Source organism: Butyricimonas muris, from assembly GCF_046365375.1.
Classification (GTDB): Bacteria; Bacteroidota; Bacteroidia; order Bacteroidales; family Marinifilaceae; genus Butyricimonas; species Butyricimonas muris.
In genome coordinates, this window is sequence record NZ_JBKEIT010000008.1 from 1 (window position 1) to 115,343 (window position 115,343).

Consider the following 115,343-nt stretch of genomic DNA (forward strand, 5'->3'; position numbering starts at 1 on the left):
GAACACGCTGGCAAAAAAACGCAGGTTCTCCTCCACCGACAGGTCTTGGTACAGGGAAAACTTCCCCGGCATATACCCCACGATATTCCGCACCTCCCGGTACTGGTCGATCACGTCGAATCCTCCCACGGAAGCCCGTCCCCCGGTAGGCAAAAGAAGTGTCGTCAATACCCGGAACAGCGTGCTCTTGCCCGCCCCGTCAGGTCCGATCAAGCCGAACACTTCCCCCTTCTTCACCTCCAGAGAAATCTCCTTCAGGGCGACAATCTCTTTCAACACCTGCCGGTACTTCATACTGATATTCTCCGCTACAATCATAATTTATTTATAGCGTGTTAAACTTCACGTCGGCATACATCCCTACCCGCAGGAAACCGTCGTTCTCTACATGGATTTTCACGGCGTACACCAGATTGTCCCGTTCATCCTGTGTCTGTACCGTTTTGGGAACAAACTCGGCTTCCGAGGCTATCCAAGATATTTTCCCCCGGTATTCCCGTTCTTCTCCACCACCCAATTTGGCAAACACCCGTACCGGATCGCCGACTTTTAATCCGCCTATACGCCCGCCTTCCAAGTAAACCTGAAGCGTCATGTTTTTCAAATCCCCGATTTTATACAGAGCCTTCACCGGGGCTGCCAATTCTTTCTCTTCCGTGTACTTCGCCAGTACAGTCCCCTCGATAGGGTTGACAATCAGGCAACGCCGGATCTGATCGTTTACTTGATCCACTTTTAGGGCTATTGCCGCACTTTCCGCCTTTGCCCCTGCTATCATCACCTCCGCCTGATGTGTTTGTCCCGCCAAAGCCGAACGCCCCTCGTCCACCATCGCTTTCACGTCATCATACTGTTTCCGTGTAGCCGCCTTGCCTTCCAGCAAACGCTCTACCCTTTTCAACTCTTTCTCCCCTTTCTCCACCTTCAAACGGTAGACCTCCAATACCTTGTCCAAATTCGGGATTCGTTCGTCCACGGCCTTCACCGCCTGTTGTGCCTGTACCTTCAACCAATGCAATTGCATCGTGTCTATCAAACCAACCACCTTGCCCGCTTCTATGTAATCCCCTTCCATTACCTCCAAACGCTCCACTCTTCCACTCATCTCCGATGACACGATCACCTCTCTCGTTTCAAACATTCCCGACGCATCCCGCTCCTCCGTTTTGTCTTTGCAACCAACTCCCAGACAAGCCAAAATCACTAAACCCAATATCGTATTCTTCATCTCCAAAAACATTTAATTCTCAAATCGTAAATCCTTTAATAAAATTTGAAATCATAAATCTCAAATCGTAAATCATAAATCGTTATGAACTTTATAAACCTAACGTTATTTTCTTCGAATAGACCATCATCTTCAACTCTACCTCCCGCAACACCTTTTCCTGCTGTGCTATCAACGCTTGATTCACATCCGTGATCAACTCCGAGATCGTGTACACCCCATTCGCGTACTTCACCTCGGATGCCTGCCGGATACTCTCCCGCAAGCGCACAGCCTCTTCGTCACTTTTCACCAACTCCTGCAATTTTCTGATTTCCGCATCCTGCATCAATACTTCCATCTTCGTGTTGAAAATAAAACTCTCTTGCTGGTTCCTCACGCTCTCCTGTTGTACCTTAATCAATTTCCGGTCATTCCCTCGTGTATTCAACTTCCCGAAATTCCAACTTACCATCACCCCGCCGATAAAATAAGGCTTAAAATCACTGTCAAACGTATTCAATCCCGATTTACCGTATCCGCCCATCGCGAACAAACCGATTTTAGGCATATTCTCGGCATTCTGCATCTTCAAATCGGCATCCAATCGCTTGATCTTGCTATCCAGATATCTCAACTCCGGACGCTTCACCTCGCCATTTCCGAAATGACTCTCCACTACCGGAACTTGTAGTTTGGTTTCTTTCGACAAAGGTCGGTGAATCAAAGTCGATAACACGTTCAGACAAGCCTCACGCTTGGCTTCCAGTTCAACCCGCAACTGTTTGTATTTTATACGCTCCACGTCTATCACATCCAAATCCGTCTCGTAAATCACCCCTTCTTTCAAAGCCACCTCGGCTCGTACCCGCAGGCTATCCAATATCTCGTCCGCCCGATTCAACTGTTTCTCCCTCCCCTCTATCGTCAATAAACCGAAATACAACTGTTTCACCTTATCCTTGATCTCGTATAACTGGGCATCCAACCCGGCATGCATCATATCGACCTCCCGGTTTGCCATCTCTTTTCCCGCCTTCATCCTGCCCCCTGCCCACAACGCCTGCTTTAACGACAGCGACACATTATAGCGATCCCGGTCACTCACGGGAATCGTCATTTGGGGAATCGACACCGGTACGTTCATCGTCGGTAAGTTAAGATTCTGTCCTTGAGCAACCTCGTTCAAATCCACGCTGATATTCACCTTATCCGGCATCTTCAAATCCAACTCCATCTTCTCCGACTGCCACGACGCCACTCCCGACAAACTGAACTCCGGCATATACACCCTCGAAATATTCGATAGCGTATATTCCCGTGCCTGATCCAACAACCCATGTTGCCGTATCGCCGGGTAATTATCCATCGCCCACTGCTGACACTCCTCGATCGTGATCACCCGCTCCGGTTGACCACCCCTAGCCACTTCCTGCCCCCGAAGCGAAGCACTTAACATTATAATACACACAAAAGAAAACGCTCTCTTTCTCATAAACTCCAATTGTTAGCTGAACACATACTTATCTAAATTTTAAATTAAAACGAACGCCTCCATAAAACAGGGTACACGCTTTCCAAAATTTATCGCAAAAAAAAAGACGCCCGGAACTCTGCCCGGACGCCTCTCTCACTAAATGAACTGATCTGTCTTATTGCTCTTTGATAAATTGTGTCAAACCGCTTTTCTTCAATAAATTCAATAATGCCTCGTATCGCTTGATAATCATCGGAAATTCACCATGCTCTGCCCGGATTTCAGTATCTGTCTTCGTGTAAATCATCTCCATAAAATCCATAAGGTCTTGCAATGTACTCGGGAAAGTAACACCATATTGGTCTACTTTAGCATATCGCAAAACACCGTATCTCCTCGGGTTTGTCCTTAACTCGCTAAGATAATCAGGAACCACCAAATCCTTGTACTGTGTATTATACTGTGCTCCTAACTCAAAAAGATCCTTCTTATCCCACTTTTCATAAAAATCCGGTGTTTCTTTCGGGATATCAAAATAAGCCTGCAACTCCTCCTTGTACGTCACTTCAAAGAAATACTTCAACTCGTACATGGCCAATCGCCAACCATACCCCTTTTTCTCCTCCTCGGTCATCTGCTCCACGGGAATAAAGTTTTTCACTTTCCCCCTCGACATTGTGAACCGGGAGCTCAATGCCAGCACACCCAAATCCCGATACAAAGAATCCGCTGCCTTACCCTTCATCAAGGTATCCAACACCAAGAATGCGTGCGGCCCGTATTTCCCTTTAAAATTAGACCCGTACTCCTTGTTCATGTAAGGTTCTATCACGTAATCCCGCAGCAATTCCACCATCATCTGAATCTTACTCTCGTCCCGCTGAATCGTAAACACGATTGAACTAAGGGAACTCGTAAAGTTATACCCGGGCTTAAATATTTCATAATGCGTGTAAGAATTGCCCCCGTGGTCGTAACGAGTGCTCCGCCCGATCGTGTCCGAGTAGAAAATGGGGAAACCCGTGTTTGCGTACACATCATATATCAACTGATCCAGTTCCCCTGCGTTCGGGTCGTACTCGATCTTATACCAATTCTCATCCAAGTGCGATGCAGAACCCGCCTCGTTATCGCCGCAGGAATATCCTAATACTCCTAACAGCAATCCACAAACTAACGTTTTTATCTTCATCATAACTTTCCATTTTAATTATACAAGAGACAATCTTCACGGCTGTTTTGCTCAAGGCTACCCTCGCTTTGTTCCACTTCCACGGCAGGTATCGGCAATACCCATCCCCCGTCCGGGTAGGTCGGGAGCAGATAGTACCCCTCCAATATACCGGGCGTACCGTTACCGCCATACGAGTTCCCGTACACGTTGTGCTTGATGCTCTTCGTTTCCAAATATTTCGGACTAACCGCATAACGGCGCAAATCGAACCAACGCTGTCCTTCAAAGCAAAGCTCCAAGCGACGCTCGTCGCGAATATACTTGATCAAATCCTCGCCCGTGGCTGTGATCGGCTGCAAATCCTTCACGCGGTATTTCAACAAACTTTTCAACGCTTCGCGGGCAGGCTCCTCCTGATCCGTCATCGCCAATGCCTCTGCCAGATTCAAGTACACCTCCGACAGGCGCAACGTGAAGTTATCCGAAACAAACAAACTCTTTTCATCAACAGGAGCAGCCCCTACCTTACGGGGAATATAGAAACCCGAGAATCCTTCATTGGCAGGCACCTCTTCCCGGAAAAGGGTGAATTTTTTCCGGCAGTCGTTCGCTTCGCCATCCTTCACGCCGTGTTTGTCGAACAAGAACACCAGTTCCTCCGACGCACGGAAAGCGGCTGAATTCGTCTTTCCTTTCACGAGCGGGAATACCCGGTTGATACTATTGCTCCCTTGCGTGAAAATAATCTCGGGCGAATTGGCATCAAGCCAAGAAGTATCCTTCACTCCTGCCCCAGGCAGGTTCTTCAAGCTATACTTGTTCCCATTAATCACCGCATTACACAACTCCGGCACCAACTCCCATTTCCCCATGTAGCAATACACGCGGCTCAAGAAAGTGCGGGCGGCATCCAACCCGGCACGCCGAACGGTAGTCGGTTCGTAATCTTTCAAATAATCGATGGCTGCATTCAAATCACTCACGATTTGCTGATACACGTTATCCACGGTTGAACGTTCGTATTCAATATCCTCCACGTAGTGCGTCAACTTGATGGGCACCCCCGGGTCCCGCTCTGCCGTCACGGGATCGTACGGCTTGGCATACAGGTTCACTAACAGGTAGTAGAACGAGGCGCGCAAGAAATGGCACTGCCCCTTCACTGCGTTGCGATCCGCCTCCGAGTCCTTGGTAAACTCCTCTGCCTTGTTCAGGATGACGTTCACCACGGCGATATGCTCGTACAAGCGTCCCCAAGTGGGATCGTTATACAATACACCGGAAGTATTACACGGATCTTTCTCCCACGCATAAAAACCACGCAACATAGTGGAGGGATCGGTATCGTTGTAATCCCCCTTCACAAACTCCTCTGCGTCGTCATCCATCACGTTCAACCAAGGGAAATAGACCCCCGTTTTATTACTGGGGTTTAGTGCGTTAGTACCACTAATCACCTCGTTTTTCATGTAACCGCTCCCCACCAGCAACTCGTTCAAATCCTTGCAAGTCGTGGCGTAAGCGTATTCATTCGACTGCTCCTCCAAAAAATCGGAGCAACCGGTCAATCCCAAAAGCAATACCCAAATTCCAATAAAATATCTTTTCATAACTCACCTGTTTTAAAATGACACGTTCACGCTCAGCGAGTAGGTCGGCTGTACCGCCACGTTTATCTTGTCTGCCGAACCGGATTGCGAGGAGGGATCCTGTCCTTTCAGCTCCTTCGCAGCCCAGGTAAAGAGGTTCGTTCCGGACAGTGACACGTACATCGACTTGCAACGCAACTTCTTGCAAACCTCATCCGAGAAAACGTAACGCAAATTCAACCGCTGCAATTTCAAGTAGTTACCACTGATCACCCGCACGTCGGCATAGTTATACATCTCCCAGATATTCTTGGCAAATGCGTAAGGCTCTCCTCTCCACCAAACCTGATTGAGTGTATTTTCATACGCTTTCTTGGGTAATATCCCCGGGATATTCGTGTACTTCTCGTCCCCGGGCACTTGCCAGCGGTCCACCATCTCCTTGCGCAAGTTCTGTATGGGCGACACCGCCAACGACTTGGCATCCGGGTTAAACAACTTCAACAACCTAACCTTGGAACCCAGGCTGTACGTCAGGTTGAAGTCTAGCACGAACCCTTTCCACGAGAAAGTGTTGGAGATACCTCCCTGCAACACAGGCACGCGGCAACCGGAATAGCGCATCACCTTGGTGAAGACATCCGCCTTCGGCATATCGACATACTCGGCAAAATACTCCTCTCCCACGCGGGCAAACGTCGGGCGACCGTCATCGGCACTCAACCCCGTGAATTCATACGAGTAGAAGGAGTTCAACGGTTTTCCCGACACGTGTGCATTCCCGTTCAAGAAATCCATGTAGGTGTACTCGTCGTGCAACGGATCCTCGGCATTCGACTGCAGCGCCCGGTTGATTAACTTGTTGACAATACCTCCCAGCTGCGGGTCGATACGCCACATAAAGCCATTCCGGTTTCCTCCCCCCATGGTGGTGTTGATCGGGTTGATATTCAAACTCACCTCCACACCCTGGTTCGTCACGGTTCCCTCGTTCACCGAGTAAGAGGATACCCCGTTCACCTGCATCACCTTCTTGTTCAAGAAAGCATCCGTCGTCTTCTTGTAGAAATAAGAAAGCGTTCCACTGAGTTTATGGTTGAACAACGAGAAGTGCAACGTACTGTTCAACGACATCGTCTTTTCCCAACTCAAATCCGGGTTCGGGAAAGATTTGATGGTTGAACCGAATTCATTGAACGCCGGATCCAACTCCCCTTTCACCATAATCAAATCTGGAATCTGCGATGCTTGCGTTGTTCCCTGGTACCCGAAAGAAGCGGTCAAGGCAAGGTCGTTCACCCAATACACGTTTTTCAATAAATCCTCGTGCATATTCCAACGACCGGAAACCGACCAAATCGGCAAAAACTTGTCTCTCGCCCGGTCACCGAACTGGTTGGAATAATCCACCGACATATTAGCGTTAAAGATATAGCGATTCTGGTAACTATAATTCAACACTCCCATAAAACGAAGTTTATTCGATTCCGTGTCCTTAAATTTACCCAAAGCATTAGCATCCGTGGTCAACCATTTCGTGTATTCACCATATTCTTTGAAATCCACATTGCCCACTTGCAATCCCCGCTCCGGCACGTAGCACCGGAATGTTTTGGATAATCCCGTGTAGCGGGAAGAAGTCAATTCAAATCCCGCCATAGCGGACAACATGTGATCTTGCTCCTCATCCAAATAGATATGATACTGCAACCGACTCTGCAAGTTATAGTTCTCGTTCTTGGTCGAATTCGTTCTTAATTCACCCCCGTAAGGTAAATTTGTATGCTGTCGGAAACTTCCCGTGTCAAAATACCCATTCTTTCCACTATCCGTGAAATCATCCATTCCGTACATCTTTTTAGCGAGCGACTTGGCATAATGCGTTGTGGCACCGTGATACACGTCGTCATCCGTGTTGGAAATAGAGTAGGCAAACACACCCGTCAATTTCAAGTTTTCCAAAATGTTATAATTGGCATTCACCGAGAACGACAACTGGTTCTTGTCGATGTTCTCGTAAGAATTATCCCGTTCGTTCAAGATATTGAACCACGCTTCTCCTGCATTATCTCCCCCCATAACCATTTTTTTGGGATAGAAATAGAGCGACCCATCCTCGTTATACACCGGTATGGCGCGGCTCGTATTGTAAGCAAAATCCATCAACCCCACATCCGACGGCGTGTGCTCCTGCTTCTGCACGTTCCCTTTCAAATCAAAAGTCGCATTAAAACGATCATAATTCAACGTCACTTTCATTGAGGCCGTGTAGCGATCCCCGAATTCTTTCTGTAGCACCCCGTTCTGGCGGTTGTATCCCACCGAAGCGTAATACTTGGCGGTCTTCGAGCCCCCGGAGAAAGAGAGAGAATGAGTATGCGAAAAAGCATCCCGGCAAAGCACGTCGAACCAATCCGTGTCCAATGTCTCGTAATATTCTGTTTGCTGTTGGAACTGCTCGAAGGTCATCAAACCGTTACGGTAATCCTCGAAAGCCTTCTCGTAACCGATCCACGTGTTCTTGTCACCATATTCCATCTTCTTCTCCAAAATTTCTCGGGAGTAAGCCACCCGCTCGGCCGAATTCATCACGTTCACGTTGCGGTCCGAGTAACGCGGTTTGCGAGAAAGCGTTCCGCTGAAACTGTAACGCACGGTAGGAGGCCCCTCCTTACCCTGTTTCGTGGTAATCACGATAACACCGTTGGCCGCCCGCGTACCGTACAACGCCGTGGCGGAAGCGTCTTTCAACACGTCGATCTGCTGGATATCCTCCGGGTTCAACCCCGAGATGGCATTACCCAACAAGTTCACGAAGTCCAAGTCATTCAACTGGGCGGGATCCACGTTCACCGGATCCTCCTGGATGATACCGTCCACCACCCACAACGGCTCCTGAGAACCCAACACGGTGGACGTACCGCGGATACGCAACCGCGGGGAGGCACCCACCTGTCCGGAGTTCTGCATAAATACCATACCCGGCACGCGCCCTTCCAGCATCTGATCCAGCGTAGTCATACCCGGGGTCATGATGTCGTCCATCTTCAACGTCGTTACCGCACTGGTCAATTTCCGCTTATCGATTTGCTGGTACCCGGCATTGATCACCACCTCTTCCAACTCCTGCGCATCATCCTCCATCTTCACGGTCAGGAACTCCTGTCCCTTGTAGTGCACCTCTGCCATCTTTTTCCCGATAAACGTGAAACGCAACACCACGTCGTCCCCGTCCGGGATCACGATGGAGAACTTTCCGTGCACGTCGGTGGTCACCCCCGTGGTAGTACCCTTCACCATCACCGTCACCCCGGGCAACGTGTCATTCGGTGCGGTACCCACCACGACTCCCCTCACCATTCGCTTGGCAGCGGGTCGTACCGGAACTTTCCGTTTCAAGATAATCACCTTGTCGTCAATCGTGTACACGAAATTCGTCTTCGCCAACACAGCATCCAACACCTCGCGAATCGTCTTGTTCTTCAAGTCGAAAGTCAACCCCGTTACCCGCTCCGCATCCGCAGCAGAATAAACAAAAGAGAATCCCGTCTTTTGCTTCAGTATATCAATTACCTCGATCAATGATTTTTGCTTCACTTGCAAATCCAACCTCACCCCCTGCGCATTGGCAAACAACACGCTACCCACCGAAAACAGCAGAAGCAACACGACTAATCTCATCGTTTTTATCGCTCTCATAAATATATATTTAGCTTTATTAAACATCTGTTTCTTTCATATCACTCCATCCCTTCAACAATTTCACCCCACGTGCCACCATAGAAATCCTTCTCGACAATATCATGCTTTTGATAGTAAGGAACTTCCACAGGCTTCGTCTGTGCCCTCACTCCCGTCACTTTATACTTGTATCGCATTTCTTCCACGCTCTTTATCGACTGGGGTGCATGCGGGTAAGCCATCCCGTTTTTCCCGATAAACCGAAGACGTAACTCGTGAGTTTCAGTACTAACCGATGTCTCAGTTAACAACATATTTAGATGATTCACCATCGGGTAAACAAACTCCACCACGTGACAATCACCCTCTTTCGTGAACGACACGGCATCCATGTACATTCCGTAAGCGTCAAAACCGGTATCTTCCATTTCATCTTCATCCATTTTGCTATCTCTTTTCCCTGTTACATCATACGTCAACCACGGGTCGTCAAACAAAGTAACTCCTGCCAATTCAACATCTGCCGGCTCCGTGCGGAATTTACACGTAATCCTTAACGTATCTTGCGGAACAACAAAGTTCACTTCCGCCCTGGCTGTATCATTCTCCACGACAAAATTTGCCCCAGTCCATGATTTCACTTTAAAATCCTCTATAACAACTTCAAACGGCTCGTAAGAATACTTTTCATTAAATAACTGCGTACCGGACAAGTAACGCACATCCCATATCGGCACCCGAATTTTACTCGGAGTACCAGCAGTAAAAGAACTCGAACTACCTCCCGTCCCTGCATAATGTTTATAATTATATATAGGTTGAGATTTTGCTATCGAGCTTCCACGCTTATTCGCCCCCATAATACTCATAAAATCAGCATCCGACCCAACATTCCCATTCACGGCAAAACAAGAATGCGCAAACGTCTTTAACACGAGTCCCAAATCGGTCAAAAACGCCGCCATGGCACGGGATGATTTCAGGTAATTCGGATTCCATCTCGTGTAATCTACCCCGCAAAAAGCAAATCCTTCTTTATCACTCGGGTAGAAATGTTTGATAAAAGCTCCCTCGTACTTCGGCATCCACACCAGATAGTGGTCACTCTGTTTGGCCTCAGGGTTTTGCTTGAAATAATCCAACACCTCTTGTGCCATCTCCGATGCATTCTTCTCCTGCATCTCGGCTTGCCTCCTGTTACTCTTGATGTAGTGAATTCTAATAAACTCTGGGTTAGCGTCATTCAATTCTAATCCAAATTTTTTATCCACCCGGTAACGCATAAAATTCTCATGGAAATAATTCTGTATATGCAGCGTCATCCCTGACAAACGATAATGCCAATTCTCTATTTCCAAAATATCGGACGGTACATAATACACTACATTCAAATTGTGCATCTGTTCAGGCGTATAGGTCTCTCCGGGAGGAACAATCTCTTCCTCCTTTTCCGCATCAGCTTCCCTATACGTTTTTGTACAAGATGTAATAAAAATGGATAAAAGTATCCATAATAAAAATCCTACATTTTTTTTCATCATGCTATTGATTTTAGATTACCACATTATTTCATTTTTCTTAAAAACGAATAACTAGTAAAAATTGGGTACAACAATTTCATTTTTTAAAACTCACACGATTGTTTTTTTTACCACACAAAACTCATCTTGCTAAAGATAGGCATTTTATATATATATTATAATCTAACTCATTCTTTTTAACACATTCTTTATCACTTTTCCAAACAACGAATGAATTTAACTATATACCCCTTCTCTATCTTACAAATTATACAGCAATAAAATTTATTAATATGAAGGAATATACTATAACCAAGTTTTCACCCCAATTGCCTTGAGGCTTATATCGCAATCTATCAGTATCTATTTTATTTATCCATAATAAAAGCGTCCGGGAAATCCCGAACGCTTTTAAAAATACACAGATACTATTTAAACAAAACTAATTACTTCCTAAACGCATGTATTCGTCGATCTCTGTAAATTGATCCGTGGAATAATCGCCTAATAGATGCTTCGCAAAATGGAACCATATTTTTCGTTTGAAAAAATCCAAAGACACTCCCCGATAACCGTGATTTTGACCGGGTAAAATTAGCATATCGAAATTCTTACCGGCCTTGATTAACGCATCCGCCATTCGGAAAGTGTTGGCAGGATGCACATTATTGTCGGCATCCCCGGCCACGAGCAATAAATGCCCTTTCAGGTTCTTTGCCAACTCGATATTGGTCGGGATATTGGGTTTCTCGAATTTTACATTTTCAATCGTACTCTTCGTGGAATCTTTCACATCCTCCGGGGCTTTTGCTTTTTTCTTGGTCACAGGCTTGGTAGCTCTTGCCTCTTTTATCCCGTGGTGTGTTTCTCCCCACCAAATGTTATAGATATTATTATCATGATTCCCGGCAGAAGATACAGCTGCCGTGTAGAAATCCGGATAGGTACAGATTGCCGCCGTGGACATAAAGCCTCCCCCGGAATGACCGAATATTCCTACCCTTGACTTATCAATAAACGGGTAACGATCTGCCAGTTGTTCTATCCCGTACTTGTCATCAGCCAACGGGTAATCCCGCAGGTTGCCGTATCCGTAGGTGTGGTACCATCTGTCACGCAAAGGGCTTCCTCCCCGGTGTCCGAACGTGACCACGATAAAACCCACTTGTGCCAAAGCCGCATTATTAAATCCCGTTGAAACACTAAATTCCAAAGGAACTCCTTCAGTTTGCGGTCCCGGATACACGTAAGATATGATAGGGTACGTCTTCGTGGAATCGAAATCCGCCGGTTTCCACATGTAACCGAATAGGTCCGTTGAACCGTCTGCCGCTTTCACGGAGAAAGGTTCAGGCATACGCCAACCCGTTTCGTAAAGCCGGGACAAATCGGGAGATGCCAGTTCTACAACAACTTTCCCGTCCGTGTTTCTTATCACGCTCCGAGGTTCCAAATCAGCACGGGAATAATTGTCCACGAAATATTTCCCGCCAAATAAAAAGTTCGTTTTGTGCGTTGCTTGTTCCGGTGTCAATATTTTCACCCCTCCTTTCCCGTCAAAACGAACTTTATTCAGGCGAGCATAATAAGGACTCTCACCCTCTTTATCTTGCCCGTAAGCCTCAAAATAAATGGTTTGTCCCGTAGTATCTATCCGAACAATTTTCCCGGATGTCCAACCACCGGAAGTAACAGCATTCTTCAGGTTTCCCTCTCCGTCATACCGGTACCAATGCCCGTGCCCCGTGCGTTCCGACCACCAAAGAATTTCCTCCCCGTCTTTCAATACATGGAATTTAAATAGCTGATCATTAAAATAAGGTTCACATACTTCGTTAATCAACACTTTCACTTCTCCTGTTTCCGGGATTACCCGACACAACTCCATCTCATCACAAGTCCTTTTCTTGCGCGTGAAATAAAGCCTTTTAGCGGGGCGTCCGACACTGTACACGAATAATTTTTGATCTTTCCATTTTTCCACATCTAATTTCACTTCTTTTTTAGCGGAAATATCAAACAAGTGTAATTCATCCTGTTGCACGTGTTCATCCCCCGGCATGGCAAATTTGTATTTTTGCAACGTCGGACGTCCCGTGCCTAAAGTATTTACCAAATAAAGCTCCTCCATTTTTCTTTTGTCCTCACGCTCCGCGTAAAAGAATCTTGAATCTCCGAACCAAGTAATATCCGGTATTACCTTTTTCGTGGAATCCGCCGTCTTGGGCGCATAAGAATAACCTGTACGCCCGTCCGTTGTCAATTGTGTTTCCACGGAATCTTTCAGCGAAAATAAATACAGATTATGATTCTTAGCGTATACCGTGTAATTGCTATCCGGGGAAAGTTTACCGTCGTATTTTATCGTCTTAGCCGGCTTCACCGGTGTTTTCGGATTTTTCTTTGTCGTGTCGGGAATCACTCGTTCCAAAGCGTTCGTCCGAAGGTCGTATTTAAATCTTACTCCCTCTGAAGTAAATTGCAAAACCTTCCCTTTCTCTTCCAAAGAAAAACCCGATAATTTAATATCCTTGTAATTAACAGGTTTATGCGTCACCCGGCTAATCTCACCCGCTAACTCTTTGCGGTCGAACAATTCACGATTCAACCCGGCTTTAGGGTCCACGAAATAATAACGTATCCCGTCTTTCGTTTCATATTTGTACCAGAATTTATCCGTCCCCTTCAAAACATTAGGTAACACACTTGTAGAACCGACCAGAGATTCTAAATTCAAAAAACGCTCCGCTTGTTTATAATTCGCCTTTTGCCCAACCCCGGAAAGGGAAAATAAACAAAGCAATATCCATAAAAAATACCTTACCATTATCTTTATTTCTTCTTGTACTCCTTGATGATTTCTTCAATCATTTCCGCCGTTAATTCATGCCCTTTCAGAAGAGGATAGCCTTCCCAACGTACGATACCTTCCGGATCAACCAGAATAGCATGAGGAACAGCCGTTATCCCCAAGGCTTTATGCAATACTTTCTTGGTATCGATAGCACTGTAATACTCTATCACGGGTTCTTTCATCGCTCTCACCCGTTCTTCTTTTTGACTGCACATACCGATAACCACCAAGTCTTTTTTAAATTTCTTACTGAACTCATTCAAATCCGGAATCCCTTTCCGACAAGGGGCGCAAGCCGGTCCCCAAAAATCGATCAACAGGAATTTACCTTTCATTTTCGGCTCTTTGGTCAACCATTTTTCAACGACCAATTCGGGAGCTTTTTGATTCAAGAAAGATTTTGCCCACATCTTTTTTTCTACCTTATCCTCACTCCCGTATTTCTTAATAATATCTTCAATTACCTCCGCCGTCAACTTAACTCCTCCCAACGGATAGCCTTCCCAACGTACTATACCTTGAGGATCTATCAGTATCACGTGTGGAATCCCTGTAATTTCCAATTCTTTACTCATTCTCTTTTCCGTATCCACCGCACTATAATAATCAATAACAGGTTCTTTCATGGCTTTCACTTTCTCCGCTTTCTCGTAAGAAATCCCGATCACCACCAACTTATCTTTAAACCGCTCACTGAACTCGTTCAAATGAGATATCGCTTTTTTACACGGGCCGCACGTCGTTGCCCAAAAATCAATCAAAACAAATTTTCCTTTCGTATCCGGTCGATCCGTGATCCATTCTTCAACAACTAATTCCGGAGCCTTTTGATTGATAATCGATTTGGCATACAACCAAACTTTGTCTTGTTTTTGTTGTGAAAAAACAGGAAAAACAGACCACACGGCTATAAATAATAATACAACTCTTTTCATATATTCTTTTTTAATTCTTTAATTCATTTTCCAATACTTCCCGCATCTTTTCGCGTCCCATAAAACCTCTGAAAGAATTTTTTATATTCCCCTCCCTATCCACGATTAAATAATGAGGCAACCCTCCCATTTTAAACTGCTCATCTATCAAATAGCGGTAAGTTTCATTCGTCACCCGGTAATGGTCACCACTCATGTCCGGAATCATTTTCAACCAACGTTCTTCCGGTGAAGCCTTTGCCCCGGTAATAAACAAAAACTTAACCCCTTTTTTTTCGAATTCCTGTTTCACTTCCTCCATTTCATTCATCGCTCTCAAGCAGGATTTACAGTACACGTACCAGAAATCAACAAATACCACTTCTCCCCGGTAATCCGTCATGATACTGTCAAACACCTGTTCTTTCGGTACATTCGGAACCTTTCCGATCTTGTATCCCGGTTTTGCCAGATGTTCCGCCCATGCCTTATTTCCTTTCTCGTAGATATCGGTAAATAACTCTTTCACGTAAGGTGAAGCCGTTTGCATCAATGCCAGATGTTCCTTTCTTAAAGGCAGATCATTATTTACACGCGAATGGCAAACATGAGCTTTTTGTAAATCCAGTAAATAGCCTCCTTTATTTTCCAAAAAAGCCTGCAACTGTTCTTCCTTTCTAAAGTACGACAACATCTTGTTAATCGAATGATCAGGCAGAAGCATCAAATCATAACCGGCATCCGCAAAAATTGGCTGCAATATATTAAAGCAGGAGTATTTTGTATAAGGCAGATCTCTCGAATCTTTTGCTCCTTGATACGCCTTCTCAAAATTCGGATTCATCGAATAAATATCTTCTGCGCAATCCAACAACGCTTCCAATTGAGCATAGCGGAACCAACCTTCACCTTGTTTTTTCTTTTGCTTTGATAACTCTTTTAATCGACTATCATACAATTCTTTGCAATAAAGAATGTATTCATTTTCCGTCATTCCTTTGATTTTTTCCAAATCTACCGGATAACTACGGTTACGCTCACCTCGACAAAGCAAATATTGATTCAATTCCGAATAATCCCCTTCAAATTCTCCCCTTGTTTCCTTTGTATTCACGTAAAGCCTTGCATTCTCCCCCGGATTCAGGACAATCTCTAATTCCCCATCCATACACGCTAAAGAAAGATTCAACAACAAAGAACCGTGTTGCTCGAATTTTATCAGAGCTTTCCCGTTTTCATCCAGTGCAAATTCTCGTTTACCGGGCAGAAATCCACCCCATGACAAATATCCTTCCTTCTTCATTCCGGGTTCATAATCCTGCACTTGAACTTCTAAACAAGTCCGAGCACTTTTCAATACCGGGGACTGCCATTCCCGAACTTTCATTTTTTCAGTCTTCTGCGCGTACCCGCTTCCCAAAAGACACAACATCGCTACAACGACAAGAATAACTTTACGCTTCATTTTCATGCGATTAAAAAAAGGTTGTCCAAAAATTATCCCGGACAACCTCCAAAAAACAGCTACTTGTACTTACTAATAATTTCTTTAATTTTTGCAGTCGTCAAATCTATGCAAAGACCTTCCCAACGAACAATTCCTTTCGGATCAATCAATTGGACGTATGACAACACGTGCAAATCCATAGTCTTCCATATTTCCCCTTGCGGGTCACTCGCCAAATTGTACTCGATTTTAGGCTCGATTTCCAGTAATCGCTTAACGCCATCTTTGGCACAACCAATCACCACTAAATCATCGGCAAATTCCTTACTCCATTTGTTTAACTTTGGGATCGCTTTCCGGCAGGGACCACAGTGAAAACTGAAGAAATCCCGCAAAACAAACTTGCCTTTCGTTTTCGGTTCTTTCGGGTACCATTCCTTTATATTCCAATCCGGAGCTTTCTCTCCTAAAAACGGTTTTGCCATATTCCGGTCAACCCCTCCATTCTCGTAATCATACTTTTTTAACAAATTCTCGATCACTTCGGCAGTTAGTTCATATCCTTTCGTTAGCGGATTTCCTTCCCAACGTACAATACCTCTTGTATCCAATAATATAGCATGCGGATAACCTTTTATCTCGAATTTACTTATATATTCTTTTTTCGTGTCGATAGCACTATAATACTCGATAACAGGTGTTTTCATCGCCCGTACATGTTCTTCCTTATTAAGAGAAACTCCGATTACCACCAAATCATCTTTGAACTTCTTGCTGAACTCGTTCAAATCGGGAATACTTTGCTTGCAAGGAGCGCAAGAAGGTCCCCAAAAATCTATCAACACGAATTTCCCTTCCGTGTTCGGTACATCCGTCAACCATTTTTCAACTTTCAATTCCGGGGCTTGACGATTCAAATAAGATTTTGCCCAAAGTGTTTTTTCACCATTGCTCTCCATCAATCGTCCCTGAACTTGATTCGAGGTCGTTATTGTCCCCTTTTTTTGTTGAGCATCGGCTGATTTATTAGTTACCTGCACGTTTCCATTACCCAACATCTTGAATAAATTCTGCAAATCCTCCGCACTCTTGACCTCCATTTTAATAGTCTTGCGAACGGTACCGTCACTCGTGACACTATCCTTCACTTCCGTTTTTGTTTCCTGTGCCTGACCGTTATAAAACATACCTGATAACGCGAACACTGCTAGAAAAATCTTCGTTCTTTTCATACATCCCTTTTTTAAAATTTACCCGAACTTACAAGTAAAAACCCTTATTCTTATTCATTCGTTCCGGCATTAAAATTACTGTTTAACGCAAAACGAACAAACTTTCAAAACAGGGTACAAAGAAGATACATTTTAACAAATTCTTAATAAAAGAGGTGTGTTTTGACACACCTCCAGTCTATAATGTCCATAAAGTCCACGATTCAATAACACAATGACATACAATATCATAAACCAAATCTCTCTATACATTTGACCTTACGACATTATGGACCTTCAGACCTTATGGACGAGAGGGTGTGTTTTGACACACCCTCTACTCTATACAGTCAATACCATTTTGATTCTTATTTCACAGTCGAAACATTAATCACGTTTCCTTTGATTTCGAATTTAACTTGTTCTGTCTTTTCGAACTTATCCAACAATTCATTCATATCACTATACCGGTCAATATTCGCGTAGAAGCGTAAGTTTTTGGCGTCTTCACTCGTGTAGAAGACATAAACATCATACCATTTGCTCAATCGGGTCAGAATATCTTCCAAACGTTGGTTCCGGATATTCAATTTTCCGTTTTTCCAATCCACGAATTCATCCACGTTTACCTCTCTCTGTACTATCGTGTTATTTTTCTTATCCAACACAGCTTGGTGACTCGGTTCCAGAATACAGGATTCATTGCCTGCCGATACTTTCACTTTACCTTTGACGAGAGTGGTTTCAACAAACTCTTCATCCTCGTAATCCCTGACGTTGAATGATGTTCCCAATACTTCTATTTTCTGGTTTTTCATTTCCACGACAAACGGATGTTCCGGATCATGAGCCACGTCAAAATAGATTTCACCGGATGCCTTCACCACTCGTTTATCTCCGGAGAATGTCACCGGGTATTCAATCTCCGAGAGAGCTCCCAAATACACCTTTGTCCCGTCCGAAAGTGTTATCCCGTATTCTCCCCCTCTCGGAGTCGTTACTTTGTTGAAAACTTCCTCTTGGATCAAAGTATCCTGTTTTTTCTCGTAACTCAATACAGAGCCTGTATTAACGATTTTAGCCGAAGCATCTTCCATCTCGTTGGAAAGATTTTCCAGCTCAACACATATTCCATTGGATAACTGCAAAATAGCTTTATTTCCTCCCGCCGGAATGGTTGCCATTTGGGTAGGGGCAACAGTTTTCTCGTCACGCCCTAAAGTAAATACCAGAACGCCGATCAACAAACAAGCCGCCACACCTGAAACAGACCAATAAAAAAGATTGCGCCTTTTTCCCGGTTTCTTTTTCTCCAGACGATTGGAAAACTTCTTCCAAGAAACATTCGCATCCTTATCGGTAATCTCCTTCACGAACCCGTTTTTCTGATAAAACCTTTCTATCTTGTGAAAATAATCTTTATTCTCTCTATTTGCCGTGTACCATTCTCCAAAGCGACTTTCTTCTTCCGGAGAAAGTCCCCCTTCTAATTTGCGTTCTATGATATCCCACTCTATCTGTTTCATAATTCACCTCCTCTTAAATCTACATAAATTCAATTTCACATAGCTCTTCTAATATTGAAAACGAACTCATATTTATTTCGGGGTACAGCAAAATGATTTTTTTTTCCATAAAATGACTATTTGAATATCATATACAAAAATAACAGCAAAAATGCCAAGTGAGTCTTGATATATTTATATGCTCTTTTTATATGCGTGTGTACGGTTCCCTCCGCTATATTCAAACGTTCCGCCACTTCTTTGTACTTCAACCCTTCGACGACACTCAATTCCAATACCTGCCGTTGCATATCGGGTAATTCCGCCAAAAGTTTTTTCACCTTTCTTTCCCGCTCCGATTCTTCTTCCCCGTACGGAAAATATACCATGGCTTCGGATTCAACAAGATGCTTTTGATATTTATCTATAATATTCAATTTACGATGATGATCCACGCATAAATTTCTCACCGAGGTAAACAGGTAACGTTCCAGTGGAATATTTTCCGGCATACTTTTCCCTTTATTCCACAATCCCATGAAAACTTCCTGAACAACATCATCGGCAAGCGCTTCATCCATTAAAAAATTTCGGGCAAAAAGATACAGACGTTTATACATAAACTTGTATAAACCTTCAAAATGCTCGGAATAATCCTCATTCAGCCATTCTACTGTATACAATTCGTCACTCATAGATAAAATCACACACTCGTATAATAAACATGCATAGTTTATTGAATATTTTCCGTTCGATGTAACAGACAAATATAGAGATTATATTTTACTTCCAAAATAATCGTTTAAAAAACCTATTCTATTTGTACTCGAATCCAATATCTTTATTCATCGGATTTATGGAAATAATCATACACGATTTTTGCTTTAGCTGCCCCGATAACAGTTGCCAGTTCTTTCTGTGAAGCGGATTGAATCGCATTTACCGTTTTAAAATTCTGTAATAAAGATATTTCCGTCTTTTCTCCTATACCTTTTATTTCACTCAAGACACTAACCGTTTGTTTCTTTTCGCGCAATTTACGATGGAATGTGATACCGAAGCGATGGGCTTCATCCCGAATATGCATCAAAGTCTTTAAAGAAATAGATGTTTTCGCCAATAAATAAGGATCTTTATCGCCCGGGTAATAGATTTCCTCCATTTGCTTTGCCAAACCGATTATCGGTACTCGTTCCACCAAATCCAGTTTTCGTAAAGTGGCAACAGCAGAGCTTAATTGTCCTTTTCCACCATCCACGACTATCAAATCGGGAAGTTCTCCCCCCTCTTCCAAAACCCGATGATAGCGACGATACAATATTTCCTCCATGGAAGCAAAGTCATTTGCCCCGATAACAGTTTTCACGTGGAAATGTCTATATTCCCGTTTCGCCGGTTTCCCGTCTATGAAGACAACACAGGAAGCTACCGGAGTGGTTCCCTGTATATTCGAGTTATCGAAACATTCCATGCGATGCGGTAAACGAGGCAATTTCAACTCGTTTTTTATCGTGTTCAACAAGTCCAATTTGGTATCTTGACGACGTAATCCTCTCTGCCGCTCACGATCCATTTTAAAGAATTTCACGTTCCGTTCCGATAAGTCCAGCAATTGTTTTTTCTCTCCTCGCTGGGGAATAGCGTAATTCAGCCCTTGCATAAGCAAATCAGGATAAAAGGGAACCAGAATTTCTTTGGAACGACTATTCACGAGCTGGCGGATTTCAAAAATTCCAAATGATAGAAGTGATTCTTTCGATTCATCTAGTTTTTTCTCTAATTCTATTGTATGTACTTGGTTTACAGCTCCATGAACAATACGCAAATAATTCACGTACGCGTATTTTTCGTCTTCCAGATAAGAGAAAACGTCTATGTCATTCATGGAAGCACTAACAATAGTGGATTTAGTCTGGTGTGATTTCAGTGCTTCTATGGCTTCCTTCATTTCTTGAGCTTTCTCGAATTGAAGCGAAATGGTATATTCCTTCATCTTTTGCATCATGAAGTCAATGACAGAAGAGATATTACCTTTCAATATATTTCGAATTTGGGTAATATTTTCCATGTATTCCTCTTCCGTCACGTACCCCACGCATGGACCCAAACAATTTCCTATATGATATTCAAGACAAACTTTATATTTTCCGCTATATATCGCTGATTTATTGAGATTTAAATTGCATGTACGCAATTTATAAAGACTTTTTATCAAGGAAATCAGTGTACCGGCGTATCTGGCAGATGTAAAAGGACCAAAATACTCCGAACCGTTCCGGATAAACTTACGTGTGGTAAATACACGGGGAAAAGCCTCTTTCGTGATACATATCCAAGGGTAAGTTTTATCGTCTTTCAGTAGGATGTTATATCGAGGCTTATATTTCTTGATTAAGTTATTTTCCAGTAACAAAGCATCTTCTTCCGTATTAACGACAATATACTTTAAGTCACGTATCTTTCTGACCAGAACCATGGTCTTCGAAGATTGATTATTCTTTACAAAATAGGATGAAACTCTATTCTTTAGATTTTTAGCCTTACCTATATAAATAATAACTCCATTTGCATCAAAAAATTGATACACCCCGGGAGTCGTAGGTAATTTACTAACTTTCTCTTTCAATCCTAATTCATCAGTCATATCAATAAAATCCTATATGAAATCAAATTTATCGAAGTCAAATATTCCCTTTTCGCCTATTTTCAGAGTAGGTATTACAATCAATGCCATAAACGAGAGCGTCATAAACGGAGAATTCAAGGGTGTTCCCATTTTAGAAAGTAATTTATTCAATTCCATGTACTGTTCTGCAACTTCCTGACCGGAACGATCACTCATAATTCCCCCTACCGGTAACGGTAACGCATGCAATTTCTCGCTATCATTCACGACCAGTCCGCCCTTGAGTCTTATCACTTCATTCACGGCAGTTACAATATCCGTATCCGTGCTGCCTACCGCGATAATATTATGGGAATCGTGAGAAATTGAAGAAGCGAAAGCCCCATGTTTTATACCTATACCGGATATAAATCCGACTTGGGGTTTCGTGTTATAATAGCGATTCAAGTACACTATTTTCAAAATATCGGAATCCACATCCGATTGATAATTTTCTATTCTTCGGTCGAAATGGAGCATCATTCTCTCGGTAATGATACTATCCGGAACTACTTTTATACAGTGAATATCTCCTTCCACATCCGTGCGGATATCAATATCTTTTATAATATCGTGATTAAATAAATTCAAACAAGGAATTTTTGAATCCGAAATTTCTATTTTTCCCCCTTTTCGATAGACTTCTACCCCATTAATATAAGTAGCATGAATATTTAAAGATTCGAGATCTTCCAAAATGATAAAGTCAGCTTTATCCCCGACATGCAATGTCCCTACATCCAAATGATAAAAATGTACCGGATTAATACATGCCACTTGAAGAATATCGAATATCCCGAAACCGTCAGACACGGCCTTTTTCACTAAATAATTGATATGTCCTTTTATTAAAAGATCGTCGGCATGGGAATCATCCGTGCAAAACATCACGTTATCGGTACGTGTGGCAATTAAAGATTTTAAAGCATCATAATTCTTTGCCGCACTTCCTTCTCGAATCATGATCTGCATTCCTTTTGAAATTTTCTCCTCTGCTTCTTCCAATTCAGATGACTCGTGATCGGTTTCTATACCATGAGTAATATACGCACTTAACGCGTCACCCCTCAATTCCGGCGCATGACCGTCTATTCTTAAAGCGTATTTTTTAGCTATATCCAGTTTTGCTATAACTTCCGGCTCACCGTTAAGAACACCCGGAATATTCATCACCTCCGCAAGCATGGTAAATTGTCCGGTTTTTGCCAATATCTCCGTGTCTTCCGCGGTAATAATATTACCCGGTTTATCTAATGGAGTCGCCGGAACGCAAGAAGGTATTCCCCAGAAAATTTTTAAAGGTGTTTCCTCCCCGTTTTTTATCATCATTTTCACTCCTTCAACACCCAAAACATTCGCTATTTCATGCGGATCAGATACTACCCCCACTGTCCCGTTAGGAATAACCAATTTTGAAAATTCCGAAGGCATCAACATAGAACTCTCGATATGTACATGAGCGTCTATAAATCCCGGGCATATATAATGATCGTAAGAATTTGAATTTCTCTCTATCGAAAGAATTTTTCCGTCAGAAACAGTTATTGTACACGGATAAAATTCTCTATTGTCAATATCAACTAAATTTCCTTCTATCACTTTCATAAAATAACTGTTTATATGATGTTTATTTCTACTTTTTCTATCTCTCCCCAAGTTTTCATGTATCTATATTACAAGGTACCCTTCGCACCATTTTGAAATGTTCCACGTGAAACATTTCAGTTATCTTCCCATTAAAATCAATAAAACATTAATGTCCGAAGGCGATACTCCGGTTATACGTGACGCTTGTCCTATTGTTTTCGGTTTGATTTTAGTCAACTTTTGACGAGCTTCATACGATAGAGAATTTATCTCCATGTAATCAAATTTATTCTCGATGACTAAATTTTCCAATCGATTCAATTTATCGGCAATTAATTTTTCACGTTCTATATACCCCGAATATTTAATCAAAACTTCAGCCGCCTCAATAATTTCTTCTCGAATAGAATTATCAAAAATAAATTCTTTCAATGAAGGAATATAATCCACTATTTTAGGAATCGTTATTTGAGGACGAGAAATGATATCAATCAATTTCAATTTTTGACGAATAGGTGAAGAACCGAATAGTTCCAACACGGAATTTATTTCATCCGGAGAAATACTGAAATTGGAAATAAAGTCTATTAACCTGTCCCGCTTTAAAATTTTGTCTTCAAAAATAGAGTAACGATCTTCCTTAACCAAACCTATAGAATATCCCAAGGGAGTCAATCTGACATCGGCATCGTCTTGTCGCAATAAAATACGATATTCGGCACGAGAGGTAAACATACGATAAGGTTCATCCACTCCTTTTGTCACCAAATCATCAATTAATACACCTATATAAGCTTGATCCCGATTTAATACAAAATCTCTATTCTCATGTAAAGAAAGATGCGCGTTAATCCCAGCCATCAAACCTTGAGCGGCGGCTTCTTCATAGCCGGTCGTTCCGTTAATTTGCCCCGCAAAATAAAGTCCCTTAATCAACTTCGTTTCCAAAGTCGGGTACAATTGTGTCGGTTGAAAAAAATCATACTCAATCGCGTAACCCGGACGATATATTTTTACATTTTCAAAACCTTCAACTTTTCGAAGCGCCCTTAATTGTATATCCCAAGGTAAAGAAGAAGAAAACCCGTTCAAATAATATTCCGTAGTCCTCTCCCCTTCCGGTTCCAAAAATAAATGATGACTATCCCTATCGGAAAAAGTATCTAACTTAGTTTCGATACTCGGGCAATAACGAGGGCCTATACTCTTGATAGTCCCGTTAAAAAGGGGGCTATCGTCAAAACCTTCACGCAATATATCGTGAACCTCTTTATTCGTGTAAGCGATATAGCAAGGTCGTTTCTCGAGTGAATTTGTATACGCGAAACTCAGAAAAGAGAATTTATGAAAATCATTATCCCCGTCCTGTCTGGTCAATTTAGAGAAATCGATACTTCTACCATCAATACGAACAGGTGTTCCCGTTTTCATACGTCCCACGGTAAAACCATGATCAAACAATTGCTCGGACAATCCATGAGAAGCAGGTTCAGAAATACGACCACCGGGAAAAGTTACCCGACCGATATGCATCAGACCATTTAAAAATGTTCCATTCGTGAGCACTACACGAGGAGCTGAAAAGGAAACACCCAATTGAGTCTTCACCCCTGCCACTTTCCCATCATCCAAAATCAATTCAATAACATCATCCTGCCAAAGATCGAGATTATCGGTATGTTCTACAATATCCCTCCACTCGGAAGAAAATACCATACGATCACATTGAGATCGCGGACTCCACATAGCAGGTCCTTTGGAAAGGTTCAACATTCTGAATTGAATTGTACTTCTATCCGTTACGATACCTGAATATCCACCCAACGCATCTATTTCTCTGACAATCTGACCTTTAGCAATACCACCCATTGCCGGATTACAAGACATTTGCGCTATCTTGTTCATATCCAAAGTGATAAGTAAAGTTTTTGATCCGAGATTAGCTGCCGCACAAGCTGCCTCACAACCGGCATGACCAGCTCCCACTACAATAACATCATATTCAGGTAACAACTGCGACATATCAAAGTGTTTTAAGCAATTCTAAGCAATGATTTTCATTTTGACGCATCTCTTGCGCGTCATTATCCGATTTATCTTTAAAACCTATTAAATGAAGCACAGAATGAACTATCACTCTATGCAATTCTTCTTCATAGGCCGCACCGAATTCCAAAGCATTGGATTGAACCGTGTCCAGACTTATAAATACATCACCGGAAAGTACTTTCCCTTCCCTGTAATCAAACGTGATTACATCAGTATAGTAATCATGATTCAAATACTTTCTATTCACGTCCAGTATATAATCATCATTACAAAAAATAAAAGAGATAGTACCCAATTTCAATGAATAATCTTCAGCAACAAGTTGAAGCCATTGAGTCACCCTCTCTTTTGAGAAAAAAGCAGGAAATTCACATTCCTCGTTGAAAAAAAAAATCTCACTCATCTAATCCATTCATAAATTGAAAACCATGATCACTTTGGATCCTCCGTCTTCAAATATCAAATCGTCAGAAAGCGTTTTCATCAGGTAAAGTCCTCTCCCGGCATCTTTTTCAATATTATCGGGCAAAGTAGGATCAGGTATATATGAATAATCAAAACCTTCGCCTTCATCCTTTACAGCAACGAACAAACGCTTATCTTCCTCATGAACTATGAATTTCACATGTTTCATAGGATCCAATTTATTACCGTAAAGAATAGCGTTATTTACGGCTTCAATGACGCATAAACTTATTTTGCCAAACACGTCCGGTTCAACATTATAAACGTCCGAAAAATAATCGATAAAATTCTCAACTTTAACGATATTGCCAATTTCCGAGGCAATTGAAAATTCCAGTTTGTCCATGCTTTCTACAGTTAATATCTAAAATCTTAGACAAAATCATAAACTAAATAACTCCTATTAATTATTAAACCAAACATACGTAAACGTATCCAAAATACCCCACTAACTACAGTTTAGCGAATGTAAGCAAAATATTTCTAATTATCAACTCCGATAAATATAAAAATTTTATATCCATAATTTACCACGGCGTTAACCACAATTGTGGGTCCATATTATCCTTATCTTTCCATACCTGAAAATTTAGTGTACTGTTTTCCCCGCTACTTGCCAACTTACCAATTTTCTGTTTCACGTTCACGGTGGCGCCCTTCTTTATAAAGATCTCCACCAAATTTGAATATACCGTCAGATAATTTCCATGGCGCACAATAACAACATTATTATCCCCCGGAATAAACATTATTTCAGTTACCACACCTTTGAATACCGCTCTCACATCAGCATTACGCGATGTAGTAATTGTAATTCCCGCGTTATTTAACTTCACCTGTTTGAACACCGGATGTATATTCACCCCGAATTTTTCGGAAACAAACCCTTGTTCAACAGGCCAAGGTAACTTTCCTTTGTTTTTAGCGAAATCGTCGGAAATAAGTTTCTCTTCCGGTGTTAATTTATAGTTAGAATTTTTACTCCCAGACTTTTTCGCTTGAGCAGCAATAAGTTTCTCCAATTCTTTTTTAAACCGTTCCCGGTTTTTAATCTCGATATTCAGTTTTCGTAGAATCTCTTTCTCTTTTTTCTTGAGTTCCCCGACGTATTTATTAGCTTGATTCTGTTCCTTGATTAACTCGTTGTTCTGGGCAGATATTTTAGATTGCGTCGCGTTCTTCAACGCCATCAATTCAGTAAGTTGATTATTGATCGAAGTCAACGAATCATTCGTTTGTTTTATTCTCTCTAACTGACGTTTGGAATAATCCTGTACCTGCTCGAAATATTTATATCGAGCATAGGCTTGAGTAAAACTGGAAGAAGAGAATATATATACCAACTTATCGGATGTATTTCTTTTTTTCCAAGTTTCGTAAACCATTTTAGCATAGAAATCCAACATTTGTTGCTTACTCGCTTCCAGATCAGATTTAACGTACTCGTTGCTCGATATTTGTTTCTCTATATATTTAACTTCATTCGTGAGGGATTGGATCATTTCCTTTCCCTTTACAATTTTCTGGTTAATAATCGTGATTTTCTGAATAGTAGCCGATTGATCATTACGAGCGTTATCCAATAATTTGTTTAGGTAAGCAATTTCTTTTTCGGTCTTCGCATTTTTCTTTTTAATCGCCTCTATAGATTGCGTGTAAGCAACCGTAAAGGTGAAGAAAAAGATTAAAATCAATATGACGCGAAAAACATTCATGTTAATACATCCGTTTATATTTGCTCGATATTTTAAAGTTAGATGATACTTCAACATCAAATTCCACACGGCTGAAATCCAGTTGGACTTCCCAGTTGTCATCATCGGTAAAGATATTAAAAACTATCCGTTCAGGAAAAACTTTCCCTTCAAAATCTTTAATATTCTTGTACTTAACACTCATCCCTACTCTTTCTTCCATATCCTCGATAGACACCAGACAAGGTCTGAAACAATCAGGATTTATATGTATTTTCTGCAAGATCAAGGAAAATTCTTTGTTTTTCCTCTTTTTCTTGTATAATTTCTTCAACTTTCTACCGATTGCTTTCTCCTCCAAAGTGTACAAAACATAGTCATTACCGGACTTATCAAATTTGAATCGCTTATTTCTATCCATTTCGGTAGTACAGGATTCAAAATCAAAGAAACGGTTTGTCAACATTCGCTGAAAACAGTCGTAAGTAAAACCGACATCGAAACGCTCTATAAAATAGTTATAATCCGATACAAAATACTTTTTATCTCTCGGACTGATAAACTTCACGCTATCGGGAGTCAATAAAATTCGTGCAACCTCGATCCCCATCGGGGCAGTCACCGATACCCAGATAAAACTATCCCTTTGAATACGCATCATAGCTTTCAAACTATGGGATTTCTTTTTCTCCTTTAACGTCAAATCTATTTTCTTGGCATATATAGTATTATAGTCCAATTCGTTGAAATAAACATTTCTAAGTAATCTTCCTTCAGTTATATTCGGTAATTCTCGTTTAACTTCAACTACTTTTTTAACAGACTTACACGACACTAATAAGATCAAAACCAAAATAAAAATAAAACTATTCCTCATGCTCTACCGATAAACCATTCACTATTTTATTTTTCAAATTATCACTAATATCATCACCCAATTCCAATGCTTTTTTCCACATTTTCAATGCTTCCTCCTTATCACCATTCATGTAAAGAATATCACCGTAATGCTCGTACAACACTCCGCTAGGCTTTTCCGTGTTTTCTATGGCAGAACGCATATAAAAACGTGCCAAAGAATAATTTTTAAGTTTAAAAAGTACCCAAGCATAAGTATCCAAGAAAGTAGCGTTATTAGGATCAGCACTCAACGCCGTTGAAATCATTTTTTCAGCCTGATTCAAACGCTCATTTCTTAAAGAAAGATAATAACTGTAGTTATTCAAAGTCATTATATCATTCGGATTGATAGCTATCGCACTATCAAACATGGAAAAAGCGATTTCTATACTATCTTGCTTGTAATAACATTCACCCAAATAAGCGTACAATTGAGATTTTATAAAAGATTTATCCGGGGCCAATTCAAGCCCTTTCTGAAGATATCCCGTTGCTTTTGCGTAATTTCCTTCAATCAACATAGGTAAACTTATCATCATATAAGGGAGCGGCTCGTTCGGGAAATAATTCAAACACTCCAACCCTTCACTTTTCATAGCTGCCGTATCACCCAATTGGTTGGATAAAAGCATTAATTCCTCCCAAACCAGATAATTATTCTTCTCTTTAGAGATAATAAATTCGAGTTCTTTCTTACATTCCTCCAATTTATTTTCTCTCTTTAAAAAATCAGCATTCAAAGTTCTTACACTGAGATCACCCGGATATTTCTCCAATAATAATTGAACATACCTGTAAATATGATCGGTCGATAAACTTAAATCCGCTTGATTAACAAGTAATTTCAATAAATATTGAACTTTCAAGTTGTTGTCTATATTATCATTCGCCAACGCGGGACGAATATACTTTTCCGTGTTCAGAGAATCTTTTTTGGTTCGATAATAATCAGCCAAATAAAATTGAACGAAACCGTTATCGGGATAATCTTTCACAATCCTATTCAAGAGTTGTAATCCTTTTTTCTCCTGATTGTGTGACAAATACAACTCCGCCAATAATCCCAAATAATCAGTATTCTCCGGGTATTTTTTAATCAATTTCATGATCTCGGAAGAAGCTCTCTTCACGTTATCCATTTTGGAATACAATTTGGCTTTTTCTATTATTGCGGGTTCATTTACTCCGAATTGTTTCTCGTATCTATTCAAAACCTCTATCGCTTTCTCCCATTTTTCAGTCGAGGTATAAAGATCAACTTGAATAATATAAAAATCTTCTCTTTCAGGATGTTTGGCGATTAGTTCATCATATACCTTACAGGCTTCTTCAATCATTGATTTTTTCTGCAAGATATTCGCCAACAAAAGATTGTACCAAATATTATCGGGTTCGAGCTGAACCGCTTCACGCATCAACTGAAGAGGAAGGTTTAAATCTTCACCCAAAGAAAGTATACTGGATATTTCGTAACGCACTGCGGCACTTCGGTTATAAATTTTCATGCATTGGTCGAAATAAGTCAAAGACGACTTCAAATCACCCAATATTTTAAACCGGACTCCTTCCATGAAAGCATAGTCAAACTGCACTTTAGCTTCACCTTCTAAAGTTGGTTCAACTGCTTTCTTTTTATCTGCAAATACTTGAATGGCACATAAAAGAAACAGAATAACAAATAACGATTTAACTAATTTGTTCATTCTAAATTGTTTATTTTTTACCCGTGTGACCGAAGCCTCCCTCTCCTCTTTCCGTGTCGTTCAAAGTCTCCACTTCAATCAATTCAGCCTGTTCGACTTTATTAATCACCATTTGGCAAATCCGTTCACCATCATTGATTTGTGTAACTTCGTGTGATAAATTAACCAAAATAACACCAATCTCTCCCCTGTAATCGGCATCTATCGTTCCCGGTGTATTCAACAAAGTAATCCCTTCGTTTAAAGCCAACCCGCTTCTCGGACGCATTTGAGCCTCGTAGCCCTCGGGCAATTCAATAAATAACCCGGTAGGAATCAACTTTCTTTCCAACGATTTCAACATAACCGGAGCATCCAAATTTGCCCGAATATCCATTCCCGCCGATGATTTTGTCTTGTATTCCGGAAGCGCGTGCTTCGACTTATTCACGATCTTTATTTTCATTTCTCTCTATTACTTTGATAGTTAGTTATACAACAACTTATTTGTATAAATCGTGCTAAGATAGCTATTTTTTATGAATTAACTTGTACATAAAATCTTTTGTCAATAAAAAACTCATCTCTCTTTTCACGAAGATATAAACGAAGAGTATAAATAACGGCAAACGAACTAAACAAGTTACCAAATCCCCGTCAAATTTAATCATTCGCCCTGCAAAATAAAACACCAGACAAATAACGAAATAGAAAAGAATTTTCGGTATATCATAATTAATCTTGTAAAAATGTCTTCCCAGAATAAACGAAAGTATAGTCATTACCAAAAAACAAGTAAACACGGAATAAGCGGAAGCCATAAAACCGATTTTAGGCAAGAAAATAACATTACCGGCAATGGTTATCACGCATCCCGCGATAGCCATGTACGCGCCGTATATCGTTTTATCAGTCAATTTATACCACAAGGAAAGTGAATAATACATACCTTGGAAGAGATTTGCCATGAGAACCCACGGCACGATAGCCAATCCCTCGAAATAAGTCGATTTCACGAAATATTTCAAAAGATCAAGATTGAACATGACCCCCAAGAATATCATCAAACCAAACCCGGTAAAATAGAGTAAAACATCCTCGTACACTTTTTTTGAGTCAGAGTTTTTGGAATAATTAAAAAAGAAAGGTTCAAAAGCGAAACGGAATCCTTGGGTAAATATATACATGATTAAGGCAAGCTTATAGTTTGCCCCGTAGATCCCGGTCATCGCCATGCTGGTAGCTTCATCTTCCAAAAGCTTTGGCATCAATATTTTATCACCTTGCAAATTAATAATTCCCGCTAAACTCACGATTAGAATCGGGTAAGAATACTTCAATATATCTTTCAATAAAGAGAAAGAAAAAACAAACTTAAACTTCAATATATAAGGAAGCAACATAAGCAGCGTTACAACCGAAGCCAACAGGTAAGAGATGAAAACGTAGATAACCCCTCCCTCCGGGTTATAAAAGGGAACATGTATTCCTTGCTTTTCGAGATAAGGACACAATAACAAGAAAAACAAATTCGAACCTACATTGATTCCTATATTCACTAACTTAATGATTCCGAAACGAATAGGACGGCTATCCAAACGGAGCAAAGCGAAAGGCAAAGTAGTAATCACGTCGATAGCCAATGTCACGGCTAATAGAGAGATGTAAATCGGATAATCTTCAACTTCCAATAAAACAGAAAGTTGAGGAAGAAAAGAAAAACAAAGAACAAGAAAAAGTATGGAAGTAAAGCTCAAAGAAGTCAATAGAGTGGAGAAAACTCTATCCTTACCGTCTTTCGTGGCGAACCTGAAAAAACCGGTTTCCGTACCATACGTCAACAGCACCATTAAAATAGAAGTGTACGCCATTAGATTGACTACTATCCCGTACTCGTCTGCAATAAATACTCTCGTGTACAAAGGCACCAGCAACCAATTTATAAATCGTCCGATAATTGTCGTGAAACCGTATATCACGGTTTCTCCCATTAGTTTTTTCAGTGGGTTCATATTTTTTCTACTTTTGCTTCAAGTTCATTGAAGTGACAAAAGTAAGAAGTTCTCAACAACAATATCATATATATATTATCTTTTATTTTTTTTAAAAAGAATATGAAGATGATTATAGGCTGTGAGTAATTGTGATAAAATAAATGGATTTCTCTTGTTTTTGTAGTTATTATTTGTTGGTTTGAAGGTTACTCACAATGTATGTATTGATTATGTACTGATAATCAAAATTGTTTTTGAGTTATCCACAATTGTTAGTAATAATGATTCGGAAAAAGTATTTTGTGAAATGATAGAAAACTGATGTTAGTAATTTGTAGAAACAAGCAGGGTTAATTTAAAAAACTATTCTTGGATTTTTGATTTCAATTATTACTTGCTTCTCTTTTCGTGAAATGCAAATGAAGTTATTCTTTTTAGTTCTTTTTTTATTCACAGTTACTAACGGGGATACTAACAAATAAATGTCTATATATTCATATATCGGTTTATAGAATGAGCATGTAGGATTTATAGCTGAATATAGTATTACTTCGGTATCACTTCCACATCACTTCCGTGTAAAACGCTATTAGTTCCCTATTAAAGCGCTATTAAAACCCTATACTACAATAGCGTTTTAATAGGATTACAATAGAGTATAAAAAACTTTATATGTACTACTGAACCGGAAGTGATGCCTTATTGCAGACGGATTCACTTGCGTTTTGGGTATAAATACTCCATTTTATACATATCAAATCCTTTAGCCCAATAATCTTTTTTGATTTCTTTTAGTTCAAATCCTTGTTTTTCATAGAATTGATAAGCTACTTGCGAAGTTCTGACGGTTATTTTTTGAACGCTTTTGATGGATTCAAGTTTTTCGATTCTATATTCAAGTAATCTGGTTCCCAGTGATTTTCCTTGGTATTCCGGGTGTAAAATGTCCCAACTGATTTTTCCTATCGTTTTATTCTCGGCAAAATTAATTCCACCGCATCCTACAATTTTTTCATTAAAGAGTAGAACGTAATAGAGTTCTCTTTCATTATCCAAGTAATTGCTAAAATCATCCTCTTCCTCCGGTGCGAAGTATTCGGGCGTGTTTAACCTGATTAGATTCATCACGGAACTTTTGTCTATTGATTTGTATTCCCGGATTGTAATCGAATTATTCATTGTGTTTTAAGGTTTAACTGATAAAAAAAGGATGTATCTCGAGATACATCCTCCTGTAAGGAATAGTTGATAACGAGCAACTATTTTATTTCATTTTCTCTATCAGGGAAGTGGTGGAGTAACCTTCCACGAAATCTATGGTAACTACTTCTCCCCCTTTGGCTTTCACTATGTCGTACCCGACGATGTCTTCCGGGCGGTAGTCCCCTCCTTTTACCAATACGTCCGGTTGTACCATTTTTATTAAATCGTAAGGGGTGTCGGTATCGAAGAAGATGACTTGGTCAACGAAAATCAATGAAGCTAACGCTAAAGCCCGGGCATTTTCATCGTTCACGGGACGGGAATCGCCTTTCAATCTTTTTACTGAACTGTCGGTATTTAAACCGATAATAAGTTTAGTTCCTAAAGAAGCGGCTTTTGCCAAGTATTCGATGTGTCCTTTATGCAGGATGTCGAAGCAGCCGTTGGTGAAGACGATTTTGTCGTTTCTGTATCTCCACATGTTGATGGTTCTGGAGGCTTCTTCTGGCGTGTGAGCTATTTTTTTCTCTATGTAAGGTAAAAAGTCCATTGGCGTGTCAGATTAGTTTGTTTGTAGCCGTGTCGGGGAATACGAGAACGGGTTTGTGTGATTTGGCTTCTTCGAAATCCATGGAGGCGTAAGAGATGATGATTATCACGTCGCCCACGGCGCATTTGCGTGCAGCCGGTCCGTTCAAGCAGATAATACCCGAGTTTCTTTCACCTTTGATGATATAGGTATCTAATCTCTCGCCGTTGTTGACGTTCACGATTTGAACTTTCTCGTTCTCTATCATGTTGGCGGCTTCCAGAAGAGCCTCGTCAATAGTGATACTACCCACGTACTGGAGGTTGGCTTCAGTAACGGTAACTTTGTGAAGTTTAGATTTTACTACTTCTATAAACATCTTCGTGTCAGTTTGATATACGTTTAAAATACAATATTATCAATCAGTCGGATTTTACCGGCGTATACTGCCACGCAACCGACTTTCACGTTGTTCTCTTTCCAATCCCGGATGGTTTTTAATTCGGTGTCATCCACGATTTCGAAATATTCGATTTCAAGGTAGGGGTTTTTGTTGATTTCTTCCGTTACCCATTGTTTTAATTCATCGACGCTCATTTCGGAAGTTAGTTTAGTGGCTTCTTGAAGAACGGCATGGATGTGAGGCGCGTTTTTCCGGTATTCCGGTTCCAGCAGGGTGTTGCGGGAACTCATGGCAAGCCCGTCTGCCTCGCGGATGATGGGGCAAGGTACGATTTCTAAATTATAGTGCAGTTGTTTTACCATATTTTTAATCACGGCTACCTGCTGGAAGTCTTTCATCCCGAAATAAGCCCGGTGGGGTTGAACGGCATCGAATAATTTGCTGACGATTTGTCCCACGCCGTTGAAGTGTCCCGGGCGTTTGGCTCCTTCCATGACGCTCTCGACGTACCCGAAGTTGAATACCCGGGTATCTTCCTCGGGATACATTTCCTCGACGCTGGGAGCGAATACGTAGTCACATCCGTTTTTTTCGAGTAAAGCGACATCTTTATCCAAGGTACGCGGGTAACGTTTGAGGTCTTCTTTATCGTTGAACTGCGTGGGATTGACAAACACGCTGACAACAGCCACGTCGTTTCCTTTTTTACATGCTTTTACCAGAGAGATATGTCCCTCGTGAAGTGCACCCATTGTAGGTACGAGTCCCACCGTTTTCCCTTCTTGTTTCAGCTTCTCTATCGTGGTGGTTAATTCCGCTTTCTTTGTAATAATATTCATGATTATAATCTTGAAAATACGGGGTGCAAGTTTACAAACTATTTTCGAGATAATACCATATTGAAAGTTGAAAATTCAAAATGATTACTTAAATAGCGAGTGAATATTAGGGTGTATGGAGGAAAGGGCGTCCAATAATTCCTTGTGGGTAACGCCTTCCCGCATCACGATTAAAACGGTGTCATCGCCCCCGATGGTGCCTAAAACTTCAAAATAGTTCTCGTTGTCGATTAAAACGGTAACAGCTTTGGCATAACCGGGAAGGGTTTTCATGACGGCGATGTTGCCGGAAAAATCGATACTTGAAATGGAATCCGTGACGATAGCTGATGCTTTTTCGTCAGCCTGTTCGTTCTGGATGCTTTCCGGTATGATGTAAATGTAACCTTTGTCCTTGTGAGGTATTTTTGCCACTCTCATGAATTTCAAGTCACGCGACAGGGTGCTTTGAGTTGCTTCCACGCCCAGTTCTTTCAGTCTGAACAGTAGTTCTTCCTGTGAACATATTTGCTCGTTCTCGATGAGCTTTCTAATAGATAACAAGCGCTTTGTTTTATTTCTCATAGGTGTTAATATTACGCCCTACAAAACTAATCAAAAATGTTTGATTTTCAATGGATGAATATATTTACGCATAATTATTTATCGAAACACATAAATATTCTTTGTAGTGTCGATTATTAGTTCTATTTTCGCGTATAATTACATATAATCTTTAGTTGATAGAATAAATATGCAGAAATTAAAGAAAGCTCGTCTGGTTCTGGAAGACGGGACGGTTTATGAAGGAACTTCCTTTGGTTACGAGAAATCGGTGTCCGGGGAAGTTGTTTTTTATACGGCAATGACGGGGTATCCCGAGAGTTTGACGGACCCTTCCTACAAGGGGCAAATACTGGTTCCCACTTACCCGATGATAGGGAATTACGGGGTCCCAGTGGATGATGAACGGGACGGGATATCGAAGTTTTTCGAGTCGGACAGGATTCATTGCAAGGCGTTGGTGATTTCCGATTATTCTTCCCGGTACAGTCATTGGAATTCACAAAAAAGCCTCGGAGATTGGTTGAAAGAACAACAGATTCCGGGGCTTTTTGGTATAGATACCCGGGCTTTGACGCAGAAGTTGAGGGATAACGGTGCGATGGTGGGGAAAATTTTGTTTGACGATGAGGACGTGCCTTTCTACGACCCGAATAAGGATAATATCGTGGCTGAGGTTTCTACCAAAAAGATTATGGAGTACGGGAACGGGAAGTATAAAGTGATGTTGGTGGATTGCGGGGTGAAGAATAATATTCTGCGATGTTTATTGAAACGTGACGTGACGGTGAAGCGGGTGCCGTGGAATTACGATTTCACGAGGGAGAAGTATGACGGGCTTTTCCTTTCCAACGGACCCGGTGACCCGGCGATGTGCGTCGAAACTATCGAACATATACGGAAGGCCTTGAAAGGGAATATCCCGATTATGGGGATTTGCCTTGGAAACCAATTGATGGCGAGAGCGGCAGGAGCTTCGACCTATAAATTGAAGTACGGGCATCGAAGCCATAATCAACCGGTGATGAAACCTGGGGGAACGCGTTGTTATATAACTTCACAGAATCACGGGTTTGCCATTGACGAGAAGACTCTTCCGGCAGAATGGGAACCGTTTTTCGTGAACGTGAATGACGGTACGAACGAGGGAATACGGCACAAGAAAAAGCCGTTCTTTTCCGCGCAATTTCACCCGGAAGCGTCGAGCGGTCCGGTAGACACGGAGTTTTTATTCGATGATTTCATCGCCTCGATGAAACAATTGAAAATGGAAAGTTGAAAATTGAAAATGATGAAATTTTTCAATCTAAAATCTAAAATTTAAAATCAATAAATATGAAGAAGGTTTTGCTTCTAGGTTCGGGAGCGTTAAAGATAGGGGAAGCGGGGGAATTTGATTATTCGGGTTCGCAGGCGTTGAAGGCACTGCGGGAAGAGGGTATTTATAGCGTGTTGATTAACCCGAATATTGCCACGGTGCAGACTTCCGAGGGAGTGGCAGATAAGATATATTATTTGCCGGTTACTCCCGAATTCGTGGAAGAGGTGATTAAGAAGGAGCGTCCGGAAGGGATACTGCTTTCTTTCGGCGGGCAGACGGCATTGAATTGTGGGGTGGAGTTGTACAAATCCGGGGTATTGGAAAAATATAATGTACAGGTGTTGGGGACACCCGTGCAGGCGATTATAGACACGGAAGACAGGGAAATATTTGCCGGAAAACTAGCTGAGATTGACGTGAGAACACCGAGAAGTATTGCCGCCAATAACATGGAAGAGGCTTTCGCGGCGGTGGATAAGTTGGGATTCCCCGTGATTATCCGGGCTGCCTACACGTTGGGCGGTTTGGGTTCCGGTTTCTGCTCGGACAAAGAAGAGTTGGAACGTCTGGCTTCCAGTGCGTTTTCCTATTCGCCGCAGATTCTCGTGGAAGAGTCTTTGAAAGGCTGGAAAGAGGTGGAATACGAGGTTGTTCGGGATAAGTATGACAATTGCATCACGGTGTGTAATATGGAGAATTTCGACCCTCTTGGAATACACACGGGCGAGAGTATCGTGGTAGCTCCCTCGCAGACGTTGAGTAACAGTGAATACCATAAACTGAGGTCAATCGCTATCAAGATTATCCGTCATATCGGGATAGTGGGAGAGTGTAACGTGCAATATGCCTTGGACCCCCATTCGGAGGATTACAGGGTGATAGAGGTGAACGCGCGTCTTTCCCGTTCCAGCGCTTTGGCTTCAAAGGCAACGGGATACCCGTTGGCATTCGTGGCGGCGAAATTAGGTATGGGCTACGGGTTGCACGAGATTAAAAATTCTGTAACGAAGGTGACCACGGCTTGTTTTGAACCGGCGTTGGATTACGTGGTGTGCAAGATTCCCCGCTGGGATTTGAATAAATTCGAGGGGGTTTCCAAGGTGATAGGTTCCTCGATGAAGAGTGTCGGGGAGATTATGGCTATCGGTAGGACTTTTGAGGAGGCTATCCAGAAAGGGATTCGGATGATTGGGCAAGGGATGCACGGGTTCGTGGGTAATGTGCTTAAATCGAGAGATATAGATGAGGAGTTGGCGAACCCGACGGATGCCAGAATATTCGCCATAGCTGGGGCTTTCGATAAAGGGTACAGCGTGCAGAAGATTCACGATTTGACAAAGATAGACCATTGGTTTTTGCAACGTTTGGAGAATATTCACTTGTTGAAAGAAGAGTTGTCAAAATTGAATGGCGAGGAGGAAATTAGCGCGGATTTATTGCGCGCGGCAAAGCAATACGGGTTTTCCGATTTTCAGATAGGTCGGTTGACGATTAAAAATACATCTCTTTCGCATCACGAGAAGATGTTGAAAGTGAGAGAATACCGTAAAAAACTGGGTATTTTGCCCGTCGTGAAGCAAATAGACACGCTGGCGGGGGAGTATCCTGCCATGACGAACTATCTTTATATCACGTACAATGGCTCTGAAAATGACGTGGCGTACGAGCGTGACGGTCGTTCGGTTATCGTGTTGGGGTCGGGAGCGTATCGTATCGGCAGTAGCGTGGAATTTGACTGGTGCGGGGTGAGTGCCTTGAACACGATTCGGAAAATGGGGTATCGCTCAGTCATGATTAATTACAATCCTGAAACGGTAAGCACGGATTACGATACCTGCGACCGCTTGTATTTCGATGAACTTTCCTTCGAGCGGGTAATGGATATTGTCGAATTGGAGGTGCCGAAGGGAGTGATTGTTTCCACGGGGGGACAGATACCGAATAATTTGGCGATGCGTTTGCACGGGCAGCACGTGAATATACTGGGTACTTCGCCCGAATCCATTGACAGGGCGGAAGACCGCCGGAAATTTTCATCCATGTGTGATGAACTGGGAATAGACCAGCCCCGGTGGAGCGAATTGACGAGCATAGAGGATATATACGCTTTCGTGGATAAGGTAGGCTTCCCCGTGTTGATTCGTCCTTCTTACGTGCTCTCGGGGGCTGCCATGAACGTGGTGTCGAATAAAGACGAGTTATTGCATTTCCTTGAGTTGGCGGTGGAAGTATCAAAAGAGCATCCCGTGGTAGTATCCGAGTTTATCGAGCAGGCGAAAGAGGTCGAGATTGACGCCGTGGCACAGGAAGGGGAGGTGAGAGCTTACGCTATCAGTGAACACGTGGAGTTTGCCGGTGTACATTCCGGTGACGCTACAATCGTGTTTCCCGCCCAGAAATTGTACGTGGAAACGATTCGCCGGATTAAAAAGATTGCCCGGTCGATAGCGAGGGAATTGAATATATCCGGCCCTTTCAATATGCAGTTTCTGGCGAAAGACAATGATATAAAAGTAATCGAGTGTAACTTGCGGGCTTCGAGGAGTTTCCCGTTCGTGTCGAAAGTCTTGAAATACAACTTTATTGACATGGCAACCCGGATTATGCTGGGGGAGAAAGTGGAGGCGTTGAACAAATCGGTTTTCGATTTGGATTACGTGGGAGTGAAGGCTTCTCAATTCTCGTTTGCCCGCCTGTTGAAAGCGGACCCCGTGTTGGGAGTGGATATGGCATCGACCGGGGAAGTCGGTTGCATCGGTGAGAATTATTACGAGGCAATATTGAAGAGTATGCTTTCCGTGGGACATCGTATCCCGAAGAAGAATATCCTGATTTCCTCGGGTCCCACGCGTTCCAAAGTAGAGTTGTTGAATTCTACCCGGATGCTGATAGAGAAAGGATTCACGATATATTCCACGGAAGGAACGGCTAAATTCTTCAAGGAAAATAATATCGACGTGAATATTCTTTACTGGCCGGATGAGGATAAGGAACCGAATATCATGGAATATTTGCATGACCGTAAGATAGACCTCGTGATTAATATCCCAAAGAATCACACGAAACGGGAGTTGGATAACGGGTATAAAATCCGTCGTGCTGCGGTGGATTATAATATCCCGCTAATCACGAATGCCCGTTTGGCAAGCGCGTTTATCTATGCAATCTGCAAAGTCAATCCTGACGAAATCGCTATCAAGAGTTGGGACGAATACGGGGAAAGCTGAGAGATAAAAACTAAAAGTTGAGTAAATTGCCGATTTAAAGTAGCGTTTTTTGAACAAATTGCTGTTTTGAATCGGCAATTTTGTATTTTTGTAATCACCATTACAAAAAATAGGTGCTTATGAAGAATAAGAAATTGAAAGGGATACTTTATTTATGTGCTATTCTGGTGTTGTTCGCGTTAGGGCTGTTCATTTGGATGAAGACGTCCAAAATAGTGGAGGAAAAGACGTTCACGATAAAAGGGCAACAGGAAGCGATTTTCGAGTATAACACGAAGATAGAGTTACCTAAAGCGATACGTGTACATTTTGACGGGAAATTAGATTGTGATGCTATATTGATTATCAAGGAAAACGGGGAAGGAAATGCCATTCGTTTCCGTCGTTCTTTTCCGCTGAAAGCCGGAGAACTCAAAGATTACGATTTCCAGACAACTTGGACACACCCGGGGATGATTATCGAGTTACGTTCTAAAGATTGCGAAGTGAACGATGTGGAAATCCATATCGAAGTCGAAGGGTAAGTAAAAATTATTTGTTCTGGTTTACATTTTGATTAAAAATCGTATATTTGTAAACTCAAATAAAAGTTACTATGGAACAAATATTTTCTCAAAGATTAAAGAATGCGAGGATCATGCAAGGACTCTCTATGGATGAATTGTGTGAAGTAATGGGTAATATTGTTTCTAAACAAGCTATTTCGAAATATGAGAATGGAAAGATGTTACCCAATAGTACTGTGTTGATACAATTGGCAAATGTACTTCACACGAGTATTGATTATTTTTTCAAACCGTTTCAGGTTAAATTAGAAGGAATTGAATTTCGAAAAAAAGCAAAATTATTATCCAAAGAGAAAGCTAAAATTGAAGAACAAGTTTTGGATATGGTGGAAAGATACTTGGAAATAGAAAGTATTCTTAACATTGATTCTACGTTTAGTACTGAATTGGATTATATAGTAGTACGGGATGCCAAAGATATAAGACCTTTAGTTGATCGGCTCCGAGAGGTATGGAAAATAGGTGAAGATCCTATCAATAATATTATAGAATTATTGGAAGAGAATAAGATTAAAGTAATAGAAATTGATGCAGATAATTCCTTTGATGGGCTTAGTGGCTTTATTGGGGGAAAATGTCCGTTTATTATTTTGAATAAGAATTTTTTACCGGAAAGAAAAAGATTCACGGCGGCACATGAATTAGGGCATTTATTATTGAATATAGATCCTGTTTTATCAAGTAAGAAGAAAGAATATTTATGTAATCGATTTGCTAATGAGATTTTGATCTCTGAATCTGTGTTTATTAATCTTATTGGCAACAGTCGGAAAGATATTTCTTTAAAAGAGTTGATAGATATTCAATGTCAATTCGGTGTATCGATAGATGCGTTGATGTATAAGGCGAAAGAATTGAATATCATAACGGAATCAAGATTAAAAACGTATTATATAAAAAAGAATAGAATATCTGATTTTAAAGAAATTGTAGAAAAAAGTCGTTTTCCTGAAGAATGTTCTTCTCGTTTCGAACGACTCGTGTATCGGGCTCTAGCAAGTGAAATAGTTTCATTCTCAAAGGCTTCTGTGTTGGTTAAAAAGCCAGTACACCAACTAAAAGAAAGTTTAAATCTCGTGTAAATGGAAACTGTTGTTGTTAATGATACCAATGTATTTATAGATCTCTGTGATATAGATTTATTGGATGATTTTTTTAGACTTTCTCAGAAAATTCATACAACTGATTTTGTTATGAATGAATTGGTAAAGGAAGAACAACGGGTAAAAGTTGAGCAATTTTTTAATGATGGCTTGTTAGCGGTTAAGACACATTCTGTTGATGAATTATTAGAAATAATTGATTATCAGCAGAAACAAGATAATAATGTGTCTATTACTGATTGTTCCGTTTGGTTATACGCTCAAAAGAATCATTATAGATTACTCACGGGAGATAACAAGTTGCGTAGATCGGCTGTTAAATCGGGAACTATTGTTTCTGGAATTCTTTATATTTTTGATCAGTTGGTAGAACAACATATAATAACTCCTCAAATTGCGTATGATAAACTAAATTTGTTGAGGACGATTAATCAACGTTTACCTGATAAGGATATTTCGGAACGTTTGAAAAGATGGACTGAAATGGTGTCGTGATGTTTGCGGCTAGAATGAGTGAAAGAAAAGGTAAAATAACAGGCAATGAATTGATTCATCCGGGTTTTTACCGATATAAGTCCGGATTTTCGTGTATGCTTTTTTGATGTTTTTATGAACTTGGGAATGTGTTACGTTCAGCTCATTCGATATTTCGTCGTAGTTTTTGCCCGCTAATTTCATTTCTACGATTCGCTTTTGCAAGTCGGAAAGGTTATCCATTGCCAGATTCAGTTTTGTGAACAAGTCGTCATACGTGGTGTCATATTCGGAAGTGGTACTGAAAACGAGCGATTCGAAATACTTCAGGTTATTGCGGTCTATCACGTTCTTGTGACGGAGAAAGCTGATACAACGATTTTTAGACATCGCCAGCAGGTATTGTTTCGTGTTTATCTCTTCCGGTATAGTTTGATATTTCTCGAAAAAACAGATAAACACGTCTTGAACCAAATCTTCGGTATCATCTCTATTCATTATATAGTGATAAATGAAGTTATATATATCACTATAATAGCTTTTGAAGATATGTTCAAATTTCTCCTCGGGCATATTCGGGATTTAAAATTTCTGTTTTTTTCCAAAACCACATCACAAATATATGCGATAAAATTTTTATTTGGACTTGTTGGGGTAAAAATATATTGTTGGAAATAATAAAAAAATATTGGAATAAGGGGGGCCCATTTTTTCACTTAAGCGTTTTATTATAAAAATCAAGTGGTTTTATGCAGATAGATTGGAGCAAATTATTTTCATATATCAACGGTTTTGCGGACCGGAAGACTATCGAGGAAGTGGAAAGTTGGCGTGAAAAGGATTCCCGGAATGAAGAGTTTTACCGGCGTACCCGGGATTATTATGCGAATAGTCCAACCCGGAACGAATCTTTTTCGGAAGGACAATTGGATATTCTTTACAAGAAGATGTTGAAGAGTAAACGAGGCAGGAAACGGCGTGCGTTGTGGCAAAGGACAACGGTGGCAGCGTCTGTTATTTTGTTGCTTTCGGTAGGTGTTTGGTGGTATTATACCGGGAATATGCACGACGAGAGTAAAGCACATGTTCCCGTTCATGCGGCGGAGGTAATCATTATTACCGAGAGCGGCGATAAGTTTACAGCCAAGCAATTGGATTCCGGTATCGCGAGACAAGTTGCCGATAATAAATTGGAATATTCCGCGCGTGAGAACACGAGTGAAGAGGATGCTACCCGTGTGGAAAAACAGGCACCGAGGCACACGATAATCGTGCCGCGGGGTAAGACTTTCGAGTTGGTTTTGGCTGATGGGACTTTCGTGTTACTCGGACCTTCCAGCGAGTTGACTTATCCCGTGCAATTTGATTCTTGTTCCACGAGAGAAGTTACTCTTCGGGGAGAGGCTTATTTCGAGGTGACTAAATCATCCAACCGTTTTGCCGTGAACACGGAGCGAATGAAATTGCAGGTGTACGGGACCACGTTTAATATTTTTGCCCGGGAAAAGATGCCGGTTGAAGCCGTGTTGGTCGAGGGGCGGGTTGGAATCACTCCCGGAAATGGTACCGGAGAAACGATACTCCATCCCGGGGATATGTATTCTATTGACGAAGCGGGAGATATTAAAGTGATGCAGGTGGATTTGGCAGAATACAAGGCAAAACGGAATGGTTATGTCCTTTTCAACGGTAAAACGATAGAACAAATCGTGCGAAGTCTTGAATTATATTATGATGTTGATTTTGTGCACGAGGGAGCAGTCCCGGATACGCGGGAATACGTGTTCTCGGTGAAACGTACTTCCTCTCTTCGGGAGGTTTTGGACGTGATAGAGTCTGTTGCTGATGTTAAATTCGTAATCGACGGGAAGGAGGTGGAGATTACCCGGAAATAGCATCATGTATAAAGAAAAACAGGATACCCGTTTGCCGACGTGCATCCTGTAGAATAAATTAATGGTTCAGTGTGTATCTCGAAAATCACGAACCGGTTAATTAACTCGATAAATATTTAAAAACAAAGTTATGAAAAAAAGTTTATTATTTCGCAATAGGGGCGGTTCTTTTTGTAAGATATGCTTGTGGGTTTGCCTGCTATTGGGAGTTACGAGCGTGAATGCTCAAGACGTTTTATCTAAAAAAATTACACTTGAATTGAAAGACTCCCCTATTATTGAGGTGTTGTTGGAAATTCAAAAACAAACGGATGTGAATTTCGCTTACGGGAAGACGCAATTGGAACAACTGAAACCCGTTACGCTTAGCGTGAAGCAAATGCCGTTGGAGGAGGTTTTGAAAATCGTGTTGAAAGATACCGGTTTTGAGTATGTTATTCAACAGAATACGGTAGTAATCAAGCGGAAAGGTGCTAAAACGCCTGAAGTAGCAAAAATCACAATCACGGGTAAAGTAACAGATAAGGATAATATTCCTTTGCCGGGAGTTACGATTTTACTGAAAGGAACAACTTTAGGTATCACGACGGATATGGACGGAAAATATTCGCTCACGATTCCCAACGTGGAGAATCCGGTTTTAGTTTTTTCATTCATTGGGATGAAAAAAGACGAAATTGCTGTTGACGGGCGAAAAGTTATTGATGTTGTGCTGCAAGAAGAAAAAACGGAGGTAGAAGAAGTTGTTGTAACCGGTATCTATAACCGTAAGAAAGAAAGTTTTACCGGCTCTTCGCAAACTTATAAAGCGGAAGAATTGAAAGTAGTCGGTAATCAAAACTTATTGCAAAGTTTGAAAACACTGGATCCCGCTTTTGCTATTCTTGAAAACAATCAATACGGTTCCGACCCTAATCGCTTGCCCGACGTGGAAATCCGGGGAAAGAGTAGTATCGTCGGTTTCAAGGAGGAGTTCGGGGAAGATCCTAATCAGCCGTTATTTATTCTGGATGGTTTCGAGAGTTCTTTGCGCACGATTATGGACTTGAGTATGGATAGGATAGCTTCCGTCACTATATTGAAAGATGCGGCTTCCACTGCCATATACGGTGCAAAGGCTGCCAACGGGGTTATTGTTGTGGAAACAAAAGTTCCGGAAGCCGGTAAAATAAGATTAACGTATAACGGGAGTTTTGATGTGTCGTTTGCCGATTTGAGCGCTTATAACCTAATGAACGCGGCGGAAAAGTTGGAGTTTGAACGTTTGGCAGGAAATTTTTCTTCAAATGTTGTAACTCATGAAGAAGAGTTACAAATGCGTTATAATCGTTTGCTGGCGAACGTGAAGAAAGGTGTTGACACGTATTGGATGTCCGAGCCTTTGCGAATAGGTTTGAACCAACGTCATAATTTATACGTGCAAGGAGGTGACCAGCAGATTCGTTTCGGGTTGGGACTGAATTACACGAATATAGAAGGTGTGATGAAAGAGTCGCGTCGTCAGTTGGTAAGTGGAAACTTGGATTTGTTGTACCGGGTTGGTAAATTGAATTTCCAAAATAAATTAACTCTTGATTTCACGAAGACCACGGACCCGATAGTTCCTTTCTCGGAGTATTCAAGAGCAAACCCGTATTACCCTAAATACAACGAGTTCGGGGGAATAGATAAATGGCTGGAAACACCGGGTGCAGGTGATACTCAAGCTTCAGACGGGGGAATCTACGTGCCGAATCCACTTTGGAATGCTTCATTGAACAGTTATAACGAGGGGGATACTTATGATATGCGCAATAATCTGGATATAGAATATCGTCCTTGGGATTTTTTGTATGTTCGCGGACGTATCGGGGTATCGAAATCGGTATCGACAACAGAAGTTTTTCGTTCACCGGAAGACACGCAATTCGATGAAACAGAGTCATTGAAAAAAGGTTCTTATTCTGATAGCCATTCCGAATCATTCGGGTATGACGGCTCCTTGACAGTAACTTACGGACAACTATTGGCAGATGCGCATCAAATCAATGCTGTTCTCGGGCTTTCTTTTTCGGAAAGCACCAGTGATTCTAAATCTTTTTCCGCGATAGGTTTCCCACGCGGAGATTATACTACACCCGGTTTTGCCAATTCGTACACGGAAAACAGTAAACCCGGTTATAGCGATGCCAAAAAGAGAGCGGTTAATTTTTATTTTAACGGTGGATATTCTTACATGAATCGCTATTTGCTGGATGTCAATTTAAGAGCTGACGGTTCATCTGTATTTGGGTCTAACAAACGTTTCACCACGACGTGGGCTATCGGGTTGGCATGGAATCTTCATAACGAGGATTTTATAAAGAATAACACGAATTTGTTTTCCATGTTGAAAATCAGAGCTTCTATCGGTAACCCGGGTAACCAGAATTTCGGTTCATTCAAAACGATTAATACTTACAAGTTTAACAACTGGATGCAGAATAATTTTGGCACGGGTATTTTGGTAGACGCCTTTGGAGATCCGGATTTGGATTGGCAGAAGACATTGGATAAAAATATTGGCGCGGATGTGAGTATGTTCAATAATCGATTCCATGTTACTTTTGATTATTACCACAAATTGACGGATCCTTTATTAGCCTCCATCGGGGTTGCCATGTCCGTGGGAGTCACTTCCCGTTTGGCAAATATCGGAAAGCAAGTTGACAAAGGATTTAACGGAACGATAAAATACTCTTTCATTTATAAGCCTAAAGAGCGTGTAAATCTGACAACGAGTTTGACTTTCCGGAGAAGCAAGGCGTATTATGATGGCATCGAAACGAAATTGGGAAAATACAACAACGAGAATATCGGGAAAAATTTGTCCCGTTATTTTGACGGCGGTAGTCCGACAGCTTTATGGACCGTTCGTTCGGAGGGAATTGACCCTGCCACGGGAAAAGAAATTTTCTTGACAAAAGACGGACGTAGAACATTTACTTACGATTATGAAAATGAAGTACTTGTAGGTGATACTCGTCCGGATTTGGAGGGGGTATTCGGTAATGTCTTGTATTTTAAAGGTCTTTCGGCTAGTATTTATTTCAGATATAGTTTTGGGGCTGATGCATTCAACTCTACTTTGTACAACAAGGTGGAAAATATTTCGAGAGAAGGTTTACAAAAGAATCAAGACAAACGCGCGCTGTATGACCGTTGGAAAGAACCGGGGGACAAGGCCAGATTCAAAGGAATCGCCTTGACGGATGTTACCCAAATGTCATCTCGTTTCGTGCAGAAAAATAATTATATCGTGCTGGAGTCCGTTCGATTGGGATACGAATTGCCGTACAATTGGATAAAGAAGACGGGTTTTTCAGGAATGTCGTTAAGTGCCTACATGAATGATATTTGCCGGATTGCTTCTTTGAAAGACGAACGCGGTATTGATTATCCGTTCGCGAGAAGTGTTACGTTTGCTATTTCGGTTAATTTTTAATTTTTGACAATTATGAAAACGAAATTTATATCTGTTTTTCTCCTGTTAGCTGGAATATGTAGTGGATGTTCCGATTGGTTGGATGTAAAACCCAGTGACAGAATATCGGAAAAAACAGCTTTTTCGACTGTTGCCGGTTTTGAAGAAGCGTTAAATGGTATTTATGTTGAATTGAACAACGATAACTTGTACGGTCGGGCACTAACATGTGAATTCGTGGAAATCTTGGCACAGCGTTACGCTATCCCGGAAGAGAATAAGAGTCTCTATTCTTTAGCGAATTACGAGTATGATGGAGCTTATTCCAAGAGTAAAATTGAATCTATTTGGCAAAAGGCTTATAGCTTGATTGCCAATACTAATCTGTTGATAAAGAATTGTGAGGTAAACCGTGCTGTTCTCTCGGACGATTACTATCATTTGTGCCGGGGTGAAGCATTGGCTTTACGCGGAATGTTGCATTTTGATTTATTCCGTTTATTCGGACCGGTTTACGGGGCTTCCTCGGAAACACTTCCTTATTACGAAGAGTTCGTGTTAGATGTAAACCCTTCTTTGCCGAGCGATAAGTTTATGGGTAAGGTGATAGATGATTTACTGAATGCGGAGAAAGAGTTGGAGATTGATCCTATTATTACGCATGGAGTCCAAGGCGATTCAAGAAATGTCTTTTTCCAATATCGTAATTTACGTCTTAATTATTATGCAGTACAGGCTTTGTTAGCCCGGGTTTACATGTATACCGGAAATACGGAGAAAGCGAAAGAATATGCGCTGAAAATTATTGAAATATCGGAAAAGTTATTCCCGTGGGTGGATCCGATGACGATGGGAACTGATGGGACTATTCCCGATAGGATGTTTTCGACCGAGGTATTATTCGCACTGCAAAACTTGAATCGTAATTCAATATTTACCTCTCTGTTTGACGCGCAAAATCTGAAATTGCAATCATCATTACTGATTCCCCGTTTCGATGTTGTAAGACAAGTTTTTCAAAAAGCAGGAGGCTCGGGAGCTGATTACCGGTATAAATATTTTTTGTCTTCCGCTACATTTGACTTTGATGGAGAGAGTTATGCACTTTATGACCGTTATCAAGGGCAAGATTCATTGTACCAGCAAATGATACCTATGTTAAGAACAAGCGAGATGTATATGATTGCCACGGAGGTGACAGAAGATCCCGAGGAAGCAACCGACTATCTTAATACCTTGCGGGTAAACCGGGGATTGCGTGAGATCTCTTCGACACAAGTAGAACAGTCTTTGGAAGCGGAATGGCTTAGGGAGTTATATGGAGAGGGGCAATTGTTTTTCTATTACAAACGGAAAATGAAAACAGAGATTCAATCGGCATATGATCCGTACGGAACGAAAACAATCAATCTGTTGAGATATGTATTACCCATTCCAGACGGGGAAACAAAATATAATTAAAGTTTAAGTTATGAAACGAATTATTTATATGCTTATCCTGTTCATGATCTTTTTGGGAGCATGCGAGGAAAAAATAGATGTATACGAGGGTTCAAGTGGGATTTATTTTGACCCGACGGAAGCCGTGTTGGACACGATTGTGGTGCCATGGGGATTGAAGAATTCAGACATAAAGACGCAAAATATGAATCTGCGAGTGTGCTTGTTGGGAGATGTGGCTGATTATGACCGAAAATTCACGATTCAGGTAATCGCGGATGAACAAGATACTTTGAGTGCCGTGGAGGGCGAAGATTTCCGTCTTCTGCAAAAAGAATACGCAATTCTCGCAGGAAAAGCGGATGCGTTGGTGGAAATCGAGTTGTTGCGGGCTGATGATCTTATCAAACGTCCCCGGCGTTTTACGTTACGACTGGAAGAAACTCCGGAATTGGGATTCCTGTATTCTCGTATGCAAACATTAATTGATACTGCTCAAGTAACTTCACTACGAGCGATAGATTATCAACGTGTCATACACATGGATGAACGTTTTCAAGTCCCCGTGTGGTGGTCGCTTTATGGCGAAAACTTCTTTGGTAAATTCTCAACGAAAAAGGCTATATTTATTTGCGATCAAATGGGGTACGATCGTGAGGATTTTGTTGCTTCTTTCGTGGAAAGCGGTTTGAATGAAGGTAAGTTGAGATTTGCCGCAAGATACTTGCATGAATACCTTCAAGAGCATCCCGAATTGGATGAGGATGGAGAACCGATGACAATGGGACCTGATGCGCAGAAATAATTTTAAATATAGCTAAATAAGAGCGTTATGAAAAGATATTTGTTTTATATATTATTGGGGTGGTGGGCATTTTCCTCCTGTTTCGATGACAAGGGAAATTACGATTATCGCGAGATTAACGAGTTGTCCATTGCCGGAATCGGTAGGGATACGACTTACACGCTGATGGCTTTCGCGGATGTACTTCGTCTGCAACCGGAAATAGCTTCTACTTTAGAAAAGGATGAATCCGAGTACGAGTATGAATGGAAATTGATTCCCAATGGAATAGATATTAATGAAGTGAAAGACGGGGAGGATTTTGTTATCGGTCGAGATAAAAACTTGGAATGGTTAGCCGAGGCGAATGCCGGTACTTATGACGGGTTTTATATCGTGACGGACAAATCAACGGGAGTTGCCTATCGGGAGCGTTTTTCCGTACGTTTGACAACAATGACGAGTGAAGGATGGTTGGTGCTTTGTGACATGGGGGGAGAAGCTCGTCTTGATATGGTAGTCAATAGGGATGAAACAAAGGATATTATTGCCAAGAATATTTGGGCAAACCAAGATTTTTCAGTGGGGAAACCCTTGAAGTTACTTCCTTGCTGGTTCCGTAATAAACATTCTCGTATGTTACTTGTTTCGGAAAAAGGTACTTACGAGATTGATAAATCGGATATGCACGTGGGTGAAGATACTGATTTCAAATGGTTTTTTGGAATTGTTCCGGAAGTGGTAAATCTTCAGATGGCTAAATTCTCGCAACGTTGTACCCAAGGAGAAGACCGTTGGACACTTGTTACGGAAAGCGGGGATGTCTATTCCGAGCTTGCCGCTAACGGGGTCGGTTTTTTCGGGTATCCGGTGAATTTTATCAAGGGGGAACGGTTCGAGGCGGCTCCTTTCGTCGGGGTGATGAATCGTTGGATTTATATCGCCGGAGCTTCGGACCCGGTTCCGGTGATGCTATATGATGCCACGAACCGCCAGTTTTTGAATATTAAGCAAAAAGAAACTTATCCCTCCGTGATGGAATTTTCCGGGGATAAAAAATTTGATGCACGAACCGGGCGGGATTTTGTGGCAGGGGCGAGTACGTTTAGTTCGTTGGGCGAAGGGCTCAATTGGGTTGTTTTGAAAGACCCGAACACGAGCAGGCATTACGCTTATGGGATTCTCATGGGATACGATGAGAAAAACGAACAAAGGTTCTACGAGGAGATTAAAGGCCCCGGCTTGGAAAATGCGACTCAATTTGCCTTTAGTAATAACTATAATCATATTTATTATCTCAGTAACAACACGATTTATGCTTTTGACGTTGCTTATCCCGACGAAGAAGCGATACCGGTATTGACATTCCCGGGAGAAAAGATAAAAGTGATAAAATTTGAACCTTTAGTGTCTAATAATTCTTGGGGTGCTACTGATTCATGGCAAAGAAAACGCGCTTGGCGCCTAATCGTGGGGTCCACGGTGGATGGTATGGATGAATCGGAATGCGGTATCATGCGGACTTACGATACACCTCAAGATTTGCGGAAAGGCAAGTTTGAACTACATAAAAAACACGATAAACTGGGAAATATTGTGGATATCACGTATAAAGAACCTGATAAAAATTAAATATTGATGAAAATGAATTGGATAGTCTGGTTAGGCAGTATGATTTTGGCTGCCTGCCAACCCTCTCCTCGTTATGTGATAGAGGGACAGATAACCGGTTACGAGGGGCGAATATTGTTGGTTGCCCCGAGAGTGACGGGAACGTGGGATACCTTGGGAAATGTATTGTCGACAGATGGCACGTTCCTCTTTGAAGGGAGTGTAAAAGAACCGGTTATGGCGGAAATTGTGGCTCCGGACACGAGGTTACGAGTGCCAATACTTGTTGAAAATAGCGAGTTTAAAGTGGAAGCGAATATACCGGATGTTTCAACTTATGTCATAAATGGAGGGGGAGTCCTGCAACAGCAACGGAATGAATTGCGGAAAAAAGAGTCGGAGATAAAGATGCAAAAAGATTCCATGCGGTTAGAATACGAGAAAATTTACGGCAATGATTACTTCGGTAAACTGCAAATACGTGGTTTATTGTCTAAAATGGATGAGCGTTATAGTGAAGTTGAGAGTGATTTTGTTCGTCAACACGATAATCTTGTCGGTGCTGCCGTCGTGTACGGGCGTATGCAAACTTTTTACAGGGCAAAACGTCTACACGAGAGATATGCTTTGCTGGGTGAAAACGCTCGTAAAACAGTTCCGGGGCTTTTAATGAAGCCGTATGTCGATAAAGAGTCGCGAATCATCGTCGGGGGAACCGCTCCCGATTTCAAAATGGTAACTCCCGAAGGAGATTCGCTTTCTTTGTATGATATAAAAGCAAAAGTAAAAATACTGGATTTTTGGGCTTCTTGGTGTGGACCTTGTCGCGCGGAAAATCCTAATGTCCGGAAAATTTATCGCAAGTATAAAGATGCGGGATTGGAAATCGTAAGTGTATCTTTTGATACCAAAAAAGAGGCATGGATACGAGCGATTCAAGAGGATAAATTAAACTGGATTCATTTGTCTGATTTAAAAGGATGGAGTAGTATAGCTTCCAACCTGTATGAAGTTCACGGCATTCCTTACGTTTTCGTGTTGGATGAAAACAATCGAATTATAGCTGAAAGCCTAAGGGGAGAAGCATTGGAAGAATGTATTGTTGCAGCTTTGAAAGGAACGGAATAGGCTTGTTTCTTTAATAACTATTTGAAAATGTAGAGGGTGTGTTTCGACACACCCTCTCGTCCATAAGGCCTGAAAGTCTGACAATATCAAGATACGGAAAGGTCAAGCACGGGAAAGGGAAAAGATGTTCTCACGTCGGGTTATCGAAGTTCAGTCGGTTCGAAACGGCTGGACAATGACGGAATAACGGTTGAAGAACGAGAGAAGGGGCTGATTGAGGTCTTAACGTGAATTGTAATATCTTTATTGTCTTGCTTAATAATGTTCTAAATCTCGTTGATTTTGCCTAACTTTGTGGTTTAAATGCAAGAGAAATGAGCAACGGGTTATATCCTATCGGTATTCAGAATTTTGAGAGCCTGCGGAAAGACGGGTATCTTTACGTGGACAAAACAAGGTTGATTTATAGGCTGGTAAAATCAGGGCGTTACTATTTTTTGAGTCGTCCGCGTCGGTTCGGGAAAAGTTTGCTTATCTCGACGATTGAGGCTTATTTTCAAGGAAAACGTGAGGTGTTTCATGGTCTTGCCATGGAGGAGTTGGAAAAAGAGTGGCTGCAACATCCTATTCTGCATCTTGATTTGAATATCGAGAAGTATGATTCTGTCGAGAGTTTGGGTAATATTCTCAATGATAACTTGACCCGGTGGGAGAACCTTTACGGGCGGGAAGCGTCGGAGGTGTCGTTCTCGTTACGATTCGCCGGGGTTATTCGCCGGGCTCACGAGCGGACGGGGCAACGGGTGGTAATTCTTGTTGACGAGTACGATAAGCCGATGTTGCAGGCCATCAATAACGAAGGGTTGCAACGGGAATTTCGCAATACGTTGAAACCGTTTTACGGAGTTTTGAAAACCATGGACGGGGATATCAAGTTCGCTTTATTGACTGGTGTTACCAAGTTCGGGAAAGTCAGCGTGTTCAGTGACCTCAATAATCTAAATGATATATCCATGGATAACCGGTATGTCGCTATATGCGGGATGACGGGGGAAGAGATTCATCGTTATTTCGAGGCTGATTTGCACGAATTGGCTTCTGCCCAGAACATGACGTACGAGGAGGTATGCGCCCGGTTGAAGGAGTCTTATGACGGGTATCATTTCGTGGAAAATTCCGAGGGAATTTACAATCCCTTTAGCGTGTTGAACACCTTTTACAAGATGAAATTCGGTAGTTACTGGTTTGAAACGGGAACCCCGACTTATCTGGTGGAATTGTTGCAGAAGAACCATTATAATTTGGAACAAATGTCCCGGGAGGAAACGAGCGAGGAGGTGCTGAACAGTATCTACGCGGACGAGAGCCCGATTCCCGTGATTTATCAAAGCGGGTATCTCACGATTAAGGATTATGATGAAGAGTTTGGAAATTACATTCTTGGATTCCCGAATCGTGAAGTGGAGGAGGGGTTTGTCAAGTTTTTGATGCCGTTCTACACGAGAATAAATAAAGTGGAATCCCCGTTCGAAATTCAACAATTCGTGAAAGAAATCAGAACCGGTAAGCCGGATGCTTTCTTGTGTAGGCTTCAGAGTTTTTTTGCCGATACGCCTTACGAGATTATCCGGGATTTGGAAGTGCATTACCAGAATGTACTTTTCATCGTTTTTCGTTTGGTGGGCTTTTACGTGAAAGTCGAGTATCACACGTCGGAGGGAAGGGTTGATTTGGTGTTGCAGACAGACCGTTATATTTACGTGATGGAGTTCAAGTTGGACGGAACGGCGGAGGAGGCTCTGCGTCAGATAGAGGAGAAGCATTACGCTCGCCCGTTCGAGGCTGATTCCCGGCAGTTGTTCCGGATAGGAATTAATTTTGACAATAAAACTCGAAATATCGGGGAGTGGATAGTGGAATGAAAATAGGTAATAAATATTTAACAGAATGCAGATATTAAAGAAATATTGGAAAGACTTTGTCATTTTTTGGGGATTGTTCGTGATATTCGTGGGAGGAATATTTTTCTTTTTTTACTTGGTTTCCGACGGGAAGTTAGGTTTTATGCCCACGTTCGAGGAGTTGGAAAATCCGAATAATAGTTTTGCGACAGAGGTGTATTCTGCTGACGGGAAAATCATCGGGAAATATTTCGAGGGTAGCGAGAACCGTCGTTACATGGAATATAAAGATATTCCCCAGAGCGTGATTGACGCGTTGATAGCCACGGAGGACGTACGTTTTTATGAACATAGCGGTATTGACGTGCGCGGTCTGTTCCGTGTGGCAAAAGGAATGGCGACAGGTAATTCGGCAGCTGGGGGAGGTAGCACGATTACTCAACAGCTGGCAAAGATGTTATTCCCCAGAGAGGCAAACCAAAGCTTCGTGGAGTTGGCTGTCCGTAAATTCCGGGAATGGGTGATTGCCGTGAAGTTGGAAAAGAGCTACACGAAAGAGGAAATCATCACCATGTATCTCAATAAATTTGACTTTTTAAATTTGGCGGTTGGTATTAACTCCGCGGCAAATATTTATTTCTCCACTTCTCCCGATTCATTGCGGGTAGAGCAATCGGCCATGTTGGTGGGTATGGCAAAAAATCCTTCACTTTTCAATCCCGTGCGCCGACCGGATAAAACGTTGGGGCGCCGGAACGTGGTGTTGAGCCAGATGTTGAAATATGACAAGATTTCCGAAACGGAATACGATTCTTTGAAGAATTTGCCGTTGGGACTGGATTTTCATAAAGAAGACCATAAAGAGGGTATCGCTACTTATTTCCGGGAATATATGCGTTTGTACCTGACAGCTAATAAACCGGAAAAGAAGAATTACAAATGGAATAAAGATCAATATGCAGTTGATTCGCTGGCATGGGAGAGGGACCCGCTTTACGGGTGGTGTAACAAGAATCTGAAATCCGACGGTTCCCGTTATAATATTTATACCGACGGACTGAAGATTTACACGACTCTGGATTCCCGGATGCAAAAGTACGCGGAGGAGGCAGTGACCGAGCATTTAGGGGGAACGTTGCAACCGACTTTTATGGCGGAAAGAAAGCATAAAGCGAATCCGCCTTTCTCCAATGACCTGACGAAGGAAGCGATTAATGAAATTTTGAATACTTCTATCCGGCGCACGGAACGCTATCGCTCCATGAACAAGGCTGGCAAGAGTTTTGCCGAGATCAAGAAAGAGTTCGCTAAACCGATAGCCATGTCTGTTTTCACGTGGAATGGAGTGCGTGACACGACAATGAGTCCGTTGGATTCTCTGAAGCATTATAAATCGTTCTTCCGTGCCGGATTTATGGCAATGGAACCCGCTACCGGACATATCAAGGCGTACGTGGGAGGTCCTAATTATCATTATTTTCAGTATGATATGGTGAGCACGGGTAAACGGCAGATCGGATCTACTATTAAGCCGATTCTTTATACCTTGGCGATGCAGGAGGGATTGGAGCCCTGTCAGAAAGTGTTGAACGTGCAGCAAACTTTCGTGTTGCCGGACGGGACTACATGGACGCCCCGCAATTCGACAAATAAGCGTGAGGGTGAGATGGTTACTTTGAAATGGGGGTTGGCGAACTCGGTAAATAATATTTCCGGTTGGGTATTGAAGCAATTTACCCCGGAGGCAGTGGTACAGATGGCTCATCGAATGGGTATTAACAGTTTTATAGATCCGGTGCCTGCTATATTCTTGGGTTCTTCGGAAGTTTCCGTGAAAGAGATGGTTTCCGCTTTTTCCGTGTACGCGAATAAAGGAGTGTACAATTCGCCGATAATGGTGACCAAGATAGAGGATAAGTACGGTAATTTATTGGCGACGTTCCAGCCCGAATCCCGAGAGGTAATCACGGAGAATACGGCTTATTTGATGGCGAATCTTTTGAAAGGTGTTATTGATGAAGGAACCGGTATCCGGTTGCGCTATCGTTATAAATTTACCAATCCGATCGGTGGGAAGACCGGAACGACACAGAATCACTCCGACGGTTGGTTTATCGGAATCACTCCCGATCTTGCCGGGGGAGTGTGGGTTGGAGCTGAAGACCGTTCCATCCATTTCCAGAACTTGGCGAATGGTCAAGGAGCCAGTATGGCTCTCCCGATTTGGGCATTATTTATGCAAAAAGTATATGCCGATAAATCGCTTGCCGTTCCGCAACGAGATTTCGAAAAACCGAATGGCGTGAATAAAGTCCTTGATTGTGATGACGAGGGTGACGAGGTGGTCACTGAATCCGATTTCGTGGATGAAATTTTTGACTAATACAATTGAAAATTGAAAGTTGAAAATGAAAGAGGAAAATATTGTTGCGGGGAAGTCTTTCCGATTTGCGGTACGGATAGTTAATTTGTACAAGTTTTTATGTGCAGAGCGTAAGGAGTTTGTGTTGTCGAAACAGTTGCTTAGGAGTGGGACGTCGATTGGAGCGTTGATTAGAGAGAGTGAACATGCGCAGTCTAAAGCAGATTTCATTAATAAAGTGAATATAGCTTTAAAAGAGGCCAATGAAACGGAATATTGGCTTCTATTGCTGAAAGAAACAGATTATTTAACCGAGTCAGAGTTTGATTCTATCATAGGGGAGAGCCGTGAATTAATCCGGCTTACAGCAAGTATAGTAAAAACAACAAAATTGAACGTTGAAAACTAATCATTTTCAATTTTCAATTTTCAATTTTCAATTGTTATGGTGAAATCTAAGACCGTTTACGTTTGCCAGAATTGCGGGGCGAAAGAATCCAAGTGGGTAGGGAAATGTGCCACTTGTGGAGAGTGGAATAGTTTTGTGGAGGAAGTGGAAGTTTCCGTGAAGGGGAAACGGGCGGCTTCTATTATCGGGAATAGTTCTTCCCGCCCGTTGAGGTTATCGGAGGTGAAAACCAATGCCGACGAACGGATGGATACGGGCGACGGGGAATTGAACCGGGTGTTGGGAGGCGGAATTGTACCGGGCTCTATGATCTTGTTGGGCGGAGAGCCGGGCATCGGGAAATCCACTCTTATCTTGCAATTTGCCTTGCATAATCATAACGGGAAGGTGCTTTACGTGTCGGGGGAGGAAAGTGTATCCCAGATTAAGATGCGGGCACAACGTTTGGGTGCGGAGAATGACGATTGTTTGTTTCTTTCCGGTAATTCACTGGAAGCGGTGCTGGAACATTCCCGTGCATTGGAACCGAAACTGTTGATTATCGATTCCATTCAGACATTGTCTACCGAAACGGTGGATGCTATCCCGGGAAGTCTTTCACAAATACGGGAATGCACGAATGTATTGTTGCGTTTCTCCAAAGAAAATACTATTACCACGATATTGATCGGACATATCACGAAAGACGGTCAGCTGGCCGGTCCCAAGATTTTGGAACATATGGTGGATACCGTGTTACAGTTCGAGGGTGACCAACAACACATGTATCGCATCCTGCGTTCCATGAAGAACCGTTTCGGTTCGACGTCCGAGATCGGGATATACGAGATGCTGCAATCCGGTTTACGTCAGGTAGCAAATCCTTCCGAGTTGCTCCTTTCCAATCATGACCAGAATTTAAGCGGGGTGGCGGTTGCCGCCACGATGGAAGGCGTCAGAACGATTTTGTTGGAAGTGCAGGCATTGGTAAGCACGGCTGCTTACGGGACGCCCCAGAGGTCTGCAACGGGCTTTGACACTCGTCGTTTGAATATGTTGTTGGCGGTGCTTGAAAAACGGGTAGGATTCCGTTTGGCGGCAAAGGATGTTTTTCTGAATATCGCGGGAGGTATTCGGGTGAGTGACCCTGCCTTGGATCTCGGCGTGGTTATGGCTGTACTTTCCTCGAATATTGACGCCCCGATACCGTCGGACACGGTATTTGCCGGGGAAGTCGGGCTTTCGGGTGAAATACGTGCCGTTAGTCGTATCGAGCAACGAGTATTGGAAGCCGAGAAACTGGGGTTCCAACAGATATTCGTGCCGTCGGGGAATAAAAAGGCTCTTGTCAAAACTCCGGCACATATAAACGTGAAATTCGTGTCCCGAATAGGAGATATTTGCAGGGATTTGTTCGGAAATTAGTAGGTTAAACCGAAAGCCCACAATGGAATGATATTTTTATACCCGTATTCGATATCGTCTTTCACGATGTAAGCGTTTTCTATGCCCTCGATCTGTTTTTGATTTTTGTTTTTTCCCCCGACTTCAAAGGTATATTTTCCTATAGTGAAATCTGCCGCGGAGGATGTTACGACTTCTCGTGTTGTTCGCATCAAGGAAAAGAATACGGTTTCACGTATGTTTCCGATGTCAGGGGTATTATCCGTGATGGCGTATGCGAGATTTGTGTTATTTAGATATACCTTATCCACTTTACCAAGTAGTTTTATCCCTTTTGTATCAGTGCGTAATTGGTTAATAATTCCCGCTTTTTCGAGGTAGAACATTAAGTCGGGTACCGCATTGCGATTTATATCTAAATCCCGTGATAATTTCGAGAAATTTGGTTTGAAAGGAACGCTTTGAGCGATTATATACAACATTTTTTTCAATTTCTGTGCGGTTGCAACATTCATTTGTGCGAAAATCGGAATATCATTTTCGAGTGTTTGGTTCAAGACACTTCTTAAACGTGCGTGGTAACCGTCTTCGTTGAAAAACGGATAGAAACCGTGTTGCAGGTATTCTTTGAATAATGGCAAAGGACGTTCCTTTTCGTGAGGAAATGGTATCTTGTTGGATAAAATTTCTTCAAGTGAAAGCACGGGTAATTCGATATTCCTGGCAATAACGAGAAATTCTCTAAAAGATAACCCTGTCATGCGATATTCTAACTTGCGACGACTGAGATCCGCCCCTCCTTGTTCTAAATCGAGTATAGAGGAGCCTGTGTACACTACTTTTAAACCGGGGAGCAGGTCGTATATGTTTTTTATTTCCCTAGACCATCCCGGATATTTGTGAATTTCGTCAATATAAAGTTTTTTTCCCCCGTTTTGATAAAATTGTAAAGCGAGATCGACGAACGTGTGAGTAGAAAAATAGAGATCATCAGCTGTAACAAAAAGTGTTTCGTCAATATTATCGTGGAGTTTAATGTGCTGTAGCAGTAAGGTTGTTTTGCCTACACCTCTTGCCCCTAATATAGCAATCAGGCGGCTATCCCATGAAATTTGGTCATGCAGATAACGGACAAAACTCGTGGTCGTGTTATCTAAGAGTAATTTAAAAGTTCTATATAATGTATTCATAGTTTATTGTTTATCAAATTATTATTGCAAATATATGAAAATTGCACGATAAATCTTGCAGTTTTACCTATTTTCTGCTTGTTTCATCTTGCAATTTGAGAAAATGTGCTATAAGTTATTGTTAATTATATGTTTCCGTAGGATGATGACCGCTTCCCGCCGTTTATTATAGACGGTTTGGAGAGCGATACCCAGTTTTGATGCAATCTCTTCCGGTTTCCAACCTTCGAGATACATACGAATTACTGTGGCGTAATCTTCGGGTAGGATTTGAAGGGAATCGTACAGGGTTTTGTACAGCTCTACACGTTCCATATCGTCCGAGAATTCATATTCTACTTTACACTCCAATTTGAAACGTTGCTGGTGTCCCAAATGTTTTAATTTATTCTTGTATGCGTTTTTCAGGGCGATAAAACAGAATGTCTTAATGTATGCCAGCGTGGGAAATTGAACAGAACTTCGCTTCCATATATCGGCCATGACATCTTGGATAATATCTTCAGACGGGATGTTGAGAGGTTCAAACAAACGAGTTGCGTATAGATATAGTTCCCTGTATATCATACGATAAACAACGCCGAATGCATGGGCATTCCGTTGGTTGAACGCTTTCAAAAGTGCATCATCCGACTCGTCTGAGTGAAGTGTCATATTCCTTCGATTTTTGCAAAAATAATATTATTTCGCAAGATGTAATAATTTATCCGCCAATCTTATCACCATTTTATCGTGAAATTCTTGCAATTTTGAAAAAAAATGTAGTTCCTCTCGGTAGTTTTTCCGGTTTCGATTTATATATGGGTAAAAGCATAAGATATGAAAACAAAAAGAGATATAGACGAATTGATTGATACGATAAAAATACCCTCGGACCGGGAGGTTGAGGCGGCTGTGCGTCGCTTCGAGCAAAGGCTTCGCCGGATGAAGCGTCGTCGTCAAATAATATGGGCTACAAGTTCTGCAGCGGCTGTGATATTATTCGGTATCATTTTCACCTTGTTGTGGACAGAGGAACACAAGAGCGTTGAACCTGTGAAAGTTGCCAAGACCGTGAAAGTCGAAAACAAAGTCGTAGTTCCCACGTTGATTCTTGCCGGGGGAAACAGCGTGAACCTGAAACAAGAGAATGTAGAAAAGACAATTCACGAATCGAATATTCGAGTAGAGGAGAATCATATCGTTTATGATTCTGTCGTGAACAATACTCGGGAGATCGAGTACAACACGCTTGTGATTCCTGCCGGGTACACTTATAATGTTACGCTTGCCGATGGTACTCGGGTAACGCTCAACGCTGGAAGCCGCTTGAAATACCCGGTTGAGTTCGTCGGGGACAGGCGGGAGGTAGAGTTGTCCGGGGAAGCGTATTTCGATGTGACCAAATCGGGAAAGCCCTTCGAGGTAAGTGTTTCTGATTCTAAAATCCGGGTTTACGGGACTCAATTCAATGTGAAGACCTCTCGTGAAAATACCGTAGAAACGGTATTGGTGGAGGGAAAAATCGGATTCCGGTCACCCGGTCGGGAGGAAGTGAAAGTTGTTCCCGGCGAACAAGTATCGTATAACGCAACTTCCGGGAATGTCGATGTTAGGCAGGTGGATACACGTTATACTACTGCATGGATGGATGGTGTGTTTAAGTATCAGGATAAAAAGTTGAATCTTGTACTGGAGGATATTTCTGCTTGGTACGGGATTGAATTTGAGCTACAAACTGATATTACGATGATTGAGGTTACCATGAATCTGAACAAAAAGACTTCGATAGAGGAGGTGATTTCATTTATCGAGTTGATGACAAATTGTAAATTCATAAAGGAAAGGGGGCATTACATTGTAAATAAGTAACAGAGAATAAAAAGATATCCCGCCAGGCGGGATAATCTTCAAGACAAAATCGCGGTCTTATAAAATTGGACCTTTATTGATCGCGACATTGATGCAGTAAATATTATTTACTATTTAAATTAATTAGTACTACAAATTTATGCAAAAAAAAGGAAGGGCGGTACATCTATCGCTAAAAAAAAGTATGTTGTGCGTGTTATTGATATTCACAACGCTTAGTTTCATACCGTTGAATATGTATGGGACAACGAATTTTATTTTGGACGATATCCAGAAAAAGGTGACTATTTCAATGAAAGATGCCACTTTAGAGAAGATTCTCGTGGAAATTAATCGACAGACGGGAGTGGATTATGGTTTTCAAAGTAATGGGAAAGTAGATAAAAACAAGAAGTTTACAATAGACGTAAAAGAAGTTTCTGTCGAAGAAGCACTCACGATTTTGTTGAAAGATAGTCCTTATGATTTTATTCTTGAGAAGAATCGGGTAGTTATTATAGAGCGAAAAGAAGTTGCTAAAGCTGTAAATATGATAAAAGTCAGCGGTCGTATCGTGGACGAGAAAGGAAATCCTATTGCTGGGGCGACAATCATGATCGTGGGAACAACGCAAGGAGTTGCTTCTGACGCAGAAGGACGCTATACTATTGCTGCTAAGCCGGATGATGTGTTGCGGGTTTCTTTTATCGGTTTTGAAACAAAGATTGTTGATATTAAAGGGAAAGAAAAGTTGAATATTCGTTTGGAATCCACGGAGGAAAATTTGGAAGAGGTAACTGTCGTGGCTTTTGGAGAACAGAAAAAAGAAAGCGTGGTGTCGGCGATTACTACTGTGCGTCCGATGGATTTGAAATCGTCGAATAGTGATTTGACGGCTAGTTTTGCAGGTAAGATTGCGGGTATTGTTGGTTGGCAAACAGGGGGGCTTCCCGGAGCATTAACGGAAGAAGAGATGAACACAAAGTTTTATATTCGTGGAATTACTTCTTTCCAGACGGATGCTAATATTGACCCGTTGATATTAATCGATGGCGTAGAGTCTTCTAAATTGGATCTTTCTCGTATTGCACCAGAAGATATTGAAAGTTTTAGTGTGATGAAGGATGCTTCTGCTACTGCTATGTATGGAGCTCGTGGTGCGAATGGGGTAATCTTGGTAACAACAAAGAAGGGAGAAGCTGGTAGTGTTTATGCTTCTGTTCGTTACGAGGCAGTAGCGTCTATGCCAACGAAAGAGATTGATGTGGTGGATCCGATTACTTATATGAAAATGTATAACAAAGCGTTAGTCGGACGGGATCCGGAGGCAACGCCTAAATATAGTGTGGAAAGAATAAATCGTACCGGTTCTCCCGATTATCCTTCTTGGGTATACCCTGCGAATAATTGGTACGATGTATTGTTTAAAGATTATTCCGTGAACCATCGGTTTGGTTTGAATATTCGGGGTGGTTCTGATATTATTCAGTATTACGTGTCGTTAAATTATAACCGGGATAAGGGTATGTTAAAGACCGATCGTTTGAATGATTTTGATTGTAATATCACGAATTCGACCACTTCTTTTCGGGCTAATTTGAATATTAATTTGAATGCGGGAATAAAACTTGTGATGAACTCTTCGGCTTCATTGGATAAATATCATGGTCCTTACGAGAGTGCCCAAGAAGCATATGCGTTGGCTTTTGCGGCTTCACCCGTAGATTTTGCACCCATGTACCCAGGGGATGATAATAGTAATTGGCCTCACCTTCGCTTTGGTAGTTCGCCGAGTTTACAAAGAAATCCTTATTCGTTGATTCATAGTGGCTATTTAGAGAGAACGAGGTATTCCGTGACAAATAAAGCTGAATATATACATAATTTGTCTAGATTACTGAAAGGTTTGGAGGTACGGGCAAGCATATCGTTGACTCAAACTGGTTATTATTCAACGCCAAATACAACTTCTCCTTATTTGTATGCATTGGAGGACTACGATTTTGAAACGGGTAAGCATAAATTGGCTCTTTTAAACTCAATGATTTCCGATAGAACATTGAAACTTGGGCAGACTTCCAGTACGGCAAGCACCCAAACGACGTATGAATTACGCGGTTTACACACAGCAGCATGGGGAGAGCATCAGACTAGTTTAACCGTGGTTTTGAATGCTTTGGAGTCAACGGCTTCGCCAGCTTCTTCTATTTTGAACGGAATGGAACATCGTAATTTAGGACTTTCCGTGAGAGGAAGTTACGGGTATAAAGACCGTTATTTTGTTGAAGCTAGTTTCGGGTATAATGGATCCGAGCGGTTTGCTAAACAGAATAAGATGGGATTTTTTCCTGCTGCCGGAGGTGCATGGATTGTTTCTAAAGAGCCTTTTATGAGCGCAACTTCAAATTGGTTGTCTTTTATGAAATTTAGAATCTCATACGGGCAGGTAGGTAATGATGGAATTATAAAAGAGCCGCGTTTCGTTTATTTACCTTTATTGGATCGTCAGGTGACAACGTGGAATCCTACGCCGGGAGGAACTGAAATGAAAAGATACCGAATATATTCTTATGCGAACGAGGATATAAAATGGGAGATAGCGGAACAAGTGAATCTTGGGTTGGAGATGAAGTTATTTGATGGTTTGTTGGATTTCACGTTGGACGCCTATCAGGAGATACGCCATAATATTATCGGTAGCCGGACAACGATTCCATCGTCCATGGGATTTGAGATAGCCCCGTTGGCTAACATTGGAAAAGCCAAATCTCAAGGGATTGACTTTTCCGGTAAGGTGCAACATGCTTTTTCAAATGATTTCTGGATGATTTTGAATGGTACATTGACCTATAATAAAGCGACTTACCTAAAGATTGAGGAAGCGACGAATAAACCGGTATGGCAATTGAAGAAAGGGCATGAACTTTCTCAACAGGTAGGGTATATTGCGGAAGGGCTATTTCATGATCAAGCTGAAATAGATAACGCTCCGGTTCAAGGAGGGAAGGTTATGCCGGGAGATATTCGTTACCGGGATTTGAATGGTGATGGAGTGATTGATGTTAATGATGCCACTCATATCGGCTTCCCGGAAACGCCACGTTTGACATATGGTTTTAGCGGATTCGTGAATTATAAAAATTGGGAATTTAGTTTTTCTTTTCAAGGTTCTGGACGGCGTTCATTCTTTATGAACCCTGCGTTGATTTCTCCATTTGTTCGTGATAATGCCATGTTAACGGCTATTTATAGAGATCATTGGTCGGAAGATAATATGTCCAGAAAACCTTTTTGGCCTCGATTGTCAACCCAAAATCTTGTGACACACAGTCCTCAGGAAGATTGGTATAACGAGAATAACAACGAGATACGTAAAAGTACCTATTTTATGCGTGAATGTAGTTTTTTGAGATGTACGGCTTTGGAACTAGCGTATAATTTGCCTGATTCGTTGAAAAATAAATTGAAAATGCAAAATGTGAAGTTTTTTGTTCGGGCAAACAATCCGTTTTTGATTACTAATTTCAAGGTATGGGATGTAGAACTTGGCGAAAGTGGATTCAATTATCCTATTCAAAAAACTTATACTATTGGCTTAAACTTTAGTTTCTAATTTCAATAGCGTTGATTATGAGATATATTATATATTTGATATTACCGTGTATTTTTCTTTTCGAGGGGTGTAAAGATTATTTGGATTTGGTGCCGGAGAAAGATATTGAAACGGTAGAAACCGTATTTGAAAAAAGAGAGAATGCGGATGACTGGTTAAAAACGTGTTATTCTTTTTTAGCGGAGGAACTCGCTTCCTGTAGCGGTAATCCGGCAATATTTGGTTCCGATGAGGTGGTTAGCGGGGAGTACGTGAGGGGATGGGAAACCACGATTGTGGGTTTTAAAATTGCGGATGGATTGCAAATGTCACAGGAACCTTATGCGAATGTTTGGACAAAAAATAAATTTTACGCTGCCCTTCGTTACTGTAATATTTTTATCGAGAAAATCGATGGAGTGTACAATATGGAAGAATTGGAAAAGAGACAATGGAAAGCAGAAGTGAAAGCTTTGAAAGCTTTATTATATTTTGAGTTAGTCCGTCGCTATGGTCCAATTGTGTTAGTTCCCGAAAATATTGATGTGAAATCATCCATTGATGTAATGCAACAACCTCGTAGTCATGTAGACACTTGCTTTAAGACGATTGTCAATTTGTTGGATGAGGCGTGTAAAGATTTACAACCGTTCGGGAGTAAGGCTCCATCTCGTTATGCTTATTTCAACTTAGAAGCGGCAAAAGCTTTGAAAGCAAAGGCATTGTTGTATGCGGCTTCTCCGCTTTTTAACGGTAATGAATTTTACGTGAATTTCAAGGATAAAAATGGGAATTCGCTTTTTAGTGAACGGTATGATGCCGAGAAGTGGAAACTTGCGGCTTTAGCGGCCGAGGAGGCTATCGAGATTTGTGAAGCTAATGGTCGGAAATTGTACGATGAAGTTTCGTCCGAGAAAACAAAGTTGTTGAACGATATGCAAAATATAGAACATTCTGTATTGGCTCCCAGTTTAATTAATAACGAGGTATTATTATTGATACGGCCGAGAAATTACGGCTATGATGAAATTCATCCTTTTATATTGCCACGATTTCCGAGTAACGATTGGTCAAATTATAATGCTTCGGCAATGGGTATTGTCGGTCCTAGTATGAAGATGGTGGAGATGTATTATACAGATCATGGTTTGCCAATCAATCAAGATAGAACGTGGAATTATGCCGGTCGTTATCGGATGGGAAAAGAGACGGATACAAAATATAATGATGTTGTACCTTTAAATACTGCCGTGTTGAATTTGCATTTACACCGGGAACCTCGTTTCTATGCTTGTGTTGCGGCTGACCGTTGTTATTGGAAAAGAGGAAGTAATATTTTGGTGAATGCATATAAGGGAGAACAATTAGGAGTGAAAGAGGATATCATCTCTAGTTCTTATCCTCAGAATTTGTGTGGCTACTGGATCAAAAAGTTTTTGGATTCTTCTATTGGAACTGTAAATTATCCCAATGAGATATCAAGTAAAGATATTCCTTATCCGTTTTTGAGAGTGGCCGAACTTTATTTAATGAAAGCAGAGGCTTGGAATGAGTATGAAGGTCCTAAAGTTGATAAAGATCATGTGTACGCTCCTCTGAATGTCGTGAGAGCAAGAGCAGGAATCCTAGATGTGGAAACGGCTTGGAGGTCTTATGCCAAGAATCCGGAGAAAGTAGACACCAGGGAAGGTATGCGGGAAATTATTCGTCAGGAAATCAATATCGAGTTTGCGTTTGAAGGACATAGATTTTGGAATATTCGTCGTTGGAAAACAGCTCACGAGGAAATGAATGAAAAACTTTACGGGTGGAATGTTTTGGGAGAAACAGCCCAAAAGTTTTATAATAACTTTAACGGTCCTGTTGTTGTTTGGAACAAATTGAAATTCGTGTCGCCTCGGGATTACTTCTTCCCGTTAAGAAGCGAGGAAGTTGTCGTGTCGAATTATGTACAAAATCTAGGATGGTAACTATAAAATAGCATGGATATGAGAAGAATATATTGTTTTTTTATTCTATTACTTGGAATTGTCGGGTGTTCGAATGACGATAAGGTAGATTTTGATATCTCGATATCGGAAAAAGATATCTTGTTTAAACCGATAGCTGGCGGGGCGGTGATGTATTATAAATTGCCTAATGATAGCGATATTTATACTATTAGAGTAAGCTATAAAGACAACTTTGGTAACGAGATTGTACGGGAAGGATCTTATTTATGCGATTCTCTAGTATTGGATGGTTTCACGGAAGCTTGTAGTAACGTTTCTGCTTCGGTGTCACTTTTGAATTTGGAAGAGAGAAAGTCTACTCCATTGAATATCTTTTTTGATACAAAGGATGCCGTTCCTGTTGCGTTCTTTAAAGGTGCCGATGTTTCTCCTTGTTGGGATGGTTTTCAGCTAACCTATGGTCCGCAAGAGAAGGGGACGGGGTACGCCCATGTGTTTTACGTGGGAATGAATCCGCATACTCAAAAACAAGATACGTTGTTAGTGAAGACATTTCCTATACGACAAAGAGGTGATACACTTACGTTTACCTTGCAACAACAGCAGGATATGAATACTGTCGTGGTGAGGACCGAAGATTTCAGGGGATACAAGGTGAAACAACAAGTATGGGAAAATGTTGAGGCCTATAAGATGGAACAAATGGCTTCATCGGATTTTGAATTTTTAGATCCGCTTAAATTGAATATGGAAGACGAAACGCATGCAGTTGGAGTAAAATATTTATTCGATGGGGATAAAAAGGGAGAACGACGTTTAGGGATTTCTGGTGATAAGTATTATACTTTTTTGTCAAAACCGGATGCCGTGGGTAAATATTGGATTATTGATTTGAAAGAGGGCAAAATTCCGGCATCAGTTCGACTGTACGGGATGTTATTTGTTAATAGTTGGACTTGGATATGGAATTATCAATACGTGAATAAACTTCCGAACGAAGTTACTGTTTACGGTTCAAACGATAAAGATGATGCCACCTCGTGGAAAAAAATAGGCTACTTTTATCAATCTCCCGAGGCGAGAGGTGAAAATGATAAATGGGCTTATAGATGTAATTTATATCCTCAGATAACCGAAGTTCAGGATTTAAACGAGAAACAACCGGCTTACTTGAATGTGGAGATCGGTGTTAGTAGTGATCGTTACCGTTATTTGAAATTAGAAGTGAATAGTGTGTTTAAGAATACTGTTTATGGTGATCTGAACCTTAATAATTATGTGTCATTTCACGAATTAGAAGTTTTTGTAAAAAAGGAATAGTGTATGAGGAAGTTATATTTACTTGGATTGATTTTTATCTCCTTCATGATGACCATGTGTCAAAGTTTGGAGGATACGTATAGTGATTATGCCGGCGACCATGTGATTCGTTACGTGGGAAAATGTTCTGATCTATCGGTGATGTCTGGTTGGAAACGTCTGTATGTGGAGTGGACAAACGGAGTGGATCCTGTTGTAGAGAATATTAAATTGACTTGGATGACAGCTGGTGAAATTTCTGATACCTTATTGGCTCCTGATGTGACATCTTGTAATTTATTGAATTTACAGGATGGTTCTTATGAAATAACAGTATGTGGTGTAGATAAAGAAGGAAACATGTCTTTGCCTATTACGGCTTACGGTCGCCCGTATACTCCAAGTCATGAAGCTGTTCGGGTATTTACACAAGGAGTTACAAAATGTATACCGGTTAAGAATAATTTGATGTTATTTTTTGATACTTGGCAAGATAATATTTCTAAATTGGAAATACATTACACGAATATTGCGGGAGAGAAAAAAATATTCCCGATCACTCGTGATGTTTGTTTGGAAAATTACACGCTTTTGAAAGATGTAAATTTAGAAAAGGGTGTGTCAGTGGAAAGAGAGGGAAGAATCGGGGAATGTCCAGACTTAATTGTTTTTGAATCTTTGGATCTTTTGGATCGAAAACCAGCATTTACGACGGATTTCACGACATTAGCCCAGCAAAAATATGGAGTAGAAGAAATAACGGATGCTTTTATCAATGATTTGGAAGAATTGGAGATTGATTATTCTATGACTTCATTGGAGGATATCTTGTATTTCCCGAATTTGAAAAAATTAGTATTAGGGAAAAATCGTTATTTATACGAGCCGTATTTAAATACGAATAAATCGGCAAGTACGATTGAGGAAAATCGAAAGAGTTTGTTTGTGCTTGATATCGCTCATGAATTATTGGGAGTAGAGGTGGAGCGTTATAATCAACATTATTTCCCGAATATGAGTTTTTCTTATATGGTCGAAAAGGGAAATCCGGTATTGCCGGAATTAAAATATTTGGATGCAACCGATTGGGAAATCACGAATTCGATTGAAGATAGTAAAGATTATGATTCACATCTTGAGTATTTGCTAGATAATAATCCGAATACTTGTTGGGAAACACAATTACAATCTACAAGCATTCGTCTTTATGATTTAGTAATAGATATGAAGTCACAACAAGCTGTGTCGGGGTTGAAAATAGTTCAAAAGAATTTTGATCCATCTTCGGTACAATCAGGTCCTTATTTATTACCTACCAGTGTTCGTGTCCTTGTTTCAAAAGATAAGATAACATGGGATATGCCGATGTATGTTGATTATAATACGTTGGGTGATACAAATGGGGAAATCACTTTGTTGCACTTTCCTGTTTCTAAAAACATACGCTATATTAAATTACAAATAAGTGATCGAGCTTTTGGAAATAATTTTGGTGTGACATTAGCTGATGTTGCTGTGTTTTGATATCCTTACACGTTCGTCGTTTGACGAGAATAATTGAGTAAAAGAGTATTCAATGAGATTATTTTTGAAAGGGGATGGTGGAATTATTTGAAAAGAGTAAAGAAAAATAATTTGTTAAAGTGTGTGTAAAGAGGGAGTAAGGGATATGTACTTAACTCCCTCTTGTTTTAAATTTTGTATTAACGAGGGAAGGCATTTCTATTTAAGTAATAAATATTGATTTGACGATTATTCTTTGTATGTGAGATAATCGGTCATGCCCGTCGGTGATTTTTTCATGAGACATAAATTTAATTGTCAATGAAAACAGATTTATCGGGTGCAAGTGCACCTTTGAGAGAGTCACCGCTGGTGGCAGATGGCTTGCTTATTCGTCAGGACGAGTATTACAAGAAATATTTTTATGCCGAAATCGTTTGGATAGAGGCATCGGGTAATTATTGCTATTTTCATTTTAAAGATAACTCCCGGATTACCGTGGCGTGCCGTTTGGGTAGCGTGGAGTGGCAGCTACTGGACGCCTATCTTGTTCGTGTACACCGTGGTTTTATCCTGAACCTGCGTTATGTCGACACGTGGGCGGGTAACTCCTTGCGAGTCGGGGAGAGATGGTTCCCGGTGGGGGACTATTACCGGAAGAGCGTGTTGGCTTGTTTTAATATACTGGATACTTCCCGGGAGAACCCAAAAACGGGGAACGGGGAGTAATCGTGTAATTTAATATTCACCGGTCTCGTGGATAGATTTATCGACGGGTGCCGGTGAATATGTTTCAGGTGTTACCACGATACACGATGTAGGAGTACTTGATGAATTCCCGTGGAAAACAGGGTGTAGTGCCGGTGAAGACAGGGAACAAATTCCTTTTAAACTCCTTTCAAATTCCTTTCAAACTCCTTCGGGAAGGTTTTTGAAAAGAGTTTGATGTGAAGGGGAAAGGAAAGCGCGAGTTTATTTGTTATTATTTTCAATTTGATTAGCATGGCTAAAGTAAATAAGTTGATATCGGGAAAAGTCGGGGATAGAGAAAGTTTGTGATTTTTTGCTTATACTTGCAATATAAATTATGGCAGTGAATTGGGAAGAGCAGATATTGATTGATTTCCGGAAAGGGAAGTTGGATTTGTTGTACCGGGAGGTATATCCCGGGCTGATTCTCTATGCCGTGAAATATTTGGGAGGGGAGAGTGAATTTCTGGCGGAGGATTGCGTGCAGAATGCCATTTTCAACGCTTGGCAGCGACGGACAAAATTTGACTCCGTGTACACGTTCAAGTCATTTTTATATACTTCGATAAAGAACGAGATCATTAGTATTCATCGTAAAAATTCTGCAAAGGAGCGTTATGTATCGCAATTGGAGAATGAAGCGTTTTTCCAAAATTCGGTAATCGATCAGGAGGCGCAGACGATTTTGTACAACGCGATAGAAGAGTTGCCGGAGAAAGCGAGAATGGTGTTCGAGATGAGTTTTATCGAGGGGTTGAAAAACGTGGAGATTGCCGAGAAGTTGGGATTGTCTGATAGTTCGGTTAAAAAGTACAAGGCGAGTGCTCTTGATTTTCTGAGAGAAAAACTAGAACCTACGTTATTTTCTTTCTTATTTCTTTCCTTATAATTAGAGGTTTATAATTTTTTCTGAAAAAAGATGCTTTTTCTATTACCCCATTCGGGGGAGGTTGCGTTATAGGGGTAAATTTAAAGAATCGATGATGATGCGTGATAATAAAATCGAATACCGGATAGCGAAATTGTTGGCTCGCCAGCGTGCCGGACAAATCACGGACGAGGAGATGCGGGAGTTGGAAGTGTGGAAGGAGAACTCTCCCGAGAACGAGGAGTTGTTTCTTCGTTGGCAGAGAGGTGATTTCTTTTCGGAAGAATACACTAAATACAAAAAAATAAATGGCATTCGGGCAAAGGATGCCATGCAGAAAAGAATCGACCGGGAACGCCGTGCCGGATTGCGTTTAAGGATATTGCGCTTTGGTGTGGCTGCCGCCGTAGTGTTATTGGTTGTTGGCAGTTTCTATTTGTTCAAAGGTGAACGGGAAGAGAAACGTGACGTTATGCCCTCTATCGCCTTGATTTCTGCCCAGCGCCCGACGCTGAAGTTGAATGACGGTTCGGTCGTGCTGTTGGATAGTGTTGCCGCTGGGTTTAAGGAAGAAGGGGTTACCGTGGCAAAAACGGGTGGTTCGACGTTGGCTTATCTGGCAGAAGATGCCATTAGTAAGCAGACATTGGCCTTCAACACGTTGAATGTACCAAAGGGGGCGGAGTTCGATTTGATACTGGCTGACGGTACTCAAGTGTGGTTGAACGCGGAGTCGAAATTGAAATACCCGGTTGCTTTCGGGGGCAAGGAACGAGTGGTAGAGTTGGAGGGCGAGGGATTCTTCAAGGTATCGAAAGATGCTGCACGCCCGTTTCGGGTGAAAACGAAGAGTCAAGTAGTGGAAGTGCTGGGAACGGAGTTTAACGTGGATGCTTATCCCGACGGAGAATACGTTTACACGACGTTGGTGGAGGGAAAAGTAAAAGTAGATACCGATGGGAAGAGTCTGGAATTAACCCCCGGTATGCAGTCCGTGGTCGGGAAACAGAATGTATATACCCGGGAGGTGAACACGGGGGATATCGTGAGTTGGCGGAACGGGATGTTCGTGTTGGAGGATAAGACACTGGAAGAGATTATGTCCAAGTTGACTCGTTGGTATGATTTCAGCGTCTTCTACCAGAATCAAGCCGCCAAGGATATTACTTTCAAGGGAAAGATTCCACGGTATGCTTCCTTCGAGTCTATTCTGGATATTCTGGAACGAACGGGTGAAGTGAAATTCAAGGTATCGGGACAAACGGTGACTGTATACCAGTGATATAAATAAAAAAGGGGAATTTGGTCGATTCCCCTATTACAAAACATCTGTTGGTCGCAGATGCATGTTTAACTGTAATGCTTTACAAATGTATGAAAAAAAAGAGTACAACGTGTAGTCTTCCGGAAGGAAGATTGCGAAAAATTCTGTTAGTTATGACATTGAAGTTTTTTGTTCTGCTATTGACGTTCGGGACAGCGAGTGCCATGGGGTATGCGCAGGAGCAGAAATTGAACGTGGTGTTTCATGATGAAATGCTGGAAAACGTGTTGGAATATCTCAAGGAGAACACGGATTACGAGTTCGTGTACCGGAAGGAGATTCTAGGGAATACAAAAGTGAAAAATGTAGAGTTGAAGGACGTAACCTTACGGGAAGTGCTGGATCAGGTGTTGCGGCAAAACGGTTTTGATTACGAGATCGTAGATCAGGTGATAGTGATCCGTAAACTTCCGACGGTGCAACAAAAGAAGGAAATTAAGATTGCCGGGCAGGTGACCGACGAGCAAAAGAATCCCATGCCGGGAGTAACCGTCATGGTGAAGGGGTTGACGATAGGGACGGCGACAGACCGGAACGGAAAATACGTGTTGAGATTGCCGGAGGTGAAAGATCTGACATTGATATTCTCTTTCATCGGGATGGAATCTAAAGAGGTGAAATACACGGGGCAGGACACGATCAACGTGGTGTTGAGGGAAACCGTGAACGAGATGGACGAGGTAACCGTGGTCAGTACCGGTTACCAGAACGTGAACCGGAGAGATATGGTGGGTTCCTATACCACGGTGAAAGCGGAAGATATCATGATGCCTGCTTATGCCACTATCGACCAGATGTTGCAGGGACAGGTGCCGGGTATGATGGTATTGAGTTCCAGTACCCGTGCGGGTACTACTCCTAAAATTCAGATACGCGGTACTTCCACGTTATTGGGAAATCAAGATCCCATTTGGGTGGTGGACGGGATTATTCAGGATGACCCGATTTCCCTTAATGCCAGTTCCAATATGACTTTGGATATGAAGGAAATAATTGGGAATCAGGTGTCTTGGTTGAATCCGAATGATATTGAAACCATTACTGTGTTGAAAGATGCTTCTGCCACGGCTATTTACGGTTCCCGGGCTTCCAATGGTGTGATTGTGATCACGACGAAGAAAGGAAAGACGGGACGTATGTCTATCAATTATGCCGGTAATTTTTCGATAGCCCCTCGCCCGAGATACAAGAATTTCAATTTGATGAATTCGCAGGAACGAGTGCAATTCAGCGAGGATGCTTTTGCCGCCGGATTGAGGTATAAATTTGACCCGATAAAACAAATTAATACTTACGAGGGAGCCTTGAAGATGTTCCAGAGCGGGGAAATGACGTCGGATGAATTTATTAAAACACGTAATTACTTGGAAACGGTGAACACGGATTGGTTGGATTTGTTAACCCGGACTTCTTTCGGGCACAATCATAACGTGAGTGTTACAGGGGCGTCGGATAAGGTGAATTACGCTCTTTCCGTGGGCTATAATTCAAATGACGGACAGGAGAAAGGAAATAGTTCCGAGCGTCTGACTGCACGTGCAGCCGTGACCTTGAATATGAGTGACAATATTCGTGTGAACTTGACTTTGAATGGTACAACCGGAACAAACAAAGGGTTCAACGGGGTAGACCCCTTGAACTATGCTTTGACGACAAGCCGTTCCATCGCGGCATTCGAGGAAGACGGAAGTTATTCCTATTACCGGAAAAGACTGGAATACAAGTACAATAAAGAAGTAGAATCTATCGGTTACAACGTGCTTAATGAATTGGAAAACACGGGTTCGGAAGTCAACACGGGTAGTTTGAAGTTGAGTTTTGATTTTCAATGGAAATTATTGAGTTGGTTGACCTATCAGTTTACCGGTGGGTACTCGTACAACACGACGAACAGCCAGTCATGGGCGTTGGAGCGTTCTACGGCAATCGCCTCGACGTATCGGGGTTATGATTATGGTTCCGTGAGTGCCGAACACCCGTGGTTTAGTGCGGCTCTTCTGCCTTTCGGGGGAACGCTGTTCAGTTCTGCTGCCACGGTAACCTCGTATAACGTCCAGAATAAATTGATGTTCTCGAAATCGTTTAACGAGAATCACCGCTTGAATGCCATGGTGGCGATAGAAGCCCGTTCCACGAAAAACAAAAACGATCAAAACACACGTTACGGGTATGTGCCAGACCGGGGCAATTTGACGGTACGTCCTACTCTGCCGGAAGATTTTGTTCCCGTGGGGGGAGGTGCCTCTTTGACGGGTTACGGGATATTGGAAGATTTATACAACGGTAGAAGTACCTTGAGCGAAAAGACGGATAATTTCTTCTCTGTTTTCGCGACCTTGGCTTATTCGTTGAAAAACAGGTATGTTTTTAATTTCAACGTGCGTAATGACGCCTCCAATCGTTTTGGGCAGAATACGAATAAACGATTCGACCCGACTTGTTCTTTTGGCTTATCATGGAGGATGACTGAGGAGGAATTTATGCGGAACCAACGGGTATTGACAAACGTGAATTTGAAAGCGACTTGGGGGATTCAGGGAAATGCTTTGACGAATCTCAGTCCGGATTTAATATTGAACCAGAATGGGGTATTGGGGATATTCAACGAGTATTATTCGTCCATCAAGTCTATTCCTAACCCGAACCTTTCTTGGGAACGCACACATTCGTGGAATTTCGGGTTGGACTTGCAGTTCTTTAATAAAGTGAATGCCAATATCGATTACTACATCCGGCGTTCCAACGCGATTATCTCCAAGGACATTCCTTTCGAGAACGGTAGAGATGCCATGTCTGTCAATGGTGGGATAATCTATAACGAAGGTATCGAGTTTACGGTTTCTTTCGTTCCGGTGAACACGAAGAATTTCGGTATTAACATGAGCGTGAACTCTTCCAAGAACTGGAACTCCGGGGGGAAAGTCGACAAAGAAGTTGCCGATTTGGCTCAATTCTTGAACGGAACTACTGAAAGAATTTTGAAAAAGGGCTATCCGTTAGGAAGTATGTGGTCGTTTGACTTTGCCGGGTTGAATCCTGAAAACGGTCGTGCGATGTTCAATCGCATTATGTCGAAAGAGGAGTACAACGGGGACATGACCAGTTTCTTGAAATACTCCGGTCAGAAAGACCCTTATTTCACGGGAGGGGTAAATTTGAATATTCGTTATCGTTCTTTCACGTTGGCAACTTCATTTTCGCTGTTGTTAGGGGGTGTTGCCCGTTTGAGTTCTCCCTATCGTGATTTGGATTCGGGGATTTATATGCCGGACGCGGAAAATAATCTTAACCGGGACTTGCTGAAACGCTGGAAACAACCGGGTGACGAGGCGCACACGAGTATCCCGGGATTCGTAATCGGAGGTAAGAATTACACGATGGAAATACCGGTAAATTCCAGTTATAATTTGTTTACCGCTTATGCTAATTCGGACGCATTGACGGTACCGCGGTCATTCTTGCGTTGCCGGGGATTAAACTTGAGTTGGAGATTGAACAACGAGATGGCACAACGGATCGGGTTAAATAGTTTGACGGTGACGGCTTCCGTGAATAACTTGTTTGTCATTGCTTCCAAGCGCTACAACGGTTTTGACCCGGAGATGCCCAATCGAGTGATGCCCAAGACCTATTCGGTAGGAATTAATGTTGGTTTTTAAATGATTTGATATATGAAAAAGATATTATTCAATATAATTTTGCTCACGAGTTTATGTGCTTGTTCGAGCTTTTTGGAACCGGATTCTCCCAGTGAATACGTGCCCAAAAACGTCAATGCTTTGAACGAGATGCTGTTGGGAGATGCTTATCCGTTAGCAACTTCCGAGGGGTTGTTCAATCTTCACCATGCTTTTGACGATGATATCGAGATGAGTGAAGACTGTATTTTGCAGACCTCTACTCAGGGGATTGTCGGTTTGCAATACATCTATTCATGGAATCCTCATATGTTTGAGTTATACCCTTCGCAAACTTCCGTTTCGGAATGGAACAAGTATTACCAGTATATTTTGGGAGCGAATGCCGCTTTGGATTATCTGGACGACGTGAAGGGCTCGGCAGAGGAGAAGGCTTACGTGGCCGCACAGGCTTATGCTTTGCGTGCGTTCTATTATTTCAATCTGGTAAACCTTTTCGGGGAACCGTACAATCACGATAAGAATGCCGACGGGGTGCCTTTGAAATTAACGAGTAATTTGTTAAGTAGTTTCGAGAGAAGGGAAACGGTTGCCAAGGTGTACGAGCAGATCGTGAAGGATTTGAATGCCGCGGAAGAGAATTTCCTGCTCTTGCCGATGGATCAACAGAATGCGGCGGGTTACCGTATAAATTTACCGGCTGTGCAATTACTCCATGCCCGCGTATGCCTGCACATGGAGGATATGGAAGGGGCTGCCCGATACGCGAAGAAAGTGATCGGGGATTGGGGGTTCGAGTTGTATGACTTGAAATCGTTCGTGAAGAAAACAACCATCACGGCAGGGGAAGATGCTTCTTATCCCAATTACGTGTCGTTGGATAACCCGGAAACCATTTGGGTGTACGGGAATTCGGGGGATTTTACCGGGATCATCGGGGGTTCGGAAAGAATGGAAGATGGAACCACCTATGGCTATTACGTGAATGTTTCCCGTGATCTGATTGCTTGTTATAAAGATGAGGAAGATTTGCGGAAGACACTCTATCTCGTGGAAGAGTTACGCGGACCGATGAGTGCGAAACCGGAGCAACTGAAGCCGGTTGCCGGGCACTATCTCCCGTGGAGCAAGTGCGGGATGCAATATAATAATAAAGTAAAAGCTAAAACGGAATTCGGTATGTCACTTCGTTTGTCGGAGGCTTATTTGATACTCGCGGAAGCCATCTATGACACGGACGAATCTTTGGCTTTGAAAATGATAAATGATTTACGTGAGAAGCGATACGCGGCGGATACGGATTACGAGGTAAATTATTCCGGCGAGGAGCTGTTGGATTTTATCCGGGAAGAACGTCGTCGGGAACTCTGTTTCGAGGGACAGCGCTGGTTTGATTTGCGTCGTTACGGGATGCCTCGTTTCGAGCGTCGCTGGGTTGAGTTGGGGGTAAACTTAGGCAAGTACGTGATGGAGGAGGGTGATGCCGCCTACACCTTGCCGATTCCTGTAAACGTGATAGAGCGTAACTCCGCCCTGACTCAGAATAAATTAACAACCGAGAAAACATTACAATAAAACGAGGAACCATGAAATACAAGTATGCCTTTAGTTTGATATTCTTGTTGGCAACGTTTGTTGCTTGTAACGATGAGGATAAATTGTATCCCCGTTCTGAGGATGCTTCCAGTATCAGTCGTTTTGAATTTCCTCAAGGGGATAACGCTTGGGATCAAGATTTGTTGGAAATCGCGAATACCTTTGGAACGATTCCCATTTACACGGCTTTCGATACCTTGGATTTGAATCAAGCTTGGTCCGGGACGTTCACGATAAAATATTATGGGGAACCCTTGAGTGACGAGTATGCGATATTTTATACCGATTTTTTCAAGAATCATGTATTTGGTTTCTTGAAACCGGAATTGTGTAGGGGGGTGTTACCCAATTATATCTATATGGTTGATGATTTCCGTCAGGTGTTTGCCGGAGCTATCGGGTATGCGCCTAAGCCCTGTCTTTGGGATGGTTTGGATTATTGGGCGTTTTCTTTCCGGGCGAAAGAGGAGAATTTGGTTTATTATGATTACGGGAGCATAATCGTTAGACCGTATAAGCCTTACGATTTGCCGAAAACCCCGTGGGAGTATAAGATACGGCGTACCGTTATTCTGCAAAACATTTTGACCAAGATGGTGGATAAAGGTACGATCGCGATTCCGGCAGATTTTCAAACGGGAGGAGCTTTCGATTATTCGATAAAATTCAGCACTTCGGTGAATGCCGAGAATTATTATATGAAACTCGGTTATCCCGGGAGTATGCTCGTGACGGCTTACGATTTCACACCTCTCCAGACAACGCTGACCATGGATGCCAAAACCAATTTCTCTAATTATTTGAAATTGGGTATGCGCTATACTCGCGACTCGGTATTGATCAAGTACCCGGAAGACAAGTACCCGTTGATCATCCGGTACTATGATTTCACGGTGAAATACATGAAAGATAAATACGATTGGGATATTACTCGAATGGCAGCATTGAAAGAAGATTAATATGATGAAATTATTCGTATCTACTTTATTTATGTTATTGACGTTTAGCGTTTCCGCGCAGTTTTCCCTGAAGGGGAAGCTGCGGACGCTGCGTCCGTTGACAATCAAGGTTACCGATTTGTCGGGGAATACGATTGTCGAGTGTTCGGTGAAGAGTGGAGAGGAATTCAAAACCAAACCGGTACGTATCAAGAAGGATTTGTATAATGTCCATTTCGGAAATTACTCGGAAATGATGATCCTCACGGATAGTCCTGTAATATTGAAAGGATTTTTGAATGAAGACCGACCGGAAGAGAGTTCCATAGAATTCGACGGGATTGATCTGTATATGCAATATATGGATATCATGGCTAAATTCAGGGCTTCGGGTTCTAGGCGGGAGGAGATCCGGAATCCCGTGAAAAACGATTCGGCACTGGATCCCGTGGTACGAGTTTCGTTGATGTATTTGAACAAGATGTTCTTTGATCTGGATTACGAGTCTTACAAGCAGATATTGGATATGATTCCCGAGAACGAGAGGGAATCGCGGGTAGTGAAATACCTCGTGGATGAGGTGGCACGTCGCCGGAAATTCGCTTTGGGGCAGCAGGCTTACAATTTTACTTTCGTGGGTTTGGACGGGAATGACGTGAGCTTAAGTGATTTCAGGGGGAAATTGGTACTGTTGGATTTCTCTGCCTCTTGGTGCGGGGGATGTCGCACGGAAGCGAGAAAGTTGGTTAAAGAGTACGAATCTATGAAAGGGGATGATCTTGTCGTTATCACGATATCCATGGACAACCGGGAAAAAGATTGGCGTAGGATGGTTGAGGAGGATAAATTACCTTGGGTGACCTTGTGGAACCGGGAAGGATTCACGAAAGGGAACAAGCAAAATGTAATTCAGGATGCCTATGGTTTTTATCAGATTCCTTTTATCGTTCTAATCGATAAAGAGGGTAAGATCATAGCCCGTGACTTGCGGGGCGACGAGGTGAAAAAGGCAATAGAAAAAGCGAGAAAGATGTATCAATTTTAGATTTTAAATTTTAGGTTGAAGGATTAGGGAATTTCCAATTCTGCATTTTCAATTTTCAATTGGAACAGGGTTCGTTTTGTATAAAAAATAAAAAACTGTAATGATGAAAAAGTATTTTACAATCTTGATGATGAGTGTATTGGTCGCTATTGGTAGTGCGGCAAAGGCTCAATTGGTGAAACAAAATTCAAAGGTGGAAGAGCAAAAACAGTCGAATAGGGACTGGTATAATTGTTCTTTTGAAAAAGACGGTGTGTACGGCGTTGGTGTAAACGAGGCGTATGAATTTTTGAAAGGAAAGAAAGCGAAAGCAAAACCTATCGTGGCGCTTATCGGTACGGGTATCGACACGGAACACGAGGCGTTGAAAGCGAATATTTGGAAGAATCCGAAAGAGAAAGCCGACGGGAAGGATAACGATAAAAACGGGTACGTGGACGACGTGAACGGCTGGAATTTCATCGGGGGCAAAGACGGGCAGGTGATGCTGTCCGTGAACCGGGAGGGAGAACGCGAGTTCTTGCGCCTGAAAGACAAGTACGGGGATATCATGAAAGACGGGGGTAAATTTTACACCTTTGCCAATGGGAAAAGAGAGGAGTGTGCTGCACCCGAGAATATGGAAGAATATAATTACTTCAATTCCGTGGTTCGGGAGGAGTCCCGGTTGTTGCAGGCTTATGGAGCCATAAATTCAGTGTATAATTCCCGGTATTACATGGGGCTGTTCGACCGGGAGGTACGGGCGGTTTCCCTAAAAAAGACAGGATTCACGGTCGAAGATGTCGTGAAGATGTGCTCGCCTAAAACAGCAGAGGATCCCACAAGCCGGGGAATAATGATTGCGGCGTTGCAAATGAGGGCTCATATGATGAAAAATGACGAGTGGGAGCGTAATCGCGATGCTTTTTTGTCGGAAACTTATCTCGCGGATCAAAAAAAGAAATATGAGCAGGCGGTAGCGAGATACGGTAATGACGGGCGTCAAGCGATCGTGGGTGACAATTATCTGGATATAAATGATCGCGCGTACGGGAATAACGTGTTGTTGACCGCGGATGCCGCTATCGGGACGATGATCGCGGGGGTGATTGCCGGACAACGGGATGTGGAAGGACGCAACAATCCCATCGCTGAACAAGCGAGAATTATGACCTTGGTGGTAGAAGCCGGTGCGGGAGAACCTTACTTGAAAGACATGGCTTTAGCGATTCGTTATGCCGTGGAGCACGGGGCTTCTGTCGTGGTGTTGCCGCAACAGAACTCGTTGTACCCGGAGGTGCAAAAACAATGGATAAGCGAGGCGATTCGCTATGCAGAACAAAAAGGGGTATTGGTTATCGTCCCCGTGCACGAGATGTCCCGTGACATGAGCGAGGAAACGTTTTTCCCGAATCGTTGGATGGATGGCGGAAAAGAATTGACCAACCTGATGACGGTGGGAATGTCCGATAAAGAAGGAATGCCGTCTACGAATTCGAATTTCGGGGCGAAGGAGTTGGATATTTACGCCCCGGGGATAAAAGTATTGTCCGCTTGCACGGGAGATGTCTACCAGTACGGGAATGGCGTGCCGATGGCTTCCGCCACGGTAGCGGGTGTTGCGGCTTTGATTAAGACATACTACCCGAAATTGACAGGTAGCCAGATTCGTGATATATTGTTACAGACGGTGACCTCCCGGAAGGGCGTGGAATTGGAAAAGAACGTCACGAGAGGAGGGAAGAATGCCGTCGACCTGTATCTTTTTGAACAATTGTGCCTTTCCGGTGGTATCGTGAATGCTTTGGAAGCCGTGAAAGCCGCTGATAAATTAAGCAAATAAGCTATGAGATACAAGATTATCATTTTATGCTTGCTTTGCGTGAGCGTTTTTCCGGCGATTGCGCAGCAATACAAGGCAGAATTGCCCTACCGGATGGTCGGGGGCAAGATGGTTGTGGAGATGAAATTGAACGGGACTCTACGTTCGTTTATTTTCGACACGGGGGCATCCCGAACTACCTTGACGGGTGAATTTTGTCGGGAATACGGGCTGGCAGTGACGGATTCCTTGGAAGTGACCGACGCGAACGGACGCAAGTCATTTTACCCGCTTGTGCAGATCGATAGTATAGAAACCCCCGATAACGTGTTTCGTTTCAAGAATGTGCCGGCGATGAAACTGCCGGAACCGTCGCCTTTGGCTTGTTTTCCGATCGACGGTTTGATAGGGAGCGATTTGTTGGCGCAATCAATCGTGGTGATCGACGGGCAAAAGAAGACCGTGACCATCACCACCGCCGAGAAAGAGTCTATCGTGTCGCTTCGGAAAATGGCTCGTTTCATGCAAGCGAGAATGCCTGTCATATCACTTCAAGTGGGAAGCGGACACAACATTATTTGCCTGTTTGACACGGGTTGCCCGAGATTTCTTTCATTGAAGGAATCCGATTTCGAGGTATTGCCATCCGGCTCCGCTTATGAATTTTTGTCCGAGGGGCGTAGTGTGGGCTCTATTGGCGTGGGGGGAATTGCCGCGGAGCGTGATTCACGGCGAGTGAACTTCCCGTTGTTATCCGTGGCGGGGACTAAATTCAAGAACGTGATAGCGGAAACTGCCACGCCTCCTTACACGTTGTTAGGCGTCAAATTACTGGATTACGGTAAGGTGACGATAGATTATCCCCGTGCCCGTTTTTATTTTGAATCCTATAAGCCGGAGAATGAGTTGGAGGAGAAACCTCATAACGTGGGATTGCAGGTGAAAGACGGTGATCTGGTGGTTGCAGCCGTGTGGGGAGATATGAAAGATGTCGTGGAGATGGGCGACAAGGTGCTTAAAATTAACGGGAAACCTGTCGGGAAATATGATTTTTGCGAGAGCATCCTTAACGGAATTCCGGAATTGAAGGCAAAAAAGAAAACAAAATTGACGATTCAAACTCGAGAGGGGGAGAAAGTAATTATTTATTAAAATCGAAACAAGAGATGAAAAGTAAATTATTCGTGTGGCTTTTGGTGGTCTTGCTCCCCGTGGTATCGTGGGCGCAGGTTAAAAATAACGTTTCCGAGGTAAGAGATTACCGGGTGGTAGACGGGAAAATCATTATAACGTGTGTCGTGAACGGTATGGATGCCGATTTCGTGTTAGACTTGGCAGGACATCCGGCAATATTGCCGGAGTACGTGGAGAAGTTGAATATCGACCCGGGTAGCAATGGAAAACTCCCGTACAGTACGTTCCAGTTCAAAAAAGTACCGACGTCCAAGGTCGTGTCGATTCATTCGATTTCTTTCGGGAATAGCGCTTTCGCTAATGAGCTTGGGGCTTTTATACTGGAAGATGAACCTTATCTGCGGGAGTTGGGCGTTGCCGGTGTCATGGGAGGGGCTCTTTTCCGGGGGGTGGTTTTAACCATTGATTCCCGTCGGGAAAAGATAACGATGTCACAGCCTTATCGTCCCGTTTACATGAAATTGGATCATCGTGCGAATGCCAAACTGTTACAAGGCGTCGGGATGGAATGTCCGGTAACGATAGACGGCATGACGTTCTCTTGTATATTGGATACTTGGAACTCGGGATTGGTGGAATTGAACGAGGCTGATTTTGCTCGTCTGAAGGGGGCGTCAGGAAATGCGGTTCCCGTGTATAACGGGTACGGCAAAACTCCGGTATCTAGTCCCGCTAAGGTGGCATCACGATGTGATTTTGTACGGGAATCTTTGCAAGAAACGGTAATCCCCGTGAATGGTTCTCTTCTACGTTCCGTGGTGGGTGCGGGTATATTGAAACACGGGATTCTCTCGGTGGATTTCACTCGCCAGACAATTTATTTCCAACCTTTTGACCTCGTGGAAGTGAAAGATGAGGAGACGGAGAAAAAAGTCAAGCTGGAACCCGGGAAACTGAACGAGATCACGGGCATCTATTTCCGGGAGAACATTCATGATTACAAGAACGGGACGGAGTTCACGTACAAGGGCGACAAGCCGGTTGTAATTGATTTCTGGGCTTCGTGGTGCGGTCCCTGCATGAAATTATTGCCCGTGATGGAGCAATTGGCGGAAAAATATAAAGACCAAGTGATTTTCTTGAAAGTGAATGCCGACAAGGAAAAAGAGTTGTGCAATAAATTTAATATAAACGCGTTGCCGACCTTGTTCTTTTTGCCCGTGAACGGAAAGCCTATTGTTGAAATCGGGGCAGATCCCGAGAAATACGAGAAGATTATACAAGAGCGGTTGTTGAAATAAGTGCTTGTGACAGCCAGTGAGATGCTCACTTCTTTTGGAATGCTTAAAAGTCTTAGAATGGATTTTTAAGCATTCCTTTTTGGTGGTATGATAATTTCTTCTAATTTTGTCAATATGGATTTGAGATGAAAGAGTAGTTAATTATTAGAAATAAAGCGAGTGAATAATTCCGGGAGAAAAAAGGATCAAGAGATATGTGTCATGTTGTCTTCCATGAACCAAAAGGGAATGGAGCTGTTATTTGATGCGTACTATAAACCTTTGGTGGTTTGGGCGGATACTTTTTTGCGGGATATGAATCTGGCGGAGGACGTGGTGCAGGATTTATTTGTTTCTATTTGGAAAGATAAGGTTTATCTGAGATTCAAGCCGGAGACGTTGTCTTCTTTTCTTCACGTGTCCGTGCGTAACCGTTGTTTCAAGCGGATTGAAAAGCGGGATGTTTTTCGGAATGCCTCGGTATTGGATCACGTGGAGCTGGTTTTCGAGGAGTATAATGAACGGCATGACCAGCTCGTGTCGAGAGTGTTGGAAGAAATGGCGTTATTACCGGAACGGAGCCGGGAAATAATGAATTGTGTTTTCTTGGAAGGACTGAAGTATCGTGAAGTGGCGGAACGGTACGGGATTTCCGTTTCCACGGTGAAAACATTGCTGGGGAACTCCGTGAAGAAGTTGCGGGAGCGGTTGAATAAAGAGTTGTTCTCGGGCTTTTTGCTTTTCTATTGTCGCTGGAGATAAGGGGACTGAGCCTGTACGATAAAAAATAATTTTGAAAAAAAATCACAAGTCCATTAGACCTTTTTGAAGTTTTCCGGTATTATGTGTGAAAACAAATTGGACTATGGAAAAAGATTTATTGGGTCTGGAAAAGGAAACGTTGTTGCTGGATTATTTCAACGGGGAGTTGGATGATGCGCAGAGTGCTGTTGTAGAGCGATGGTTGGATGCTGCCCCCGAGAACAGAGAAGAGTTCGATAGGTTGGTGAAGGATTGCCTGCATATCCGGTGGGCTGGGAAGGAACAACTGGTGGATGCCGTGAAAGGGAAGAAGTTGATGTTACGCCGGATAAACGGAACGAAAGTGCGTCGGGTATGGTACGGTGCGGTTGCTTCGATAGCGATCATTGTGGCGTTGGGTGGAGTGTACTTGATGAATAAACCTTTGCCCGAAAAAAAGTCGATTGCCCGGAATGAGGTGATCTGTCATGGGTTCCCGCGAGCGAGTCTTGTACTTTCTTCCGGTGAAGTCATTGATTTGGCGGACAATAAAAACGCGATTCTGGAACAGGATGGTTCTGTTGTGAAGATGAAGGACGGTAAAGGAATCGAGTACAACACGGGACAGGCGGGAACGGCAAACCAAGTGATATATAACAAGATTATCGTGCCGAGAGGAGGAGAGTTTTTCGTGATTCTGGCAGACGGAACGGAGGTGTGGTTAAATGCCGATTCAGAGTTGGAGTACCCGGTGAAGTTTACTGCCGATAAGCGGGAAGTACGTTTGAAAGGAGAGGCTTATTTTAGCGTGAAGAAAGATACGAAAAAGCCTTTCATGGTTCGTTCCGGAGAGTACCAACTGAAAGTGTACGGCACGGAGTTTAACTTGAATACTTACAAGAATAATGAAATCCAAGCGGTACTGGTGAAAGGTTCGGTCGGTTTTAAGGCGAATCGTACTGCGGGAGAGGTACGGTTGAAACCGAATCAGCTGGGAGTGGCAAACGAGGCGACCGGGAAAGCAGAAGTGAAGGAGGTCGACGTGTATCCTTATATTGCTTGGAAGAGTCAGGATGTGGTATTCGTAAACGAACGGTTGGAGTCGATTATGGAAAAGGCCGCACGTTGGTATGACGTAAACGTGTTCTTCCAGAACGAATCGCTTAAGGATTTGCGTTTCTTCGGGAATATGCAGCGGTATGCCGATATTCAGGAATTGTTGTTCTTCTTGGAGAATACCTCGGACGCACGTTTCAGCGTGAAAGATAGAACCGTGATAGTTAGTGCTAAATAAAAAAAAACGGAGAGTTTGGCGACTCTCCGGATTGTAATAATCCGATAACAACATCTTGGGGGATGCGGTTATCATGTTTAACACAAAAATTCTTATACAAAAGTATGAAAAAAAAGAGAACGTCGTGCCTCTTTTTGGGTCGAGTGCGCGAAAAAAATTGGAAAATCATGAGATTAACAGTCTTCTTTGTCATGTTTTTCGTGTTTTCTGTTGCCGCGGAAGGTTTGGGACAGGAACAGAACGTGACGTTAAAATTAACAAAGGTCAGCTTGTACGAGTTGTTCGATGCTATTCACAAGCAGACGGGATTGCGTTTTTTGTACAACGCGGAGCAGATGAACGAGATTCCCACGGTCGACGTGGATGTCGAGAACAAGAAGGTTAAAGACGTGTTGGCGGATGTGCTTGCTGGCTCTTCCCTCACGTTCAAGTATGACAAGGACGTGGTGATGTTGGTGAAAAAAACTGCCGTTGCTCAACAGAAGAGCGTGCGGGTCGTCGGTTTGGTGACAGACGTTAAGAGAGCCCCGCTACCGGGTGTTACGGTGATGGTGAAAGGTTTGTCGATAGGTACCGCCACGGATAAAGACGGGAAATATCGTCTTCAGATTCCTAATTTGGATGAATTTTCTTTGGTTTTCTCTTTTATTGGTATGGAAACCGTGGAGATGAAGTATCAAGGGAAAGACACGATCAACGTGGTGATGAAAGAGGAGCTGAATGCGATGGAAGAAGTTGTCGTTACCGGTTACCAGAGTATCAACCGCCAAGATATGGTGGGGTCTTATAACTCGGTGAAAGCGGACAGTATTATGATGCCGAATTACTCTTCTATCGATCAGATGTTGCAAGGTCGGGTAGCAGGTATGATCGTGATGAATACGAGCAGCCGCGTGGGCACGAGTCCCAAGATTCAGATTCGGGGAGCTTCCACATTGTTGGGAAATACCGATCCTTTGTGGGTGGTCGACGGTATTATTCAGGCTGACCCGATTAAATTGACGGCAACAGCCGTGATGACGCAGGATTTATCCACGATTATCGGTAACCAGATTTCATGGTTGAACCCGCAGGATATCGAAACGATCACGGTGTTGAAGGATGCATCCGCCACGGCAATTTACGGGTCGAAGGCTTCCAACGGGGTTATCGTGATTACCACGAAACGAGGGAAAGCCGATCGCATGACGGTGAATTACTCGGGGAATTTTTCGTTTACGGCTCGTCCCACATACGATCGATTTAATTTAATGAATTCTCAAGAACGGGTGACGTTTGCTGACGAAACCATAGAGGAAGGTTCTTTCTATACGTATAAGCCCATAAAACAGATGGATGTTTACGAGGGGTTGTACCGGATGTTTTTAGAAAAGGATATTTCACGAACTGATTTCTTGAAACGCAAACAGGAGCTGGAAAGCGTGAACACGAATTGGTTGAAGCTGCTTACCCGCAATGCTTTTAGTCATCAGCACAGTGTCAGTGTTTCCGGGGGCTCGGAGAAATTTACTTATAACGCGTCTATGGGGTATACTAGAGAGAACGGTCAAGAGACCGGGAACGATAACGAGAGGTATACCGGAAGAATTGCTTTTAACGCGAAATTGCGGAATAATATCACCTTGGATGTTACGGCTAACGGGACATCAGTGCTCACGAATGGTTTTGGGCCTGGCGTGAATCCGATGGATTACGCTCTTTCCACTAGCCGTGCCATTCCGGCTTACGATGCACACGGGGATCTTTTGTTTTACCAGCAACGGGCAAGTTACACGTATAACGGGAACGTGGAATCGTTAGGATATAATATTATTAACGAGCGGGATAACAGTGGTTCCAAGGTACGTAATTTCACGATAGCTTCGTCTGTTGATTTCAAATGGGAGATTATTAGCGGGCTGACTTACCAATTTACCGGCGGATACAACCATTATACCAAAAATAGTGAAGTTGAGGCGTTGGAACGTACCTATTACATTGCCAAGGAATACAGGGGGTATGATTATGGTTCCAAGGGGACAGGCGATCCGGAGTTCAAAGCAGCCATGCTACCTTACGGGGGGTCTTTGTACACGAACGAGATTACGCAGGCTTCTTACAACGTGCAGAATAAATTGTTATACTCGAAAACGTTTGACACGGATCATCGTTTGAACGTGATGTTGGGGATGGAGGTGCGTTCTAATCGTAACATGACTCTTGAAAACATGGTATGGGGATATATGCCCGAGCGGGGATATAAATTGGCTCATCCCACGGATTTTGATAAATTAGTGCCGATAAACGCTCCTTATGTAGCCCAAAAGCCCTTGGGACCGCTGGAGGATATATATTCCGTTTACGGTCGTCCCTCTTGGAATAAAAGCGATCAGACCGACAATTATTTTTCATGGTTCGGGACATTGGCATATTCTTACAAGAACCGCTACGTGTTGAATGCCAATATTCGTAATGATATGTCAAACCGGTTCGGGCAAGATGTGAAAAAGCGTTTGGACCCGACTTATTCATTTGGTTTGCTGTGGCGGGTTACCGAAGAGCCTTTTATGGCGTCGACTCTCGATTGGTTGAATAATGCGGCTTTCCGTGTTACTTATGGTATACAGGGAAATGCTCTTTCAAATAAATCGATGGACTTGATTCTGAATAGAGAAAGTATTGATAATACTTACCAGCAATATTGGTCGTCGGTTGCCGATCTGCCGAATCCTCATTTGTCTTGGGAGCGTACGACTTCGTGGAATCTGGGGCTTGATCTGGAACTTTTCAGGATGTTTAACGTGACTGCCGAGTATTATACTCGTTCGTCGAATGCTATCGTGATGCAGGATGTCGCTTATGAATACGGGAAAACTTCTTTGGAACTTAACGGGGGATTGATAGATAATAAAGGATTGGAATTTACGGTCGCTTTCACGCCTGTCCGGACAAAAGACTTTGCTGTAAGTGTCAGTTTGAATTCATCGAAAAACTGGAATAAAGCAAAATCGGCAACAAAGGAAAACCCGAAGTATTACGAGTTACTTAACGCGAAAACCACGGAGTTGGCAAAGAAAGGATACCCCGTGGGAAGTTTCTGGTCGTTTTCATTTAAGGGGTTAAGCGATGAGGACGGTCGTCCAGTGTTTAATTATATGGATGTTCCGGAGGAGGAACGGGATGCTAATATGGATCCGACCAAGTTCATGGTTTGGTCCGGGCAGAAAGATCCTTATTTCACGGGAGGTTTGAATCTGGGAATACGTTACAAGAGCTTCGTGTTGAGTTCCGATTTCGCTCTTATACTGGGTGGTAAGAAACGTCTTCCGAATCCCTATGGTTCGTTTTTGAGTGGAAAAGTTCCGGAACCTTACTCGAATTTAAGTCGTGATTTGTTGAAGCGTTGGAAAAAACCGGGTGATGAAACGAAGACGAATATACCGGCTTTGACTCGCGGAATTATAGACCCGAAAATAATGCTCCCGGATAAAACGGAATTGAATTGGTACTCGATTTGGGGAAATTCGGATGCTTTGGTGGTGGATGCTTCTTTCTTGCGTTGTCGTCAGATTAATTTGACTTGGAATATGCCGTTGGATTTATGCAAACGTGTGGGAATTAAAACGCTTGCCTTAAGTGCAACCGTGAACAACGTGTTCGTGATCGCCAATAAACGTTTTGACGGTTATGATCCGGAATTGATGACTAATGGAGTGCAAAGTGTGATTCCGCAGACTTATTCTTTGGGTATTAATGTAGGATTTTAATGAATGAACAAGATGAAAAAGAATTTATTATTAATAATCGTTATTCTCGGTTTGGCGGGTTGTGATAATTTTTTGGAACCCAAATCCGACACCTTGTATATTCCCAAGGATATCGTTTCTTTGGACGAGATGTTATTGGGTGTCGGTTACCCTCGACCGCTTGGTACGTATACCGTTCTGAGTGCCGGGCTCAACTTGCTGGATGATGATATTACTTATACGTCCCAAACGGGAACGATATCAAGTTATGATGAACCTAAAGCAAATGCTATCAAATATTTATATTCATGGCATCCCGATATGTTCGAGGAACTTAATAAGGTTTATTCGCTTTATAAAGATATATGGGAATCCCATTATAGATTTATCTTGGGGGTAAATGGGGTACTGGATTATATAGATAAAGTGAACGGTACGTATAATGAAAAAACATTGGTACAAGCTCAAGCGTATGCTTTAAGAGGGTTCTATTTTTTCAATTTGGTAAATATTTTTGGGGAGCCTTATAATTATAACCCGAAGGCACTCGGTATCCCGTTAAAATTGAATAGTGGCGTGGAACAAAGTGATATTGCCCGGAATACGGTGGAAGAAGTTTATAAACAAGTATTGGAAGATTTGGGTGACGCGGAGGAACTTTACCAGACTTTACCCAAAGAATTGCAATACAAGAAAGATTTGCGTGTAAATTTACCGATGGTGCAATTGCTGAAATCAAGGGTGTACCTTTACATGGAGAATTGGAAAGAGGCGGCTAAATATGCCAAGAAAGTGATTGACGATTGGGAATTTTCATTAATAGACCTCAATACGTTGGAAATACCGGGTTCTCTGTCTTATTATCCGTTTATAAACGAGAATGCGTCCGATGTGATTTGGTTATTCGGCAAGGTGGCGGACGTTGATGCTTATCTTGGGGTACAATTGAGTTATAGGTTTAGTATTTTTAATGCGTCCCCGGAATTGATTGCCGGTTTTAAAGAGGGGGATTTACGCAAAGAATACTATATATTCCGGGAACAGAATTATGCTGATATATTTCTGCCTTTCGGGAAAAATACGACCTCATTTGCTCATTCGCTCGAATCAACCTCTTTTTCGCAAGCGTTCCGTTTGCCGGAGGCTTACCTGAATTTGGCTGAAGCGGCAGCTTTGGACGGGGATGAAGCGACTGCGCTGAAAGTGTTGAATGATTTGCGGGCAAAGCGTTTTACTACCGATGCCCCGGGTAAAGAAGTTTCCGGGTTAACCGGAAAAGACCTCGTGGATAAAATTCGGCAAGAACGGAGGTTGGAACTGTGTTTTGAGTTTCATCGTTGGTTCGACTTGCGCCGTTATGGAATGCCGTCCATCAAGCACGTGTGGAACGCGGGGGAAACGCCTGTCGAGTACGTGTTGCAGGAGAAGGATCCCGGCTACACGTTGCCTATACCGCAAGTCGTGATGAACCAAAATAGAGCGTTGATCCAAAATAAATTGGCTAATCCAAGATAATGTCGGATATAATAAAAGAAAGTTATGAGATATATCGTATTAATATTATTGGCTTGGGGATTATTCGCTTCATGTAACGATGAAGATGCGATTGTCCCGAGAGAAGCTGATGTCGTACTGCGTTACGAGTTCCCGCAGGGTACGAATGAATGGGATGAGATTGCTGAAGAGATGAAAGAGAAACATGACGTGTATTTGATTTACAAGGGATTCTCTCCTTTGGATTTCAGTCGGGCTTGGGCTATTTCCGGGCAAACGAGTTATTCGGGAGAGTCATTGACGGATGAACAGGCTAAAAATCACGTGAAATTCATGAAGGAACATATTTTTGATTATTTGCCGACGGATTTGTCTCGTTCCGTTTTGCCTATGTATTATTTTCTTATTCATGATTACAGGACAGAAACCGTCGGTTGGTCGGGAGGGATATCAACGGAAGCTGTAACGAATTTCACCGGAGGGTTGGATTTTTGGGCAAATTCTATTTATAACCCGAGCGTGACTGAATTTCCCGCTACTTGGGAAAAGTTGAGGGAGCACCGGATAAGAATTATGAAACAGTTTTTAGAGTCTGCCATAGATCGGGGGAAAGTGGTCATTCCTGCCAGTTTTCATGATGGATTCAATTACACGAAGGATATAAACACGTGGAATACCAGTGATGCGGATTATTATTTGAAAAGAGGTTTCCTTGGGACATTGTCAGGAGATATTTATAACTTCGGAAGTATTTGGGGGATTAGTTACACGAACCCGACCTTGAACTTTTTGACTTATGTTTTCTTGGGCTTCCGTTACACGGAAGAGGAGTTCTTGTCTATATATCCTCCCGCGGATTACCCGTTGATACAGAAAAAACGCTTGGAGGTACTCGATTACATGAAAGAGAAATATAATATAGATTTGGAAGCGATAGCACGAGGACCGGAACTCTGAACATGTGTTTTTTTCATTTCACGATAAATGTCGGTAGGGTAACTACCGACATTTAAGAGAGAATTGTATGTTTTTCAATTATATATGAATTTTATTTTTAAGATGATTTTTATGAAAAAATGGATGTTAGTATTGTTGGTAGCCGTATTCGTGCTACCCGTTAGCCAAGAGGCTTTGGCGTCTTCCCGTAAAAAGAAGAAAGCTGCTGTGGAGAAAAAAGAAGCAACTCCCGTGCAGACGGATTATGACAAATTGCTGAATAAACCGGGCAAGGTGACGGCAAAGAGTAATTTTATCACGATGCATAAACTGAACGGCAAACTTTATTTCGAGATCCCCTTGAAATATCTGGGGCGGGAAATGTTGTTGGCTTCGACGTTGACCGAGACTTCCGATGCCATGTTCGGGGATGTCGGGTATAAACAGAATGATCCTTTACACGTGCGTTTCGTGATGGGTGACAGTTGTATTTATTTAAAGAATATCACGACATCCGCGACGATTGATCCCGGCAACGAGGCGTTGCAAAATGCCGTGAACCGGAGTTATGCCGATGCTATCGTGGCAAGTTACAAGATCGAAACTTATAATAACGACCGGTCGGCAGTGGTGGTTGATATGACGGAATTATTTACCACGGATGTGAAGGACTTTTCGTTTTTGCCGCGCATGGGAATGCTTAGCGTGACAGGTGATTTCCGCAAGGAAGCTTCCGGATTGGATGAAATCAAGAGTTTCGATGATAATCTGGTCGTTAAATCTTATATGACATACAAAGTTTCGATTAAGATTTTGTTTTTCACGCTACTGGACAATCTTCCGGTCACGGGCAAGGTAACCCGTTCTTTAGTTCTCCTGCCTGAAGACAAAATGCGTCCCCGCGTTTCAGATTCACGAGTAAGTGTTTTCAACACGAGCAAGTATCATGTTTCCACGAGAGAGGACGGAATCCAAAAATACTCGTTGGCGAATCGTTGGCGTTTGGAGCCGAAAGACGTGGCCGCTTATCAACGGGGAGAGTTGGTGGAGCCGGTGAAACCTATCGTGTGGTACGTGGACGATGCTTTCCCGGCGGAGTGGATCAGTCCGGTGAAGAAAGCTATCTTGAGCTGGAATAAAGCTTTCGAGGCGATCGGGTTCAAGAACGTGATGCAAGTACGTGATTTCCCTAAGAACGATCCCGAATTTGATCCGGACAATATCAAGTACACTTGTATCCGTTATTTGCCGTCAACTACGGAGAACGCGATGGGTCCCTCTTGGGTAGATCCTTCCACGGGAGAGATTATAAATGCCACGGTGTTGATTTATAATGACGTGATTCGTTTGGTGAACAACTGGCGTTTCGTGCAGACGGCACAGGTTGATCCCAGAATACGGGCGAAAAAAATGCCGGAAGACATCATGGAAGAGTCGATGATATACATCGTGGCACACGAGATCGGTCACACGCTCGGTTTCATGCATAATATGGCATCTTCCGCTGCTTACGCGGTGGATTCGTTACGCTCGGCATCGTTCACTCAACGATACGGGACAACCCCCTCCATTATGGATTACGCCCGTTTCAATTATGTGGCGCAACCCGGGGATGAAGGCGTGAAGTTGACACCCCCGGATTTGGGTGTTTACGACTATTTCACGATCAAATGGAATTATCAATATCTCCCTCAAGCGAAAGATATGTGGGAAGAGCAAGCTATTCTGGAAAGTTGGGTAGACGAGAAGGCAGGCGATCCTATTTATCGTTACGGAAGGCAACAGATTTTATCCCGTTATGACCCGAGTGCTATTGAAGAGGATTTGGGTGACGACCCGATCAAGGCAAGTACTTACGGGATTAAGAATTTGAAATATATTTTGCCTAATCTGGAACAATGGATTGATAACGATCCGGATTACAGCCACCGTTCCGGTTTGTACAATCAGATCGCCAACCAGTATTTCCGCTATATCACGAATGTCTCTTATAACGTGGGTGGTATCTATTTGACGGAGATCAAGGAAGGTACTCCCGGCGAACGTTACGTGTCTGTGCCGAAAGATGTGCAAAAGGCTTCTTTGGCTTGGCTTTTGAATGAATACAGGAACGCGGATTGGTTAAGTAAATCTCCTTTGCTCAAAAAATTCCCCATGGGAGTGGATATGACTACTTTATTAAGAACAAAATTGACCGGGAATTTGACAAGATTGAAGGATAACGTTTTACTTTCCGCGCATATCGCTTCTAATCCCTATACCGTGAAGGAGTTCTTGAACGATTTGTATAACGGTGCTTTTGAAAGTGCTATAAAGGGCACGAAACTGACGGATGGTGACAAACTATTGCAAAGTACGCTCGTGGATTTGGTGCTTGCTCCTTTGGCAGACCAAAAACAATCCGGCGGGTTGTTCGGTTTGAACACGGCTTACGCGCCGAGTATCGACGAGATTTTAGCTTATGATCTTGATCCTAGTGGAATGGTTCGTTTGTTCGAGAATAAACTCCGGGAAATAGAGTCAGAGAATGGAGCCGGTTATATCGCTTCTCAATTAAGGCAAGAGCAATTCGGTACTCCCGGTTATGGGTTCTTGCAAAAGGTAGATGTGAAAGCGTTGGATAATTCTTCTGTTTATTTGATCGATCTGGCTTTTAAAGCACAAAAGTTGATCAACAGTAAAGTTGCGACCTCGACAGGAGAGGATAGACTTCATTATCAGGCTTTAGCGGCGAAGATTACCAAGACGTTGAAGAATAAATAGATGTTGTTTTAATGGTTTGTAATAAAAGCCCGTCTGGAAAGGCGGGCTTTTTCTTTTCGAGTACCGTGTGCGTTCGAGTAGAATTAATGGACTATTCAGTAATCTTATTACTATTTATAGTGATAATACCATATATTTAGCATGTATTAAATTTTATTTAATTTCAATTAAAATTCTATTCAACGACCTTTATAATAGGAGATGAATAGGAGTTGAATGGGAGTTGAATAGGAGATGATATAAAGCAAGTATAAAGTAGATACATGAAAAATTATAATTATTTAGCTTATTTCACTTTTTCCATGTCTGTATTGGAAGAGGTGTACGAGCATTTTGTTTGTTATGGAGAATGTTTTATATTTGTCGGGAATCCAATGAAGAGAAAGAAAGGGAGTATAATTTGATGCGGGAAGAAATCTACCGGGAACTATTTCTGGCTATACAGGAATTGCCGGATCGTAGCCGAGAGGTGTTCGAGTTACACTTACAGGGAAAAAAGAACGAGGAGATTGCCAAAGTGCTTGCTATTCAAGTGAAAGCGGTGAAGGCATACAGGAGAGATACCATTACTTTTTTGAAAAGTCGTTTAGGAAACAAATTCTGTTGGTTTGTTTTCATGAATGTAATTTAATCCAGAGTTCGTGATATCTTAACGTGAGTGACGAAATATACGGGTACACGTTTATCGTGGAATAAATCGTGTATCGGGAATTTTTGTTTCAAGAATTCTGCTCTTGTCAATAGCGCGATTGAACGATTAATTTTTATCTTTGTATTATTAAATGGAAAATTGGATGAAATGGGTGTGTCCGATTCGGAAATATTAACTGCCTTTCAGAGGAATATGAATGAGGGCGGGAAATTGCTATTTCAACGCTATTATAAGCCGTTGGTGCTATTTTCCGGCTCGATGCTTGATGATTGTAGTTTTCCGGAGGATATCGTGCAGGAGGTATTTTACCAGTTTATCAAGAATAACGCTTACCGGCAGTTGACTCCGGAGGCTTTGAGTACTTATTTGTTCCGGAGCGTGAAAAACGCTTGTTTGAACAGGATTCGGGACCAGAAGGAGTTCGCGCAAGCGGAATTATTGAAGTATGATGCCATCGAGGAGGAAGCGACGACCGTTTCTTTGGAATTGATCGAGGCTATTCGCCAAGCGATAGAGAGATTGCCGCGAAAGACCCGAATGGTGGTCATGTCGATTGTCGTTGAAGGAAAAAAATACAAGGAAACGGCTGAAGAGTTGGGGGTGTCCGTGAATACCGTGAAGACGCTGTTAAGCGGTGGTTTGAAGCAATTGCGGCAGCAATTTCCTGATTCTTTATTGCTATTTTTTATCTTGGAGAGAAATAATTTCTAAAAAAACTTTCAAAATTGATTCACCCATTTTTTGATTCTTGTGTTTGTCTTATAAAATGAGTAGACGAATACGACACGATGAATAAGGATGAAAAAGAAATGCGAATCCGGGAGTATCTTTCGGGAGAATTAAGCAAGGCGGAAGAACGGGAGTTCAACGAGTGGCTTGCCGGGGATATGGACGCTCAACGAATTTTCGCGGAACGGGTGAAAGAGTTTCATTTGGTCCGTTGGGCGAAACGGTGGGAAGCGATAGATAATGATGAGGCTCGAAAACAGGTTGTGGGGCGGGTGCGCCGCCATCGCTTGCGGGTAGGAATTGTAAGGTATGCCGCCGTGATTGCCGTGATTCTGGTTTCCGGGTTGACGGTTTGGAATTGGCAACAACGGTCGCCGGAACCCGCTGCTTTGACTGTCGTTTCTGTTCCCGCCGCAAACGTGCCGATACTGAAACTGGCTGATGGCAAGGAGATACCTATTTCTCCCCGAAACACGGAGATCATTCGTTCCACCCGGAGGGTAGATATTCAACTGGCTGACTCCGGGAGATTGGAGTACGTGGCGAAGTCGGATTCGATTGCCGGACAGGTGGAGTACAATACTCTTGTTGTACCCCGGGGATGCGAGTTTAATCTCGTCTTGGCTGACGGTAGCCGGGTGTGGCTGAATGCGGGAAGTTCGTTGAAGTATCCCGAAACTTTTTCAAATGGGGAACGAAGGGTTTACTTGAACGGGGAGGCCTATTTCGAGGTGGAGCATGATGCGGAGGCCCCTTTTATCGTGAACACGGAATCCATGGATTTGCAGGTACTCGGGACGAGTTTTAATATAAAGGCTTACGATGACGAAAGCATGGTGATTACCACTCTCGTCACCGGGAAGATTAGACAGGAATTTCCGGAAGTGGGTAAGGATATCACGTTGACGCCCTCACGTCAATCGATATTCGACCGTGTTTCCGGGAAATTAGAAACGAAACAAGCCGATGTCCGGGAAACCCTCGCTTGGAAAGAAGGCAAGTTTATCGCTAACGACGAACGTCTGGAAGATATTTTCCGGCAATTGTCCCGTTGGTATGATTTTAAAGTGGTGTACACTCGCCCCTCGCTGAAAGATGTCCGCTTTTATCTTCATTCCAACCGGTATGCGGAGGTGAAGACGATATTGGAATATCTCCAGACAACGAAAGGGATTCGTTTCACTTACGCGGATAAGACGATTTACGTGAGTCAATAAAATAAGGAGATGCCCTCACATCCCCTTACCTGTTAGCCCCTCAGCTAACATCTGTATTAATTTAATAATAAGCTAAACAAAGCTATGGGAAAAAAACGAAAAATTCAACAATTGCTAAGAAAAATGAGGACACTTGCATTATTTATGCTTTGGGGATTCTGCACTTGTCACGCGACGGTTCGCGGGCAGGAGGCGCGTATCGATTTGAAATTGTCCGATGTAACATTGAGTCAGGTGTTCAGGAGTATAGAACAGTTGACCGATTACATGTTTATTTACAAGTCGGAAGATGTACAATCCGTTCGGAAGGTTTCCGTGGATGTGCGGCAAACTATGGTACGGGATATTTTGGGTATGTGCTTGAAAAATACCGGTTTGTCGTACACGTTTAAAGGGGATGTGATTGTTATCCAGAACTTGAGAGAACCGGAAAAGAAAGAGCTTCGGATAGTGGGACGGGTGACGGATGATAAAAAAGAACCTTTGCCCGGGGTGACTGTCTGTGTCAAAGGATTGTCTGTGGGCACGACGACGGATGTTAAAGGAAAGTATGTGTTGAAGCTCCCGGAAATGGAAAAGTTGTCTTTGGTATTTTCTTTTGTCGGGATGAAAACACAAGAGATAAAGTACTCGGGACAGGATACGATTAACGTGGTGATGGAGGAGGATGTTTCGGAAGTGGAGGAAGTTGTCGTGACAGGTTATCAAACTATTAATAAGACTCGAATGACGGGGGCGGTGGAGGTTGTCACGGCAAAAGATATAGCTAATAAAGGGTACGTTTCGGTCGGGGATGTTTTGAGGGGCTCTTTGGCGGGAATCAGTACTCGTAACACGTCCGGGAAGCCGGGAGCATTACCCGAGATTCGTATCCGGGGATTAAATTCTTTATACGGTGATATGAATCCGACTTGGATTGTCGATGGGGTTCCTTTTTACGGTAACTTGAATGATTTGATTCCTGAGGATATCGAGAGCATCACGGTGTTGAAGGATGCTGCCGCTACTGCTATTTACGGTTCTCAGGCAGCTAACGGGGTGATAGTGGTGAAGCGGAAGCAGGGGAGAGAAGAAGTCCCGATGATTCGCGTAACTTCGAGTTTCTCAATAGAGGCGGCTCCAAAGTCTAAATTGGATTTAATGAATTCGAAAGAGAAGATTGCTTTTGAACGTAGCGTGTACGAGGATTTTCCTAATCAAGCGGTGGGGGGAAGAGTAATCATGTTGTTGAAAAATGCGGATATGGGAAAAATTTCCCGTGAAGAGGCTGAAGAGGAAATCACTCGTTTGAGTAAGATTAACACGAATTGGTACGATGTGATATTTCGGACGCCTTTTTCTCACAATCATAATATCTCGTTTTCGGGTGGGAACGAGAAGTTGAAGTATTACGCGAGTTTGAGCGTGCAACAACGTCAAGGGTTAATCCCTTCCAATGATTACAGTAACTGGAACGCGATGTTGCGATTGTCCCGCGATTTTAATAAACGGCTGTATTTTTCCTTGAATCTTTCTTCTAATATTAGAAAAGATAAAGACGCGGATGCCGGGGTGAATATATTGCATTATGCGACTTTTGCCAATCCTTATGAACGTCCTTACGACGAGGAGGGAAATATGGAGTACGACCGCTCTTATTCTTATCAATTGAGTTCTTTGAAAGACGGTTATAAATCTGATTTTAATATCCTGAACGAACTTTATAATAATACCTCGTGCACGAACGCTTTGAGTAATAATGTTTCTTTGGATATTGAGGTCAAGATATTGGATAATCTGAAATTTATCACCACGGGTTCTATTAATACTTATTTTGATAACACGGAGGTGGTGTATAAACCGGGAACTTACGTTGCACAAAATAACGCTTGGATGCGTACTTTATTCAGTGAATTGCCCGATAACTTGAACAACGGTTCGCTTCGACATAGGAATGTCAGAAATCATAGTTATACTTGGTCCAATCGCTTGGAGTATATACAGGGGTTTAAGGAGAATCATTTTTTGAATTTGTTCTTGGGATATGAGATGTCTGAGGCCTCGGGTTATAGTAATTCTGTGCGTTTCCCGGAGTATGATCCCGAGAAGGGGTTGACGAATATACCGGAAATAGGGGCGGATAAGATTGCTTACGTGCAGCAAATGATTAAAAATTTGATGGACCAGAGTGAAGGGCGTAATCGTAGAGTGTCTTTTTTTGCGTCACTGGGGTATAGTTTTAAAGACCGTTATGTTTTTTCTGCCAGTGCTAGGATGGATGGAGCTGACGTTATAGGAACTAAGAATCGATTTTCTCCCTTGTGGAATGCCAGTTTGAAATATAATCTTCATAAAGAGGATTTTATGACGAGGTTCGGGTGGATTAACGAATTGGCGTTTCGTGTTTCTTACGGGTACACGGGGAGTATCGATAAAACGGCGTTACCGTTTAACGTGCTTTCTTATTTGATGTCTTCGAAGTTTCTTGATATGGATATCCCTTCTTACATTTCTCCCAAGAATCCTTCTATTAAGTGGCAGAAGAAGCAGGACCGCAGTTTTGGCGTGGATATGGCATTTTTCAGGAACAGGATTCGGGCAACGGTGAATTATTATAATAACGTGACTCGCGATTTGTTGGATTCTAAAACATTACCTGTATCGGTGGGGATTAGTACGATTCGGTATAATAGTTCTTCCGTTCGAAATTATGGCGTGGAAGTTAGTTTGCACACGGTGAATATTCGTAAGCGGGATTTCACGTGGACGACATCTCTTAATTTCGCGAATAACAAGAGTAGAATAATAGAGTCGTTTTATAAAAACGTGCAGGATGTTCCTAAAGGGTACGGGCGTACGGAACCGGTGGAAGGGACTTCAACCAATTCGTGGATTGGCTACCGGTTTGCCGGTATTGACCCGTTGACCGGACACACGTTGGCTTTGGTGGATAATTCGAATCGTGAAAACCCGATTGGCTTCCAAAGAGAAGACGGGACTTGGGTGCTGGATATGGATGATTCGTTAAACGAGAAGGATAAGCGGCGTATTAAAAAGACTTTAGGTGATAGTTATCCGCCGATATCCGGGGGATTCGGGACGGCTTTGAATTGGCAACAATGGACGTTGAGTACCCGGTTTACTTTTATGGCAGGGCATAAAATAACATCGGCTTATTATTCCGTGGCTAACGGGGGTAGTTTTTCATCGGCTTCTCAAAACGTGTTGAAGCAAGAGTTCAATCGTTGGAGGAAACCCGGAGATATAACTGATATGCCGGGGTATAGCACAACGGGAAACGTTGCTTCATTACAAACCGATTGGTATGATAGAAAATTGGAAAGTGGAGATTTTCTGAAGTGTACGGAGATTTCTCTGGGGTATTTTCTTTCTTCCAAAATCTGCAAGAAGTTGTTGCTCTCTTCTTGTCGGGTGAACTTGAATATTCGGGATATATTTACGATATCGAAATATAAAGGATTGGACCCGGAAAACTTTGGGGGATTTACTTATCCTAATTCCAGAAAATATATGCTTTCATTGAGTGTCGGTTTTTAAATATAGAGATTATGAAATTACGCGTGAAAAGAATAAGTATGTTATCCTTGTGTCTGATCGGTTTCATGATGACCGCTTGCAAGGATTACCTGAATCTTATACCTAAGAATCAAAAAATCGTGTCTAACGTGGAAGACGTGAAAGCGGAATTGTTGTCGTATTGGGCGGCAACGACTTATTCCACGTTGTTGAAGACTTCCTATGGTAATTCTGCGCCGTTATCCTTGCCTATATTTAATGATGTCAATATTCAATTGGCTCTTTACGAGGATAATATGGATATGCTCGCTTTTAAAGAGCATTCGGATATAAATGACAGGTGTATGACATATTATTATCAGGATATCGATTGGAAAGGAACTAGTTTGGCTTCTTCTCTCTGGCAAAATTGTTATGTTTCTATCGGGTTTATGAACGCGATACTTGATGATTTGGATAAAGTGACGGCAACTCAAGCCGAGAGGGAAACGATAGGGGGTGAGGCTCGGGTAATTCGTGCTTGGAATATTTTGAAATTGATTCAGTTTTTCGCTCCCTATAAGGATAATAAGTTGGGTGTACCTTTAAATCTGGATTCGGAAAATGTGACACCGGGAGATAGGCGCACGCAAACGGAGATTTATGGGATTATTGAACGGGAGTTGAAGGAAGTCTTGGAATATACTACGCCAAGGGAAAAATGGAATTTCTTTTATTCTCCGAGCTTTGTTAAATCTTGTTTGGCCGAGATGTATATGTTTAGAGCGGGTTCTGCCGCGGCAAAAGATACGGATTGGGAGATGGCCGAGAAATATTCGGGAGAAGTGATTGCTTCTTATGTCCCGGAGAATCGTGCTGAATTATTGATGGATATGTTTTCCGGCGAGAGTGTATCTTATATTGTTGAACATCCTTATTGTGCGTTGAAATTGGCAACTAGCCGTTTTTTTGGTATAGGAAATCAAAGCACGGGTATATGGGGGTCTAACAATGCCCAACAAGTAAGTTCGGAGCTTTGGTTGATGTACGAACCTGAGGATATTCGAAGAAAAGCTTGGTTCCGGGAGAATGAAGATGAAGGTAGAGTAAGACGTTGTATTTCCAAACCGGTTGTTTATTATTATGGTCCGGTTTGTGATATTTTGGTGTTATATCGTAAAGCAGATCTTTTCTTGATAAACGCGGAAGCGAAATGTCGTTTGGGGCAAGAGTCCGAGGCTGCACGCATGATTGAGGACTTTAGGAGGGCTCGCGTCCCGGGATACAATACTTCTGTTACCGGTGATATATTGGCGGAGGTGTTGAAAGAACGGCGCTTGGAATTGTGTTTTGAAAATGGTTCGCGTTGGTTGGATATGAAACGTTTAGGGATTAGTTGTACTCGTTCGGGGTTTGATAAGGAAAGTAGCGGGACTAAAGAGTATACCCTTGACGCGAATGATTATCGTTATGCTTTGCCCATTCCCACCGATATCGAATTGGATTATAATGATATCAGTCAGAATCCGGGATGGACGAATTTCAACTAGTGAAAATTTATAATAGGTCGTTTATGAAAAAGATATTTTATTTGATACTGATTTCCTTGTTTATCGGGGGATGTGAAAAGGATGACGAATTCTTTTTTGAAAATCCCGTTACGGAAGGAAATATTAAACTGGTTCGGTTGCGTGCTGACCACAATACTTTGCTGCCGGACGGAAAAGCCACGATGAAGTTTTATGCGGAGGCTTACAATATATTGGAATTACCTGATTATACACCAACTTACGAGGGGGATAGTGCGATTTACATACCGGGAATTGTTCGGGATACTTCGTTGATTCCGGCAGATCTTTTGCCGACAGGATTGTTTCGTTTGCTGGATGATTCCGGGAATGAGTATTCCGATTTTAGTTTTTCCACTACCGATACGCGGGAACGTACGATTCGTTTTCACGTGGAGGCGGGGGAATTGACGAGCGAAGAAGTGGAGATTCGGGTAAGGTCCTTACCGCGGGAGAAGTACGAGGAAATAGAAATCCCCGTGATCTTTCATGTTTTGCATCCTGCTAAAAATCCGAGTATAGCACCTATTGATATTACCCCGGAAACTGTGGAGAAAAATGTAAAGCGATTGAATGACGTTTTTAATGGTGAAGCCACGACTGACCCTAACGGGGGGAATGCCAGAATTACTTTTAGATTGGCGGAATATGATAATAACGGGGTTAAATTAGAGAATCCGGGGATACATTATTACGAGATCGAGAGTTCTGTCGTTTTTAAAGAAAGCGATGATTATCAGATTTATGTTATGTCTAAGGGGAGCACGTTAATGTATGATTACCGGAACTATTTGAATATTTGGTTAATTAATGATCCTAGAGGGTCGTCTTTTATCGTGAGAGGACCTAACGTGATAGATCAGCCTGAAAATCCTATTCCCGGATTGAATGCCGGAGCCTTGTCGGCAACTTTTCCAGAGCGTCCCACGGATATTGGTTTCTTTGTCAATATGTCTCATTTCTTGAATCCGTTGCAATCCGCTGATTATTTTGAAATTTCAACGGCGATGTCTCAATATTTAGGATTGCTTACAACTCGGGGTGTGGAAGCATACGGGGAAACGAATTTCGTGAATGGCGATACTGATTATTGTTCGGACACTCCTTATTATTGGAATGATTTTTCTTCTGTTTTTAAAAATAATAGCAAGGGAAATAGCACGGATAAAAATACGTTATACTTTACCTCGTATAATGTGATGGATAGTTACAGTTACAAGAATTCCATTACGGTTGATCAAGTTGCTCGCATTCATTTGCATTTAGAGCGTTGTCCTTCTCGCTGGATGTATAAATCTAAATTCGCTTTTACCGGAAAGTTAGAGGATCGGAAATAATGATTAAAGATTAAATATAAAAAATAATACTATGAAAACATTTTTACTTATATTGATTTTGCTACTTGTTACTTGTTCTTCTCGTTTGTTCGCACAAGAAACCAAATTGACAATTGATTTGAGCCAATATTTTCAGAGGCCGAAGGTTAGTTTGTCCGGTCCGAATTTTAATGAAGTGCTGACTTACGATTCGTCTCGGAAAAGTGTGATATCCTTATCACTAAAAGAAGCTGCTTATTTCACTTTGAGTATTGATCTTAGTGCTAATACTCTCTATTTAGAACCGGGAAAAGATCTGATGATAAGCGTGGTCCCGAATGAAAAAGGAGAGTTTATCGCCATACATTTGGATCTTCGTTTTGAAGGAGAGAACGCAGATATTAATACTTATTTGAACACGTGTAAACTGGGCTCTATGGAGGATAAAGATTTTCTTTTAGATGAAACGACTTATCTTCGGAAAATAGAGCAACTTCTAAAACAAAATAAGAAAACAATTCACAAGTATAAATTGAATAAACAATTTGAAGAAAAAGAATTAATGCGTGCCCGTTATCAAGTGCTGGAAGGCGTGACGAGTTATCCGATTCAACATTTTTGGGAAGGGGGAAATAAAACAAGTGCTGTTTTTAAGGGAGGAGAAACTCCTATTGTAAAAGAATACATAGCTCGACAATTAATTGATGATGAAAAAGCGTGGCAAGTTTCTGCTTATAGAAAGTATGTGAAGTCAGCTGTAGCTATGTTGGCATTTACCGATTTTGGAGCTTCTTGGGAATCGATAATACAGGAGCGGTTGAGGGTATTGACACAATATTTTAAGAGTCCTCGAATCTTGGAAGATATGGTGCAAAATATGGCTCTCGTGTATGTCGAAAGCACAAGAGGTGATTCTTTGATGGGTTTCCAAACGGCTTATGATAAATATGTGTCTAAACCGGAATATAGGCAGGAGCTTGAAAAGGTGTATGCCATGTGGAATAAATTGAAAAAAGGGCAACACGTTGTTTCCAGTGGTGCGGTTTATGAGGATGTGGAAGGAAATACCGTCAGTTTGGATGATTTGAAAGGAAAGTATATTTACATTGATGTATGGGCAACGTGGTGTGGACCTTGTCGGGCAGAGATTCCTTTCTTGAAAAAATTGGAAGAAGAATTTCATGGTAAAAATATTCATTTCGTGAGTATTTCTATGGATGAACGGAAACGGAATTGGATTAAAATGGTGGAACAGGAGAAATTGGGAGGCATCCAATTATGGGGAGGACCGAGTGCTCAGATAGCGATTGACTATAAAATAAAGGGGATTCCTCGTTTTATATTGCTTGATAGGGAAGGAAAAGTGATTGATAATAATATGAGTCGTCCCTCTGAGGCTGTAACTAAGAAAGTATTGGAAGAATTAGAGGGAATTTAAATCGTGGAATTATGAATGTAAGATGGTTAATTGTCTTGTGTCTGTCGGTGGTCGGGGCGGCATGTGTACATACGATAGATGCGGAGGTGGAAAGTATACCTCGGGAAATTCATTTTAAAGTTCAGGCTTCAGCGCTTGCCCGTTCCAGCAAAGAGGTGTTCGCCGTGGGAGATTCTATCGGGATTTACGCGGTGAAACGTACGGAGGACGGGATTTCGGCGATACCCGCTCAAACAGGTAATCAAGCGCATAATGCTAAATGGGTAAAAACGGAGGACGGTTGGCAACCGGCTTCCCCGATAGATAAGGTACTTTGGAGTCAAGATAATGCACCCCTTGATTTTTATGCTTATTACCCGTATCAAAGAGAGGCTTTTGACCCTGCTGCAATAAATGTTCGTGTACATTCGAAACAAAACTCGGAGGTGGCTGTTGAGGAATCGGATGTCTTGCGTGCGGCAAATACCCGAGGATTGAGCGAAGGTGACGTGGAGCTTCAGTTTGAGCATATATTTTCTTTGGTTGAGGTGAAACTGGTGGGAGATAGAATCGTGGCAGGTTCTCCCGTGAAGGTAACCGCTAGTGAGATAGCGACTAATATGCAACTTAATTTAGGGACAGGGGAACTGTTTCCCTTGACGATGGGAAGCGTGGCGTTGTATTGTGCCGATTCGGAGCAAATGTTGTATAAAGCAATACTTCCTCCTCAGCAAGTGGAAGAAGGGTGTGCGTTTTTGCAATGTGAATTTGACGGTGTCACGTGTATATATCGTTCTCCCGGGATAAAATTGGAACCGGCTTGTTTGCAGGAATTTGAAATTGAAGTGAAATAAGGGTTGTAAGTAAAGTTCAGATAATAAAATGAAACGACAATATTATATATGGCTTTCCATGTTATTCTGTTTGTGGTTCGTGGAAGGATGTAATGATGATGATAGCACGGGTAATGATACTTCAGGAGCCGAACTTCATCTGTCAGCCTTGATAGACGGGGTGACGGTGGAGGAAACTGCTTATCGGTTTCAAGGAGGGCAGGAAGTAGGTATTTGGTTATCAACTACCGATGTTTCTGGAAAATTGGCTAATGCCGATGGGGTACATAACATGCGTTTTTCTCAAAGTGCGGGAGGTTTGGTTGCCGAACCTCGTGCCACTTGGAACAATCGTTCAACAATTAACGTGTACGCTTACGCTCCGTATGACCGGGAGGCTCAAGATGCGCCTCATGCTTATCCTTTTCAGCTTAATTTGCGGCAAGATACCGTTTCGTTGACTCCGGATGGGAATCGGCAAAGTGATTTTTTATGGACGAAACATGCGGCAACTTACACGAGTGAACCGCTTTTGTTGTCATTTCACCACTTGATGAGTAAAATAATCCTGCACGTGAAAAGTAATACTTCCATGCCCGGGAGTTTGATAGGTGGGCAACTATCCGTTTGCAATACTCAAACCGCTGCCAATATAGATTTGGGAACGGGAACCGTATCTCCGGTAGGAGCAAAAGGTAATGTTGTCGCCCGGGAGCTTCAAGATATACCGAACGGGTATGAAATGGCCCGGGAGGTTATTATCGTGCCCCAGACGATACATGTCGGAGAACAATTTTTGGATATCTTTACGCTCGGTAATTATTCTTGTGTTTGGAATGCGGACAAGGAGTTGGTTTTTGAATCCGGTAAACAGATTGTCATGGAGGTCGTGATTGACGAGGGAGAGTGTCATGTTCGGATAAAGGATATTTCTCCTTGGAAAGAGGGACAATCTCCAATCTTGGGCGAGGCTGTCGAAGATCTGCCAACATTTAAAGTGCTCGATTTTTATGACCGCCATGGAATACAGGGAATTGTTATCGACGTGGACGAAACGGGAACACACGGGTGGATTGTTTCCATGGATGAAGTTGAATTGGCTTGGGGAACAGCTCCTATGGGCACTTACTTCCCGAGCGCATACGATAGAGATAATGCTCAAGCTAATTTGAATGCAGTTTTGGCGGTAGATCCTGATTTAAAGAATTATCCCGCTATGAAATGGTGTAATGATAAGAACGTGGATGGGGTAACTGGTTGGGTGCTTCCAGCTCATAACGTGGTAAAAAAATTCGCACGATTAATTAGTAATCCGGATACATGGGCGCAATTTAATCAAGCAATTAGGAATTCTTCTGTCGCTAATTCGTCCCCGGTAAACATAGATTGGAATAGTTGGAATGATTATTATTATGCTTCATCTACACTGTCTATGACTGATAATGTGAGGAATGCGGGATGTTCAATGACGAATAATTATTGGTATGGTACTTGTTATGTCGATGCTAATCTTCTTCCTCAGGAAGCAATATTCTATGTCAGGGCATTTCGGGAGTTTTGAAATAGAATGTGATTAGTCCTTGGTGGCTTATTTATGTGGATGCGTTGTCATTTTCTGGAATTGTTGCATTTGATTTCTGGAAATGACAACGTGTTTTGTTATGGATACGGGTAGTAATATCTTTTTATGGACCGAATATGTTTAATGATTGAAAGGTTGTAACTTTGTGATGATTAAAATATCAGGTTATGGCAACGAAGAAACTTCCTTATGGTTTAAGTGATTTCCGTTTATTGCAAACGGATGATTATTATTACGTGGACAAAACTCGTTTTATCGAGGAGGTGGAGAATTCTCCTCGATTTTTATTTATGATACGTCCTCGTCGTTTCGGGAAGTCGTTGTGGTTGTCGATACTGGAAAGTTATTATGACGTGGCGTTCGAGGAGTTGTTCGGGAAATATTACATCGGGCAACACCCGACACCGGAGCGGAATAAATATTTGATATTGAGTTTTAATTTTGCCGGAGTGAGCCCGGATATCGATCGTTTGGAACAATCTTTCTGGGGGCATTTGGATCTTACTATTTGGTCGGAGCAAGAATTGGGAAAGGGATATTGCGACCTGTGGATGGCGCCGAACTTGGTGAATCATCCCGGAATGAAGTACAGTTACATGGTGGAGTTCAAGTATCTAAAGCATGGAGCCACAGACCAAGAAGTTGCCAATAAACTGGAAGAGGCAAAAGAGCAATTGCGCCGATATGCCGATGACAAAAAAATAAAAGCCCAAGCCGGACTCACGGAAATACGTTATATCGCTGTCGTTTACCGGGCTTGGGAATTGGTTAAGTTGGAAGAGGTTTCTATGGCAAATACCGATACCCCGTGTGGTTGTTAATTTCAGAGTTATTGTTGATCGGGATGATCATAACACTCCAATAGTAATCACGGTTCGCAGAGAGCGTGTACCGCGGGTAGGGTCGGGAACCCCAACTATCGTCGCCCGCGACACCCATCATCCGGTGGTCAAGACATACTTCCACGAAGTTACGGGGGAGGATCTCGTTGACATGGGTTTGCTTGGGTTTGCGGTTTTGTGCCATTAACGGATCATGGGATTCGTCTTTCGTGAAGTTTTGCCATTGGTAAGGGCTGGTGGATTCTTCACTATCGAAGTCCTCTATCCGATTGCGGGATACGTTAAATTCCATTAGATTCGAATCGGCTACAAAGAGGAGTCCTTTACCTGTTTTGTCTGTTAGGGCTAACCAACGGACATCTGTTTTGTGCCCGTTCTCCTGCGGACGAACGTAAGGCACGTACTGTTGCTCGGCGGTACTCTTGTAATGTTCGACGAGTGTCCCATGGTTGCGGTCGCGATAGTTCTCCTCGGGACCTCGTCCGAAATATTCCATTTGGTTGAGGTCTGACGGGACACGGAAGCGTGTACCTATTCTGGGTATTTCCGGGGCATTGGGATTAGCTTCCAGATGACAGGCCACGTTCAGGTAACCGGAGGGATAAATCGTGTAGGACACGTGGTAACGGGTGTTACTTTCCTGCAACCGATACGTGATTGTCAGATTCGTACTTATTGTCGAGGCAGAAGTCCGGATTCCGGCGATTTTAAAATTCTTGCCGGCTTGTTTCCACGCTTGCAGGCGATGGGGCATACCGTTGCCGTAGTCATTATCGGTGGCTCCCCGCCAGAAGTTGGGTTGGAAGCCGAAATCATCCGCTATATACTGTACGCCTTTCACCCGGTAAGAAGTAACGTACCCTTTTTGCTTGTGGAAGACAAATTCCATGTCCGGGTTGGAAATACGAATTTCCGGTCCGTTCTCTTCCATGGAAAGCACTGGTTCCGGGGCGGCTTGATAAACGGGTTTAGGTGTCGTTACCGGGATTTGGAATTGTTCGGAAGCCACGATGTAGCCCGCGGGAGCGAATAAGGCGGGCTTTTTGGTTTTCACGTGTAGATTCAAGAAATATTCCACGCCGGGTTTTATCTTTAGATTCCTAAGCGGGATGGTTACTTGACGGTCTTTACCCGGAGCGATATTTTGCGAGGGAAGAGTTCCCGAATGTAGAATTTCCGTGTCGCCGATCAACGTGTATTCAATGGCGAACTGGTTGAGGTTGGTGAAGTCATAACGGTTTTCTATTTTCACGACGCCTTTGCTGATATCGACCGCCTGAAACCAAACGTACTGATAGGCTTTTTTTACTTCCGTGAGTCCGGGGTGCGGTTCCCGGTCGGGACCGACAAGACCGTTACACAGGAAATTGCCGTCGGATGGAGCGTCTTTCCCGAAATCTCCCCCGTAAGCCCAGAATGGTGTACCGTTCTCATCTTTCACGAGTATGCCTTGGTCTATCCAGTCCCAGATAAATCCGCCTTGGAGATTGGGATAGCGATAGATCACGTTCCATAAATCCATGAAGTTTCCGGTACTATTGCCCATGGCGTGAGCGTATTCGGACATGATATACGGTCGGTCTGTTTGTGAATTACCCCACCGTTCGAGAGCGTCGGCACCCGGGTACTGGGGACAATAAATATCCGTGTTCCACTCGAATCCGGCCCGTTCGTATTGTATCGGGCGAGAAGTATCCTGTGCTTTCAACCAATTGTAAGTCACGTAGAAATTGTACCCGTTCCCGGCTTCGTTACCGAGAGACCAGAATGTGATACAGGGATAGTTTTTGTTTGTTTCGTACATGTTCACGGTGCGATCCATGTGGGCATTCAGCCAGCGTGGGTTATTACCGAGTGTGCGACCTTTGCGAAGGTCATATCCCATGCCGTGGGATTCGATATTCGCCTCGTTGCACACGTAGAAACCGTACTCGTTACAGAGTTCATAGAAACGACGTTGTTGAGGGTAATGACAACAACGGATAGCATTGATATTATGGCGTTTCATCGTTTTGAAATCTTTTCGCATATCGGCTTCGCCGAGTACATGCCCCGTGTGTTCGTTATGCTCGTGGTAATTGACACCTTTGATGAGTACGGGACGCCCGTTCACGAGGAATTGGTTGCCCCGGATTTCAAATTTGCGGAATCCGACCCGAAAAGGAATAATTTCGGTTTGTTTGCCCGATTGTTCGATTTGAATAAAAAGTTGGTAGAGATGGGGTGTTTCCGCTGTCCATGCCTCTACTTGTGGAATCGTGGTGTCGAAATGAACACGGGCGATAGAATCGACGTTGACTATTTTCTGCCCTTCCGCTACTCGTGTACCCGACGGACTTTCCAATTGATAACGCACGGTGATTTGTCCCGGTTGTTTCGGATTTTTGTTTACCAAGGTTAGGTCAAGCCCGAAAAGTCCATTGGTATAACTGCTGTCCAAGTCCTGTCGGATGGAGAAATCCCAAGGATGAACGGGAGATTGCGCGAAGAGATAGACATCTCTTTCAATCCCGCTGATACGCCAGAAATCCTGACATTCAAGATAACTGCCCGTTGACCAGCGATAGACTTCAAGAGCGATCAGATTCTGTCCCGGTTTCAAGTAACGGGTGATATTGTATTCCACGGGATCTTTGGAATCTTCGTTATATCCCACTTTTGTCCCGTTCACGTAAAGGTAACAACCGGACTTCACCGCCCCGATGTGCAGGAATATTTCTTTCCCGTCCCATTGTTCCGGCAATTCGAAGTATTTGCGATATGATCCTACCGGATTTTCTTCCGGCAGAAGTGGCGGTTGCGGGTTGCGGGGGCAAAACTCGTACGGGTGATTCGTATACAAGGCGACCCCGTACCCGTTGACTTCCCAGTTTGCCGGAACCTCGATTTCTTCCCAACCGGAATCATTAAAATCCGTTTTGTAAAAATTTATCGGGCGTTTCTTGTAGGTAGAAACCCAGAGGAATTTCCATTTACCGTTCAAAGACTTGTAGTCTGCGGAAGCCTTGAAATCGTTATCTCGGGCTTTGTCAATATCCCCGTAAGTCATAAACGGGGTTCTCGGGTATTCTTTCCCGACAAAAGGGATCGTTTCGTCCTGCCATTCCGGCTTGTCCTGCATATAGGCTGTAAGACAAATGAAACAACAAAGAATAGTGAAGAATAGTCTTTTCATCTTTCGTGTGGTTTGTAGGTTACAAATGTAAAGATAGTACATTTTTGTTAAAAGATGACACGAAGGATGTAAAGTCGTAAGATTTTTAATAATATACCCCTTCATCTCTCCTTTGTACGGGGGATGAAGGGGCGTGGTTGTATCTGAACGTATGCACTAACGTTTAATCCCTTCAAAAATACTTGCTTTTTCCTGTGGCAAAAGTTTGCCCATCATTGTAAGGGTATTTGAATTGAAGGAGGGCGAAATCCTTGCCGAAACGTTATTAGAGCTTGGAGAGAGAGAAATAGTCACGTATGCGGAAATACTCACTCCTTGGACATAAAAACTATAAATAACGCTTCCGTTCTTGTCCGTTTTCATTTTGACGTCCGATACATTTCCTTCGACAGTGAAACCGCCTAATCCGTTTTGAAGCGGACGGGGGGTATCGAAACTTACTTGCACGGTAGCTTTTTTATTTGCCATAGAAATGAAATTTCTCGTGGCACTTACACTTGTTGATCTACCTCTTTTGAAGATCAAATGGTGGGCTTCCAGTACAAAATTATTGTTTTCCAGAGCCCGGATCGCTTCCTTGTACAATCGTTCATTTTCTTTTTGTTGAGCGATTTTACGTTCTTGTCTGGTTAGTTTGCGTTGCTCTTTAGCCGTCATGTTTTGTGCGGTTAGCGACGCGAAGGTGCCTAGCACGAGGGCCAGCATCATGAATAATGTAGTGATGTGTCTCATAATATAGTGTATTTTGAGATTTTTACGTGAAAGAAACAAGAAAGTTATTCCCCTGCACCCGGGAAAACCTGTTACGAGAGGGCGTTACTATTTCTTCATTATTCTGAAATCTATTGGTAACATCGGGTACATACATTTGTGACGCAAAATTTAATCAATGAAACTTTGAAAACATGAAAAACAATTTATTATTATCACTTGCGCTCGTTGTAGCTTTATTCTCGGCTTGTAATGAAAACTCCGATCCGGAAATCGGAGGTGGAGGCAATGAAGAAGAAAAACCGGTATTCGGAACGTATCTGACAGGAGATTTTCACCAACACACGGCTTACTCGGATGGTACGAATCCAATTAAATTTGTCTATTCTCAAGCTAAAAAATATGACCTTGATTTCTCCGTGAATAGTGAACACGGGGGTGCTTTCGGGGGTGATGCCAGTGAGGGGGATTTCGAGGGAGAATGTCCGAGATGGAGTGAAACAACCGTATTTAAAGGGGATGCAAACGGCAGAAACATGTGGCGTTGGCAATCGATAAAAGATTATAGTTGGTTACAGACAAAGGCTTTCGGGGATGCAAACAAAGATATGATTATCATGCAAGGTTTGGAATGGAACCCCGCGGGACACGAACATGCGAGTACGTGCATTATCACGGGACAATTTGATGGTCCCGATGCTTCGAGAAATGCTGATGCGATGGCACAGTTTGAATATATGTTTGATAACAATGACAAGGATCAGACTGGCGGCAATGAATACGGTTGGGTTAAGTCCTCGAAAGCAGGTCACGAAAAAACAATGGAAGCCGCGGCTTGGTTGCAGGCTAATCACCGGAAAACAAGTTGGATAGTACCTGCACACCCGGAACGCCAGAACAAATGGTCTATATCCGATTTCCGGGATTTGAATGATGTCGCACCGGATGTATTTGTTGCTTTTGAAAGTACTCCGGGGCATCAAGCATCCGCGAACCGTGGAGGAATAGGTAATTCATCTTCATTCAAAAAGAGTTATACTTACGGCGGTACCGGTATCATGGCAGCACAAGTCGGAGGACTCTGGGATGCGATGTTGTCCGAAGGGCGGAATTTTTGGTTAGTTGCCAATTCCGATTTTCATAAGCATGTCAGTAAGGGGGCGGATGATTTTTATCCCGGTGAATACCAGAAAACATATGTGTCTGTCAAAGAAAAAACGGCACAAGGTATTGTTGACGGTCTTCGCTCCGGTAATATATTTACGGTTCATGGTGATCTGATTGATAAACTTGAATTTTCTATCGGCTCGGCAACCATGGGACAAACGTATACTGCAAAAACAGAAAAAATCAAGATTAGTATTGTTGTTCGGGACCCTGAAACAAACAATAATAACATGTACACGTCGCTGACAAATCCAAAACTTGATCATATCGATTTAATCGCCGGCGAAATGCGTTCTAAAATAACTAAAGGTTCTGCGGAATACAGTATCGACAATTACGATAAAACGAAAGTTATCGCTCGTTTCGATGCAGTCGGTGGTGTAACTGACGCGAATGGTATCGTGAGCCAGAAATGGACAACCCGAGAAGGGGGAGTTAAAGTGATCGAGTACGAGGTGGAACTTACCAAGGATACGTATTTTAGGTTACGCGGAACAAATCATGGCTTGAATAAAGCAGGTGAAACCGATGCTAACGGAAATCCGTTAGTCGATACTCCCACGGCAAATAATGAAGCCGCGGCAAAAGTCTCTTTCGAGGATTTATGGTTTTACTCGAATCCTATCTTCGTGAAGAAAAATTAAGTAGTTAATAATCTACAAGGTACCCACTTGACTTTTCTATAGTTAGGTGGGTATTTACTTCCTATAAAAAAACCACCTACTTTCGTAAGTGGCTCATTTTCGGTGACCTCGGTGGGACTCGAACCCACGGCCCATTGATTAAGAGTCAATTGCTCTACCAGCTGAGCTACGAAGTCTTCCTTGTTGCGAGCGGTTTTAACCGTTTTGCGGGTGCAAATATGCAACAATATTTTTTAATCTGCAAGAAAATTATTCTTTAATGTTGTGATAAACGTTGGTTACGTCATCATCTTCTTCTAATTTTTCCAGCAATTTGTCGACGGTTTCTCTTTGTTCCTCGGTTAATTCTTTTGTATCGAGAGGAATACGTTCGAATTCTCCACTGGTAATCTCGTATTTGCTATCTTCCAGATATTTTTGGATAGCACCGAATGATTCGAATGCACCGTAGATAATCACGTGGTTTTCCTCGTCTTCAAAGATTTCGTCGGCACCGTAGTCAATCATTTCCAACTCGAACTCTTCGAGGTCGAAGTTTTCGGGGCGGGAGATTTTGAACACGCATTTGCGGTCGAACAAGAAGTCCAGACTTCCGGTTGTTCCCAGTGAGCCGCCGTATTTGGAGAAACAGTGGCGCACGTTGGCAACGGTACGCGTATGGTTATCGGTAGCGGTTTCCACGACAACGGCGATACCGAAAGGTGCGTATCCCTCGTACACGATTTCCTTGTAATCTGAAGTGTCTTTTGAAATGGCGCGTTTGATGGCACGTTCCACGTTTTCCTTCGGCATATTTTCCGCTTTCGCATTTTGGATAAGGATACGCAAACGAGTATTATTTGCTGGGTCTGGTCCTCCTGCTTTTACGGCAATATCAATCTCTTTTCCTATTCTCGTGAACGTGCGGGCCATGTTGCCCCATCTTTTTAGCTTCCGTGCTTTACGGTATTCGAACGCTCTTCCCATATTATTGTGAATATAATTTATTATACGATTTGGAACGCGAATTTAGTTTTTATACTGAAAACTTAAAAGGAATTCCATGATTTTCTGGTATGAAAGTATCTCATTCGACGAGTTCTACGCTAAAATCATCAATATAAATACCCTCGTCGGGGACAATAGCCTTACCATAGGTGCGGATTTCCACCCGCAAATATTTTGCTCCTTCCGGGGCGGTG

The 115,343-nt window shown here is 42.4% G+C and carries 82 protein-coding genes, 1 tRNA gene and 1 pseudogene (1 of these 84 running past the window's edge); 48 read left to right on the forward strand and 36 right to left on the reverse strand.

Annotation, left to right across the window (positions count from 1 at the left end):
• The 28 genes from ACK8P8_RS13715 to ACK8P8_RS13850 form a co-directional block, all read right to left on the reverse strand.
• Positions 1 to 318, reverse strand: a 318-nt coding sequence (locus tag ACK8P8_RS13715; RefSeq protein ID WP_410025986.1) for an ATP-binding cassette domain-containing protein, incomplete at its 3' end; no start/stop codon positions are given.
• A 7-nt stretch (positions 319 to 325) separates the two neighbouring features.
• Positions 326 to 1,228, reverse strand: coding sequence for an HlyD family secretion protein (locus ACK8P8_RS13720; RefSeq protein WP_227217614.1), 903 nt, complete (start codon positions 1,226 to 1,228; stop codon positions 326 to 328).
• Positions 1,229 to 1,319: 91 nt separating this feature from the next.
• Positions 1,320 to 2,702 carry a TolC family protein gene (locus ACK8P8_RS13725; RefSeq protein WP_369860434.1) on the reverse strand — a complete coding sequence of 461 codons (1,383 nt, stop codon included), beginning with the start codon at positions 2,700 to 2,702 and terminating at the stop codon, positions 1,320 to 1,322.
• Between the two features lie 157 nt (positions 2,703 to 2,859).
• A complete protein-coding gene (locus tag ACK8P8_RS13730; RefSeq protein WP_369860433.1) occupies positions 2,860 to 3,879 on the reverse strand; it encodes a hypothetical protein in 1,020 nt (339 codons plus the stop codon).
• Between the two features lie 11 nt (positions 3,880 to 3,890).
• Entirely contained in the window at positions 3,891 to 5,468 is a 1,578-nt protein-coding gene (locus ACK8P8_RS13735) for a RagB/SusD family nutrient uptake outer membrane protein (protein WP_369860432.1), read from the reverse strand.
• 12 nt (positions 5,469 to 5,480) lie between these two features.
• Positions 5,481 to 9,146, reverse strand: coding sequence for a SusC/RagA family TonB-linked outer membrane protein (locus ACK8P8_RS13740; protein WP_369860431.1), 3,666 nt, complete (start codon positions 9,144 to 9,146; stop codon positions 5,481 to 5,483).
• Between the two features lie 41 nt (positions 9,147 to 9,187).
• Entirely contained in the window at positions 9,188 to 10,669 is a 1,482-nt protein-coding gene (locus ACK8P8_RS13745; protein ID WP_369860430.1) for a hypothetical protein, read from the reverse strand.
• 421 nt (positions 10,670 to 11,090) lie between these two features.
• On the reverse strand, positions 11,091 to 13,475 hold the full coding sequence (locus ACK8P8_RS13750) for a S9 family peptidase (protein WP_369860429.1): 2,385 nt from the start codon (positions 13,473 to 13,475) through the stop codon (positions 11,091 to 11,093).
• 5 nt (positions 13,476 to 13,480) lie between these two features.
• Positions 13,481 to 14,437, reverse strand: coding sequence for a TlpA family protein disulfide reductase (locus tag ACK8P8_RS13755; RefSeq protein ID WP_369860427.1), 957 nt, complete (start codon positions 14,435 to 14,437; stop codon positions 13,481 to 13,483).
• A 10-nt stretch (positions 14,438 to 14,447) separates the two neighbouring features.
• On the reverse strand, positions 14,448 to 15,881 hold the full coding sequence (locus ACK8P8_RS13760; protein WP_369860426.1) for a TlpA family protein disulfide reductase: 1,434 nt from the start codon (positions 15,879 to 15,881) through the stop codon (positions 14,448 to 14,450).
• Positions 15,882 to 15,940: 59 nt separating this feature from the next.
• Positions 15,941 to 17,095: a TlpA family protein disulfide reductase gene (locus ACK8P8_RS13765; RefSeq protein WP_369860425.1), complete on the reverse strand. Its 1,155-nt coding sequence runs from the start codon at positions 17,093 to 17,095 to the stop codon at positions 15,941 to 15,943.
• Positions 17,096 to 17,442: 347 nt separating this feature from the next.
• A complete protein-coding gene (locus ACK8P8_RS13770; protein WP_227217587.1) occupies positions 17,443 to 18,600 on the reverse strand; it encodes a FecR family protein in 1,158 nt (385 codons plus the stop codon).
• Positions 18,601 to 18,716: 116 nt separating this feature from the next.
• On the reverse strand, positions 18,717 to 19,274 hold the full coding sequence (locus ACK8P8_RS13775) for an RNA polymerase sigma factor (RefSeq protein WP_141560916.1): 558 nt from the start codon (positions 19,272 to 19,274) through the stop codon (positions 18,717 to 18,719).
• 146 nt (positions 19,275 to 19,420) lie between these two features.
• Positions 19,421 to 21,223 (reverse strand): excinuclease ABC subunit UvrC, encoded by a 1,803-nt coding sequence (gene uvrC, locus ACK8P8_RS13780; protein ID WP_369860424.1) that lies wholly within the window; start codon positions 21,221 to 21,223, stop codon positions 19,421 to 19,423.
• A 12-nt stretch (positions 21,224 to 21,235) separates the two neighbouring features.
• Positions 21,236 to 22,849, reverse strand: coding sequence for an adenine deaminase (gene ade / locus ACK8P8_RS13785; RefSeq protein WP_369860423.1), 1,614 nt, complete (start codon positions 22,847 to 22,849; stop codon positions 21,236 to 21,238).
• Positions 22,850 to 22,969: 120 nt separating this feature from the next.
• Entirely contained in the window at positions 22,970 to 24,853 is a 1,884-nt protein-coding gene (gene mnmG / locus ACK8P8_RS13790) for a tRNA uridine-5-carboxymethylaminomethyl(34) synthesis enzyme MnmG (protein WP_369860422.1), read from the reverse strand.
• Position 24,854: 1 nt separating this feature from the next.
• The gene (gene ybeY, locus ACK8P8_RS13795) at positions 24,855 to 25,283 is read right to left on the reverse strand and encodes an rRNA maturation RNase YbeY (protein WP_227217580.1); all 429 of its coding nucleotides are present in this window, start codon (positions 25,281 to 25,283) and stop codon (positions 24,855 to 24,857) included.
• A 9-nt stretch (positions 25,284 to 25,292) separates the two neighbouring features.
• Positions 25,293 to 25,691: an ATP-binding protein gene (locus tag ACK8P8_RS13800; RefSeq protein ID WP_099291375.1), complete on the reverse strand. Its 399-nt coding sequence runs from the start codon at positions 25,689 to 25,691 to the stop codon at positions 25,293 to 25,295.
• Between the two features lie 181 nt (positions 25,692 to 25,872).
• Positions 25,873 to 27,060, reverse strand: coding sequence for a murein hydrolase activator EnvC family protein (locus ACK8P8_RS13805; protein WP_369860421.1), 1,188 nt, complete (start codon positions 27,058 to 27,060; stop codon positions 25,873 to 25,875).
• Position 27,061: 1 nt separating this feature from the next.
• Positions 27,062 to 27,916, reverse strand: a complete 855-nt coding sequence (gene lolB1 / locus ACK8P8_RS13810) for a lipoprotein insertase outer membrane protein LolB1 (RefSeq protein WP_099291377.1) — start codon at positions 27,914 to 27,916, stop codon at positions 27,062 to 27,064.
• A complete protein-coding gene (locus tag ACK8P8_RS13815) occupies positions 27,906 to 29,642 on the reverse strand; it encodes a tetratricopeptide repeat protein (RefSeq protein WP_303178103.1) in 1,737 nt (578 codons plus the stop codon). The genes lolB1 and ACK8P8_RS13815 overlap by 11 nt, the downstream gene beginning before the upstream one ends.
• 10 nt (positions 29,643 to 29,652) lie before the next feature.
• Entirely contained in the window at positions 29,653 to 30,087 is a 435-nt protein-coding gene (gene dut, locus ACK8P8_RS13820; protein WP_099291379.1) for a dUTP diphosphatase, read from the reverse strand.
• Positions 30,088 to 30,151: 64 nt separating this feature from the next.
• Positions 30,152 to 31,633: a lipopolysaccharide biosynthesis protein gene (locus ACK8P8_RS13825; RefSeq protein WP_369860420.1), complete on the reverse strand. Its 1,482-nt coding sequence runs from the start codon at positions 31,631 to 31,633 to the stop codon at positions 30,152 to 30,154.
• Positions 31,634 to 32,329: 696 nt separating this feature from the next.
• Complete coding sequence (locus ACK8P8_RS13830) at positions 32,330 to 32,794, reverse strand: GNAT family N-acetyltransferase (protein ID WP_369860419.1); 465 nt, start codon at positions 32,792 to 32,794, stop codon at positions 32,330 to 32,332.
• Positions 32,795 to 32,879: 85 nt separating this feature from the next.
• A complete protein-coding gene (gene rfaE2 / locus ACK8P8_RS13835; RefSeq protein WP_369860418.1) occupies positions 32,880 to 33,368 on the reverse strand; it encodes a D-glycero-beta-D-manno-heptose 1-phosphate adenylyltransferase in 489 nt (162 codons plus the stop codon).
• 7 nt (positions 33,369 to 33,375) lie between these two features.
• Entirely contained in the window at positions 33,376 to 33,726 is a 351-nt protein-coding gene (gene panD / locus ACK8P8_RS13840) for an aspartate 1-decarboxylase (protein ID WP_099291383.1), read from the reverse strand.
• Positions 33,727 to 33,749: 23 nt separating this feature from the next.
• Positions 33,750 to 34,589, reverse strand: coding sequence for a pantoate--beta-alanine ligase (gene panC / locus ACK8P8_RS13845; protein WP_369860417.1), 840 nt, complete (start codon positions 34,587 to 34,589; stop codon positions 33,750 to 33,752).
• Between the two features lie 84 nt (positions 34,590 to 34,673).
• Positions 34,674 to 35,153 (reverse strand): arginine repressor, encoded by a 480-nt coding sequence (locus ACK8P8_RS13850; RefSeq protein WP_099291385.1) that lies wholly within the window; start codon positions 35,151 to 35,153, stop codon positions 34,674 to 34,676.
• Between the two features lie 169 nt (positions 35,154 to 35,322).
• Here ACK8P8_RS13850 and carA point away from each other — a divergent pair, with 169 nt between their 5' ends.
• From carA to ACK8P8_RS13875, 5 genes are all read left to right on the forward strand, one after another.
• The gene (gene carA, locus ACK8P8_RS13855) at positions 35,323 to 36,411 is read left to right on the forward strand and encodes a glutamine-hydrolyzing carbamoyl-phosphate synthase small subunit (RefSeq protein ID WP_369860416.1); all 1,089 of its coding nucleotides are present in this window, start codon (positions 35,323 to 35,325) and stop codon (positions 36,409 to 36,411) included.
• A gap of 56 nt (positions 36,412 to 36,467) precedes the next feature.
• Positions 36,468 to 39,680, forward strand: coding sequence for a carbamoyl-phosphate synthase (glutamine-hydrolyzing) large subunit (gene carB / locus ACK8P8_RS13860; RefSeq protein WP_369860415.1), 3,213 nt, complete (start codon positions 36,468 to 36,470; stop codon positions 39,678 to 39,680).
• A gap of 119 nt (positions 39,681 to 39,799) precedes the next feature.
• A complete protein-coding gene (locus ACK8P8_RS13865; protein WP_099291388.1) occupies positions 39,800 to 40,204 on the forward strand; it encodes a hypothetical protein in 405 nt (134 codons plus the stop codon).
• A 71-nt stretch (positions 40,205 to 40,275) separates the two neighbouring features.
• Positions 40,276 to 41,328 carry a helix-turn-helix domain-containing protein gene (locus ACK8P8_RS13870; protein ID WP_186974924.1) on the forward strand — a complete coding sequence of 351 codons (1,053 nt, stop codon included), beginning with the start codon at positions 40,276 to 40,278 and terminating at the stop codon, positions 41,326 to 41,328.
• Entirely contained in the window at positions 41,329 to 41,844 is a 516-nt protein-coding gene (locus ACK8P8_RS13875) for a PIN domain-containing protein (RefSeq protein ID WP_186974925.1), read from the forward strand. It begins immediately after the preceding gene.
• A 9-nt stretch (positions 41,845 to 41,853) separates the two neighbouring features.
• Here ACK8P8_RS13875 and ACK8P8_RS13880 read toward each other — a convergent pair whose 3' ends face one another.
• Positions 41,854 to 42,396 (reverse strand): sigma-70 family RNA polymerase sigma factor, encoded by a 543-nt coding sequence (locus ACK8P8_RS13880; RefSeq protein ID WP_369860414.1) that lies wholly within the window; start codon positions 42,394 to 42,396, stop codon positions 41,854 to 41,856.
• A 176-nt stretch (positions 42,397 to 42,572) separates the two neighbouring features.
• Between ACK8P8_RS13880 and ACK8P8_RS13885 the strand changes: the two genes are divergently transcribed.
• The 10 genes from ACK8P8_RS13885 to radA all read left to right on the forward strand — a co-directional run bounded on the left by ACK8P8_RS13885 (position 42,573) and on the right by radA (position 58,139).
• Positions 42,573 to 43,718, forward strand: a complete 1,146-nt coding sequence (locus tag ACK8P8_RS13885) for a FecR family protein (RefSeq protein ID WP_369860413.1) — start codon at positions 42,573 to 42,575, stop codon at positions 43,716 to 43,718.
• A gap of 130 nt (positions 43,719 to 43,848) precedes the next feature.
• A complete protein-coding gene (locus ACK8P8_RS13890; protein WP_292265092.1) occupies positions 43,849 to 47,181 on the forward strand; it encodes a SusC/RagA family TonB-linked outer membrane protein in 3,333 nt (1,110 codons plus the stop codon).
• Positions 47,182 to 47,193: 12 nt separating this feature from the next.
• A complete protein-coding gene (locus ACK8P8_RS13895; protein WP_227217548.1) occupies positions 47,194 to 48,621 on the forward strand; it encodes a RagB/SusD family nutrient uptake outer membrane protein in 1,428 nt (475 codons plus the stop codon).
• Between the two features lie 10 nt (positions 48,622 to 48,631).
• Positions 48,632 to 49,405: a DUF4843 domain-containing protein gene (locus tag ACK8P8_RS13900; protein WP_292265095.1), complete on the forward strand. Its 774-nt coding sequence runs from the start codon at positions 48,632 to 48,634 to the stop codon at positions 49,403 to 49,405.
• Between the two features lie 27 nt (positions 49,406 to 49,432).
• On the forward strand, positions 49,433 to 51,016 hold the full coding sequence (locus ACK8P8_RS13905) for a PKD-like family lipoprotein (RefSeq protein ID WP_369860411.1): 1,584 nt from the start codon (positions 49,433 to 49,435) through the stop codon (positions 51,014 to 51,016).
• A 12-nt stretch (positions 51,017 to 51,028) separates the two neighbouring features.
• A complete protein-coding gene (locus tag ACK8P8_RS13910; RefSeq protein WP_369860410.1) occupies positions 51,029 to 52,123 on the forward strand; it encodes a redoxin domain-containing protein in 1,095 nt (364 codons plus the stop codon).
• Between the two features lie 314 nt (positions 52,124 to 52,437).
• A complete protein-coding gene (locus ACK8P8_RS13915; RefSeq protein ID WP_369860409.1) occupies positions 52,438 to 53,985 on the forward strand; it encodes a PD-(D/E)XK nuclease domain-containing ATP-binding protein in 1,548 nt (515 codons plus the stop codon).
• A gap of 31 nt (positions 53,986 to 54,016) precedes the next feature.
• Positions 54,017 to 56,347, forward strand: a complete 2,331-nt coding sequence (locus tag ACK8P8_RS13920; RefSeq protein WP_369860438.1) for a transglycosylase domain-containing protein — start codon at positions 54,017 to 54,019, stop codon at positions 56,345 to 56,347.
• A 25-nt stretch (positions 56,348 to 56,372) separates the two neighbouring features.
• A complete protein-coding gene (locus ACK8P8_RS13925; protein ID WP_099291400.1) occupies positions 56,373 to 56,735 on the forward strand; it encodes a four helix bundle protein in 363 nt (120 codons plus the stop codon).
• A 36-nt stretch (positions 56,736 to 56,771) separates the two neighbouring features.
• Positions 56,772 to 58,139 (forward strand): DNA repair protein RadA, encoded by a 1,368-nt coding sequence (gene radA, locus ACK8P8_RS13930; RefSeq protein ID WP_369860408.1) that lies wholly within the window; start codon positions 56,772 to 56,774, stop codon positions 58,137 to 58,139.
• Here radA and ACK8P8_RS13935 read toward each other — a convergent pair.
• The gene (locus ACK8P8_RS13935) at positions 58,136 to 59,308 is read right to left on the reverse strand and encodes an ATP-binding protein (protein ID WP_369860407.1); all 1,173 of its coding nucleotides are present in this window, start codon (positions 59,306 to 59,308) and stop codon (positions 58,136 to 58,138) included. The genes radA and ACK8P8_RS13935 overlap by 4 nt on opposite strands.
• Positions 59,309 to 59,416: 108 nt before the next feature.
• Positions 59,417 to 59,962, reverse strand: a complete 546-nt coding sequence (locus tag ACK8P8_RS13940) for an RNA polymerase sigma factor (protein WP_369860406.1) — start codon at positions 59,960 to 59,962, stop codon at positions 59,417 to 59,419.
• A 165-nt stretch (positions 59,963 to 60,127) separates the two neighbouring features.
• Here ACK8P8_RS13940 and ACK8P8_RS13945 point away from each other — a divergent pair, with 165 nt between their 5' ends.
• The 32 genes and pseudogenes from ACK8P8_RS13945 to ACK8P8_RS22250 all read left to right on the forward strand — a co-directional run bounded on the left by ACK8P8_RS13945 (position 60,128) and on the right by ACK8P8_RS22250 (position 108,444).
• Positions 60,128 to 61,159 (forward strand): FecR family protein, encoded by a 1,032-nt coding sequence (locus ACK8P8_RS13945; protein ID WP_369860405.1) that lies wholly within the window; start codon positions 60,128 to 60,130, stop codon positions 61,157 to 61,159.
• Positions 61,160 to 61,298: 139 nt separating this feature from the next.
• Positions 61,299 to 64,751, forward strand: a complete 3,453-nt coding sequence (locus ACK8P8_RS13950; RefSeq protein ID WP_369860404.1) for a SusC/RagA family TonB-linked outer membrane protein — start codon at positions 61,299 to 61,301, stop codon at positions 64,749 to 64,751.
• A gap of 17 nt (positions 64,752 to 64,768) precedes the next feature.
• Complete coding sequence (locus tag ACK8P8_RS13955; RefSeq protein WP_369860403.1) at positions 64,769 to 66,700, forward strand: RagB/SusD family nutrient uptake outer membrane protein; 1,932 nt, start codon at positions 64,769 to 64,771, stop codon at positions 66,698 to 66,700.
• A gap of 18 nt (positions 66,701 to 66,718) precedes the next feature.
• The gene (locus ACK8P8_RS13960; protein WP_369860402.1) at positions 66,719 to 68,002 is read left to right on the forward strand and encodes a DUF4959 domain-containing protein; all 1,284 of its coding nucleotides are present in this window, start codon (positions 66,719 to 66,721) and stop codon (positions 68,000 to 68,002) included.
• Between the two features lie 3 nt (positions 68,003 to 68,005).
• Positions 68,006 to 69,505, forward strand: coding sequence for a DUF4998 domain-containing protein (locus tag ACK8P8_RS13965; RefSeq protein WP_369860401.1), 1,500 nt, complete (start codon positions 68,006 to 68,008; stop codon positions 69,503 to 69,505).
• 300 nt (positions 69,506 to 69,805) lie between these two features.
• Positions 69,806 to 70,213, forward strand: a complete 408-nt coding sequence (locus ACK8P8_RS13970) for a LytR/AlgR family response regulator transcription factor (protein ID WP_410025990.1) — start codon at positions 69,806 to 69,808, stop codon at positions 70,211 to 70,213.
• 358 nt (positions 70,214 to 70,571) lie between these two features.
• Complete coding sequence (locus ACK8P8_RS13975; RefSeq protein ID WP_369860399.1) at positions 70,572 to 71,123, forward strand: sigma-70 family RNA polymerase sigma factor; 552 nt, start codon at positions 70,572 to 70,574, stop codon at positions 71,121 to 71,123.
• Between the two features lie 91 nt (positions 71,124 to 71,214).
• Positions 71,215 to 72,384: a FecR family protein gene (locus ACK8P8_RS13980; protein WP_369860398.1), complete on the forward strand. Its 1,170-nt coding sequence runs from the start codon at positions 71,215 to 71,217 to the stop codon at positions 72,382 to 72,384.
• Between the two features lie 155 nt (positions 72,385 to 72,539).
• Positions 72,540 to 76,085, forward strand: coding sequence for a SusC/RagA family TonB-linked outer membrane protein (locus ACK8P8_RS13985; protein WP_369860397.1), 3,546 nt, complete (start codon positions 72,540 to 72,542; stop codon positions 76,083 to 76,085).
• A gap of 12 nt (positions 76,086 to 76,097) precedes the next feature.
• A complete protein-coding gene (locus ACK8P8_RS13990) occupies positions 76,098 to 77,639 on the forward strand; it encodes a RagB/SusD family nutrient uptake outer membrane protein (RefSeq protein ID WP_369860396.1) in 1,542 nt (513 codons plus the stop codon).
• 11 nt (positions 77,640 to 77,650) lie between these two features.
• Positions 77,651 to 78,619, forward strand: coding sequence for a hypothetical protein (locus tag ACK8P8_RS13995; RefSeq protein WP_369860395.1), 969 nt, complete (start codon positions 77,651 to 77,653; stop codon positions 78,617 to 78,619).
• Between the two features lies 1 nt (position 78,620).
• A complete protein-coding gene (locus ACK8P8_RS14000; protein ID WP_369860394.1) occupies positions 78,621 to 79,643 on the forward strand; it encodes a peroxiredoxin family protein in 1,023 nt (340 codons plus the stop codon).
• Positions 79,644 to 79,746: 103 nt separating this feature from the next.
• Positions 79,747 to 81,468: a S8 family serine peptidase gene (locus ACK8P8_RS14005; protein WP_410026012.1), complete on the forward strand. Its 1,722-nt coding sequence runs from the start codon at positions 79,747 to 79,749 to the stop codon at positions 81,466 to 81,468.
• Positions 81,469 to 81,471: 3 nt separating this feature from the next.
• Positions 81,472 to 82,599, forward strand: coding sequence for a retropepsin-like aspartic protease (locus ACK8P8_RS14010; RefSeq protein ID WP_303178053.1), 1,128 nt, complete (start codon positions 81,472 to 81,474; stop codon positions 82,597 to 82,599).
• A gap of 14 nt (positions 82,600 to 82,613) precedes the next feature.
• Entirely contained in the window at positions 82,614 to 83,882 is a 1,269-nt protein-coding gene (locus tag ACK8P8_RS14015; protein WP_292265145.1) for a thioredoxin family protein, read from the forward strand.
• Between the two features lie 228 nt (positions 83,883 to 84,110).
• Positions 84,111 to 84,623: a sigma-70 family RNA polymerase sigma factor gene (locus ACK8P8_RS14020; RefSeq protein WP_227216382.1), complete on the forward strand. Its 513-nt coding sequence runs from the start codon at positions 84,111 to 84,113 to the stop codon at positions 84,621 to 84,623.
• A 103-nt stretch (positions 84,624 to 84,726) separates the two neighbouring features.
• Positions 84,727 to 85,896, forward strand: coding sequence for a FecR domain-containing protein (locus ACK8P8_RS14025; protein WP_369860393.1), 1,170 nt, complete (start codon positions 84,727 to 84,729; stop codon positions 85,894 to 85,896).
• A gap of 167 nt (positions 85,897 to 86,063) precedes the next feature.
• Positions 86,064 to 89,642, forward strand: a complete 3,579-nt coding sequence (locus tag ACK8P8_RS14030) for a SusC/RagA family TonB-linked outer membrane protein (protein WP_369860392.1) — start codon at positions 86,064 to 86,066, stop codon at positions 89,640 to 89,642.
• A 12-nt stretch (positions 89,643 to 89,654) separates the two neighbouring features.
• Entirely contained in the window at positions 89,655 to 91,136 is a 1,482-nt protein-coding gene (locus ACK8P8_RS14035) for a RagB/SusD family nutrient uptake outer membrane protein (RefSeq protein ID WP_369860391.1), read from the forward strand.
• Positions 91,137 to 91,160: 24 nt separating this feature from the next.
• Positions 91,161 to 92,072 carry a hypothetical protein gene (locus ACK8P8_RS14040; RefSeq protein ID WP_369860390.1) on the forward strand — a complete coding sequence of 304 codons (912 nt, stop codon included), beginning with the start codon at positions 91,161 to 91,163 and terminating at the stop codon, positions 92,070 to 92,072.
• A gap of 111 nt (positions 92,073 to 92,183) precedes the next feature.
• The gene (locus tag ACK8P8_RS14045; protein ID WP_369860389.1) at positions 92,184 to 94,814 is read left to right on the forward strand and encodes a zinc-dependent metalloprotease; all 2,631 of its coding nucleotides are present in this window, start codon (positions 92,184 to 92,186) and stop codon (positions 94,812 to 94,814) included.
• 349 nt (positions 94,815 to 95,163) lie between these two features.
• Positions 95,164 to 95,445: an RNA polymerase sigma factor gene (locus ACK8P8_RS14050; RefSeq protein ID WP_369860388.1), complete on the forward strand. Its 282-nt coding sequence runs from the start codon at positions 95,164 to 95,166 to the stop codon at positions 95,443 to 95,445.
• Between the two features lie 168 nt (positions 95,446 to 95,613).
• On the forward strand, positions 95,614 to 96,177 hold the full coding sequence (locus ACK8P8_RS14055; RefSeq protein ID WP_186976176.1) for an RNA polymerase sigma factor: 564 nt from the start codon (positions 95,614 to 95,616) through the stop codon (positions 96,175 to 96,177).
• A 77-nt stretch (positions 96,178 to 96,254) separates the two neighbouring features.
• On the forward strand, positions 96,255 to 97,412 hold the full coding sequence (locus ACK8P8_RS14060; RefSeq protein ID WP_369860387.1) for a FecR domain-containing protein: 1,158 nt from the start codon (positions 96,255 to 96,257) through the stop codon (positions 97,410 to 97,412).
• Positions 97,413 to 97,535: 123 nt separating this feature from the next.
• On the forward strand, positions 97,536 to 100,949 hold the full coding sequence (locus ACK8P8_RS14065) for a SusC/RagA family TonB-linked outer membrane protein (protein WP_186976150.1): 3,414 nt from the start codon (positions 97,536 to 97,538) through the stop codon (positions 100,947 to 100,949).
• A gap of 11 nt (positions 100,950 to 100,960) precedes the next feature.
• Positions 100,961 to 102,457 (forward strand): RagB/SusD family nutrient uptake outer membrane protein, encoded by a 1,497-nt coding sequence (locus ACK8P8_RS14070; RefSeq protein WP_369860386.1) that lies wholly within the window; start codon positions 100,961 to 100,963, stop codon positions 102,455 to 102,457.
• Between the two features lie 23 nt (positions 102,458 to 102,480).
• A complete protein-coding gene (locus ACK8P8_RS14075) occupies positions 102,481 to 103,812 on the forward strand; it encodes a hypothetical protein (protein WP_369860385.1) in 1,332 nt (443 codons plus the stop codon).
• A 31-nt stretch (positions 103,813 to 103,843) separates the two neighbouring features.
• Positions 103,844 to 105,229, forward strand: coding sequence for a TlpA family protein disulfide reductase (locus ACK8P8_RS14080; RefSeq protein WP_099291438.1), 1,386 nt, complete (start codon positions 103,844 to 103,846; stop codon positions 105,227 to 105,229).
• 11 nt (positions 105,230 to 105,240) lie between these two features.
• Complete coding sequence (locus ACK8P8_RS14085) at positions 105,241 to 106,062, forward strand: fimbrillin family protein (RefSeq protein WP_369860384.1); 822 nt, start codon at positions 105,241 to 105,243, stop codon at positions 106,060 to 106,062.
• Positions 106,063 to 106,090: 28 nt separating this feature from the next.
• Entirely contained in the window at positions 106,091 to 107,602 is a 1,512-nt protein-coding gene (locus tag ACK8P8_RS14090) for a fimbrillin family protein (RefSeq protein ID WP_369860383.1), read from the forward strand.
• Between the two features lie 188 nt (positions 107,603 to 107,790).
• Positions 107,791 to 108,117 (forward strand): annotated as a pseudogene (locus ACK8P8_RS22245) (AAA family ATPase); the annotation flags it as partial.
• Positions 108,118 to 108,444 (forward strand): PD-(D/E)XK nuclease domain-containing protein, encoded by a 327-nt coding sequence (locus ACK8P8_RS22250; RefSeq protein WP_444860994.1) that lies wholly within the window; start codon positions 108,118 to 108,120, stop codon positions 108,442 to 108,444. It abuts the pseudogene before it with no gap.
• Here the strand turns inward: ACK8P8_RS22250 and ACK8P8_RS14100 are convergent.
• Both ACK8P8_RS14100 and ACK8P8_RS14105 read right to left on the reverse strand, forming a co-directional pair.
• Positions 108,410 to 111,640 (reverse strand): glycoside hydrolase family 2 TIM barrel-domain containing protein, encoded by a 3,231-nt coding sequence (locus tag ACK8P8_RS14100; RefSeq protein WP_369860381.1) that lies wholly within the window; start codon positions 111,638 to 111,640, stop codon positions 108,410 to 108,412. The genes ACK8P8_RS22250 and ACK8P8_RS14100 overlap by 35 nt on opposite strands.
• Positions 111,641 to 111,796: 156 nt before the next feature.
• A complete protein-coding gene (locus ACK8P8_RS14105; RefSeq protein ID WP_227216417.1) occupies positions 111,797 to 112,372 on the reverse strand; it encodes a DUF4251 domain-containing protein in 576 nt (191 codons plus the stop codon).
• Positions 112,373 to 112,545: 173 nt separating this feature from the next.
• Between ACK8P8_RS14105 and ACK8P8_RS14110 the strand changes: the two genes are divergently transcribed.
• Positions 112,546 to 114,162 carry a CehA/McbA family metallohydrolase domain-containing protein gene (locus tag ACK8P8_RS14110; protein ID WP_099291445.1) on the forward strand — a complete coding sequence of 539 codons (1,617 nt, stop codon included), beginning with the start codon at positions 112,546 to 112,548 and terminating at the stop codon, positions 114,160 to 114,162.
• A 103-nt stretch (positions 114,163 to 114,265) separates the two neighbouring features.
• On the opposite strand, the gene ACK8P8_RS14115 is transcribed toward ACK8P8_RS14110, so the two are convergent.
• From ACK8P8_RS14115 to ACK8P8_RS14125, 3 genes are all read right to left on the reverse strand, one after another.
• A tRNA-Lys gene (locus ACK8P8_RS14115) sits at positions 114,266 to 114,338 on the reverse strand.
• Positions 114,339 to 114,411: 73 nt separating this feature from the next.
• Positions 114,412 to 115,128 carry a YebC/PmpR family DNA-binding transcriptional regulator gene (locus tag ACK8P8_RS14120; RefSeq protein WP_099291457.1) on the reverse strand — a complete coding sequence of 239 codons (717 nt, stop codon included), beginning with the start codon at positions 115,126 to 115,128 and terminating at the stop codon, positions 114,412 to 114,414.
• Positions 115,129 to 115,228: 100 nt separating this feature from the next.
• Positions 115,229 to 115,343 carry the 3' portion of a FimB/Mfa2 family fimbrial subunit gene (locus ACK8P8_RS14125; protein ID WP_369860380.1) on the reverse strand. 1,160 nt of this gene lie beyond the right edge of the window, so the window shows 115 of its 1,275 coding nt (coding positions 1,161-1,275); its start codon lies beyond the right edge, outside the window; the stop codon is at positions 115,229 to 115,231.

Coding starts and splice junctions, on each gene's coding strand:
- ACK8P8_RS13940 (WP_369860406.1), bottom strand. CDS start 59,962: ATGACACTTCACTCAGACGAGTCGGATGATGCACTTTTGAAAGCGTTC.
- ACK8P8_RS13720 (WP_227217614.1), bottom strand. CDS start 1,228: ATGAAGAATACGATATTGGGTTTAGTGATTTTGGCTTGTCTGGGAGTT.
- ACK8P8_RS14120 (WP_099291457.1), bottom strand. CDS start 115,128: ATGGGAAGAGCGTTCGAATACCGTAAAGCACGGAAGCTAAAAAGATGG.
- ACK8P8_RS13865 (WP_099291388.1), top strand. CDS start 39,800: ATGAAGAATAAGAAATTGAAAGGGATACTTTATTTATGTGCTATTCTG.
- radA (WP_369860408.1), top strand. CDS start 56,772: ATGGTGAAATCTAAGACCGTTTACGTTTGCCAGAATTGCGGGGCGAAA.
- ACK8P8_RS14060 (WP_369860387.1), top strand. CDS start 96,255: ATGAATAAGGATGAAAAAGAAATGCGAATCCGGGAGTATCTTTCGGGA.
- ade (WP_369860423.1), bottom strand. CDS start 22,849: ATGAAAGTGATAGAAGGAAATTTAGTTGATATTGACAATAGAGAATTT.
- ACK8P8_RS14050 (WP_369860388.1), top strand. CDS start 95,164: ATGTTTTATATTTGTCGGGAATCCAATGAAGAGAAAGAAAGGGAGTAT.
- ACK8P8_RS13875 (WP_186974925.1), top strand. CDS start 41,329: ATGGAAACTGTTGTTGTTAATGATACCAATGTATTTATAGATCTCTGT.
- ACK8P8_RS13905 (WP_369860411.1), top strand. CDS start 49,433: ATGAAAAGATATTTGTTTTATATATTATTGGGGTGGTGGGCATTTTCC.
- ACK8P8_RS14030 (WP_369860392.1), top strand. CDS start 86,064: ATGAGATTAACAGTCTTCTTTGTCATGTTTTTCGTGTTTTCTGTTGCC.
- ACK8P8_RS13805 (WP_369860421.1), bottom strand. CDS start 27,060: ATGAATGTTTTTCGCGTCATATTGATTTTAATCTTTTTCTTCACCTTT.
- ACK8P8_RS14075 (WP_369860385.1), top strand. CDS start 102,481: ATGAAAAAGATATTTTATTTGATACTGATTTCCTTGTTTATCGGGGGA.
- ACK8P8_RS13755 (WP_369860427.1), bottom strand. CDS start 14,437: ATGAAAAGAGTTGTATTATTATTTATAGCCGTGTGGTCTGTTTTTCCT.
- ACK8P8_RS14090 (WP_369860383.1), top strand. CDS start 106,091: ATGAAACGACAATATTATATATGGCTTTCCATGTTATTCTGTTTGTGG.
- ACK8P8_RS14015 (WP_292265145.1), top strand. CDS start 82,614: ATGAAAAGTAAATTATTCGTGTGGCTTTTGGTGGTCTTGCTCCCCGTG.
- ybeY (WP_227217580.1), bottom strand. CDS start 25,283: ATGAGTGAGATTTTTTTTTTCAACGAGGAATGTGAATTTCCTGCTTTT.
- ACK8P8_RS13950 (WP_369860404.1), top strand. CDS start 61,299: ATGCAAAAAAAAGGAAGGGCGGTACATCTATCGCTAAAAAAAAGTATG.
- ACK8P8_RS13725 (WP_369860434.1), bottom strand. CDS start 2,702: ATGAGAAAGAGAGCGTTTTCTTTTGTGTGTATTATAATGTTAAGTGCT.
- ACK8P8_RS14065 (WP_186976150.1), top strand. CDS start 97,536: ATGAGGACACTTGCATTATTTATGCTTTGGGGATTCTGCACTTGTCAC.
- dut (WP_099291379.1), bottom strand. CDS start 30,087: ATGAAAATAAAGATCGTGAATAAGTCGAAGCACGCGCTTCCGGAATAC.
- ACK8P8_RS13935 (WP_369860407.1), bottom strand. CDS start 59,308: ATGAATACATTATATAGAACTTTTAAATTACTCTTAGATAACACGACC.
- ACK8P8_RS13970 (WP_410025990.1), top strand. CDS start 69,806: ATGAAAACAGATTTATCGGGTGCAAGTGCACCTTTGAGAGAGTCACCG.
- ACK8P8_RS13830 (WP_369860419.1), bottom strand. CDS start 32,794: ATGAATAATTCGATTACAATCCGGGAATACAAATCAATAGACAAAAGT.
- ACK8P8_RS13730 (WP_369860433.1), bottom strand. CDS start 3,879: ATGATGAAGATAAAAACGTTAGTTTGTGGATTGCTGTTAGGAGTATTA.
- ACK8P8_RS13915 (WP_369860409.1), top strand. CDS start 52,438: ATGAGCAACGGGTTATATCCTATCGGTATTCAGAATTTTGAGAGCCTG.
- ACK8P8_RS14045 (WP_369860389.1), top strand. CDS start 92,184: ATGAAAAAATGGATGTTAGTATTGTTGGTAGCCGTATTCGTGCTACCC.
- ACK8P8_RS13815 (WP_303178103.1), bottom strand. CDS start 29,642: ATGAACAAATTAGTTAAATCGTTATTTGTTATTCTGTTTCTTTTATGT.
- ACK8P8_RS13850 (WP_099291385.1), bottom strand. CDS start 35,153: ATGAGAAATAAAACAAAGCGCTTGTTATCTATTAGAAAGCTCATCGAG.
- ACK8P8_RS14035 (WP_369860391.1), top strand. CDS start 89,655: ATGAAAAAGAATTTATTATTAATAATCGTTATTCTCGGTTTGGCGGGT.
- rfaE2 (WP_369860418.1), bottom strand. CDS start 33,368: ATGGACTTTTTACCTTACATAGAGAAAAAAATAGCTCACACGCCAGAA.
- ACK8P8_RS14080 (WP_099291438.1), top strand. CDS start 103,844: ATGAAAACATTTTTACTTATATTGATTTTGCTACTTGTTACTTGTTCT.
- ACK8P8_RS13955 (WP_369860403.1), top strand. CDS start 64,769: ATGAGATATATTATATATTTGATATTACCGTGTATTTTTCTTTTCGAG.
- mnmG (WP_369860422.1), bottom strand. CDS start 24,853: ATGTCGCAGTTGTTACCTGAATATGATGTTATTGTAGTGGGAGCTGGT.
- ACK8P8_RS14085 (WP_369860384.1), top strand. CDS start 105,241: ATGAATGTAAGATGGTTAATTGTCTTGTGTCTGTCGGTGGTCGGGGCG.
- ACK8P8_RS13975 (WP_369860399.1), top strand. CDS start 70,572: ATGGCAGTGAATTGGGAAGAGCAGATATTGATTGATTTCCGGAAAGGG.
- ACK8P8_RS13765 (WP_369860425.1), bottom strand. CDS start 17,095: ATGAAAAGAACGAAGATTTTTCTAGCAGTGTTCGCGTTATCAGGTATG.
- ACK8P8_RS14055 (WP_186976176.1), top strand. CDS start 95,614: ATGGGTGTGTCCGATTCGGAAATATTAACTGCCTTTCAGAGGAATATG.
- ACK8P8_RS13985 (WP_369860397.1), top strand. CDS start 72,540: ATGACATTGAAGTTTTTTGTTCTGCTATTGACGTTCGGGACAGCGAGT.
- ACK8P8_RS14010 (WP_303178053.1), top strand. CDS start 81,472: ATGAGATACAAGATTATCATTTTATGCTTGCTTTGCGTGAGCGTTTTT.
- ACK8P8_RS13910 (WP_369860410.1), top strand. CDS start 51,029: ATGAATTGGATAGTCTGGTTAGGCAGTATGATTTTGGCTGCCTGCCAA.
- ACK8P8_RS13775 (WP_141560916.1), bottom strand. CDS start 19,274: ATGAGTGACGAATTGTATACAGTAGAATGGCTGAATGAGGATTATTCC.
- ACK8P8_RS13995 (WP_369860395.1), top strand. CDS start 77,651: ATGAAATACAAGTATGCCTTTAGTTTGATATTCTTGTTGGCAACGTTT.
- ACK8P8_RS13885 (WP_369860413.1), top strand. CDS start 42,573: ATGCAGATAGATTGGAGCAAATTATTTTCATATATCAACGGTTTTGCG.
- ACK8P8_RS13900 (WP_292265095.1), top strand. CDS start 48,632: ATGAAACGAATTATTTATATGCTTATCCTGTTCATGATCTTTTTGGGA.
- ACK8P8_RS14025 (WP_369860393.1), top strand. CDS start 84,727: ATGGAAAAAGATTTATTGGGTCTGGAAAAGGAAACGTTGTTGCTGGAT.
- ACK8P8_RS13740 (WP_369860431.1), bottom strand. CDS start 9,146: ATGAGAGCGATAAAAACGATGAGATTAGTCGTGTTGCTTCTGCTGTTT.
- ACK8P8_RS13880 (WP_369860414.1), bottom strand. CDS start 42,396: ATGCCCGAGGAGAAATTTGAACATATCTTCAAAAGCTATTATAGTGAT.
- ACK8P8_RS14110 (WP_099291445.1), top strand. CDS start 112,546: ATGAAAAACAATTTATTATTATCACTTGCGCTCGTTGTAGCTTTATTC.
- ACK8P8_RS13870 (WP_186974924.1), top strand. CDS start 40,276: ATGGAACAAATATTTTCTCAAAGATTAAAGAATGCGAGGATCATGCAA.
- carB (WP_369860415.1), top strand. CDS start 36,468: ATGAAGAAGGTTTTGCTTCTAGGTTCGGGAGCGTTAAAGATAGGGGAA.
- ACK8P8_RS13980 (WP_369860398.1), top strand. CDS start 71,215: ATGATGATGCGTGATAATAAAATCGAATACCGGATAGCGAAATTGTTG.
- ACK8P8_RS13735 (WP_369860432.1), bottom strand. CDS start 5,468: ATGAAAAGATATTTTATTGGAATTTGGGTATTGCTTTTGGGATTGACC.
- ACK8P8_RS14070 (WP_369860386.1), top strand. CDS start 100,961: ATGAAATTACGCGTGAAAAGAATAAGTATGTTATCCTTGTGTCTGATC.
- ACK8P8_RS13895 (WP_227217548.1), top strand. CDS start 47,194: ATGAAAACGAAATTTATATCTGTTTTTCTCCTGTTAGCTGGAATATGT.
- ACK8P8_RS14040 (WP_369860390.1), top strand. CDS start 91,161: ATGAGATATATCGTATTAATATTATTGGCTTGGGGATTATTCGCTTCA.
- ACK8P8_RS13960 (WP_369860402.1), top strand. CDS start 66,719: ATGAGAAGAATATATTGTTTTTTTATTCTATTACTTGGAATTGTCGGG.
- ACK8P8_RS13825 (WP_369860420.1), bottom strand. CDS start 31,633: ATGAACCCACTGAAAAAACTAATGGGAGAAACCGTGATATACGGTTTC.
- ACK8P8_RS14000 (WP_369860394.1), top strand. CDS start 78,621: ATGATGAAATTATTCGTATCTACTTTATTTATGTTATTGACGTTTAGC.
- panC (WP_369860417.1), bottom strand. CDS start 34,589: ATGAATATTATTACAAAGAAAGCGGAATTAACCACCACGATAGAGAAG.
- ACK8P8_RS13965 (WP_369860401.1), top strand. CDS start 68,006: ATGAGGAAGTTATATTTACTTGGATTGATTTTTATCTCCTTCATGATG.
- ACK8P8_RS13770 (WP_227217587.1), bottom strand. CDS start 18,600: ATGAAACAGATAGAGTGGGATATCATAGAACGCAAATTAGAAGGGGGA.
- ACK8P8_RS13745 (WP_369860430.1), bottom strand. CDS start 10,669: ATGATGAAAAAAAATGTAGGATTTTTATTATGGATACTTTTATCCATT.
- lolB1 (WP_099291377.1), bottom strand. CDS start 27,916: ATGAGGAATAGTTTTATTTTTATTTTGGTTTTGATCTTATTAGTGTCG.
- ACK8P8_RS13800 (WP_099291375.1), bottom strand. CDS start 25,691: ATGGACAAACTGGAATTTTCAATTGCCTCGGAAATTGGCAATATCGTT.
- ACK8P8_RS13990 (WP_369860396.1), top strand. CDS start 76,098: ATGAAAAAGATATTATTCAATATAATTTTGCTCACGAGTTTATGTGCT.
- ACK8P8_RS13890 (WP_292265092.1), top strand. CDS start 43,849: ATGAAAAAAAGTTTATTATTTCGCAATAGGGGCGGTTCTTTTTGTAAG.
- ACK8P8_RS14020 (WP_227216382.1), top strand. CDS start 84,111: ATGGAGCTGTTATTTGATGCGTACTATAAACCTTTGGTGGTTTGGGCG.
- ACK8P8_RS13945 (WP_369860405.1), top strand. CDS start 60,128: ATGAAAACAAAAAGAGATATAGACGAATTGATTGATACGATAAAAATA.
- ACK8P8_RS14100 (WP_369860381.1), bottom strand. CDS start 111,640: ATGAAAAGACTATTCTTCACTATTCTTTGTTGTTTCATTTGTCTTACA.
- panD (WP_099291383.1), bottom strand. CDS start 33,726: ATGTTTATAGAAGTAGTAAAATCTAAACTTCACAAAGTTACCGTTACT.
- carA (WP_369860416.1), top strand. CDS start 35,323: ATGCAGAAATTAAAGAAAGCTCGTCTGGTTCTGGAAGACGGGACGGTT.
- ACK8P8_RS13760 (WP_369860426.1), bottom strand. CDS start 15,881: ATGAAGCGTAAAGTTATTCTTGTCGTTGTAGCGATGTTGTGTCTTTTG.
- ACK8P8_RS14005 (WP_410026012.1), top strand. CDS start 79,747: ATGAAAAAGTATTTTACAATCTTGATGATGAGTGTATTGGTCGCTATT.
- ACK8P8_RS13925 (WP_099291400.1), top strand. CDS start 56,373: ATGAAAGAGGAAAATATTGTTGCGGGGAAGTCTTTCCGATTTGCGGTA.
- ACK8P8_RS14105 (WP_227216417.1), bottom strand. CDS start 112,372: ATGAGACACATCACTACATTATTCATGATGCTGGCCCTCGTGCTAGGC.
- uvrC (WP_369860424.1), bottom strand. CDS start 21,223: ATGACTGATGAATTAGGATTGAAAGAGAAAGTTAGTAAATTACCTACG.
- ACK8P8_RS13750 (WP_369860429.1), bottom strand. CDS start 13,475: ATGGTAAGGTATTTTTTATGGATATTGCTTTGTTTATTTTCCCTTTCC.